This window comes from Streptococcus infantis (assembly GCF_047463175.1).
Lineage (GTDB): Bacteria > Bacillota > Bacilli > Lactobacillales > Streptococcaceae > Streptococcus > Streptococcus infantis_AC.
Genome location: NZ_JASHEJ010000002.1, coordinates 288,358 through 403,700 on the forward strand (window position 1 = coordinate 288,358; position 115,343 = coordinate 403,700).

The 115,343-nt window shown below is 40.2% G+C and carries 120 protein-coding genes, 3 pseudogenes and 1 riboswitch (2 of these 124 only partly in view); of the genes and pseudogenes, 23 read left to right on the plus strand and 100 right to left on the minus strand.

Annotated features, from left to right (window positions below; genetic code table 11):
• From ilvN to QM859_RS05235, 6 genes are all read right to left on the minus strand, one after another.
• Positions 1–435 carry the 5' portion of an acetolactate synthase small subunit gene (ilvN, locus tag QM859_RS05205; protein ID WP_223333610.1) on the minus strand. It extends 42 nt beyond the left edge of the window, so the window shows 435 of its 477 coding nt (coding positions 1–435); its start codon is at positions 433–435; the stop codon falls past the left edge of the window.
• On the minus strand, positions 428–2,128 hold the full coding sequence (locus QM859_RS05210; RefSeq protein WP_006152123.1) for an acetolactate synthase large subunit: 1,701 nt from the start codon (positions 2,126–2,128) through the stop codon (positions 428–430). The genes ilvN and QM859_RS05210 overlap by 8 nt, the downstream gene beginning before the upstream one ends.
• 333 nt (positions 2,129–2,461) lie before the next feature.
• The gene (locus QM859_RS05215) at positions 2,462–3,679 is read right to left on the minus strand and encodes a tyrosine-type recombinase/integrase (protein ID WP_001291561.1); all 1,218 of its coding nucleotides are present in this window, start codon (positions 3,677–3,679) and stop codon (positions 2,462–2,464) included.
• Positions 3,680–3,760: 81 nt separating this feature from the next.
• Positions 3,761–3,964 carry an excisionase gene (locus tag QM859_RS05220; RefSeq protein WP_000814511.1) on the minus strand — a complete coding sequence of 68 codons (204 nt, stop codon included), beginning with the start codon at positions 3,962–3,964 and terminating at the stop codon, positions 3,761–3,763.
• A gap of 460 nt (positions 3,965–4,424) precedes the next feature.
• Entirely contained in the window at positions 4,425–4,655 is a 231-nt protein-coding gene (locus QM859_RS05230) for a helix-turn-helix domain-containing protein (RefSeq protein ID WP_000857133.1), read from the minus strand.
• Positions 4,652–5,074, minus strand: a complete 423-nt coding sequence (locus QM859_RS05235) for a sigma-70 family RNA polymerase sigma factor (RefSeq protein ID WP_000804885.1) — start codon at positions 5,072–5,074, stop codon at positions 4,652–4,654. Before QM859_RS05235 ends, QM859_RS05230 begins: the two co-directional genes overlap by 4 nt.
• Before the next feature lie 504 nt (positions 5,075–5,578).
• Here QM859_RS05235 and QM859_RS05240 point away from each other — a divergent pair.
• On the plus strand, positions 5,579–5,932 hold the full coding sequence (locus QM859_RS05240; protein WP_001227347.1) for a helix-turn-helix transcriptional regulator: 354 nt from the start codon (positions 5,579–5,581) through the stop codon (positions 5,930–5,932).
• A gap of 59 nt (positions 5,933–5,991) precedes the next feature.
• Here the strand turns inward: QM859_RS05240 and QM859_RS05245 are convergent, their stop codons facing one another.
• The 22 genes and pseudogenes from QM859_RS05245 to QM859_RS05355 form a co-directional block, all read right to left on the minus strand.
• The gene (locus QM859_RS05245) at positions 5,992–6,177 is read right to left on the minus strand and encodes a cysteine-rich KTR domain-containing protein (protein WP_011058338.1); all 186 of its coding nucleotides are present in this window, start codon (positions 6,175–6,177) and stop codon (positions 5,992–5,994) included.
• A 100-nt stretch (positions 6,178–6,277) separates the two neighbouring features.
• Positions 6,278–8,195 (minus strand): annotated as a pseudogene (gene tet(M), locus QM859_RS05250) (tetracycline resistance ribosomal protection protein Tet(M)).
• A gap of 15 nt (positions 8,196–8,210) precedes the next feature.
• Positions 8,211–8,258 (minus strand): annotated as a pseudogene (locus QM859_RS05255) (hypothetical protein); the annotation flags it as partial.
• Positions 8,259–8,571: 313 nt separating this feature from the next.
• Positions 8,572–9,507, minus strand: coding sequence for a conjugal transfer protein (locus QM859_RS05260; RefSeq protein WP_001224320.1), 936 nt, complete (start codon positions 9,505–9,507; stop codon positions 8,572–8,574).
• Positions 9,504–10,505, minus strand: a complete 1,002-nt coding sequence (locus tag QM859_RS05265; protein WP_000769868.1) for a bifunctional lytic transglycosylase/C40 family peptidase — start codon at positions 10,503–10,505, stop codon at positions 9,504–9,506. The genes QM859_RS05260 and QM859_RS05265 overlap by 4 nt, the downstream gene beginning before the upstream one ends.
• Complete coding sequence (locus QM859_RS05270) at positions 10,502–12,679, minus strand: CD3337/EF1877 family mobilome membrane protein (RefSeq protein WP_000804748.1); 2,178 nt, start codon at positions 12,677–12,679, stop codon at positions 10,502–10,504. The genes QM859_RS05265 and QM859_RS05270 overlap by 4 nt, the downstream gene beginning before the upstream one ends.
• Before the next feature lie 2 nt (positions 12,680–12,681).
• Complete coding sequence (tcpF, locus tag QM859_RS05275; protein WP_000331160.1) at positions 12,682–15,129, minus strand: conjugal transfer ATPase TcpF; 2,448 nt, start codon at positions 15,127–15,129, stop codon at positions 12,682–12,684.
• Positions 15,113–15,505 carry a conjugal transfer protein gene (locus QM859_RS05280; RefSeq protein ID WP_000723888.1) on the minus strand — a complete coding sequence of 131 codons (393 nt, stop codon included), beginning with the start codon at positions 15,503–15,505 and terminating at the stop codon, positions 15,113–15,115. Before QM859_RS05280 ends, tcpF begins: the two co-directional genes overlap by 17 nt.
• An 88-nt stretch (positions 15,506–15,593) precedes the next feature.
• Positions 15,594–16,091: an antirestriction protein ArdA gene (locus tag QM859_RS05285; RefSeq protein ID WP_000342539.1), complete on the minus strand. Its 498-nt coding sequence runs from the start codon at positions 16,089–16,091 to the stop codon at positions 15,594–15,596.
• A gap of 116 nt (positions 16,092–16,207) precedes the next feature.
• Entirely contained in the window at positions 16,208–16,429 is a 222-nt protein-coding gene (locus tag QM859_RS05290) for a hypothetical protein (RefSeq protein WP_001009056.1), read from the minus strand.
• A 42-nt stretch (positions 16,430–16,471) separates the two neighbouring features.
• Positions 16,472–17,677 (minus strand): MobT family relaxase, encoded by a 1,206-nt coding sequence (mobT, locus tag QM859_RS05295; RefSeq protein WP_000398284.1) that lies wholly within the window; start codon positions 17,675–17,677, stop codon positions 16,472–16,474.
• A 177-nt stretch (positions 17,678–17,854) separates the two neighbouring features.
• Positions 17,855–19,240, minus strand: a complete 1,386-nt coding sequence (locus QM859_RS05305) for an FtsK/SpoIIIE domain-containing protein (RefSeq protein ID WP_000813488.1) — start codon at positions 19,238–19,240, stop codon at positions 17,855–17,857.
• 28 nt (positions 19,241–19,268) lie between these two features.
• Positions 19,269–19,655, minus strand: coding sequence for a YdcP family protein (locus QM859_RS05310; protein WP_000985015.1), 387 nt, complete (start codon positions 19,653–19,655; stop codon positions 19,269–19,271).
• A 15-nt stretch (positions 19,656–19,670) separates the two neighbouring features.
• The gene (locus tag QM859_RS05315) at positions 19,671–19,985 is read right to left on the minus strand and encodes a YdcP family protein (protein WP_000420682.1); all 315 of its coding nucleotides are present in this window, start codon (positions 19,983–19,985) and stop codon (positions 19,671–19,673) included.
• A 399-nt stretch (positions 19,986–20,384) separates the two neighbouring features.
• Positions 20,385–20,540 (minus strand): hypothetical protein, encoded by a 156-nt coding sequence (locus tag QM859_RS05320; protein ID WP_414262351.1) that lies wholly within the window; start codon positions 20,538–20,540, stop codon positions 20,385–20,387.
• Between the two features lie 353 nt (positions 20,541–20,893).
• The gene (locus tag QM859_RS05325) at positions 20,894–21,652 is read right to left on the minus strand and encodes a class I SAM-dependent methyltransferase (protein ID WP_414262352.1); all 759 of its coding nucleotides are present in this window, start codon (positions 21,650–21,652) and stop codon (positions 20,894–20,896) included.
• Positions 21,653–22,176: 524 nt separating this feature from the next.
• Positions 22,177–22,866 (minus strand): 50S ribosomal protein L1, encoded by a 690-nt coding sequence (rplA, locus tag QM859_RS05330; protein WP_001085672.1) that lies wholly within the window; start codon positions 22,864–22,866, stop codon positions 22,177–22,179.
• 96 nt (positions 22,867–22,962) lie between these two features.
• Complete coding sequence (gene rplK / locus QM859_RS05335) at positions 22,963–23,388, minus strand: 50S ribosomal protein L11 (RefSeq protein ID WP_001085808.1); 426 nt, start codon at positions 23,386–23,388, stop codon at positions 22,963–22,965.
• 359 nt (positions 23,389–23,747) lie between these two features.
• Positions 23,748–24,165: pseudogene (locus QM859_RS05340) on the minus strand (ParB N-terminal domain-containing protein); the annotation flags it as partial.
• Positions 24,166–24,192: 27 nt separating this feature from the next.
• Positions 24,193–24,843 (minus strand): phosphatase PAP2 family protein, encoded by a 651-nt coding sequence (locus QM859_RS05345; protein WP_414262353.1) that lies wholly within the window; start codon positions 24,841–24,843, stop codon positions 24,193–24,195.
• Complete coding sequence (locus tag QM859_RS05350; protein WP_214262338.1) at positions 24,833–25,396, minus strand: ECF transporter S component; 564 nt, start codon at positions 25,394–25,396, stop codon at positions 24,833–24,835. Before QM859_RS05350 ends, QM859_RS05345 begins: the two co-directional genes overlap by 11 nt.
• Before the next feature lie 150 nt (positions 25,397–25,546).
• Positions 25,547–25,781, minus strand: a riboswitch (FMN riboswitch).
• Positions 25,782–25,834: 53 nt separating this feature from the next.
• Entirely contained in the window at positions 25,835–26,338 is a 504-nt protein-coding gene (locus tag QM859_RS05355; protein WP_414262354.1) for a tRNA (cytidine(34)-2'-O)-methyltransferase, read from the minus strand.
• A 424-nt stretch (positions 26,339–26,762) separates the two neighbouring features.
• On the opposite strand from QM859_RS05355, the gene trkA reads away from it, so the two are divergent.
• The 3 genes from trkA to QM859_RS05370 all read left to right on the plus strand — a co-directional run bounded on the left by trkA (position 26,763) and on the right by QM859_RS05370 (position 31,113).
• On the plus strand, positions 26,763–28,112 hold the full coding sequence (gene trkA / locus QM859_RS05360; RefSeq protein WP_414262355.1) for a Trk system potassium transporter TrkA: 1,350 nt from the start codon (positions 26,763–26,765) through the stop codon (positions 28,110–28,112).
• Positions 28,113–28,115: 3 nt separating this feature from the next.
• Entirely contained in the window at positions 28,116–29,555 is a 1,440-nt protein-coding gene (locus QM859_RS05365) for a TrkH family potassium uptake protein (RefSeq protein ID WP_414262356.1), read from the plus strand.
• 853 nt (positions 29,556–30,408) lie between these two features.
• Positions 30,409–31,113 carry a CPBP family intramembrane glutamic endopeptidase gene (locus QM859_RS05370; RefSeq protein WP_414262357.1) on the plus strand — a complete coding sequence of 235 codons (705 nt, stop codon included), beginning with the start codon at positions 30,409–30,411 and terminating at the stop codon, positions 31,111–31,113.
• 492 nt (positions 31,114–31,605) lie between these two features.
• Here the strand turns inward: QM859_RS05370 and QM859_RS05375 are convergent, their stop codons facing one another.
• The 3 genes from QM859_RS05375 to QM859_RS05385 all read right to left on the minus strand — a co-directional run bounded on the left by QM859_RS05375 (position 31,606) and on the right by QM859_RS05385 (position 34,763).
• On the minus strand, positions 31,606–33,150 hold the full coding sequence (locus QM859_RS05375; RefSeq protein ID WP_414259526.1) for a peptide chain release factor 3: 1,545 nt from the start codon (positions 33,148–33,150) through the stop codon (positions 31,606–31,608).
• Between the two features lie 211 nt (positions 33,151–33,361).
• Complete coding sequence (locus QM859_RS05380) at positions 33,362–34,054, minus strand: YwaF family protein (RefSeq protein ID WP_414259527.1); 693 nt, start codon at positions 34,052–34,054, stop codon at positions 33,362–33,364.
• A 34-nt stretch (positions 34,055–34,088) separates the two neighbouring features.
• Positions 34,089–34,763, minus strand: a complete 675-nt coding sequence (locus QM859_RS05385) for a YwaF family protein (RefSeq protein ID WP_414262358.1) — start codon at positions 34,761–34,763, stop codon at positions 34,089–34,091.
• 212 nt (positions 34,764–34,975) lie between these two features.
• On the opposite strand from QM859_RS05385, the gene gatC reads away from it, so the two are divergent.
• The 9 genes from gatC to nusB all read left to right on the plus strand — a co-directional run bounded on the left by gatC (position 34,976) and on the right by nusB (position 42,274).
• Entirely contained in the window at positions 34,976–35,278 is a 303-nt protein-coding gene (gene gatC / locus QM859_RS05390; RefSeq protein ID WP_414262359.1) for an Asp-tRNA(Asn)/Glu-tRNA(Gln) amidotransferase subunit GatC, read from the plus strand.
• Complete coding sequence (gatA, locus tag QM859_RS05395) at positions 35,278–36,744, plus strand: Asp-tRNA(Asn)/Glu-tRNA(Gln) amidotransferase subunit GatA (protein WP_414262360.1); 1,467 nt, start codon at positions 35,278–35,280, stop codon at positions 36,742–36,744. The genes gatC and gatA overlap by 1 nt, the downstream gene beginning before the upstream one ends.
• Complete coding sequence (gene gatB, locus QM859_RS05400) at positions 36,744–38,189, plus strand: Asp-tRNA(Asn)/Glu-tRNA(Gln) amidotransferase subunit GatB (protein WP_414262361.1); 1,446 nt, start codon at positions 36,744–36,746, stop codon at positions 38,187–38,189. Before gatA ends, gatB begins: the two co-directional genes overlap by 1 nt.
• Before the next feature lie 51 nt (positions 38,190–38,240).
• A complete protein-coding gene (locus tag QM859_RS05405; RefSeq protein WP_049494237.1) occupies positions 38,241–38,633 on the plus strand; it encodes a hypothetical protein in 393 nt (130 codons plus the stop codon).
• 50 nt (positions 38,634–38,683) lie between these two features.
• Positions 38,684–39,670: a zinc-ribbon domain-containing transport protein gene (locus QM859_RS05410; RefSeq protein ID WP_414262362.1), complete on the plus strand. Its 987-nt coding sequence runs from the start codon at positions 38,684–38,686 to the stop codon at positions 39,668–39,670.
• Positions 39,671–39,679: 9 nt separating this feature from the next.
• Complete coding sequence (locus tag QM859_RS05415; protein WP_414262363.1) at positions 39,680–40,807, plus strand: SPFH domain-containing protein; 1,128 nt, start codon at positions 39,680–39,682, stop codon at positions 40,805–40,807.
• A gap of 80 nt (positions 40,808–40,887) precedes the next feature.
• Entirely contained in the window at positions 40,888–41,448 is a 561-nt protein-coding gene (gene efp / locus QM859_RS05420; RefSeq protein WP_004251910.1) for an elongation factor P, read from the plus strand.
• A gap of 21 nt (positions 41,449–41,469) precedes the next feature.
• Positions 41,470–41,859, plus strand: a complete 390-nt coding sequence (locus tag QM859_RS05425; RefSeq protein WP_036756919.1) for an Asp23/Gls24 family envelope stress response protein — start codon at positions 41,470–41,472, stop codon at positions 41,857–41,859.
• On the plus strand, positions 41,852–42,274 hold the full coding sequence (gene nusB, locus QM859_RS05430) for a transcription antitermination factor NusB (RefSeq protein ID WP_004251901.1): 423 nt from the start codon (positions 41,852–41,854) through the stop codon (positions 42,272–42,274). The genes QM859_RS05425 and nusB overlap by 8 nt, the downstream gene beginning before the upstream one ends.
• Positions 42,275–42,328: 54 nt before the next feature.
• Here the strand turns inward: nusB and QM859_RS05435 are convergent, their stop codons facing one another.
• The 15 genes from QM859_RS05435 to QM859_RS05505 all read right to left on the minus strand — a co-directional run bounded on the left by QM859_RS05435 (position 42,329) and on the right by QM859_RS05505 (position 54,421).
• A complete protein-coding gene (locus QM859_RS05435; protein ID WP_414262467.1) occupies positions 42,329–43,030 on the minus strand; it encodes a CPBP family intramembrane glutamic endopeptidase in 702 nt (233 codons plus the stop codon).
• Positions 43,031–43,207: 177 nt separating this feature from the next.
• Positions 43,208–43,975, minus strand: a complete 768-nt coding sequence (locus QM859_RS05440) for an acetyl-CoA carboxylase carboxyl transferase subunit alpha (protein WP_004251895.1) — start codon at positions 43,973–43,975, stop codon at positions 43,208–43,210.
• Entirely contained in the window at positions 43,975–44,838 is an 864-nt protein-coding gene (accD, locus tag QM859_RS05445; protein WP_004251892.1) for an acetyl-CoA carboxylase, carboxyltransferase subunit beta, read from the minus strand. The genes QM859_RS05440 and accD overlap by 1 nt, the downstream gene beginning before the upstream one ends.
• 32 nt (positions 44,839–44,870) lie before the next feature.
• On the minus strand, positions 44,871–46,238 hold the full coding sequence (gene accC / locus QM859_RS05450) for an acetyl-CoA carboxylase biotin carboxylase subunit (protein WP_414262364.1): 1,368 nt from the start codon (positions 46,236–46,238) through the stop codon (positions 44,871–44,873).
• Between the two features lie 11 nt (positions 46,239–46,249).
• Complete coding sequence (fabZ, locus tag QM859_RS05455; RefSeq protein WP_006147939.1) at positions 46,250–46,672, minus strand: 3-hydroxyacyl-ACP dehydratase FabZ; 423 nt, start codon at positions 46,670–46,672, stop codon at positions 46,250–46,252.
• A complete protein-coding gene (gene accB / locus QM859_RS05460; protein ID WP_006147938.1) occupies positions 46,669–47,151 on the minus strand; it encodes an acetyl-CoA carboxylase biotin carboxyl carrier protein in 483 nt (160 codons plus the stop codon). The genes fabZ and accB overlap by 4 nt, the downstream gene beginning before the upstream one ends.
• Positions 47,152–47,153: 2 nt before the next feature.
• Entirely contained in the window at positions 47,154–48,389 is a 1,236-nt protein-coding gene (gene fabF / locus QM859_RS05465) for a beta-ketoacyl-ACP synthase II (RefSeq protein ID WP_414262365.1), read from the minus strand.
• 22 nt (positions 48,390–48,411) lie between these two features.
• Positions 48,412–49,146, minus strand: a complete 735-nt coding sequence (fabG, locus tag QM859_RS05470; protein WP_414262366.1) for a 3-oxoacyl-[acyl-carrier-protein] reductase — start codon at positions 49,144–49,146, stop codon at positions 48,412–48,414.
• 32 nt (positions 49,147–49,178) lie between these two features.
• On the minus strand, positions 49,179–50,099 hold the full coding sequence (fabD, locus tag QM859_RS05475; RefSeq protein WP_414262367.1) for an ACP S-malonyltransferase: 921 nt from the start codon (positions 50,097–50,099) through the stop codon (positions 49,179–49,181).
• Entirely contained in the window at positions 50,092–51,066 is a 975-nt protein-coding gene (gene fabK / locus QM859_RS05480; RefSeq protein ID WP_414262368.1) for an enoyl-[acyl-carrier-protein] reductase FabK, read from the minus strand. The genes fabD and fabK overlap by 8 nt, the downstream gene beginning before the upstream one ends.
• A gap of 116 nt (positions 51,067–51,182) precedes the next feature.
• The gene (locus QM859_RS05485) at positions 51,183–51,407 is read right to left on the minus strand and encodes an acyl carrier protein (RefSeq protein WP_000257840.1); all 225 of its coding nucleotides are present in this window, start codon (positions 51,405–51,407) and stop codon (positions 51,183–51,185) included.
• A gap of 58 nt (positions 51,408–51,465) precedes the next feature.
• Positions 51,466–52,440 (minus strand): beta-ketoacyl-ACP synthase III, encoded by a 975-nt coding sequence (locus QM859_RS05490; RefSeq protein ID WP_414262369.1) that lies wholly within the window; start codon positions 52,438–52,440, stop codon positions 51,466–51,468.
• On the minus strand, positions 52,440–52,874 hold the full coding sequence (gene fabT / locus QM859_RS05495) for a fatty acid biosynthesis transcriptional regulator FabT (protein WP_004251873.1): 435 nt from the start codon (positions 52,872–52,874) through the stop codon (positions 52,440–52,442). The genes QM859_RS05490 and fabT overlap by 1 nt, the downstream gene beginning before the upstream one ends.
• A gap of 91 nt (positions 52,875–52,965) precedes the next feature.
• Positions 52,966–53,751 carry an enoyl-CoA hydratase gene (locus tag QM859_RS05500; protein ID WP_025170321.1) on the minus strand — a complete coding sequence of 262 codons (786 nt, stop codon included), beginning with the start codon at positions 53,749–53,751 and terminating at the stop codon, positions 52,966–52,968.
• Positions 53,752–53,860: 109 nt separating this feature from the next.
• The gene (locus QM859_RS05505) at positions 53,861–54,421 is read right to left on the minus strand and encodes a hypothetical protein (protein WP_414262370.1); all 561 of its coding nucleotides are present in this window, start codon (positions 54,419–54,421) and stop codon (positions 53,861–53,863) included.
• Positions 54,422–54,580: 159 nt separating this feature from the next.
• On the opposite strand from QM859_RS05505, the gene QM859_RS05510 reads away from it, so the two are divergent.
• The 3 genes from QM859_RS05510 to serS all read left to right on the plus strand — a co-directional run bounded on the left by QM859_RS05510 (position 54,581) and on the right by serS (position 57,807).
• The gene (locus tag QM859_RS05510) at positions 54,581–55,945 is read left to right on the plus strand and encodes an aspartate kinase (RefSeq protein WP_414262371.1); all 1,365 of its coding nucleotides are present in this window, start codon (positions 54,581–54,583) and stop codon (positions 55,943–55,945) included.
• 2 nt (positions 55,946–55,947) lie between these two features.
• A complete protein-coding gene (locus tag QM859_RS05515; protein WP_414262372.1) occupies positions 55,948–56,319 on the plus strand; it encodes a DUF956 family protein in 372 nt (123 codons plus the stop codon).
• Positions 56,320–56,532: 213 nt separating this feature from the next.
• Positions 56,533–57,807 (plus strand): serine--tRNA ligase, encoded by a 1,275-nt coding sequence (gene serS / locus QM859_RS05520; RefSeq protein WP_414262373.1) that lies wholly within the window; start codon positions 56,533–56,535, stop codon positions 57,805–57,807.
• A 96-nt stretch (positions 57,808–57,903) separates the two neighbouring features.
• On the opposite strand, the gene groL is transcribed toward serS, so the two are convergent.
• The 21 genes from groL to QM859_RS05625 all read right to left on the minus strand — a co-directional run bounded on the left by groL (position 57,904) and on the right by QM859_RS05625 (position 74,503).
• A complete protein-coding gene (groL, locus tag QM859_RS05525; RefSeq protein WP_414262374.1) occupies positions 57,904–59,523 on the minus strand; it encodes a chaperonin GroEL in 1,620 nt (539 codons plus the stop codon).
• 15 nt (positions 59,524–59,538) lie between these two features.
• Complete coding sequence (gene groES / locus QM859_RS05530; RefSeq protein WP_006147927.1) at positions 59,539–59,823, minus strand: co-chaperone GroES; 285 nt, start codon at positions 59,821–59,823, stop codon at positions 59,539–59,541.
• A gap of 308 nt (positions 59,824–60,131) precedes the next feature.
• The gene (locus tag QM859_RS05535) at positions 60,132–60,527 is read right to left on the minus strand and encodes a single-stranded DNA-binding protein (protein ID WP_414262375.1); all 396 of its coding nucleotides are present in this window, start codon (positions 60,525–60,527) and stop codon (positions 60,132–60,134) included.
• Between the two features lie 72 nt (positions 60,528–60,599).
• Positions 60,600–61,361: an SDR family NAD(P)-dependent oxidoreductase gene (locus QM859_RS05540; RefSeq protein ID WP_414262376.1), complete on the minus strand. Its 762-nt coding sequence runs from the start codon at positions 61,359–61,361 to the stop codon at positions 60,600–60,602.
• Positions 61,362–61,402: 41 nt separating this feature from the next.
• On the minus strand, positions 61,403–62,029 hold the full coding sequence (ytpR, locus tag QM859_RS05545; protein WP_414262377.1) for a YtpR family tRNA-binding protein: 627 nt from the start codon (positions 62,027–62,029) through the stop codon (positions 61,403–61,405).
• A 9-nt stretch (positions 62,030–62,038) separates the two neighbouring features.
• A complete protein-coding gene (locus QM859_RS05550) occupies positions 62,039–62,356 on the minus strand; it encodes a thioredoxin family protein (RefSeq protein ID WP_006144978.1) in 318 nt (105 codons plus the stop codon).
• Positions 62,353–62,643 (minus strand): DUF4651 domain-containing protein, encoded by a 291-nt coding sequence (locus QM859_RS05555; protein WP_414262378.1) that lies wholly within the window; start codon positions 62,641–62,643, stop codon positions 62,353–62,355. Before QM859_RS05555 ends, QM859_RS05550 begins: the two co-directional genes overlap by 4 nt.
• 75 nt (positions 62,644–62,718) lie before the next feature.
• Entirely contained in the window at positions 62,719–62,973 is a 255-nt protein-coding gene (locus tag QM859_RS05560; protein ID WP_000119707.1) for a DUF1912 family protein, read from the minus strand.
• 9 nt (positions 62,974–62,982) lie between these two features.
• Positions 62,983–64,317: a DUF438 domain-containing protein gene (locus QM859_RS05565; RefSeq protein WP_414262379.1), complete on the minus strand. Its 1,335-nt coding sequence runs from the start codon at positions 64,315–64,317 to the stop codon at positions 62,983–62,985.
• Entirely contained in the window at positions 64,317–64,550 is a 234-nt protein-coding gene (locus QM859_RS05570; protein ID WP_000368739.1) for a DUF1858 domain-containing protein, read from the minus strand. The genes QM859_RS05565 and QM859_RS05570 overlap by 1 nt, the downstream gene beginning before the upstream one ends.
• 101 nt (positions 64,551–64,651) lie before the next feature.
• A complete protein-coding gene (locus tag QM859_RS05575) occupies positions 64,652–65,431 on the minus strand; it encodes a hypothetical protein (RefSeq protein ID WP_414262380.1) in 780 nt (259 codons plus the stop codon).
• Between the two features lie 151 nt (positions 65,432–65,582).
• Positions 65,583–65,933, minus strand: coding sequence for a 30S ribosome-binding factor RbfA (gene rbfA / locus QM859_RS05580; RefSeq protein WP_373113734.1), 351 nt, complete (start codon positions 65,931–65,933; stop codon positions 65,583–65,585).
• 166 nt (positions 65,934–66,099) lie between these two features.
• Entirely contained in the window at positions 66,100–68,841 is a 2,742-nt protein-coding gene (gene infB / locus QM859_RS05585; RefSeq protein ID WP_414262381.1) for a translation initiation factor IF-2, read from the minus strand.
• Between the two features lie 16 nt (positions 68,842–68,857).
• Complete coding sequence (locus QM859_RS05590) at positions 68,858–69,157, minus strand: YlxQ-related RNA-binding protein (protein ID WP_178895425.1); 300 nt, start codon at positions 69,155–69,157, stop codon at positions 68,858–68,860.
• Positions 69,150–69,443, minus strand: a complete 294-nt coding sequence (rnpM, locus tag QM859_RS05595) for an RNase P modulator RnpM (protein ID WP_004251817.1) — start codon at positions 69,441–69,443, stop codon at positions 69,150–69,152. The genes QM859_RS05590 and rnpM overlap by 8 nt, the downstream gene beginning before the upstream one ends.
• A gap of 21 nt (positions 69,444–69,464) precedes the next feature.
• Complete coding sequence (gene nusA, locus QM859_RS05600; RefSeq protein ID WP_414262382.1) at positions 69,465–70,601, minus strand: transcription termination factor NusA; 1,137 nt, start codon at positions 70,599–70,601, stop codon at positions 69,465–69,467.
• A gap of 42 nt (positions 70,602–70,643) precedes the next feature.
• Positions 70,644–71,132, minus strand: coding sequence for a ribosome maturation factor RimP (gene rimP, locus QM859_RS05605; protein ID WP_414262468.1), 489 nt, complete (start codon positions 71,130–71,132; stop codon positions 70,644–70,646).
• A 119-nt stretch (positions 71,133–71,251) separates the two neighbouring features.
• The gene (gene trmB / locus QM859_RS05610) at positions 71,252–71,887 is read right to left on the minus strand and encodes a tRNA (guanosine(46)-N7)-methyltransferase TrmB (RefSeq protein WP_414262383.1); all 636 of its coding nucleotides are present in this window, start codon (positions 71,885–71,887) and stop codon (positions 71,252–71,254) included.
• Positions 71,884–72,678: a cell cycle regulator CcrZ gene (gene ccrZ / locus QM859_RS05615; RefSeq protein WP_414262384.1), complete on the minus strand. Its 795-nt coding sequence runs from the start codon at positions 72,676–72,678 to the stop codon at positions 71,884–71,886. The genes trmB and ccrZ overlap by 4 nt, the downstream gene beginning before the upstream one ends.
• Positions 72,679–72,725: 47 nt before the next feature.
• On the minus strand, positions 72,726–73,775 hold the full coding sequence (locus tag QM859_RS05620) for an ABC transporter permease (protein WP_414262385.1): 1,050 nt from the start codon (positions 73,773–73,775) through the stop codon (positions 72,726–72,728).
• Positions 73,772–74,503, minus strand: coding sequence for an ABC transporter ATP-binding protein (locus QM859_RS05625; RefSeq protein WP_049508263.1), 732 nt, complete (start codon positions 74,501–74,503; stop codon positions 73,772–73,774). Before QM859_RS05625 ends, QM859_RS05620 begins: the two co-directional genes overlap by 4 nt.
• A 67-nt stretch (positions 74,504–74,570) precedes the next feature.
• Between QM859_RS05625 and QM859_RS05630 the strand changes: the two genes are divergently transcribed.
• From QM859_RS05630 to QM859_RS05640, 3 genes are all read left to right on the plus strand, one after another.
• Positions 74,571–74,981 carry an HIT family protein gene (locus QM859_RS05630; protein WP_414262386.1) on the plus strand — a complete coding sequence of 137 codons (411 nt, stop codon included), beginning with the start codon at positions 74,571–74,573 and terminating at the stop codon, positions 74,979–74,981.
• 9 nt (positions 74,982–74,990) lie between these two features.
• Positions 74,991–75,278, plus strand: coding sequence for a hypothetical protein (locus tag QM859_RS05635; RefSeq protein WP_414262387.1), 288 nt, complete (start codon positions 74,991–74,993; stop codon positions 75,276–75,278).
• Between the two features lie 80 nt (positions 75,279–75,358).
• Positions 75,359–76,012, plus strand: coding sequence for a hypothetical protein (locus QM859_RS05640; protein WP_414262388.1), 654 nt, complete (start codon positions 75,359–75,361; stop codon positions 76,010–76,012).
• A gap of 87 nt (positions 76,013–76,099) precedes the next feature.
• On the opposite strand, the gene dnaJ is transcribed toward QM859_RS05640, so the two are convergent.
• The 23 genes from dnaJ to QM859_RS05755 all read right to left on the minus strand — a co-directional run bounded on the left by dnaJ (position 76,100) and on the right by QM859_RS05755 (position 100,982).
• Entirely contained in the window at positions 76,100–77,236 is a 1,137-nt protein-coding gene (gene dnaJ / locus QM859_RS05645; protein WP_414262389.1) for a molecular chaperone DnaJ, read from the minus strand.
• Positions 77,237–77,497: 261 nt separating this feature from the next.
• Complete coding sequence (locus QM859_RS05650; RefSeq protein ID WP_414262390.1) at positions 77,498–78,130, minus strand: DJ-1/PfpI family protein; 633 nt, start codon at positions 78,128–78,130, stop codon at positions 77,498–77,500.
• 171 nt (positions 78,131–78,301) lie between these two features.
• Positions 78,302–80,125 carry a molecular chaperone DnaK gene (gene dnaK, locus QM859_RS05655; protein ID WP_414262391.1) on the minus strand — a complete coding sequence of 608 codons (1,824 nt, stop codon included), beginning with the start codon at positions 80,123–80,125 and terminating at the stop codon, positions 78,302–78,304.
• Between the two features lie 364 nt (positions 80,126–80,489).
• The gene (gene grpE / locus QM859_RS05660) at positions 80,490–81,005 is read right to left on the minus strand and encodes a nucleotide exchange factor GrpE (protein ID WP_414262392.1); all 516 of its coding nucleotides are present in this window, start codon (positions 81,003–81,005) and stop codon (positions 80,490–80,492) included.
• A gap of 132 nt (positions 81,006–81,137) precedes the next feature.
• Positions 81,138–82,172, minus strand: coding sequence for a heat-inducible transcriptional repressor HrcA (gene hrcA, locus QM859_RS05665; protein ID WP_414262393.1), 1,035 nt, complete (start codon positions 82,170–82,172; stop codon positions 81,138–81,140).
• A gap of 166 nt (positions 82,173–82,338) precedes the next feature.
• Complete coding sequence (locus QM859_RS05670) at positions 82,339–82,845, minus strand: DUF2812 domain-containing protein (RefSeq protein WP_414262394.1); 507 nt, start codon at positions 82,843–82,845, stop codon at positions 82,339–82,341.
• A 21-nt stretch (positions 82,846–82,866) separates the two neighbouring features.
• A complete protein-coding gene (locus QM859_RS05675; protein WP_414262395.1) occupies positions 82,867–83,442 on the minus strand; it encodes a DUF2812 domain-containing protein in 576 nt (191 codons plus the stop codon).
• Entirely contained in the window at positions 83,442–83,762 is a 321-nt protein-coding gene (locus tag QM859_RS05680; RefSeq protein ID WP_414262396.1) for a PadR family transcriptional regulator, read from the minus strand. Before QM859_RS05680 ends, QM859_RS05675 begins: the two co-directional genes overlap by 1 nt.
• 119 nt (positions 83,763–83,881) lie before the next feature.
• Positions 83,882–85,228 carry a type I glutamate--ammonia ligase gene (gene glnA / locus QM859_RS05685; protein ID WP_414262397.1) on the minus strand — a complete coding sequence of 449 codons (1,347 nt, stop codon included), beginning with the start codon at positions 85,226–85,228 and terminating at the stop codon, positions 83,882–83,884.
• Positions 85,229–85,263: 35 nt separating this feature from the next.
• Positions 85,264–85,620 (minus strand): transcriptional repressor GlnR, encoded by a 357-nt coding sequence (gene glnR / locus QM859_RS05690; RefSeq protein WP_414262469.1) that lies wholly within the window; start codon positions 85,618–85,620, stop codon positions 85,264–85,266.
• A gap of 80 nt (positions 85,621–85,700) precedes the next feature.
• Complete coding sequence (locus QM859_RS05695; protein WP_016466804.1) at positions 85,701–86,222, minus strand: FUSC family protein; 522 nt, start codon at positions 86,220–86,222, stop codon at positions 85,701–85,703.
• 118 nt (positions 86,223–86,340) lie between these two features.
• Positions 86,341–87,321 carry a phospho-N-acetylmuramoyl-pentapeptide-transferase gene (gene mraY / locus QM859_RS05700; RefSeq protein WP_414262398.1) on the minus strand — a complete coding sequence of 327 codons (981 nt, stop codon included), beginning with the start codon at positions 87,319–87,321 and terminating at the stop codon, positions 86,341–86,343.
• 1 nt (position 87,322) lies between these two features.
• Positions 87,323–89,578, minus strand: a complete 2,256-nt coding sequence (pbp2x, locus tag QM859_RS05705; protein ID WP_414262399.1) for a penicillin-binding protein PBP2X — start codon at positions 89,576–89,578, stop codon at positions 87,323–87,325.
• Positions 89,579–89,581: 3 nt separating this feature from the next.
• Positions 89,582–89,899, minus strand: a complete 318-nt coding sequence (gene ftsL / locus QM859_RS05710) for a cell division protein FtsL (protein WP_235083757.1) — start codon at positions 89,897–89,899, stop codon at positions 89,582–89,584.
• 9 nt (positions 89,900–89,908) lie between these two features.
• Complete coding sequence (gene rsmH / locus QM859_RS05715; protein WP_075230631.1) at positions 89,909–90,859, minus strand: 16S rRNA (cytosine(1402)-N(4))-methyltransferase RsmH; 951 nt, start codon at positions 90,857–90,859, stop codon at positions 89,909–89,911.
• A gap of 68 nt (positions 90,860–90,927) precedes the next feature.
• Positions 90,928–92,754, minus strand: coding sequence for an excinuclease ABC subunit UvrC (gene uvrC / locus QM859_RS05720; RefSeq protein WP_414262400.1), 1,827 nt, complete (start codon positions 92,752–92,754; stop codon positions 90,928–90,930).
• Between the two features lie 70 nt (positions 92,755–92,824).
• A complete protein-coding gene (locus QM859_RS05725) occupies positions 92,825–93,526 on the minus strand; it encodes a matrixin family metalloprotease (protein WP_254724547.1) in 702 nt (233 codons plus the stop codon).
• 106 nt (positions 93,527–93,632) lie between these two features.
• A complete protein-coding gene (locus tag QM859_RS05730) occupies positions 93,633–94,412 on the minus strand; it encodes an alpha/beta hydrolase (RefSeq protein WP_004251768.1) in 780 nt (259 codons plus the stop codon).
• A 68-nt stretch (positions 94,413–94,480) separates the two neighbouring features.
• Positions 94,481–96,142, minus strand: a complete 1,662-nt coding sequence (locus QM859_RS05735; RefSeq protein WP_414262401.1) for a ribonuclease J — start codon at positions 96,140–96,142, stop codon at positions 94,481–94,483.
• 222 nt (positions 96,143–96,364) lie between these two features.
• Complete coding sequence (locus QM859_RS05740; RefSeq protein ID WP_414262402.1) at positions 96,365–97,027, minus strand: COG3942 and LysM peptidoglycan-binding domain-containing protein; 663 nt, start codon at positions 97,025–97,027, stop codon at positions 96,365–96,367.
• Positions 97,028–97,218: 191 nt separating this feature from the next.
• Positions 97,219–99,438, minus strand: coding sequence for a single-stranded-DNA-specific exonuclease RecJ (recJ, locus tag QM859_RS05745; protein WP_254724549.1), 2,220 nt, complete (start codon positions 99,436–99,438; stop codon positions 97,219–97,221).
• 196 nt (positions 99,439–99,634) lie between these two features.
• Positions 99,635–100,072 carry an Rrf2 family transcriptional regulator gene (locus QM859_RS05750; protein WP_254724550.1) on the minus strand — a complete coding sequence of 146 codons (438 nt, stop codon included), beginning with the start codon at positions 100,070–100,072 and terminating at the stop codon, positions 99,635–99,637.
• A 70-nt stretch (positions 100,073–100,142) separates the two neighbouring features.
• A complete protein-coding gene (locus tag QM859_RS05755) occupies positions 100,143–100,982 on the minus strand; it encodes a metallophosphoesterase family protein (protein WP_414262403.1) in 840 nt (279 codons plus the stop codon).
• A 142-nt stretch (positions 100,983–101,124) separates the two neighbouring features.
• On the opposite strand from QM859_RS05755, the gene QM859_RS05760 reads away from it, so the two are divergent.
• Positions 101,125–101,577 carry a universal stress protein gene (locus QM859_RS05760; RefSeq protein WP_006155803.1) on the plus strand — a complete coding sequence of 151 codons (453 nt, stop codon included), beginning with the start codon at positions 101,125–101,127 and terminating at the stop codon, positions 101,575–101,577.
• Positions 101,578–101,610: 33 nt separating this feature from the next.
• On the opposite strand, the gene QM859_RS05765 is transcribed toward QM859_RS05760, so the two are convergent.
• Entirely contained in the window at positions 101,611–103,002 is a 1,392-nt protein-coding gene (locus tag QM859_RS05765; protein ID WP_414262404.1) for a Cof-type HAD-IIB family hydrolase, read from the minus strand.
• Between the two features lie 65 nt (positions 103,003–103,067).
• Between QM859_RS05765 and QM859_RS05770 the strand changes: the two genes are divergently transcribed.
• On the plus strand, positions 103,068–104,030 hold the full coding sequence (locus QM859_RS05770; protein ID WP_414262405.1) for an asparaginase: 963 nt from the start codon (positions 103,068–103,070) through the stop codon (positions 104,028–104,030).
• 38 nt (positions 104,031–104,068) lie between these two features.
• Here the strand turns inward: QM859_RS05770 and ccpA are convergent, their stop codons facing one another.
• Positions 104,069–105,076 carry a catabolite control protein A gene (gene ccpA / locus QM859_RS05775; protein ID WP_414262406.1) on the minus strand — a complete coding sequence of 336 codons (1,008 nt, stop codon included), beginning with the start codon at positions 105,074–105,076 and terminating at the stop codon, positions 104,069–104,071.
• A 204-nt stretch (positions 105,077–105,280) separates the two neighbouring features.
• Here ccpA and QM859_RS05780 point away from each other — a divergent pair, with 204 nt between their 5' ends.
• Entirely contained in the window at positions 105,281–105,598 is a 318-nt protein-coding gene (locus QM859_RS05780; protein ID WP_004251754.1) for a DUF960 domain-containing protein, read from the plus strand.
• A gap of 33 nt (positions 105,599–105,631) precedes the next feature.
• Here QM859_RS05780 and QM859_RS05785 read toward each other — a convergent pair whose 3' ends face one another.
• From QM859_RS05785 to QM859_RS05810, 6 genes are all read right to left on the minus strand, one after another.
• On the minus strand, positions 105,632–106,915 hold the full coding sequence (locus QM859_RS05785) for a DUF308 domain-containing protein (protein ID WP_414262407.1): 1,284 nt from the start codon (positions 106,913–106,915) through the stop codon (positions 105,632–105,634).
• Positions 106,899–107,729 carry a dihydroneopterin aldolase gene (gene folB / locus QM859_RS05790; RefSeq protein WP_414262408.1) on the minus strand — a complete coding sequence of 277 codons (831 nt, stop codon included), beginning with the start codon at positions 107,727–107,729 and terminating at the stop codon, positions 106,899–106,901. The genes QM859_RS05785 and folB overlap by 17 nt, the downstream gene beginning before the upstream one ends.
• A 38-nt stretch (positions 107,730–107,767) precedes the next feature.
• The gene (gene folE, locus QM859_RS05795) at positions 107,768–108,322 is read right to left on the minus strand and encodes a GTP cyclohydrolase I FolE (protein ID WP_314945651.1); all 555 of its coding nucleotides are present in this window, start codon (positions 108,320–108,322) and stop codon (positions 107,768–107,770) included.
• A 3-nt stretch (positions 108,323–108,325) separates the two neighbouring features.
• Positions 108,326–109,624 carry a bifunctional folylpolyglutamate synthase/dihydrofolate synthase gene (locus tag QM859_RS05800; RefSeq protein ID WP_414262409.1) on the minus strand — a complete coding sequence of 433 codons (1,299 nt, stop codon included), beginning with the start codon at positions 109,622–109,624 and terminating at the stop codon, positions 108,326–108,328.
• A 1-nt stretch (position 109,625) separates the two neighbouring features.
• Positions 109,626–110,570: a dihydropteroate synthase gene (folP, locus tag QM859_RS05805; RefSeq protein ID WP_414262410.1), complete on the minus strand. Its 945-nt coding sequence runs from the start codon at positions 110,568–110,570 to the stop codon at positions 109,626–109,628.
• Positions 110,571–110,866: 296 nt separating this feature from the next.
• On the minus strand, positions 110,867–112,066 hold the full coding sequence (locus QM859_RS05810; RefSeq protein ID WP_006147868.1) for a phosphoglycerate kinase: 1,200 nt from the start codon (positions 112,064–112,066) through the stop codon (positions 110,867–110,869).
• Between the two features lie 352 nt (positions 112,067–112,418).
• Here QM859_RS05810 and QM859_RS05815 point away from each other — a divergent pair, with 352 nt between their 5' ends.
• Positions 112,419–114,050 (plus strand): Na/Pi cotransporter family protein, encoded by a 1,632-nt coding sequence (locus QM859_RS05815; RefSeq protein ID WP_414262411.1) that lies wholly within the window; start codon positions 112,419–112,421, stop codon positions 114,048–114,050.
• Between the two features lie 29 nt (positions 114,051–114,079).
• Here QM859_RS05815 and QM859_RS05820 read toward each other — a convergent pair whose 3' ends face one another.
• Positions 114,080–114,376 (minus strand): bacteriocin immunity protein, encoded by a 297-nt coding sequence (locus QM859_RS05820; RefSeq protein ID WP_414262412.1) that lies wholly within the window; start codon positions 114,374–114,376, stop codon positions 114,080–114,082.
• 24 nt (positions 114,377–114,400) lie between these two features.
• Positions 114,401–115,343 carry the 3' portion of a glutamyl aminopeptidase gene (gene pepA / locus QM859_RS05825; RefSeq protein ID WP_414262413.1) on the minus strand. Its footprint extends 122 nt past the window's final position, so 943 of the gene's 1,065 nt are visible here — the last part of the coding sequence; its start codon lies off the right edge, out of view — the gene reads right to left on this strand; the stop codon is at positions 114,401–114,403.

Below are 115,343 nucleotides of genomic sequence, written 5' to 3' on the forward strand. Positions count from 1 at the left end.
CTTGATACCGTATGGTCGAATAACCCGAATCAAAGCTTCACTCTTTTCCGCATTCCCAGTCATCTGTACAGTAATGGAGCTTGGAGCCACATCGACAACAGTTGCACGGAAAGGCTGGATAATAGCTAAAATTTCTGCTCGCTTCTCCGCAGGCGCTGAGACCTTTATCAAGATCACTTCGCGCTCGAGGTGCGGTTTATCTGTGATATCGCGGACACGAATCACGTCGACCTGACGGTTGAGTTGTTTGATGATTTGCTCCACCTCATCATTCGATGCAACATCAATGATAATGGTAATCCGTGACACATTAGGATTTTCTGTCGCCCCTACCGAGATACTCTCAATATTGACTTGGCGTCTAGACAAGACACCGGTAAAGCGATTGAGAACTCCTGACCGGTTTTGAAGTTTGGCTGTTAACATTCTACGCATTAAACTTCACCCCCAACATCTCATGATTACTCTTACCAGCTGGTACCATCGGTAAAACATGCTCTTTACGAGAAATATCTACCTCAATAAACATTGGTACATCTTCCAAGATGACTTCTAAATCCTTCTCTAAGGTTTCAGGATTATCAAATTTATAATTCTTAATTCCATAGGCTTGAGCCATCAATTGGAAATCAGGAAGGCTATCAAAAACTGACTCAGATGTTCGTCCATCATAGAAAGCTTCTTGCCATTGACGAACCATACCCAGCGAGTGATTGTTAAGCATGATGACCTTGATTGGAATCTTGTAGATATTTAAGATTGCCAATTCCTGATTGGTCATTTGGAAACCACCATCACCGACAAAGAGCACGACCTCCTTATCTGGATTAGCAATTTTTGCCCCAATGGCTGCAGGAACTCCAAATCCCATGGTTCCTAGTCCACCTGAAGTTACGAGTTGACGCTCGTTTTGGTATGGATAGTATTGAGCTGTCCACATTTGGTGTTGTCCGACGTCAGTTACGACAATGGCATCACCCTTAGTCAACTCACCAATTCGTTCAATAACTGCTTGTGGTTGGACGACACGTTCCTTTTTATCATAAGAACGAACACGATTCTTATCTTTGGTAACTTTTTCAATCCATTTTTCAGTATTGTTACGAACGATTGGCTCCGCTAGTAACTGTTGCAAGGCCTTTTTCGCATCACCAACAACTGGGATATCAACAGCGATAATCTTACCAATCTCTGCTGGATCGATATCAATATGCGCTACTTTGGCATTCTTCGCAAATGTCTTAGGATTACCAGTCAAACGGTCGTCAAAACGGCACCCAATCGAAATCATAAAATCAGCTTCAGTCATTGCGATATTGGCTGCAAAGGAACCATGCATCCCACCCATTCCCAAAAACAGTGGATGGCTAGTTGCAATTGTTCCCTGTCCCAAAAGACTGGTCACAACAGGAATTTGATAACGCTCTGCAAATTCATTTAACTCCGCAGCAGCTTCAGCATAACTAATACCACCACCAGCTAACAAAACTGGCTTCTTAGCCTTAGAGAGTTGCTTCAAGATTTTCTTGATTTGCATCTCATTTGGCTCTAAAGTTGGTTGATAACTTGGTAAATCTATCTCTGAAGAATAGACAAAGTCCGTTTCAAGAGCTGAAACATCTTTTGGCAAGTCAATAACAACTGGCCCTGGGCGACCGGTAGTCGCAATGTGCACAGCCTCTGTAATCACACGTGGGATATCCGCCGTCTCTCGAACCTGGTAGTTGTACTTGGTAATCGGCATGGTAATACCGACGATATCTGCTTCTTGGAAAGCATCCTTACCGATTCCCGCTCTTGCCACCTGACCAGTGAAGACCAAAAGGGGAACACTGTCACTCATAGCATCTGCAATACCAGTAATGGCATTGGTAGCTCCTGGTCCACTTGTGACGACTGCGACACCAAGTTTCCCTGTTGACTTAGCATAACCTTCTGCTTCATGAAGACAACCTTGTTCATGTCGACCTAGAATATGGCGGATGCCTTTAAAATTATAAATAGCATCATATAAAGGCAATACAGCCCCGCCTGGATAACCAAAAATCGTATCGATTCCTAGGTCACGGAGCGTTTCCAAAACGAGTTCCGAACCTGACTTTGGTGAGTCTAAAATGATTTTCTCCATCGTTCCCCTTTCTCTTCTCAATAAAATGACTTGTTTCTATAATACCATTTTTTCAAAAATTTTCAAGACAAAAGAAACAATTTTCTGAATTTTCTATCTAGATACTTTACAATATCAAATAGATTAGAAAGTTTATACGTATTTATATTTTTTGAATAGAAACAAAGTATAAATTTCTAATTATCTTTTTATATTTTCTTAAATGCTCGTAAAGCCTTATTCTATGTGCTTTCGAGTATTTTTACTGTAGGAAGATACTTCACGTTTCTTTGCATATTTCCTCATGTCTTAGCTGTCAGAAGTGGTAAATAAGTAGTAAATTCATTTGTACTACTAAGCAACAAGACGCTCCTGTTGCTTCTCTTTATTCAAGCGTTTCATTTCTGCCATTGCAGAATCGAATGTTGCATGTGCGTAATAGTTCAGCGTCATGGCTATATTAGCATGTCCCATAATGTACTGTAATGCCTTTGGATTCATTCCTGCATTTGCATAGTTGGTACAGAATGTATGTCGCAAACTATGTGGAGTGATGTGTGGCAATTTATCCTCGTTATACTTATTGTATTTCTTAACAAGACCTTTCATCATGCCGTTGTAATCACTTGCCACTTTTGGATAGTTCTTTCTATTAAGAAAGAGGAAATCACTATATCCATCAATCTCAACACGCTTATCATTCTTTCGATTCGCTAACACTCGCTTAAATGCTTGATAGGCTTCTTCAACCATAGGAACTTGACGTTCGCCACTTTTGGTCTTTGGTGTTTCAATGTAGTACCCAATTTCAGTATCTCTCAATAGCTGATGGTCTATATTGACAAGACGATTCTCAAAATCTAAATCTGGAAGTGTCAAACCACCAAACTCTGAAATACGAAGACCTGTTTTTAAGAGTATCAGAATTTCATCATAATTTTTGCTGTAGGTTTTATCAGCTTTTGCAAAGGCTAACAGTTTTTCTTCCTGTTCTTCTGTTAGTACGGTCTTAGGGACAGTATCATCATCAAGAACTGCTTTCAGTTGAAAGTCAAATGGATTCTTCCGAACACAATCATCTTGTATAGCAATATAGAATGAAGCCTTTAAAGAACGTTTGTAGTTATTGATGGTTTGATAAGCATAACCATTTTCACTCATTCTAATAGCCCATTCTTTAGCGTCTGATGGCTTAATACTGTCAATACTTCTTACACCTAACTTGTCTTTCTTCAAAATATCCATAAGATATTTGCGTCCAGTTTCAGTGTTTTTTCTAACCTTTGGTCTTTGAGCGTTCTGTTTTGCGTAAAGCTGGCAGAGTGTCATTTTCTTTCCTACAACATCAATACCATCATGAATGTCTTTCTGTAACTCTGCGATTTTCTCTCTAAGTGAGATACAATCACGCTTTCCTGCTGGTACTCGGTCTGTAGCCACAAGTTTCCACGAGTAAACAAATTGCGGTTCTCCAAATGAATCTATATATTTGTATAAGTATCTTCCGTCTTTTCGTTGGCTCTCTCCAGTCTTTAAGATTCGACCTTTATTGTCACGTCTTTTTTCTGACATGGCATTTGCTCCTTTCCTTTATGGAAAGAGCCTTGATACGACTTAATACTATTTTATCATATACAAGACCCTTTGGCGACGCTAGATTGCGTCCAATGTATCTATAATTTTTTCAAATTGTTTTCGTTTAATCTGAATACGATTGCCATTCATAATCAGCCAATTTGCATTTTTATTTTCCTCTGCCAAGCGTCGTAGCTTGTTTTCGCCAATACGAAAATATTTTGACGCTTCTTCAATGGTTAGGGTATAACGTTCCCAAATAGGAATGTCAGTCTGCTTCATAAAATCCTCCTTTCCAAATCACTTATTTGGATTTCATAAAAGTTGTTTTACCAGCAATCGAACAGCTTTAGCAAAGCTCACGGGAGTTCCACCCCTGCATGGTTCTCATGTAGCCATACTCATTGCCTGCGACGGTTTTATCACGCTCGGACTATTGACTGTATGGGAGTATCATTATCACGATAAGAATGTCGTTGCAGGCAATCCTGCTAAAGATTGCTTCTCGGATCACTAACATGAATCGCTCGCTATCTTTATAAGATAGGTCATGGCGGTTAGTTCCGTTGGCTCTTTTCTTATCGAAACGTATTCGATTACTTTTATTCAGTTTTCAAAGAACAATGGCTCGTTAGCCTATCAAAACACATTGAAAGCTCAATATGCTTTGGTGGAATAACAAACCTCCCTGTTCGGGAAGCGTGGAATGGTTTAGCACGCTTCCACGAAAGGAGAGAGGATATTACTTAATTTCAAATGACAAAATCTTTGTAATCAGTCTGGTTTCCATTCTTCCACGTAAGACTTCATCAACGACCATACTTTGATTGCCATATTCATCTTTCATAAGTCGTAGGGAACGCTTCGTTATGTACCCTCTGTAATGATGTAGAATCTGGTTAATCGCTTCGGTATCGCCATCTGTTGCCTTTACAATGAGAGGAAAGGGAATCATAGGATATTGTGTTTTCATTCTTCAAATTCCTCCATAAACTTTTTAATTAAGGCTAGTCCACTGGTTCTATGCCGATAGACAGTAGAACGGTTCAATTTTAACAGGTCTGCAATTTCTGAATCGCTCATGTCCATAAAGTAAAACAGCAGTAGAATTTCACGTTTCTTGTCTGGCAACTCACGTAATGCTTCACTCAACAAATCATTTTCAACGCCTACTGATAACCCATTGAGTGTAAAAATCTGAAAGTCAGTTGAATAGTTATCTGTTGTCGCAAACTGGCTAACAAGATAATCGCCAACATCCGAAAAGGACACCTCACGCTTTGCAATCCTTGAAAGATAAAGCATATAATTCTTTCGCTCGTCTTCCATAGCACGTTTACAGATATAGTCAAACTGATTTTCTATTGTGGTCTGAAAAGAAGATGGTTTCATGTTTCTCACCCCCTTTCTGTCTAGGAAAGGAAGTGAGCCTTGCTCGTTTATCTCCTTTCACTCTTAGTCCCAATGTGAAAGGGGGATTTGTTGCATTACTGATAAATAATCTTTGTAAAAAAGTTCTGAATAGCCAAAAAAGCATATAAACAGATTTATTTCTCTGTTTACATGCTTCTGTTATTCTATCTATATGATTTATAAAACCACATTGGTGGACGTACTTATCTATTGCAGATAGACGACTTTTTTTGACAAGAACCCAATGTAAGGAAATTTATTGTATATGATGTACTTCATGGCGACGTTGACCTCCAACAAACCGCCATTTGGAAGTAATATACAATATTTTAACAGCGTAAATAGCACTACCATATAACGGTTTTTTTTATTGGCGTTTAGTAGTGCTTTTTATTAAATATAAACCTATAAACCATATAACACGTTTTTCTATACCTGTTTTTAATTCAGTAGGAACAATAAAATGTATAGAGGTGGTCTACTATGCGAAAAAAAGAAGATAAATATGATTTTAGAGCCTTTGGTTTAGCCATTAAAGAAGCTCGATTGAAACGAGGTTTAACTCGTGAACAAGTGGGAGCATTGATTGAAATTGACCCACGGTACTTAACTAATATTGAAAATAAAGGGCAACACCCCAGCATACAAGTTCTTTATGACCTTGTATCGTTACTTCATGTTTCCGTTGATGAATTTTTCTTACCTGCTAATAACTTGGTAAAAAGCACCCGACGATTACAGATAGAGAAATACATGGATAGCTTTACAGACAAAGAACTATCCTTAATGGAATCTTTAGCCAGCGGTATCAACGAAGCAAGAAACATCGAAGACTAATTAAAAGAATCCATACATAACGGAAAGAGCCGATAAAATGAGATTGTATTAATCTCATTTTATCGGCTCTGCGTCTTTGCGTCTGGCTCTGTAATCACAGTTACTTTGAACTGCTTTATTTCAATTAAATTTTCTTGTCTGCATTTCGGACAATAGAGGGGGAATTTTTTTAATTCAGTATCTTCCCTTATCTTTAATCGTGTTTTATTTCCACATACAGGACACAATATCCACTTGTAGTTTATAATAACTATCTCCTCCTTTACACTTTAATTCAAATCTTTATTAAAAAATATTTCATCTTATTTAACAAGAAACCATATTTATATAACAACATAAAATACACTAAGTTATTTTATTGAACATATATCGTACTTTATCTATCCGACTATTTGGACGACGGGGCTGGCAAACAGGTTCACCGGTAGTAACATGGTACCCTTTTAACTCTGTTAAACAAACACTACGTCCATTTGTAAAGAAAGTTAAATCACTACGATATTCTTGAATACACCGAGCAGGGATTTCTCCACTAAGAATGACCTCATTATTTTTCAATTGAGTGTCTACGATGTTCGCACAATATTTAGGAGCATCGTTGTATGCTCGTGAAAGATATTCCTGTGGCGCATAAATTTTAAAACTAAGATATGGCTCTAACAATTCTGTTCCAGCTTTTTTTAAGACTTGTTCCAATACAATAGGAGCAAGCATCCGAAAATCTGCTGGGGTACTAACAGGGCTATAGTATAAGCCATACTTAAAACAGATTTTACAGTCCGTCACATTCCAACCATACAATCCTTGTTCACAGCCATAGCGTATCCCCTCCATAACTGCATTTTGAAACGATTGATTTAAGTATCCAAGAGAAACCGAGCTCTCATACTGTACTCCGCTCCCTAATGGAAGCGGTGCTACAGATAGACCAATGGAAGCCCAGAAAGGATTCGGTGGAACTTCGATGTGAATGGTATACTCTGCTTTTTTTAACGGTCTTTCCATATAAATGACTGTAGGCTCTTTTATTTCTATCTCCACATGATACTTTTCTTGCAGCAGAGCACAAGTCACTTCCATTTGTACTTTCCCTAAGAAAGAAAGTATGATTTCATGTGTCGCAGAATCCACATAATATCGCAGAAGCGGGTCACTGTCGGAGATTTCTAAAAGTGCATCAAGTAACATTTCCCTTTGTTGAGGTTTGCTCGGTTCAACAGTCGTTTGCAGCAGAGGGAGGGGATTTTCAATTCTCTCTCTGTGGCAATAGCTTTGTATCTCCAAGAACACTATTTAACTTCAAAAACTCATTCTGCAAAATAACAATTTCCCCGGAATAAGCCTTATCGATTTTACATAATTCACCATTTATTGAAGTATACATTTCTGTAATTTTTATTTTTTCCTTTTCCGATATTCTAACCGAATCTCGCAAATGCAGTACGCCACTATAAAGACGTATATATGCAAGACGCTGTCTTTTTTCCGAATACTCAATTTTGAAAACTTTTCCGCAAAGTTCAGACTGACCTCGATGTGTTGATGAATAAAATTTATTCGTAATCACTTCTATAAGGTTATCAATCCCTATATTGTTTTTTGCACTTCCGTGATAAACAGGGAACAGGGAACAATTATGAAATCTTATGCTTTCCTCTTGTTCGAGTTCTAATGCTTCCAATAATTTCCCAGACGTATATTTCTCCAAAAGGTAATCATTTCCTTCTATTACCATATCCCATTGTTCAGATTCGGTAAAGTTCATTACACGCATATTAGGATGCAGTTCTACCTTCTGTTTGATTACAATTTCCGCAGAAAGTTTCTCTTTAATATCCTGATAAACCGTTGATAAATCAATTCCATTTTGGTCAATCTTATTGATAAAAAAGATTGTGGGAATACCTATTTTCCTAAGTGCATGAAACAATATACGAGTTTGTGCTTGTACGCCATCTTTTGCAGAAATCAGTAGAATTGCCCCATCTAATACTGATAATGAACGATATACTTCTGCTAAAAAATCCATATGTCCTGGCGTGTCTATGATGTTTATCTTAGTATTTTTCCACTGAAAAGAGGTTATCGCCGTCTGAATTGTAATTCCTCTCTGACGTTCTAAAAGCGTATTATCCGTTTTCGTTGTACCTCTGTCCACGCTTCCTAATTCTGTAATCGCTCCACTGTTATATAATAAGCTTTCTGTTAAGGTAGTTTTTCCCGCATCAACATGAGCTAAAACTCCAATATTAATAATTTTCATGTGATTTTCCTCCATTCAAAAGCCCAAAAGGGCATAAAAATCCCAGTGATAAATACTCTTATCACTGGGATTTTTATGCATAACCATAGGCATACAAAGCATACAGATATTCTCCGGATACTTTAGAATCACATGATAAAGGTATTCTTAAACTGGGTACAAAAAACTAAGCCCTCCTAAAAAAGGACATCCAATTATTTGTTCCCACTATCAAATTGACAGTTTATTTAAGAATACCTTGCCGCATATTTATTAACTCCTTTTAAATAGATACTTAAATAATAGCACGTAAGAGCATATTTGTAAAGGAATCTCCAATTTTTTATCAAAGAGAGTACGTGATTACAAAATAGCTGTAATAATGTACCAATATTTGTTATTCTATAATCTTCCAATTACTCCCGTTCTTTTCAAGTACCAAATCAAATTGAGATACCTGCGTTGCTTTGGTCTGCTGGTCGATATACTCCACTGTCAGCGATACCGTGACTTGATTATCCTTACGATTGTGAATAGGATTTACCAGTTCTTGAAAGATGTACTCTTTTCCGATTGGTTTTAATATCCCGTCATTCACATAGTAGGAAAGTTCACTGGCTGTCGCTGTAGGATAGAGCTTGAAGAACGTCGTTAAAAACTCATTGATTTCATTGGTTGTAATGGAATCAACCGTCCCCTCACTTTCAATGGCTTTTGGTTTATAACTTGATTTCTTAGGTATGTTGGTAATGGTCGGATTCTTAACCAGTACCATATTTCCAGAACCATCTACATAGACACTCACTATATAAGCAGAGTGGACGGTCTTTGTATTTTCTCCCTCTGTAATGAGCTGGTCTACACTGTAGGTTACATTAAACTCATTGTCGCCAGTTGGCTCTACCGTCCATATCTGAAATCCTCTTACAGAAGACGATACAGGAATATCTTTGCGTACTGTATCAACATTGAGAGCTTGAAGTTCATCTGTCAGATAGCCTTTTAGACTTTCCATTCGATTATCAATGGACTTATCGGATTGCTCCCATGAATAGTAGACTTTCGCAAAGTTCTCTACAAAATTTTCTACATGATGAGTATCAACGTATTCCTTTTCTATGATAGTTGTTTCGTGAATAGTATGAGTATCTATAGCTGTAAAGTGCTTGAATATCGCAAAGCTGAAACTAAGCCCTAAAAGTACCCACAAGGCAATCACAACCTTTTTATGAGGATTGACCTTATAGTAGACACGAGGTTTCTTTTCCTTTGGTATCTGTTTTTCTTTATTCTGATTTTTTCTAAATTTCATCATTAAATCTTCCTTTCTCATTGTTTGATTCGTCCTGCTCCCACTAAATGCTGTTGCCAGTAGGGGCTTGTTAAGTCGGCATAACCGATTGGGTCGCCTGCATGAAACATACGGTTATTGCCAAGGTATATCCCAACATGAGTAATATAAGAGCCAGCGTTATAGGTAGAATGAAAGAAAACCAAATCGCCAGCTTGTGCTTCCGATAGTGGGATATGCTGGGTCACATCATATTGCTGTTGTGCGGTTCGTGGTAAGTTAATTCCAGCTTTTCCATACGTCCATTGTGTCAGTCCGCTACAATCAAAAGAAGTAGTCGGGGAAGCTCCACCGTAAACGTATCGCCAGCCCTCATATTTCAGTGCTTCGTCCATGATGGCTTGTACCGTATCATCATCAAACTCTGTTGTGACAAGATACTGCGTTACCAGTTGCACATAAAACATATTGCCATAGTTGTATCGCCAGCCCCCATTGATAGGTATGGCTATGGGATTGGGGTAAGACACTTTTTCGCCACCTGAATACTCTTTTGAGAAACTTTGAGCCAGTTCAAAGGTATATTTATTTCCACGATTAGCCACATACCCTAAGAAACCACCACCATAATTGTAGGACTGGATAACCGATTCTAAATCTACACTGAGCCTTTCGCTACTGGCTAATAATTCACTGAAATACTTCACACCTTGCTTAATGGATTCTTCTGTACTCAATGAATTAGGTGGAAGACCGAGGGATTCCGAGGACTGCATAACATCTTCCGCAGTACCGCCCGATTCCACCTGTATAATCGCAAGAAGTATGTTGACATATTCTTCAACGCCATATTCTTTGGCATATTTTTCTACCATAGGCTTATGAGCCAGCACTTCTGCGGAAACATTCACACCTCCATAATGAATATTGGAAATTCCGCTGTCCTGTTCATCTGAAAATAAAATGGCAACAAACAGAAGCAGTGAGAAGACCATCAAGAATAATCCAGAACCACCAATCACTAAAGTTTTCAACTTCATGGTTTCTTACCGACTTTCTTAATGGTGGCGGTTTTGATTGGTGGTCTACTTCTTGTATTTTGTAGTGGTACTCTTTGAACAGTAGACGGACGTTCTTTTGTGATTGGACGTTGTGAAGTTCTATCTGCTGTAGTGGTTGAAGTTGCTGGCTTTTGAACGGTTTTTTCTTGAACGGTATTGCCTTGGCGTTCCACTTTTGGACTTGAAAAATCGGACTTAACTGCTGGACGCTCTTGTTTGGCTTGTTGAGATTCCTTATATGAAGTCTGAATATTAGACTGTTTTGAGGTCTGTTCATCATGATATTGTTCTTGTCTTGTAGTCGGTCTTTCATGAACAGAAGAAGCAGGCTGTTTTTTCTGTTTGACCTGTTCCATTTCAGAGCGACGCTTCGCAATGGTTTTTCGCCTTTGTTCCTGCTGTTCCTTGCGTCCACTGGCTCTGTCCGCTTTGGTTTGAGAAATACTACTGGTTAAATCACGGACATTCTCTTTTACTTTGGATTTTCCTTGATATACTGCATATCTTGCATTGGTCGGCAAATCTTTAACCTGTTCTTTCAAACCACTAGCAGTGTCTACCATTCTGTCTTTGGTATCAGCTACTGTACCGATGGTTTGACCGATACGTTTTCCAAGTGTTGATTTTTCCTTTCCGTCTGGTCGGGAGTGATCTGCTTGTGTCCTTGCAGAACTCCCCGAACCCGACTGTCCTTTTTTACCTGTAACAATGGCAGACCCAGCCCCTAGAGTAGTCATGGAACGTCCAAGTTTCCGCTGTAGACGGTGCATGTGAGCGTGCATAAGCATACGAGGTTTTCTCATCACACGACTTCCCACACTTTGAGAATCGTTACTCTGTAGAGAAAACATACTCATTAAATCGCCCAGCTTGAAGTAGATTCCTGCAAAGGTCACAATCTGTAGAAAAGCAATCAAAAAGAACGGATAACCAGCCGATAAGGTATAGAGCATGGTTGAAATACTAAATGCTGTCGTAATAATCAATGTGATTCCAGCTCGTGTCAAAATGGTATTAAAGAGCTTTGTTATGGCTCGTTTTGACATACCATCAAATGATGGAATCATGCTTAAAATAAAGCTCACAGGCAGAAACATAGCATAGATGATAAAAAGTACCTGCGAGAAAATCATGATTCCTGTTAATAGGAATACAAATATGGAAATCCCAATATTGAAGACAAATAGGAAGAAGACTGTACCTAAACGGTTAATGGTCTTTGTAATGGTTAGATTGGTATTGCTTCTGTCTTCAATTTCTTCCGCAACAATTTTTTCTCTGTCTTCGCCATTGTTGGAATCTGGGCTGGTGGAGAGCAGGCTTTCCACACGGTCAATACCGATACTTTCAATGTCTGAACTGTTGTATTGAAGCAGTAGCCACGGTTGCTGAACCTGTATGGAAAACAGGCTATCTCTGATTAAGTCCACGCTGTCCTTGCCTTGACTATCGGAATGGGGCATGACAATCTTCGTGCCAAGTGATAAACTGGCATTACTGATGTCTGATGAAAAGTCATTGATTTTTTTAATGTAGTCGGGAGCGTAGGCAATAAAGGAAGCCGATAGGATAAACACCAGCACAAAATTCATAATGGCATGAATTGCCTTTGTGGTTTCTCTCTTTATCAGTCCCGTATAGGCAACATAAACCCCAAGAACCAAAATCAAGAGTAAGAGGAATCCAACATAGAAACCCTCTGTTGAAAATCCGTTTGCACTCACACCAGCTAAGGTCTGCATATTCTTACCAATGGAATCTGCTGTAGCGGAAATGAAGTCTAAGGAATAGGCTTCCTGTACTAAGTAACCTGTCGCATTGGAAACATACAAACTGATTGTCCAAATAAAATTGGTAATGGCATATAGTCCATACATGACCTGTTTTCCAATCCCGTCCGACCAGTTCCACGGAAGCCAGCCCCAGCTATTATCCACATAAAAATCCAGTTGATAGTTTTCAAGTGGGTATCGGCTGTATTCATTTGCCACATTGACCGTATCATCTACCAAGCCCGCAGCTTGAACCACCGTTCCCAGCATGGCTAAAAGAAAAATGGCAATCACAAGTGTGAAAGCCACTGTCATTGCCACTTTACCTAGACGTTTCAGCGTCCAGTTTGATTTTATTCTGTTTACTATTGATGGTTTCACATTTACACCTCTTTTCGCACAGGTGGTCTGGTATCAAAGGCATGGAGCAGTTCTTCAAATACAGGGTGGAACTGTATCACACCGACACGACCATATAAATCACTGATAAGGCATTGCCCGTTTTCCAAATCACGCAATCGCTTCTGATTGTTTTCGTCCTCTGGGTCTACACCAAAAAAGGCTAAGGTCTTTTTAATCTCGTTAAGGTCAGTGGAACGAAATGCAAATTTTAAGCCGAGGTTATTTTTCAGTTTTTCATCTAAGAGGTCGTCTGTATTTTGGGTCACGAAATATACCCCAGCGTTCATAGCACGACCAGCCCGAACCAGCTTCATAGATAGTGTTTTTCCTTGTGCTACCTGTAAAAAGCTCCATGCTTCGTCTAAATCTACAATCTTGAAAATGCTTCGGTCTGTATGGATAAAGTCTAAAGCAAAGGTACTAATGACAATCAGCATAGCAACGGATAAAAGCTCCATAGTGGTATATTCCTCAAAGGAAGTTTCCTTGTCGGGAAGTACCAAGTCCGCAACCTGTATAATGTTCAGTTGTTTTTCTAAGCTGATAGACTGCTCCACATAACCATTACTGAATAATAAATGTGCAAAGTCATAGTCTGTAAAACTTTCGATATGGTCGGCTATACTGGTACTTAGTGGCGTATTCTCAACCCGTAATTCCTCAATCACTTTCATCAACCCTCGTACTTCACTATTGGTTACTGCACGAATGGCTTTTCTAAGGATTGGGAAGCGTTCCCCATCACGAGAGGAAATCCCCGTAAGGAATGTCAGAATATCAATAGCCAGTGATTCAGAATCTTTGGGATTTTTCATAATCACATAAGGGTCAAGTAAGCCTTTGTTTTTCTCATCAGAAGTCAGAGTGACGATATTGATTTCATGGGAAATCTCTGGCAAGGTTTCTTTCCATCTGCCACGTTCTGCTTTTGGGTCTACAATCACTGCTTGTGCCCCATAAAGCACCGCATAATAGACGATAAGGTTATTCGCAAAGGATTTACCACCACCCAGCGAACCAACAAAAGCCGACGCTAACGCATTGGTTACTGAACCCTTAACCCCTTGACTGGCAAGAGCAGGTTTCAGATAGACATTGCGTCCAGTATCTAAGCTGTAGCCAACATAAATCCCCTCATTTTCCCCCAGCATTTGAGTAGCACCAAAACCTAAACCAGCGAGGAAATCAGAGGTCACGTATTGAATATAATCATTCATATAACGCTTGCTGGCAGGTAAAAATTCTTCATGTAAGCCGAGCATATCCCCAAATGGTCGTACCAGTTTTACGCTTAAATCGTCATAAAAATCTTTCACTTCATTACAACGACGTTTGAGTTCGTCAAGATCATTTGCTGATACCCTTACCACATAAGACAGCTTGTACATAGATTCCTTGCTTTGGTCTAAATTGGTTTCCAGCTCATTCACACTTTCCAGAGCTTCCGCCACATTGGAGCTGGTTTCATTATCACTTTGCCAAGCGTGGTTATCCAAGTCTTTCAGTTCTTTCTTTTTATTGCGGACAGTAGATAGGGCTTTACGATTCGCTACAATTTCCACATTCATTGACGTATCAATCGGGAATGTAAATTGCTGTTGCTGGTAGTAGAAGATTTCAGAGGACGGGAAGTCCAGTTCTCCGACAATGCTGTTAATGGTAAAGTAAGCTACATAGACGGTTTCATCTTCCTGCTGGATTTTCAAATATCGCTGTTTTTCTTCCACCAAACAGCGAGTAGGCTTAATCAAGTCATAGTATTTAATCAGCGTTTCATTATCCAGCTTTTTCTTTGATAGATGGTACTCATACTCTTCATAGGCAGTGCCTGTCTGTCCGTAAAGGTGTTCAATCAGATAGCCGAAGTCGTCCTTATCTAACCTGCGGATTTTGAAACGACGAGAGATTTTATTTTCTAAGAGCTTTTCCATCTTCTGAAAACGCAGGATTTCATCATTACTCATACTAACAAAATCGCCCATCAGCTTATGGTTCACATCATAGACAAAATCAGACAAAGCATTTTTTGCTTCAACTGTAAGACTTTTCATAGAAAACTCCTGATCGTTGAGAAGCAACTTAAAGCCGATAAAGAAACGGTAGTTCACTTGATTTTCGCCAATCATGGATATTAAAGCGTCTGTCTGTTGGTCGATTTTGTCATAGGCAACCGCTTTGAGCTTGCCAGTGACTTCATTTTTGGAACGCTCTTGTGCAGAACGTATGCTGGATTCTGTACTGATTTGTAAAGCATGAATTTTGCCATCACGATTTTGTGCGATAAGCTGTCTGAAAGAATCATGCACTTGTATTTTCTGTTCTGGACTTAGAAATGAGTAATTGTAAGGAACAAGCTCATAGTAAGCATAACATTCCCCGTCTTTATTCCAGACGAGATTGTTTTCAATGTATTTAATTGGATATGCCATAAAATTCACTCCTAACTGCTGTAATGGCTTCTTGTGGCTGGTTTCTGCCAAGCGTTACTTTTTTTCCTGCATAGGTCAGCTTTGGTCGCAGTGCATAAGCAATGACAGACTTCAAAAATCCATAAGGCTTTTTACCATCAAAAGTTTTTGTAGACATAAACCATGTGAAAGCCACAGGAATCCCAAAGTATTTGAGAAATGCTCCCTCTATCATGGAAAGAGGGGGCAAGTTGCCAAGTATCATCACTGCAAAGAGTGACACGACAAACCATGTCATTTGCGTAAAGGTTATGGGAAACGGAAGTCTAAAATCATTGATAGAATACAGTACCTTTTCCACAGACCAGATACTGGTATAGCTTCGTATTTTCTTCATGTAATCAATCCTTTCATAAAAAATAGGGGTAGCTGATTGAGCCACCCTGTAAAATAGAAAATCTGCCAGTAGTAATGTACCGACAGATTTAATAGACGATTTCAAAAATCCCATGATTGGTTGAGATAAACGTTCCTGAAAGGTCTAAATCCCGACCATAGGCTTGATAATCAATATAGTTTTGAAGACTAGCTGGTACTTCGCCTAAAGCACCCGTTTCTTCAATGTAGTAGCGTGCCACGTCATACATATCATCACAATCGGAATGAATGATAATATCCTCTTGATGTTCGCTTAGTTCTTCAATGCTTGAAAAATGAGTGAGCAGAGCAGATAGCTCCGATTGTAATTCTTCGGGTAATTCCGATACCATTTCCCATAGTCGATTGAGTTCGCCAATGGAAGTGTATTCGTCAACCGTAAAGGGTAACTCGTAGTCATGAATGGCGTATTCCTCATATTCATCATTCAAGCCGATTTTCTCTTTGACTTCCTCAAAGTCAATGGGAAAGGTAAACCACGCACCGACCAATTCGCCCTCATTGTATTTGCCTAAATTCGCAATATAGACTTGCATATCGTCCATATATTCACGTCCTTTCTTTGTAGAGATTCAAAAATCCCTACCGCACTTCGTTTGGTGTACCATTCCTTTGCGGAACATAAGAAAACCACTTATATTCCACAAAAGAACGGTTTTATTTAAGCACCAATAATGCGATTGAATAGCTCTAGTAAAATGTCTTTTACTCCAGCAGCGTTGAAGACTAAGCCAACCGCAATAATCGCAATAATTAAAAAGCCAATCAGTTTGCTAAACTCACGCTTGAAGCCAAGATACAAGCCAATCACAACGATTGCTAAAAGCACCAGTGATTGAGCGTTTGATAGAAACCAGTTATAAAGGTTTTGTCCAAAATTCATAAAAATGTTCTCCTCTCTATATTCAATGAATTTGTATTTGAGTTATTTTTTTGTTGTTATCACGTCCTGTTCTTTTACTGACTGTTGCTTCAAAATCTGCTTGTGTCGGTCTGTCAGTTTCGCATGGTCGAGAATGTCTTTTACAACCTGCGTCTGGTTGATTTCATCAAGTTTAATCGCAACCTTTAAGGTCGGGGCAACTTGATGAGATAGCCAGTTCAGCGTCCTTTGGAAGGAGTAAGGCTCTGGTTTTGTGGTTAGTTTTAATCGTTCACGATTGTTCCCAATAAACCAAGCCCATTCTTCATTCAGTTTCCAATCAGAACGAGGTTTGGAATCGTCTTTATCTACAAAACGGATATACCGATTGATAATTTTAAAGGCGGTATGCTCTGGATTGTCATAGACGAGTAAATCACGGACTGCATAATAGGCACGCTCATTTTTCAATCGAATCTCAAAACGGTTTTTTACTTCTGCGTCTTCAATGGGAATATCATTTTTCTTGTACTGCTCGTAGTCCTTTTCATAGATACAGAAATAAACTTCACTTTGTAATGAACCGATATAGAGGGTGTTTCCCATACATTCCTTTTCCTCTTTGCGTACCAGTTCGCCACTGCGATAGCTTTTAAAACTGCGGAAGACGGAGATACATTCTTCCTGTTGGCACTTTTCAGTGAGTACAGGGATATTCAAAATCCCTGTCTTATCGTTAATGGCAAGGTCAAGGCGTTTCATCACACCGCCAGCCACCAAAACGTCCATAAAGAACTCATACCAGCTTCTTTGTTGTGCCAGAAGATAGCTTTCAAATTGTCTGCACCCACGACCTTTCAATTCCACCAGAACTCCTTTGTCCAGTTCATGGGAGCAAAGGACGAATATGTCGCCTAAAGCATAATGCTCTGAATAAGAATAGAAACCATAGTCCTCATGAAGAAAATAGGACAGTTTCAGTTGTAAGATGTTTTCGACCACCTGCTGTACGTCTGTTGTCGGAAAGCGAATCCTTACATAATCAAACAGCATTTCAAGGGGAGCGTCGGGATTGAAGCGTTCCAGAGCTTCCCAAAGGGACTGCTGTAAATCCTCTGATGGCTTGACTTTTCCTGTTTCAATATCGCTTAGATACTGCCTTGTAATACCAGTCGCAACAGCTAAACGGTTTTGAGATAGTCCATAAGCCAAGCGTTTTTCTTTTAAATGCTGTAACCAAGTTTGTTCATTCAGTAAAAATCCCTCCAATCAAAAAGGCGTATGTCAACTTTTAAAGCCCATTTGACATACGCTGAAATTTTGTAAATCCCTTGTAACCAAAGGATTTTCTAATGTTTTTTTGACTGTTTCCTGTCGATTTGTACCCCCCTGTTAGATACGGGGGGTTAAGTGCTGGCGTGGCTATTGCCACACCAGCCAGCAAGATCAGTCCACACCTGCGACTTCCGCTTCGCACGTCGCCTGCGTGGACTGTCTGCTGTTGGATAACTTTTTAATTTCCTCCAAGAAATCATATCCTTTTGGTACAAGGGGAGTATAAAACTCTGATATGACACTTGTTCCTACATCAACATAGCCACGACCTTTGATTCGCTTTAAGAAGAAATCCTTTTGTACGTCACTGCCAAACATCATGCCATAGCCCATTTCAGACATACGACCTAAAGCCACTCTGAAATTAAACTGATCACGGATTCCGTCGCCTAAATATTTTGCGTCTGGACGTTGACAAGCCAGTATTAGAAAGAAGCCAGCTTGACGACCTAACATGACAATCTGTTTCAGCTTATTCATAACTGCGGTGTTTTCTTTTGTTCCCAGCATTTCCATGAAAGCGACGTATTCATCAAAGATTAAGAAGTGTGCCGGGAGACCTAAGTAAGCATAATTTTTGCCAGTCTTATAGTTCTTCATCTGCTTCATTTCCTCACTACGTTTCATCATTTCTTCATAGAATGTTTCAATGCAAGAAAGCAAGTCTTCTTTTCTATAGTAGACATTTGCCATCACAGAACCTAAGTCCGCAAGGTCAGCATTTTTCGGGTCAAGAATATACAGTTTTGAATCTGTATGAAGCAAGGCTTCAATCAGTGTCAGTATAAAGTAAGTTTTACCGCCACCTGTACCACCAGCAATCAACATATGAGGGAGCTTATCATATTCCCACCATACGTTTTTCATTAAGCGAAGTTTACCATCTTTAGCTTCTACTTCATCAATAGAAATACGACTGGCTATGGTGTCATAGAGCAAAGTATATTCCACATAGGAATCCTTTAACTCTTTATCCGTCAGCTCACAGTACAAGCCACTCTCTAATTTCTTTTCCAAGTGTAAGAGTTGGTCTTGATATTTTCCCAGCGTGATTTCCACCCGTATCTGTATCAAGCCATTTTTAAGTCGATAATACATTTTAGGGAAGTAGGTTATCTTTTCCTTTGTACGACCAGCACTATCTTTAAAGAAACCCTCTGTTTTGACCTGTTCAGATTCATACCACTTGTTTTCAAGTATCATCTTTGCCAGTTTTTGACGGTGGTAAAGTTGTTTAACCGTATCATAGCGAACCCGTTTGAATACAAACGCTACCAGCAAGCAGATAAGAATTGCGACACTGAAACTGATAATTAAATAGGGAATGTCAATCTTATCTGCTTGTGATAGGTTAAAATCCTGCCAGTTGATCTGCTGGATTGTCTTCACATGAAACAGTCCGACAACCAGCAGGAAAACAGGCAGGAGTGACGCTATCGTAAAATGAAAGACTAAATCTTTACCAGATGGGCGAATCCTTTTACCACGCTGTTTCATGCGAAAAAGTCTCCTTTCTACCTAGCGACTATTTGTCTTGTGTCGGTTCTTTCTTTGCTTGTGGTTGAGCTTTGAATGAACTAGAATCCTTTGTCAGCACAATATCGTCTGCCTTGATATACCAGTCAACATCTGCTCCTTGATAGGTGGCAGTAGCAACGGTGTCCGCAATGGGATTGATAAGTTCCACCCGTGCGTTATAATCAAACTCTTTCAAAGGCACGCTGGCAGGAATACTTACTTGAATCATGCGTCCTTGTCCTTTGGATTTTAAGTCATAGGTACGTTCCTTGATTTCATCTGAAACCGACCCGTCTTCATTTTGGATTCTCACTTCACGACGTAGAGCAGAGAATTTCAATTCTCCAAAAGTCGTGTCTTTATCTAATACAATGCCATTTGCTAATCTCATCATTTTTCCTCTCTTTCTTTATTCTTTTATCATGTCGTCAGCATGTAAAAGGTAATTTGTAAAACCACGAGTGCCGATTTTGTAGCCCTCTGCGGTAATACGTGGATTGACTAACTTCACACGTTCCTCAAAGCCGAAATGTTTTTCGCCAGCTTCAGCAGGAAGCACCACCACAATATCATCTGCTCTTTGAACATCAGAATAGAGATTATAGCTTCTTGATAAGACAGTTAGCCGTCCGTTGATTCTTCGCTGAACGACTTTATCCTCGCCAGCAAATTCTAAATTGCCGAATGTTTTTTCCATGTTGGGAATCACAAATTTAAGTTCCATATTTTTACCTATCCTTTCTTTTTTATTGGCTGAATGAATGTTTGATGGTCTTAAAGAGTGGGGAACGACCTTTTGATTCTTGATTTTTTGTTTTCATAAGTTCACTTCCTTTCAAAATCGGGTAAAAAAATAGACACCTCATTTTTTGAAGTGTCTACCTATTAAATATTCAAATTTTATTGGAAGTATCTTTATATCTTCACTTTTCAAGGATAAATCGTCGTATCAAAGCTCATTCATAAGTAGTAAATTAGTAGTAAATTGAGTGGTTTTGACCTTGATAAAGTGTGATAAGTCCAGTTTTTATGCGGATAACTAGATTTTTATGCTATTTTTCTTTGAAAAAAGGTTGAGACAAACTGTCTTCAACCTTTTATAAGTATTATCATAAAGTAAAAACTATTTTAAACTACTATTTACCCATTCAATAAAATTACTTGTCGAATCACCAGAAACTTCTGCCTCTGTGTGTTGTTGCCCCCAAACAGTTGCAAAATCTTCATTTTTGATGCCGAAATTCTGTAAAGCAAGTGAAAGATTTAGCTCTGTAGCCAAGGCTGTATCTCCTTGGCTAAGACCTGAACGAATTCGCCAATATTTTGCTACATTAGAAGTTTGATAACCATCATATTATCGCTAAATGGGAAGCTTTCCCTTAAAGGAAATCACTCTATCCGGTAAACTTAGGAGAGAGAAAGCCAGCAGTATGAGGAAAGAGTTTCATTTGATATGAGGCTTGGAGCTGTTAGGCTGGCGAGCTAAGGCTAAGACTAGCCTTGGTTTAGCTAACAAAACAGCTTTAAGGGTTCCTCGTTTCAAATAAAATGAAAATAATTGCCCTCAATATCACCATTTTTTTGGGACATAATCACTTTCGATTAACAGGAAAAGTTAACTTCAATGATTATCTAACGATTTGACGTTTTATGACTAGCCATAGCAATAAAGCCCAATTTCTGTTTATTCTTAGCAAACATTTTATACATCGTTAAAAACTGCTTTCTATTCTCCTTTTTACAAGCATTTACACAAATTTTCAAAGTTCCTAGCCAACCTTCGTCATAAATCATACCTGATAATTTCATTAATGTCATTTCACCAGTCAATACTTTCACATCATGATAACCTGATTCTATCATCACCTGTTCCCAACCTTCTTGAGTTAAAGGACCTACATTTACATGAATTGCTTGTGACAATTCCTGTCTGACAGACTCTTTAGCTTCCTTAAGAAGCACATCATGTGTCAAAAGAAGACCTTCAGGTTTTAAAACCCTTAGATACTCCATTACACATTTTTTCTTAGCTTGATCGGCTTGCATAGTCAGCATAGCTTCATTTATAACAATATCAAAACTAGCATCTTCATAAGGAAGTTTCATTGCATTAGCTCTTTCAAACCTGATTAGATGCCCAACACCTGCTGTTTCAGCAGATTTTTTAGCCACTTCTAAAGCTTGAGCATCCATATCAACAGCAGTTATCTTACAACCAAAACGCTGTGCCAACTCAATTGCTGTAGTTCCCCTATTACACGCAACCTCTAATATTCTCTTTTCTTTTGAAAATCTTCCTTCCGCAATTAACCAATCTGTGGCACGTTTTCCACCTGGACGTAAGCGTTTTTTCCCCAATTTTGCTAAAAACTTATGACCTGCTTCTGACATTTGAACACCTCTGTTTTTTTCTTCATTATAACATAAAATGATATTGTCTGACAATTCTAATCTATTGTTTGATAAACTAGAATCAAAAGCATAGAAGCCACAATGAGTATAGCATAAATTTATTATTATCTCTCTAGATCGAATTCAACTCCTCGTATCATATACACATTCAGGTTACGACTATTTTTATACTTTGGAATTGCTCTCATCTTCATCCGCTCTACTAACCTCCACCTTTCTATTCGTAGAGCTACGATTTCTCTATCCCTTCCTCTGCCGATTCTTATTTTCAGCGTCAGACTTGAGATTCGCTAACAGGTTCACTAGTAAATGGTACCCACAAATAATACTCAATGGAAATCAAAGAGCAAACTAGAACGTTAGCTGGATAATGTACTTGAGTACGGCAAGACAAAGCTAACGTGGTTTTGAAGAGTATTACAAATCCAGATGAACGACTTGCCCGTCGTACCCCAAAAAAAAACGAGCACTTTCGTACTCGTTCTCTCTGTATAAACTACTAATTAAAGTGAGTTAACGTCAACCTTGATACCAACACCTTGAGTAGTTGTGATTGTCAAGCTTGTTACGTAAGTTCCTTTTGCTGTAGCTGGTTTAGCTTTTTGGATTGTTTCGTTGAATGCTTTGAAGTTTTCAACTAACTTGTCAGCTTCAAATGAAACTTTACCGATGATAGCTTGTACGATACCTGCACGGTCAGCACGGTAAGTGATTTTACCACCTTTAGACTCTTCAACTGCTTTTGCAACATCCATTGTTACAGTACCAGTTTTAGGGTTTGGCATCAAGTTACGTGGTCCAAGGACACGTCCAAGACGTCCAACAAGAGCCATCATGTCAGGTGTAGCGATAACTACATCGAAGTCCAACCAACCGTCGTTGATTTTAGCAACAAGGTCGTCTTCACCAACGAAGTCTGCTCCAGCAGCTTTAGCTTCTTCAGCTTTTGCACCACGTGCAAATACAAGAACGCGAGCTGTTTTACCAGTACCGTTTGGCAATACCATTGCTCCACGGATTTGTTGGTCAGCTTTTTTCACGTCGATGTTCAAGTTGTATGCAACTTCTACAGTTGCGTCAAATTTTGCAAAGTTAGTTTCTTTTGCAAGAGCTACAGCTTCTTCTACGCTGTATGCTTTTGTGCTGTCGATTTTCTCAAGAGCAGCACGAAGTTGTTTGCTTTTTTTAGCCATTTTCTATTCTCCTTGTAAGTGGTTCAATCGATTTTCATCTCCCACGTCACTTCTCGAAATGATGAAGTCTTGCGGGTTATATAGGGAAGTTATTGATTAGTCAACAACAGTGAATCCCATAGAACGAGCAGTACCTTCGATCATACGCATTGCAGACTCAATGTTTGCAGCGTTCAAATCTGGCATCTTAGTTTCTGCAATTTCTTGTACTTGTGCACGAGTAACTGTAGCAACTTTAGTTTTGTTAGGTGTACCTGATCCTTTTTCAACACCTGCAGCTTTTTTCAAAAGAACAGCAGCTGGTGGTGTTTTAGTAACGAAAGTAAATGATTTATCTTCGTATACTGAGATAACAACTGGAATGATCATACCAGCTTGATCAGCTGTACGAGCGTTGAACTCTTTTGTGAATCCCATGATGTTGATACCAGCTTGACCAAGAGCAGGTCCAACCGGTGGAGCTGGTGTAGCTTTACCAGCAGGGATTTGCAATTTTACAAGTTTTTCGACTTTTTTAGCCATTTTTAAATCCTCCTTTGTGGTTTTGGCGGTAATTTAGAGATTTTTACCTCCCACAAGTATGTTTTACACATACCCTACTATTATACACTAATCTATCTCAAATGCAAGAGAAAAATTCTATTTTTAGAGAAATTTTATTACTGAATTTGGCTATTATTTCTTTCGTGAAAGAGTTCTGAACCACAAACAAAAAACCGCTCTGTTTTGAGCGATAATTGGAATAAATAGCATTCAATTTTCATACATTATAGTGCTTCTAACTCCATCTACAAGTGTTCAACCAAGTCCGCTTCCTGATACTAAGTCAAATCTACATCACGATGATCTGCTAAAAAACAGGAACCAAGCGTAAAGAACTCCCTATTTGAATGATTTGTTTCACTTTAACTTCCTTTTCAACAAGAGAGTCACTGCTTGATTAAAACCATCACACCAGTTGTACCATTTTGCTTCATACTCATCTTCAGGCAAGATATGATTTTTTAAATCCAGAATAGAATAAATCTTTCTTTCCTCGCAAGCTTGCATATAGAGATGATATAGTTCATCACCACCATCTTTATCCCACTCAGCAGAAATCGTATTTTGACCTGCTAACAAAGCTTGGTAAGCTCTGTGATGCCCATCTGTAATCAGCAAACAATCTCCAGATGCAAGAACACTAATTGGGTTTATATTTGGCCTCTCTACCGAGTGATAAAGCATCTGGATATAATGCAACTTCTTTTCTGATAAGTATAGTTGAGTCGGATGAAGATCTTTTATGTTGACTTCCATTTTTATCTCCTCAAGAAGGGCTAAACCCTACTTTTGTTTGCCTGTAAAGCGCCATTGAAAGCGAAGTTTGTCATAAAACGGAAATTCAATGAATAGAATTCCAAGACCCAGACAGAGACTGGCAAGAACATCTGATGGGTAATGAACTCCCAGATAGACTCTAGAAATGATTACACTTACTAGATAGACTCCAAGTAAAATCTGGAAAATGAGCTTTACAGTCCTATCTTTTACTCTCTGTCCCACAATGATAATTAGAGAACCGATTAGGAGGGTTACTGCTAGCGAGTGACCACTAGGGAAAGAAAATCCTTTTTCCTCCACTAAATGTAAAATATCTGGTCGCGGACGTTGATAGAGGTGTTTTAAGGACACAATTAAAATTCCAGCCAAACTAAGATTGCCAGCTACTAAAAGGCTTTCTGACTTCCACTTTTTCAGATAAAAAATAACAGTCAATAGAATTGCCCAAGAAATAACGATTGGTAAGTCAATCAGACGAGTAATTCCACGAAAGATAGTTGTTAATATAGCTGGTAAATCTCCACGGATTGCTGTCTGAATAGACGAATCAAATGGTATCAATTGTTCTGGATAAAACTTAACTACATAACCCAGAATTACAAATAGTAAAAGGGCAAAAGAGCCCTTTGTTAAAAATGTTTGTTTATTTTTCATAGCGTTTCAAAGTTGGTTTTAGAAGGACAAATAATAACCAGAATGAGATGGCAAAAATAAGACCTTCAATCAAATTAAATGGCAAGACCATTGTCAACAAGTAATTACTAAGTCCTAAAATATTCTCAATATCGAAGTTAGCAAATTTTGCATACAAAGGTACAGCATAAACGTAGTTTAGAACGAGCATCGCTATAGTAAGACCAATCGTTCCGGCTAATGAAGCTAGGACAAAACGCATGGTTGTACGCTCTTTTTTCCAAATCAGACCAAAAGCAAGAACAAAGACTCCTAAGGCTACGATATTCATCGGCAAACCAATGTAGGTACTAACTCCTTGGTTGTTCAGAAGGATTTTCAGCAAGGACCGAAGGAATAGCACTCCTAAAGCTGCTGGTAAATCCAAGACCACCAAGCCCACAAGGACAGGTAAGATACTGAATTCAATCCTCAAAAAGGACGCCGCAGGCAAGAGCGGAAAGTCAAAGTACATCAACACAAATGAAAGTGCTGATAAAATTGCAATGGTCGAAAGTCGACGTGTGTTTGTCATAACAGGTTCCTCCAATTTTCTATAAAATCAGAAGAAGTTGGAAAGTTTCTCTCTATCTACTCTCTTAACTATCTCAAAAAATAACCTAGATTTCTAACAAAACCGGTTTTGTTTCTATTGTATGTTGAAGCAGAATAGACAAAGCTATCCTTTCGTCTTCTCCCATCCAGACTATACTGTCGGTTGTGGAATCTCACCACATCAGCTTGCGCTCGCGGACTTCTTTTAGAGTAAGGAAATGGAGATTTTTATTTTAGACTAGGCGACAAGCTGTAGGCATAACTTTTGGTTAGGCAAAGCTTGGCAACAAAGTATAAAAGGAAAAGAACATTTCCGAGTAAAAGTCACCGCCGGTCGGGAATTACACCCAGCCCTGAAGACCCCTTTATGATAACAAAAAAAGCTTGCAAGCGCAAGCATTTTATCTCTTATCAGTGTTTATTTCAACTTATCCATTTCGTAAGTATGAATCAGTTCGAGACCCGCAAAATTTTGTTGACGAAGGGCCTCATAGACGATCATACAGACTGTATTAGAAACATTCAGGCTACGAACATGTTCATCATTCATAGGAATTCTGAGAGCTTTTTCAGGATGTTCCCGCATAAATTCCTCAGGCAAGCCTTTATCTTCACGTCCAAAAAGAAAATAATGGTTTCCTTCTATCGTGAAGTCAGCATCTGAATAGACCTTTTCTGCAAACTTAGAAATCAAGTAGACTTGACCATCCATTTTTTTCATAAATTCATCTAAACTATCATAAAAATAGATCTCAAGTTTGTCCCAATAGTCTAGCCCGGCTCGCTTCATTTTACGATCGTCAATCGGAAAGCCCATCGGTTTGATAATATGAAGGGGCGCATTCGTCGCCGCACAGGTTCGTGCAATATTCCCCGTATTTTGTGGAATTTGTGGTTCAAACAATACAATATGATTGGCCATGCCTTGCTTCCTCTCACTAGTGCAAAAAAATAGCCACACTGCCCGGAGTCAAGCTCAGCAAACAGCGTGGTTAAGGCGTCGTTAACTTACCTCACAACAGGTTTGAAGTAAATCAGCGAAACTACTTTTTTAGTATAACACTTTCAGCCTGATTGTCAATAGAAATGACTTGATTTTTTCATTTTTTTTACAAGCATATTTACAAAAGTTAAAATTTCAACTTTCAGCAAGCAATATCATAGAATTTACATAGATTAAGAATTTTCGGAACAAGTTTTTTCATAAACATATGATGTTTAAAGCAAAATATTTGTTCGAATTCCCCTAATCCCTTTATTAAAGAAGGAAGCAGTCGGTTGTTGAGTGCATTTTTTTCTAAAAAAAGGTATGATAGAGACATATTGAAAAAGAAGGTTAACTAACTATGAAGATTATTCTTGTCGGAGGGGGAAAAGTAGGTTCTGCCCTCTGTCGTTCACTTGTTGCTGACAACCATGATGTTGTCTTAATCGAACAGAACGAAACTGTTCTAAAATACTTGACCAGCCGTTTTGATATTATGGGAATCGCAGGTAATGGAGCTGACTTTGCTATGTTAGAAGCAGCCAATGTCCAAGATTGTGATATTTTCATTGCCATGACTCAATACGACGAAGTCAATATGGTTTCGGCTGTTTTAGCCAAAAAAATGGGAGCAAAAGAAACCATCGTTCGGGTCCGTAATCCTGAATATTCCAACCCTTACTTTAAAGAAAAAAACATTCTCGGTTTTTCACTGATTGTCAACCCAGAACTCCTAGCAGCTCGTGCTATCGCCAACATTATAGATTTCCCTAATGCTCTTTCTGTTGAGCGTTTTGCAGGTGGATTAGTCAGCTTAATGGAATTCAAGGTACGAAATGACAGTAATATTTGTCAGATGTCTATTGCTGATTTCCGTAAAAAGTTTGGCAATGTAATCGTCTGTGCCATCGAACGCGATCACAAACTCATGATTCCTAGCGGAGATATGATTTTAGAGGATAAAGACCGTATCTTCGTGACAGGAAGCCGTGTCGATATGATGCTCTTCCACAACTATATTAAGTCCAGAGTTGTTAAGAGTCTGCTCATTATTGGTGCTGGAAAAATTGCTTACTATCTTTTAGGTATTCTAAAAGACAGTCGTATCGATACCAAGGTTATTGAGGTCAATCCTGAAAGAGCTGCCTTTTTCAGCGAAAAATTCCCTAAACTCTATATAGTCCAAGGTGATGGAACAACTAAGGACACTCTTTTAGAAGAAAGCGCCCAAAACTACGATGCTGTTGCCACTTTAACAGGAGTCGACGAGGAAAATATCATTACCTCTATGTTCTTGGATAACATAGGTGTTCAGAAAAATATTACCAAAGTAAACCGCACTAGCTTATTAGAAATTATCCACGCAACAGATTTCTCAAGTATCATCACCCCTAAAACGATCGCTGTTGATACCATCATGCACTTTATCCATGGTCGTGTAAATGCGCAATATTCTGACCTTCAAGCTATGCACCATCTAGCAAATGGACAGGTAGAAACTCTTCAATTCCTGATCAAGGAAGCCAATAAAATGACTGGCAAGCCTTTATCTCAATTGAAGCTCAAAAAGGATATCTTGATTGCTGCTATTATCCGCAATGGAAAAACGATCTTCCCAACAGGAGAAGATACCCTCCAGGTCGGTGATAAGCTAGTGGTTATCACTTTGCTTTCAAATATCACCAAAATTTATGATTTGTTAGAGAGGTAAGCTATGAATAGAAGTATGGTACGCTTTCTTCTTGCAAAGCTACTCTTGATTGAAGCTGGGCTACTTTTAGTTCCGGTTGGTATTGCTCTTTACTATCGAGAATCTAATCAAGTTTTTACAGCTCTTTTCTCTACCATCGGGATTCTTGTTGTCCTAGGTCTACTCGGAATCATCAGTAAACCTAAAAAACAACGTCTCTATGCTAAAGAAGGAGTCTTAATTGTTGCCCTATGTTGGATCCTCTGGTCTTTCTTTGGCTCCCTTCCCTTTGTCTTTTCAGGTCAAATCCCCAATTTTATCGATGCCTTCTTCGAAACTAGTTCCGGCTTCACTACTACGGGAGCAACTATCTTAAATGACGTTTCTGTACTAAGTCGTTCGCTTCTATTTTGGCGGAGCTTTACCCACCTCATTGGAGGGATGGGGGTGCTAGTTTTTGCCCTAGCTATTATGGACAATGCAAAAAACAGCCACTTAGAGGTTATGAAGGCCGAGGTCCCTGGACCAGTATTTGGTAAGGTGGTATCTAAGCTAAAAAATACAGCACAAATCCTCTACATCCTGTATCTGGCAATGTTCGCCCTCTTTGTAGTGATTTATTATCTTGCCGGTATGCCACTCTACGATAGTTTTGTCATCGCTATGGGAACTGCTGGGACTGGTGGTTTCACTGTTTACAATGATGGAATCGCCCACTATAATAGTTCTCTCATTACCTATCTGACGAGTGTTGGGGTCTTGATGTTTGGTGTCAATTTCAACCTCTACTACTATCTCATGCTTCGTCGAGTCAAGGAATTCTTTTTTGATGAGGAGCTTCGTGCTTATCTCTTGATTGTCGTCGTTTCTACCGGCTTAATTACTCTCAATACACTCCACCTTTATAGTGGCGTTTCACAAAGTTTTGAGATGGCCTTCTTCCAAGTCTCTAATATCATTACGACAACTGGTTTCGGTTATGGCAACATTACAAATTGGCCTTTGTTTTCACAATATATCCTACTGATGTTGATGGCGATTGGTGGTTCTGCTGGATCTACTGCTGGTGGTCTCAAAGTAATGCGTGGAGTTATTCTAGCTAAAATTGCTAAAAATCAATTTTTGTCTACCATATCCCCTCACCGTGTTTTAACTCTCCATGTTAATCAAACGGTAGTCGACAAGGACACCCAACACAAGATTCTCAAGTACTTTGTAGTTTACATTATGATTCTACTCAGCTTAATGTTCATTATCAGTTTAGATGCTAACAATTTAATGATTGTTACGAGTGCCGTTTTCAGTTGCTTTAACAATATCGGCCCAATTCTCGGAACAACTGCAAGTTTCTCAATTTTTAGTCCATTTTCAAAACTCCTCCTATCCTTTGCAATGATTGCAGGACGTCTTGAAATTTATCCAATCATATTACTCTTTATGAAGCGAACCTGGTCTAAGCGTTAGCAATGTTATTATCAAAAAGCACATCCTTCAAAAAATTGAGGGATGTGTTTTTTCTGTTGATAAGATTTTTAAAAGACAATTGAGAGTCAAAAAATAACACTTGGGAAAAAGATGATTTTTCATGAATCATTTTAGTTATAATTTTAAAAAAACGTAGGGGTTTTATATGGAAAAAATGAACAAATCAATCCAACTTCTTTTATTGATTTCCTTGGTATACTTAGGCTGCTGTAGTTGCTTAGTTTGGCCTGGTATTGCTTTAACACTCAAACAATCCTGCTTTTACTTTTTACTTCTCTTACTGTTTTTAGCAGGTATCTGTACATTTATCCACAATCTCTCAGGACATGATCATGTGAGAAGTCAGCTACACAATCGTAGTCGATCCTTCTTTTTATTGTATAGCAGCATGGTTATCATTAACGTTGCTGGAGTCTGCTTTATTTTATTTGAAAGTATAAGCACTGACACTCTACTACAAAAAGAAATCGTTGACTTGTTACTCATCTCTTTCTTTTTCCTTTTCGGACTTGATATTGCTACCTTTCTACCGTTAAACAAATGGAGAAAATTACCAACCCATAAAAAGACAGGCAGGCTAACAACCCTTATCTTTCTTAGTTTATTTTTTCTGAACAATCCTTTAACCATATTTTCTGTCAGTTTTTATATCCTTTTGGGAGTCAGCTTTCTAACCTTTTTATTTCCTAAAACCTTAAGACAAGATTTATCCTTCTATAGTCATTTAATTCGAAACATCTTACTTGTTTTATCTACGCTTATGTTCTGGTAATTAATAGAATTCCTATCCAAAGTATGCTATAATGAAATAAATTTTTTAGGAGATATATGAATGAATTTTTTTAAAGATTATCGTAAACGATTGATTTGGCTAGGAATCTTTCTTGTGGCAATGGCCCTATCGCAAGTTCCTATCGTGACTTTAATGCTACTTCAAAAAACGCAACTTGGATCTATCTGGTCATCTCTAATAGTGGGACTTGTCTCTACTGCTGTTGTTACACTCTTTTTATATGGTGCTCACAAAAGTAAGTTATTAAATCTAAAATCAAAACTCTTTGCTATTAATGACGCCCCTCGAATTGCTCTTAGTTATGTAGCCATTGTCACAGGAAATCTGATTGGTGCGATTTGGTTACAACTTCTGAAGCAAACAACTACTTCGAATCAAGAGGCTATCAATAGCATCATGTCAGAAAGCTCTCTAATTTCCAGCATTTTCGTGGTTGCAATAGTGGCACCTATTTGTGAGGAAGTTATCTGTCGAGGTATCATCCCTACTAAACTCTTCGAAGGATACGAAAAAATTGGGTATATTTTAGGTTGGTTTCTCTTCACTATAGCCCATATCCCAAATAATCTTCCTTCTTTCTTAATCTATGGCTGGATGTCTGCCGTCCTAACTTGGACTGCTTATCGCACCAAACGTTTAGAGATGTCTATCTTCCTTCATTTAGTAATTAATGGAGTCAGCATTCTATTGCTTATCCTCCTTACATTCCTTATCAAGGTTGTTGGTATAGATGCTTTTCAATAAACGAAGGTTCCACTACTAATATAATTTAAAATAAAAAGACTAGAAATCTATTTAATTTCTAGTCTTTTTGTTTATTCTTTGAGTGATTCCAAACTAAGTTAATGAGGCTGGTAGCTAATCCACTTTTTAACTGTTACGACAAAAAAATCCACGAATCAATACCATTCGTGGATTTTGCCTAGCGAAGCGTTTAAGTAAACTGCCATTGCGGTTACCGTTTATTAGATTACGAAACTTAGTGAGGCAGTTAGGATAACCTTCCCATCGGACTGTTACGACAAAAAAGTCCACGAATCGATACCATCCGTGGACTTTTCCTAGTGAAACGTTTAGGTGAACTGCCATAACTGTTACCGTTTATTAGAATACGACACGGAGTTTGGCAAATCGATTATATTTGCCAAACGTAGTTAGTAAGGCAGTTAGCTAGTTCGCCGAATAGCGACTAGCATCCAACAATTAGGAACTTTAGTTCCAATTGTTGGTACTGAATTACATCTTTTCTTCCAACTCCACATCTGGGTACTTGTCCGCAAACCAGCGGAGGGCAAAGTCATTTTCGAAAAGGAAGACAGGTTGGTCAAAACGGTCTTTGGCCAAGATGTTTCGACTTGAAGACATACGTTCATCTAAATCTTCTGGTTTAATCCAACGAACTGTCTTTTTACCCATTGGAGTCATGACAACTTCAGCGTTATACTCGCCTTCCATACGGTGTTTAAAGACTTCGAACTGGAGTTGTCCAACAGCACCTAGCATATACTCACCTGTTTGGTAATTCTTATAAAGCTGGATGGCTCCTTCTTGTACCAACTGTTCCATTCCCTTGTGGAAGGATTTTTGTTTCATAACATTCTTAGGCGAAACCTTCATGAAAATCTCAGGCGTGAAGGTTGGTAGTGGTTCAAACTCAAACTTGTTCTTCCCAACAGTTAGCGTATCTCCAACCTGGTAGGTCCCTGTATCATAAACCCCGATGATATCTCCTGCTACGGCATTGGTCACATTTTCACGACTTTCCGCCATAAATTGGGTGACATTAGAAAGTTTAGCTCCCTTACCAGTACGAGGGAGATTGACACTCATACCGCGCTCAAATTCACCCGATACAATACGAACAAATGCGATACGGTCACGGTGTCGAGGGTCCATGTTGGCTTGAATTTTAAAGACAAAACCTGAGAAATCCTTATCATAAGGGTCGACAAGTTCACCGTCTGTTTTCTTGTGTCCATGAGGTTCTGGAGCAAACTTGAGGAAGGTTTCAAGGAAGGTCTGCACCCCAAAGTTAGTGAGGGCTGAGCCAAAGAAGACTGGTGTCAAGTCTCCAGCAAGAATGGCTTCCTCTGAGAATTCATTTCCTGCTTCATTCAGGAGTTCGATATCTTCTTTTACTTGCTCATAGAATGGGTTGCTAGCAAAGAGCTTATCGCCATCTTCTAGACTGGCAAAGCGGTCGTCCCCTTTATAAAGTTCCAAACGTTGGTTATAAAGGTCATAAAGTCCTTCAAAGGCTTTCCCCATCCCGATCGGCCAGTTCATCGGGTAACTCGCAATTCCCAAGACTTCTTCCAATTCTTGCAAGAGATCTAGTGGTTCACGACCGTCACGGTCCAGCTTGTTCATAAAGGTAAAGACTGGAATCCCGCGGTGTTTGACAACCTCAAACAATTTCTTAGTTTGAGCCTCGATACCCTTGGCAGAGTCAACTACCATGACCGCAGCATCCACCGCCATCAAGGTACGATAGGTATCTTCTGAGAAGTCTTCGTGCCCTGGTGTGTCAAGGATATTCACGCGCTTACCATCGTAGTCAAACTGCATAACAGATGAAGTGACTGAAATCCCACGTTGTTTCTCGATATCCATCCAGTCTGACTTAGCAAAGTTTCCTGTTTTCTTCCCTTTTACAGTACCTGCCTCACGAATCTCTCCCCCAAAGTAGAGCAATTGCTCTGTAATAGTCGTTTTACCAGCATCCGGGTGGGAGATGATGGCAAAGGTACGGCGTTTCTTAATTTCTTCTTGAATGTTCATAAGTTCTCTTTCTTTGATTATAGGATAATAGTGAATGTTTGTATGTGTTTCTTATTTCTACATTGGACTCTAACATTCCTTTCAACACTCCATTATATCGGATTTTATAGAGTTTTTCAATCGCTTATAAAAGAAAAAGCAGGCCAAAATGGTAGACCCGCTCATAAGATTCTTTTATTGACTATTTATATTTATCACCCTTAATATCTCTTTACAAATTAATTGTTTCTAGAGCCATTTTCTTTTGCCAACGTTTCTTAAACAAGATATCAAAGAGAACTAAAGCTGAAGAAAGAATGATTGAAACTAGAAGATACTTTATCCATATAGGAGCATCTGGGATAAAAGGCGTAGTATTCAAAAGCCCATAATTTCCACCTGTCACTTGATTGACTCCAACTAGAAAAAGATTAAGAACAAAAGTATAAGCGATGATTCGATACTTTTTCAGCAAGGTCTTATCGTAGTGATTCATGAGATAGACCAGGGAATTGACCAAAAGGGCATAATGACCAATGAGAAAAGAAAAACTGGTAATATGCGGGAAGTCATAGGGGTCAAAAACAGGGTAGCCCAAGGCAAATACTGCTCCACTGGCTCCCATAAGGGCAAAATACTGCTTAGTTTTCCATTTATCTGGTAAGAAAACAACCGCGAACATGGCCAAACGACAATGGTAAAGAGGTAGGCTGTTTGAAAACGGAATGCCAAAACCAATATACCAAGTGTAAAGAGCCAGCAGTTGCGCTATTTGAATCCACTTAAATAATCGAACAAATTTAGGATTTTTATAGTAAGTAAGGGACCCATATATAGACAAGGCAAGAAGACCTATCATGACTCCATACCAAAAAATGGGAATGGGAGGTGGTGTGGTTTGGGTTCTTGTAATAAAATGATGCATAAAATCTCCTTAAGGTAACGAATTCAGTTGTATATTACCTATTCTTATGTTTATATTTAACGAGTTGATTGATAAGGATGAGAATACCTGTCATCAAACTAGTTACTATCAAATAATTAACCAAGGCGCCATGATCCCCAATCACAGGTGGCTTGCTCATAAAGCCATAATTTCCTCCTGTCAAGAGATTGGCTAGAAAGATAATGGCATTGACCCCAAAAGTCATCTGGCATATTTTCCAAGTATCTCCTTTTTCAACTTTATAATATCTAACAAGATAAATCAAGCAGTTAGCCAAGAGAGCCCAATGTCCGAAAACATTGTTCACAGACGAAACATGAGGGAAAGGAAAAGGATAAAAGACTGGGTAAACCAAGGCCATGATCGAACCAAAAACTCCCACTAAGGCAAAATATTGCTTGAAAAAGGTCTTATTAGGGGCAAAAAGAATCATCCACATAGCCATGCGACTATGGTAAAAAGGGAGAGCCTCAGATAGGGGCAGACGTGCAGCAATATACCAAGCGTTGATAATGAGCAACTGAATCAATTGTCCCCAATACCAAAAGTTTCTGTAACCTTTAGATGATGCGAAACGAATCGATAAAACAGCTATGATTACCAAAGAAGTTGGTAATAAAAAGTACCATGTCCCCAAATGAGGAGGGACTGTCTTTTTACTGGTAAAAAGTAACTCCCAAAGCGTCATGTGTTATCCTTAACGTGTTCTAGTTGAGTCAATTCTACATCCTTTTTTCCAACTAGAAACGACTGTTATTCTTTCTTCTAATTTCAACCATTATATCGAATTAAAAACCTTTTTTCAATTTCTATTTCTTTTCAGCTTAGCTCACCTTATTTATAGGAAAATATGGTAAAATAGAACAGATAAATAATCATCATTTCACGAAAGGATACCAGATGAAAATTACGCAAGAAGAGGTGACACACGTTGCCAATCTTTCAAAATTAAAATTCTCAGAAGAAGAAACTGCTGAGTTTGCGACAACCTTATCTAAGATTGTTGATATGGTCGAATTGCTGGGCGAAGTCGACACTACTGGTGTTGCACCTACTACTACCATGGCTGACCGTAAAACCGTTCTCCGACCTGATGTGGCCGAAGAAGGAACAGACCGTGACCGCTTATTTAAAAATGTACCTGAAAAAGACAACTACTATATCAAGGTGCCAGCTATCCTAGACGACGGAGGAGATGCCTAATGACTTTTAACAATAAAACCATTGAAGAGTTGCACAATCTCCTTGTTTCTAAGGAAGTTTCAGCAACTGAACTAACTCAAGCAACGCTTGAAGATATTAAATCTCGTGAGGAAGCACTCAATTCTTTTGTTACAATCGCTGAAGATCAAGCTCTTGCTCAGGCTAAAGCTATTGATGAAGCTGGAATCGATGCTGACAATGTTCTTTCTGGAATTCCCCTGGCTGTTAAGGACAATATCTCTACAGACGGCATCCTAACAACTGCAGCCTCAAAAATGCTTTATAACTACGAACCAATCTTTGATGCAACAGCTGTTGCCAATGCAAAAGCCAAGGGCATGATAGTTGTTGGGAAAACTAACATGGACGAATTTGCCATGGGTGGATCAGGTGAGACTTCTTACTACGGTGCAACCAAAAATGCTTGGGACCACAGCAAGGTTCCTGGTGGATCATCAAGTGGTTCTGCTGCAGCTGTAGCTTCAGGGCAAGTCCGTTTATCACTTGGTTCTGATACTGGTGGTTCTATCCGCCAACCTGCTGCCTTTAACGGGATTGTTGGTCTCAAGCCAACCTACGGAACAGTTTCACGTTTCGGTCTTATTGCTTTTGGTAGCTCATTAGACCAAATTGGACCTTTTGCTCCAACTGTTAAGGAAAATGCCCTCTTGCTCAATGCTATTGCTAGCGAAGATGCCAAAGACTCTACTTCTGCCCCTGTTCGCATTGCTGACTTTACTTCAAAAATCGGTCAAGACATAAAGGGCATGAAAATCGCTTTACCTAAAGAATATCTTGGTGAAGGGATTGATCCAGAAGTTAAGGAAACCATCCTCAAAGCCGCTAAGCACTTTGAAAAACTTGGTGCTATCGTCGAAGAAGTTAGCCTTCCCCACTCTAAATACGGGGTTGCGGTTTACTATATCATCGCTTCATCAGAAGCTTCATCAAACTTGCAACGCTTTGATGGTATCCGTTACGGCTACCGTGCAGAAGATGCAACTAATCTTGATGAAATCTATGTAAACAGCCGTAGCCAAGGATTTGGTGATGAAGTGAAACGCCGTATCATGCTAGGTACTTTCAGCCTTTCATCAGGTTACTATGATGCCTACTACAAGAAGGCTGGACAAGTTCGCACCCTTATCATCCAAGATTTCGAAAACGTCTTTGCGGATTATGACTTGATTTTGGGACCAACTGCTCCTAGCGTTGCCTACGACTTGGATTCACTCAACCATGATCCAGTTGCTATGTACTTGGCTGACCTCTTGACAATTCCTGTCAACTTAGCTGGTCTTCCTGGGATTTCGCTTCCTGCTGGATTTGTTCAAGGTCTACCAGTAGGACTCCAATTGATTGGTCCTAAGTATTCAGAAGAAACTATCTACCAAGCTGCTGCTGCTTTTGAAGCAACAACAGACTACCACAAACAACAACCCGTGATTTTTGGAGGTGATAACTAATGAACTTTGAAACAGTCATTGGACTTGAAGTCCACGTAGAGCTCAACACCAATTCAAAAATCTTCTCACCTACTTCTGCCCACTTTGGAAATGATCAAAATGCCAACACCAACGTGATTGACTGGTCTTTCCCAGGTGTACTACCAGTTCTCAATAAAGGTGTTGTCGATGCTGGTATCAAGGCTGCACTCGCTCTTAACATGGACATCCATAAGAAGATGCACTTTGATCGCAAGAACTACTTCTACCCTGATAATCCTAAAGCCTACCAAATTTCTCAGTTTGATGAGCCAATCGGTTACAACGGCTGGATTGAAGTGGAACTAGAAGATGGTACGACTAAGAAAATCGGTATCGAACGTGCTCACCTAGAAGAAGATGCAGGTAAAAACACGCATGGTACAGATGGTTACTCTTATGTTGACCTCAACCGCCAAGGGGTACCTTTGATTGAGATTGTATCTGAAGCAGACATGCGTTCACCAGAAGAAGCTTATGCTTATCTAACAGCCCTCAAGGAAGTGATCCAATATGCTGGCATTTCTGACGTTAAGATGGAAGAAGGTTCTATGCGTGTGGATGCCAACATCTCCCTTCGTCCTTATGGTCAAGAGAAATTCGGTACCAAGACTGAATTGAAGAACCTCAACTCCTTCTCAAACGTTCGCAAGGGGCTTGAATACGAAGTCCAACGTCAAGCTGAAATCCTTCGCTCAGGTGGTCAAATCCGCCAAGAAACACGCCGTTATGATGAAGCTAATAAAGCTACTATCCTCATGCGTGTCAAGGAAGGGGCTGCAGACTACCGCTACTTCCCAGAGCCAGACCTACCACTCTTTGAAATCTCTGATGAGTGGATTGAAGAAATGCGCACTGAGTTACCAGAGTTTCCAAAAGAGCGTCGTGCTCGCTACGTATCTGACCTTGGCTTGTCAGACTACGATGCTAGCCAGTTGACTGCTAATAAAGTTACTTCTGACTTCTTTGAGAAAGCAGTTTCCCTTGGTGGCGATGCTAAGCAAGTCTCTAACTGGCTCCAAGGTGAAGTCGCTCAATTCTTGAACGCTGAAGGCAAGACACTTGAACAAATCGAATTGACTCCAGAAAACTTGGTCGAAATGATCGCTATCATTGAAGACGGCACGATTTCATCTAAAATCGCTAAGAAAGTCTTTGTCCACCTTGCTAAAAATGGTGGAGGTGCTCGTGAATACGTTGAAAAAGCCGGTTTAGTTCAAATTTCAGATCCAGATATTTTGATTCCAATCATCCATCAAGTCTTTGCCGATAACGAAGCTGCTGTTGCCGACTTTAAATCAGGAAAACGTAACGCTGACAAAGCTTTCACAGGATTCCTCATGAAAGCAACCAAAGGCCAAGCCAACCCACAAGTAGCCCTCAAACTACTTGCCCAAGAATTGGCTAAGTTGAAAGAGAACGAGTAAATATACTTTCGCTAATAGACTTTTCTACTAAAAAATAGAAAAGGAGAATAAATGAACAAATTTTTACGAGTACTATTTATTTTAGTTATCGTCGCCATGTTGGGTGCTTCTATTCTACAAATCTTTCTCCCATCATATATGGGAGAGCATTCTGGTTACGGTGTTTCTGCAGGATGGCAAAGAGAAATTGGAATTTGGAATCTAGCTGTCTTAATTATTATTCTTGCCGTTAATATTAAGTACGATTGGTTTTACCTGAGAATTGCCCTTCTTGCCCTCATTATTGGTGGTATAGGAATAGGAACAAATCATTTGTTAAATTTTATTGAATATCATTCTCCTGTTAATGCGATTGGTGCTATCGAGAATTATATACTCGTATTTGGTTGGATTATAGGGTGGTTTATTGAAAATAAAACTATAAAACTCCAAAACTCTTTATAGACATAAAATTTAGCAAAAACTATTTTTGTACTCACATAGTTAGGAGACATATGAAAAAGTTATATACTCTTATCGCTGCTTGCTTACTTCTTCTCTTTGTGACACCCCTACAATCCATCGATGCAGGTGTCGGCCATTCTCGAAGTGGTAGCTCTAGTCGCAGTAGCTCACGAAGTAGTAGCAGTTCTCGCAGTAGTAGCTCTAGCCGAAGTCGTTCAAGTGGTAGTTCTTCTTCTAGAAGCAGCTATCGTTCTGGCGGTAGTTACTCAAGTTCAGACGGTTCTCTAGGGACAGGAATGACCATTCTGATCATGTTTGGTGTCGGAGCTTTCTTACTCTTCATGCTTATCAAATATCTGAATGACCAGAATTCATCATCTGGTAAATCTTATGAAAGTTCGACTAGCTACCAACCACAACCAACTATCCATCGTCGAGTTGAAAATAATAGCCAAGCCATTGATCGACTTAGATACTATGATCCAAACTTTGACGCCTCTACTTTCACTTCATGGGTTAGAGAAGTTTACATCCAATTACAGGCAGCCTGGACTAAAAAAGATTGGAATTTGGTGCGCTCACTTGAAAGTGCTAGCCTCTATTCTCAACACAGTGCTCAACTGGAAGACTATATCCAATCTCAAACAACGAATGTTTTGGAACGTGTTTACGTTGAAAATGTTCGAATCAAAGATTTCTACGAAAATCCAGATGGAAATGATACTTTAGTGGTTATCCTTTCATCTACTTTGAGAGACTATGTCATCGAAGATAAGACTCGTAAGGTTATCGAAGGAGATCCTCAACAAGATCTTTTTACAGTTTATCAAATGAACTTCATCCGCAAACATGGTAGCCAAACTGAAAACAATGTTCAAGATGAAGCTGTTAGCGACCACTGTCCAAACTGTGGTGCTCCACTTAAAATCTCAGCTATAAGTCAATGTGATTATTGCGGAGCTGAACTCACACGTAGTCCAAATCAATGGGTTCTTGATACCTATGAAGTTGTGGATGAAGACGAACTTTATAATTAGGAGGAAATTATGGGATTTATCCGTGCTGCCCTTTCAGCTGGGCTAAATAGTTTTAATGATAGCAAATTCAAGGAAGCCATTGTACTTCCAGACCACGTCTCTTCAGACGTCATGGCCATCAAGGGACTATTGCTTACAAAAGATCCTGACGGTAGTTCAAGACAAAGCAACCAAAATACTGGCCTTTTAACAGATGGTTCGGTGATTATTGTCCCTCAAGGATATGTTGCTGTTCTTGTTAATAATGGTACCTTCCTAGGGGATGTCCTGGAAGCTGGAAGCCATGAATGGCGTGCAGGTGATAACGCTTGGCTCCTTGAAAAAGGTGGAATCAAGGGTACTTGGGAAAACTTCAAAAACCGCTTCTCTTTTGGTGGACAAGTTATTACTCGACAAGAAATCATCTTTATCCGTATGCAACCAATCGCAGGTAATAAATTTGGTACCCAAAACGCTGTAGAGTATTTCAGTGAACGTTACCAACAATTGCTCAATATCCGTTTTTATGGTTTGTTTGATATTAAGGTTGCTGACCCAGTACTTTTCTATGTTAGCTCTATCAGTCAACAAATTGAAGATCACAAACCATTTACAATCCAAGATATTGCTCAAGGAACACTTCGACAAAATATCTCTCCAAAAATCGCAATTGCTATCGCTAAGTATACCAATGAAAACGGAGTTGATATCTATAGCCTAAATGCTAACCAAGACACTTTCAATGAAGTAGCTAAACAAGAAGTTAACAAGGTTTGGACAGGACTTTATGGTATCGAAGCAACCAATATCTTGCTTGAAGATCTCAGTTACGACCAAGAAAGTCTAGAAATTGTTCGTAAACTTGATAGCGAACTCGTTGCTATGAAATACAATACCATCGAAATTGAAGAACGTCGTGCTCGTAACGAAGCCCTTATTGCTGCAGCTAATAATGAAGGTAATGGCAATGGTATGAACATGTTTATGGGAATGAACCTCGGTCAAACACTCGGTGGCCAACTCAGCCAACAAGCTCAGAATCAAGCTCCGGTTCAAAACAATGGACAAGCCACAAGTAAGAACTTTTACATCGAGGTTGATGGCAAGTATGTATTAGTAACCAAAGATGAAGAAGGAAACATCGTTCCTGTCAACTAATTTCACTTCCCTGATATTTGAGAAATCTTGCGACTTATGATACAATAAAGAGTAAATTATTTTATTAAAGAGGTAAAAACATGATCGAAGCAAGTAAATTAAAGGCTGGTATGACCTTTGAAACAGCTGACGGAAAATTGATCCGCGTTTTGGAAGCTAGCCACCACAAACCAGGTAAAGGAAACACTATCATGCGTATGAAATTGCGTGATGTCCGTACTGGTTCAACATTTGAAACTAGCTACCGTCCAGAGGAAAAATTTGAACAAGCGATTATCGAAACTGTGCCAGCACAATACTTGTACAAAATGGACGATACAGCTTATTTCATGAACACTGAAACTTACGACCAATACGAAATTCCTGTTGTAAATGTTGAAAATGAATTGCTTTATATCCTTGAAAATTCTGAAGTTAAAATTCAATTTTACGGAACTGAAGTAATCGGTGTAACAGTACCTACAACTGTTGAATTGACAGTTGCTGAAACTCAACCATCTATTAAAGGTGCAACTGTTACCGGTTCTGGTAAACCAGCTACAATGGAAACTGGTCTTGTCGTGAACGTTCCAGACTTCATCGAAGCAGGACAAAAACTCGTTATCAACACTGCAGAAGGAACTTACGTTTCTCGTGCCTAATCTCTAGAAAGAGGTCATTCTATGGGAATTGAAGAACAATTAGGCGAAATCGTTATCGCCCCACGTGTACTTGAAAAAATCATTGCAATCGCTACAGCTAAAGTTGATGGTGTCCACTCTTTTTCAAATAAATCAGTATCTGACACCCTTTCAAAACTTTCACTCGGTCGTGGCGTCTATCTAAAAGAATCTGAAGAAGAGCTAATAGCTGATATCTATCTCTATCTCGAGTACGGTGTCAAAGTACCTAAGGTTGCAATGGCTATTCAAAAAGCTGTAAAAGATGCCGTTCGTAATATGGCTGATGTTGAATTAAATGCTGTGAATATTCACGTTGCTGGTATTGCGCCAGATAAAACACCAAAACCAGCATTAACAGATTTATTTGATGAGGACTTCCTCAATGACTAGTCCATTATTAGAATCTAGACGCGAACTACGAAAATGTGCCTTCCAAGCACTGATGAGTCTTGAATATGGTTCTGATATTGAAACTGCTTGTCGCTTCGCTTATACTCATGATCGAGAAGACGACGAGGTAAAACTCCCTAGCTTCCTAATCGATCTTGTATCTGGTGTTCAAGCTCAAAAAGAGGAACTAGACAAACAAATCACTCAGCATTTAAAGTCTGGTTGGACGATTGAACGTTTAACCTTAGTTGAAAAGAATTTATTGCGTTTAGGAGTTTTCGAAATCACTTCCTTTGATACTCCTCAACTTGTAGCTGTGAATGAAGCTATTGAACTTGCAAAAAGCTTTTCAGATCAAAAATCAGCCCGTTTCATTAACGGACTACTCAGTCAATTTGTAACTGAAGAAAATTAAATAAAAAAAGTGTTTGACATCTGTCAAACACTTTTTTATTTGTCTCCTCAAATGCTATCTAAAAAAACGATTATAGATTAAATTAGAAAGCAATAACCAAATGAAATCTGCATGAATAAGAAAGTTAATAAAACTATGGCACAGGATTGTGATTTTTAAATTCTTTGTCCAACGGTAAACTAAAGCAAAAAAAAGACCGGAAAAACTATAAATCATCAAACTGATGGGGTCGCGATGGGACAATACCAAATGACTGAGCCCAAATATAAGAGCTGATAAGATGACATCCAAGTAGTATTTGGACTTAGGGAAAAAGGTATTCATAAAATAGCCTCTATGAACAATCTCCTCCAATATAGGCCCCAAAATGACAACTGAGATAAAAGAGAAGCAAGTCGTTAAAATAGTAGATTGCTCACTGAAGGATAGGACCGAAAGAAGGTCTTCAAAGATATAGTTGTTATTAATGAAGCGACTAAACTGTAAGTAAAAAGCACTTAACAACTGACGGACAAAATAAGCAGCCACTAAACTAACTACAAGGTAAAAGAATCTGGATTTCTTCGAGCCCTTTTTTTCAAAAATATAGAGCATTCTTTTCTTTTTTAGCCAATAGATAAATAGTCCTAAAAGAGCTAGTTGCTCTACTGCTACAATAATAGAATAGCCATCCATACCCCAGACAAACATCTTAGCCAGATAAAGACTACTGAAATCTAGTAGATAAATTGATAGGAATACCAGTAATGTATAGATTCACAAATGACCTATTTTTTTCATACTCACTCCCAAAAAGCTTTGTTGACTTATTTTTATAGCACACGCATCCCTTGTTATATTAACAGATATTTTTACAAGAGTCAATTTTTTATCCTGAAATGTATTTTATAGAATCCAAAAAGCTAGAACTATTTCTCAGTTCTAGCTTACTTTTTAGTATTTTCTAAAGCGTTGGTAACGTTCCTCAATGAGCTGCTCTAGTGGCAGTTTACCAAGTTCATCAAGTTCTGCTCGGAGTTGTTCTTTGACTTGCTTGATCAGATCTTTACTTGATAGACCTACCTCAGAGATAACCTTATCAACAATTTTCATATCTAGCAATTCGAAAGAAGTAATTTTCATCAACTCTGCAGCTTCCATGGCACGACTGCCATCTTTCCAAAGAATAGACGCAAAGCCTTCAGGACTGAGAACTGCATAGATCGAGTTTTCTAACATCCAAACACGGTCAGCTACTGCAAGAGCTAAAGCCCCTCCTGAGCCACCTTCACCGATAATAATGGCAATAATTGGCACCTTAAGATCGCTCATCTCCATAAGGTTACGAGCAATAGCTTCACCTTGACCACGCTCCTCTGCTCCGACACCAGGATAGGCACCAGCCGTGTTGATAAAGGTTACAACAGGACGACCAAATTTTTCAGCCTGCTTCATCAAGCGAAGGGCTTTTCGATAACCTTCAGGATGAGGTTGTCCAAAGTTACGGTTAAGATTATCTTGTAAGCTTTTACCTTTTTGAATTCCAACAACAGTTACTGCTTGGTCTCCCAACCAACCGATACCACCAATAACAGCACCATCATCTCGGAAAGAGCGATCACCATGTAGCTCTACAAAGTCATCAAATATTCCTGTTGCGAAGTCCAAGGCAGTTAAGCGGGTTTGTTCACGTGCTTCTCTGACGATTTTTGCAATATTCATCAACAATCCCCCTTATGTAACCTTACTAATCGAGCAATCATATCTGGCAATTCTCTCCGTTTAACAATCGCATCCACAAATCCATGTTCTAACAAAAACTCTGCCTTCTGGAAATCCTCTGGCAAATCTTCCCTTACGGTATTTTCAATGACACGACGTCCAGCAAATCCTACCAAACTTTGAGGCTCTGCCAAGATAATATCCCCTTCCATAGCAAAGGAAGCTGTAACACCACCAGTTGTTGGATCAGTAAGGATTGTTAGGTAAAAGAGACCTGCATTGGAATGACGTTTGACTGCTGCAGAGATTTTAGCCATCTGCATCAAACTCATGATTCCTTCTTGCATACGTGCTCCACCAGATGCTGTAAACAAGACGACTGGTAATTTTTCAGCTGTCGCGTATTCAAACAAACGAGTGATTTTTTCACCAACTACTGTTCCCATAGACGCCATGATAAAGTTAGAATCCATGATTCCAAGAGCAACTTTTTCACCCTTAATCAAAGCAGTTCCTGTAACAACAGCCTCATCAAGACCTGTTTTTTCACGCATAGAGGCTAATTTTTTCTGGTAGCCTGGAAATTCCAATGGATCTTGTGTCTCAATTCCTGTAAACATCTCTAGGAAGCTTCCCATGTCAATGGTTAAAGCAAGACGCTCTTGAGCTGAAATACGGAAGGTATAGCCACAGTGAGGACAAATACGGTCACTCCCCAAATCCTTTTGGTAAATGGTATGTTTACAACCTGGACATTTTGAGAAGAGTTCGTCTGGAACCTCAGGCTTGGCTTGGGGCTTTTCTCTAAGTGAACGATTGGGATTAATTCGTATATATTTATCTTTTTTACTAAATAGAGCCATACATCCCCCTTTTCAGTCTCATACTTTTTATATTATTCTTTTTCTTGATAGTGTGGTAAGAAAGTTTCCATCAAGAATGAAGTATCGTAGTCCCCTGCTATCACACGACGATCTGAAATCAAATCGAGTTGAAAATCAGCATTGGTGACGACCCCTTCAATTTCAAGTTCATAAAGAGCTCTTTGCATTTTCATGAGTGCATCAAAACGATTTTCACCATGAACAATAATTTTAGCAATCATACTATCATAGTATGGTGGAATGGTATACCCTGGATAAACTGCAGAGTCAACACGCAAGCCAACACCACCGCTTGGTAGATAAAGATTAGTAATCTTACCTGGGCTCGGTGCAAAATTAAAGGCTGGGTTTTCTGCGTTAATACGGCACTCAATAGCATGTCCTTTTAGAACAATGTCTTCTTGTTTAAGAGTCAAAGGTTGGCCTGACGCAATACGGATTTGTTCCTTGACAATATCCACACCAGAAACAAATTCGGTTACTGGGTGTTCTACTTGGACACGAGTATTCATCTCCATAAAGTAGAATTTGCCAGTTGCTTCATCTAGTAGGAATTCAATAGTACCAGCATTTTCATAACCAACAGACTCCGCCGCACGGACTGCTGCAGCACCAATTTCATTACGCAGTGTTTTCCCAATGGCAATCGAAGGACTTTCTTCTAAAACCTTTTGGTTATTCCGCTGAAGCGAACAGTCACGCTCACCTAGGTGAATCACATGTCCCATCTGGTCAGAAAGAATCTGTACCTCAATGTGGCGAGCAGGATAAATCACACGCTCGAGGTACATAGCCCCATTTCCAAAGTTTGCTTTGGCTTCACTAGAGGCTGTTTCAAAGGCTGATACAAGATCTTCTGCCTTTTCAACCTTACGAATCCCTTTACCACCACCTCCAGCTGAAGCTTTAAGCATAACTGGATAACCAATTTTTTCGGCAACAGCAAGCGCTTCTTCTGCAGTATGGACTTCTCCATCTGATCCTGGAATGACAGGCACGTTTGCCTTAATCATTTGAGCACGGGCGTTGATTTTATCTCCCATGACATCCATTACTCGAGCTGATGGCCCAATAAATTTGATACCGACTTCTTCACACATAGTTGCAAATTTGGAATTTTCACTTAAAAAACCAAATCCAGGGTGAATAGCTTCAGCTTCAGTCAAGACCGCAGCTGATAGGATGGCATTGATGTTCAGATAAGATTCTGTAGCCTTTCCAGGGCCGATACAGATAGCCTCATCAGCCAAAAGCGTGTGGAGAGCTTCCTTGTCAGCAGTCGAATAAACAGCAACTGTAGCAATTCCTAACTCTCGTGCCGCACGAATAATACGAACAGCAATTTCACCACGATTGGCAATTAAAATCTTACGAAACATGGAAAACCTCCCTAGTTTCCAATAGCAAAGGTCAAAGTACCGCTTGCTGCAAGCCTACCATCTACTTCTGCCTTCGCTTCTACTACGGCGATTGTGCCACGACGTTTGACAAAAGTTGCTGTCATGACAAGCTGATCACCAGGAACAACTTGTTTCTTAAACTTAACCTTATCCATGCCAGCATAGAAGACAAGTTTCCCTTTGTTTTCAGGTTTAGACAATTCCAAAACACCTGCTGTCTGAGCCAAGGCTTCCATAATGAGGACTCCAGGCATAACTGGGTATTGAGGAAAATGACCATTGAAGAAAGGTTCGTTAATCGTTACATTTTTAATAGCAACAATTGTATCTTCACTAACTTCTAAGACACGATCTACTAAGAGCATGGGATAACGGTGTGGCAAAGCTTCTTTAATTCCTTGAATATCAATCATTTGATACGTACCAGGCCTTTCCCAAACTCAACCATTTCTTCATTTTCAACAAGAATTTCTGTTACAACACCGTCTTTAGGTGCTGGAATTTCATTCATAACTTTCATAGCTTCAATGATGACCAAGGTTTGGCCTTTTTTAACAGTATCACCGACTGAAACAAAATTAGGTTTGTCTGGTCCGGCAGCCAAGTAAGCAACACCGACAAGTGGACTTTCTACAAGGTCCCCCTCAGCTACAGATTCACTAGCACTTGATTCTGGAACTGCTTCTACAACTTGTGTTGTAGTTGGAGCTTGTGGTGCAACTGTAGGTACAGCTGCTGGAACTACAGGTTGAGGTGCTGGACTTGTTTCTGCCACAAGTTTCGCTTCATTCTTACTGAAGACCAACTCGTCCGTTCCATTTTTATAAGAAAATTCTTTCAAGCTTGACTGATCAAATTGTGCCATCAAGTCTTTGATTTCATTTAAATTCATTTTTACTTATTCTCCCAACGTTTGAAAGCAAGAACTGCATTATGCCCACCAAATCCAAAAGTATTTGAAATAGCATAAGGAATTTCATGTTCCAAGCCTTGTCCATAAATAACGTTTGCTTCAATGTAGTCTGACACTTCTGTTGTTCCAGCTGTCATTGGAACATAGTTGTTACGGATTGCTTCAATTGTTGCAATAGCCTCAACTGCACCTGCTGCACCGAGCAAGTGGCCTGTAAATGACTTGGTTGAAGATACAGGTACTTCCTTACCAAGAACCGCTACGATAGCACCACTTTCTCCCTTTTCATTAGCAGGAGTTGATGTACCGTGAGCATTGACATAAGCTACTTGGTCTGGTGTGATTTCAGCTTCATCCAAGGCAAGTTTGATAGCTTTAATAGCACCTTGGCCTTCTGGATGTGGTGAAGTCATATGGTAGGCATCACAAGTGTTCCCGTAACCAACGACTTCCGCTAGGATAGTTGCTCCGCGTTTTTCAGCATGTTCTAAGCTCTCAAGAACCAACATCCCTGAACCTTCACCCATGACAAATCCATTACGGTCTTTATCAAATGGAATAGAAGCACGTGTTGGATCCTCTGTTGTTGAAAGAGCTGTTAAGGCTTGGAAACCAGCGATTGCAAATGGAGTAATTGAAGACTCTGATCCACCAACTAACATGATATCTTGGAAACCAAATTTGATAGAACGGAAGGCATCTCCGATAGCATCATTTGATGAAGCGCAAGCTGTGTTGATAGATTTACAGATACCATTAGCACCAAAGCGCATAGCTACATTTCCTGCAGCCATATTTGGCAAGGCTTTTGGAAGTGTTAATGGTTTAACTCGTTTTGGTCCTTTGTCGTGAAGTCGGAGGACTTGGTCTTCGATTTCTCTGATTCCACCGATACCAGATGCAACGATGACACCAAAGCGGTCTTTATCAAGTGCTTCTACGTCAAGATTAGCATGGTCAACTGCTTCTTGAGCTGCATACAAGGCATATAAAGAATAATCATCGAAACGATTGGTATCTTTTTTTACAAAATATTTGTCAAAAGGAAAATCATTAATCTCTGCTGCATTATGGACGTCAAAAGCACTGTGATCAAACTTGGTGATTTCACCAATCCCAATCTTTCCATTCTTTAAACTGTTCCAAAATTCTTCTGGCGTATTCCCAATTGGAGATGTTAATCCATAACCTGTTACTACTACACGATTTAGTTTCATTTTCATACCTCTATTTTAACTCTTATTGCATGGTAAGTCCACCATCAATTGCTATGACTTGTCCCGTTAGATAATCTTGGCTTGCAAGAAAGGCTGTGACCTCTGCCACTTGCTCAGCTTGGCCAAATTGTTTCATCGGAATTTGTGTCAACATGGCATCTTTTACCTTATCAGATAGGACTGCAGTCATATCAGATTCGATCATTCCTGGCGCAATAGCATTGACACGTACATTACGATTGGCTACCTCACGTGCTACTGATTTGGTAAATCCAATTAGACCAGCCTTAGAAGCAGCGTAGTTTGCTTGACCGATATTACCCATCAAACCAACGACACTGGACATATTGATAATGGCCCCTTCCCGAGCTTTTATCATCTGCTTCAAGACTGCTTGCGTCATGTTGAAAGCTCCCGTTAGATTGACTTTCAAGACCTTCTCAAAATCTTCTTCTGTCATCTTCAGCATGAGAGTATCTTGAGTAATCCCGGCGTTATTCACTAGGACGTCAACTGACCCCATCTCTTCAATCGCTTGATCTACCATGCGTTTAGCATCTGCAAAGTCAGAAACATCACCAGAAATAGCAAGGACCTTAACCCCGTAAGGTTTAAATTCGTTTAGAAGCTCCTCGGAGATTTCACCACGACTATTCAAGACAACATTGGCTCCCAAGCTGGCAAATTTATGAGCAATGGCAAGACCAATTCCTCGACTTGAGCCTGTAATAAAGACATTTTTCTGTTCTAGTTTCATTTTTCTCCTTTCAGAACTTCTACCATTTTGGTCTAATTTTCTAAGAGTTCTTGTAAACTTGCTTGATCTTCCACATTTGCAAGTTGAGCAGTTTTATCAATCTTTTTGACAAATCCAGACAAGACTTTCCCAGGACCGATCTCGATAAAACGTGTCACACCAGCTTCTTGCATAACTGCAATGCTTTCATAGAAACGAACAGGTTCCTTGACTTGACGAGTCAAGAGTTCTGCAATTCGTTCTTTTTCCATGACTTTTGCTTCTGTATTACCAACAAGGGGACAAGCAAAGTCATTAAACTCAACATCTTCTAGGACTTGAGCTAATTTTTGACTAGCAGATTCCAATAAAGCTGTATGGAAAGGTCCAGAAACATTTAGCGGAATTAAGCGTTTTGCTCCTGCTTCTTGCAAGAGTTCAACTGCACGATCCACAGCAACCACCTCACCACCAATAACAATTTGACTTGGGGTATTGTAGTTAGCTGGAGTCACAACACCAAGTTGAGAAGCTTCTTGACAAGCTTGTTCAATAACTTCAACTGGAGTATTGAGTACGGCTACCATTTTACCAGACCCTGCAGGTGCCGCTTCTTCCATATAAGCTCCGCGCTTAGCAACTAGAGCCACCGCATCTTCAAAATCCAAGGCGCCACTAGCTACAAGGGCAGAATATTCACCAAGAGACAGGCCTGCCACTATATCTGGTTGGTAACCTTTCTCCTTTAATAGTCGGTAAATGGCAACGGATGTAGCCAAAATAGCTGGTTGTGTGTACCGAGTCTGATTTAGCTTTGTTTCATCATTGTCAATCAAGTCTCGAAGATCATAACCTAAGACTTGGCTAGCTTGGTCGATTGTTTCCTTGACGATAGCATATTGGTCGTATAGTTCACGTCCCATTCCAAGGTACTGGGCTCCTTGACCTGCAAATAGAAAGGCTGTTTTAGTCATTTCTTGTAACTCCTGCCCAACGAGCGGCTTCTTTTTGAATTTTCTCAGCTGCACCATAGTAGATATCTTTTAAGATTTCTTCAACTGTTTCTTCTTTAGATACCAAACCTGCAATCTGGCCAGCCATTACTGAACCGCCATCTACATCACCATGGACAACAGCCTTGGCTAAGGCTCCTGCACCCATTTGTTCAAAGATTTCTAAGTCTGGATTTTCTTGTTTAAAGGCATCTTTTTCAGCTTGCTCGAAATCACGAGTCAATTGATTTTTGATGGCACGAACTGCGTGACCAAAATGTTGTGCTGAAATAGTTGTATCAATATCACGAGCTTTTAAAATCTTAGCTTTGTAGTTTGGATGAGCATTTGATTCTTTAGCAACTACAAAACGAGTTCCTACTTGCACAGCTTCCGCACCAAGCATAAATCCAGCAGCAGCTCCCTCACCGTCTGCGATACCACCTGCAGCGATAACAGGAATTGAAACAGCCGCCGCAACTTGACGGACCAAGGTCATGGTTGTTAATTTACCAATGTGTCCACCGGCTTCCATACCTTCACAAATGACAGCATCTGCACCGATTTTTTCCATACGTTTAGCCAAAGCTACGCTAGGAACTACAGGAATAACGGTGATTCCTGCTTCATGAAATCGCTCCATATATTTACTTGGGTTCCCTGCACCAGTTGTGACTACCTTAACCCCTTCTTCAATAACGAGGTCAACAATATCATCAACAAATGGAGACAAGAGCATGATATTGACACCAAAAGGCTTGTCTGTTAAAGATTTAATCTTATCGATGTTGGCTTTAACCACTTCTTTAGGTGCGTTTCCTCCACCAATGACTCCGAGACCACCAGCTTTTGAAACAGCTCCAGCCAAATCGCCATCTGCTACCCAGGCCATTCCACCTTGGAAGATAGGATATTTAATATTTAATAATTCAGTGATACGTGTTTTCATATTGCCTCCATAAGTCTTGCTTACGTAATAGTTCGACTTTATTATAATTTGACGGTCAAACTATTACCTAAACAAGAGGGAGCGGGTCTCCCCTACTCCTTCTTTATTTATTCTAATTATTTAGTTTGCTCTTCAACGTAAGCAACCAAGTCGCCAACTGTTTTCAAGTTGTCTTCAGCTTCGATTTGGATATCAAAAGCGTCTTCAATTTCTGAGATTACTTGGAACAAGTCCAATGAATCTGCATCCAAATCATCAAAAGTAGATTCAAGTGTTACTTCTGATGCATCTTTTCCGAGTTCTTCAACGATAATTTCTTGTACTTTTTCAAATACTGCCATGATAGACTCCTTTAAAATAAATAGTTTTTTTATAACAATGTGATCACCACATGATTACCTAAATTGTAACAATAAGTGTGCCCCATGTCAAACCTCCACCGAAACCTGACAAGAGAATTTTTTGGCTACCATCCAAATGGATGAGTCCTTCTTCTACACACTCAGAAAGTAAAATCGGGATACTTGCCGCACTAGTATTTCCATACTTCATCATATTAGCAGGAAGCTTGTCACGATCGACACCGATTTTTTTAGCCATCTTATCTAAAATTCGAATATTCGCTTGATGAAGCAAGAGATAATCGAGTTCATCTGCTGATATTGGACTTTTTTCGATGGTCTGTTTAATAGATTTAGCCACGTCTCGAATTGCAAAGTCAAAAACTGCTCTCCCATCCATTTTCAAGAAAACATCTGGTTCTTCTTGAATCGAAAATGGTGAAATCAATCCTGTCTGTCCATAAGTGAGACACTCACCACGAGAACCATCGCTATTGAGACTTTCAGCTAAGAAATGTTTTTGGTCACTTGCCTCAAGTAGTACACCACCAGCTCCATCTCCGAACAAGACAGCTGTTGAACGGTCAGACCAATCCAAAGATTTTGACATGGTCTCACTACCGATAACAAGACCCTTTCGATATGTTCCTGAAGAAATGAACTTTTCTGCAGTCGATAGGGCAAAAACAAATCCACTACAAGCAGCTGTTAAATCATAGGCAAAAGCCTTATGAGCGCCAATCTTTGCCTGAACACGAGCTGCGGTTGAAGGCATCATCGAGTCAGGTGTCATCGTCGCTATAATGATGAAGTCTAGCTCTTCAGCAGAAATCCCTGCCTTCTCTATAAGTTGTCTTGCAACCTCTGTAGCCAAATCTCCTGTTGATTTCGTCTTAGAAATATGGCGTTCTTTAATCCCTGTCCGACTTGAGATCCATTCATCACTCGTATCCATGACCTGAGCCAAGTCTTCGTTAGTGATAATCTGCTCTGGAGCATAATGAGCGACCTGGCTTATTTTTGCAAAAGCCATTACTTCAAATCCTCCAAAAAGTGATAAAGATTAGTCAAGCCTTTTCCCATAACTTCAATCTCTTCAGGACTCATGCCCTCGATAATTCTTTCGACCATGGCCTTATGGAAACGTTTATGAAGACGGTGAACGAGACGACCTTTCTTTGTCAAATGCAGATGTACTACACGACGATCTTGATCTGAGCGGATACGTTCGATGTATCCTTTTCTCTCCAAATTGTTTAAACTCGTTGTCACAGTCCCTAGAGTTACCATCAACTCTTTGGACACTTGACTTGGAGTCACTTCTGGATACTTACCGATAACATCAATCGTGTGCATTTCTTTGATAGAGATGTCTTTGAAACGACTACCTCGCAAACTTACTTCCTCGATCACTAGGACGTTGTTAAAAATTGATGTTAAATAATCATTGACTTGTTGGTAGTCCATTTCTCTTCCCTCCTTTATCAAAAAAAGTTTAATAATCAAAACATTTGACAAGAAAAGTATATCAAACTTCAAAGAATAGTGCAAGTATTTTTTATTTCCCGATAAATTTTGGACGTCTTCTTTCAGAATGTGCACGAACACCTTCTTTAAAATCTTCCGTATAGGATAGTGATTTTTGTAGTTCCAATTCAAGTTGAGCATATTCATGCCACTGCTTGAATTCACTTTCCCAAACAAGTTTCTTAATCGCAGCATAGGAATTTGAAGAGCCACGTCTCAACTTCTTCAACAATTGTTCTCTTGTTTTTTCTAATTGTTCACTAGTACATAGACGATATAGAGCTCCTGCCTCCATTGCCTTTTCAGCGGTGAAAGCTTCTCCAGTCATAGCTAATTGAGTTGCTCTAGTTGCACCGAGCGATCTTGTCAGCAAGAATAAGCCACCCGCGTCAGGAGCCAATCCTACACCTACAAAAGCCTGGATAAATTTAGACTTGTCAGATGCGATACAGAAATCAACTGCCAAGGCCATATTGGCTGCAGCTCCAGCAACTGCTCCATCCACCTCCATGATAACAGGCTTAGGAATCTGTTTAATCTTATAAGAAATAGTATTGACCAATTCAGCAATTCGAGTTAAGGAATCAATATCATCCTCATCGACAGCACGTTTCATTTCAACTAAATCACCACCGACAGAAAACACCTTACCAGCAGCATTGATGAGAATAAATGAAACAGAATCGTCTTTTTCAGCTAATTCCAGTGCTTCTAAAATTTCTTCACACATAGGAATATGGAAACCATTTGCCACCTCGGGACGATTTAAAGTAATCACCGCTAAATCGTCTTGAATTTGAAAGATAATATGATTCATAGCCACTCCTTTAATTTAAAAAGCTGATTAAATTATTTTATCTTCAAAGTATATCTTTTTCTTGTTTATAAGACAAGAGAAAAATCGACCGAAAGTGTCTCGGCCGATTTTAAAACCTTAGTTTGGTCTCTAAAAATACAGGAAAACCAGTACTTGTATCATCCATGAAATCATAAATCACTTCAAGCATTCGCCCTCCTTCTCTCTGATAGAGCTGTTCTTGGTTGGATCCTTTATAGTAGAATTCTCCTGAAACCATGTAAAAAATACGATTTGGATCTTCAAGGTAGGCAAAAAGATTGCCTGTAAAAGGAGCTTCCTTGTCTCCGTCCTTGTTAACCAGACTTGTAGCTAAGAGTTTCGTGATTCCTCTATATTGTCCACTTTCATCTGTTCGACAATAAAACTTGACTCTAGCTTCATAGTTAGGATTGACGATAAGCTTTTCAGAGAGAATTCGATAGGTCCTTGTCTTACTATCTGACAAGCCGATAGATAAGATAATTTTAGCCCTCTCAACTGAAATCTGACGCTCCTGCGCATACTCCATCGCTAATTCTTCTCCGGTCAAACGACCACTGGGAAGAGGATGAGACCTTGCTCCGATATTTGTAGGAATCATCACGAAGGTAAGGACTAGTAAGATTAAACAAACCACTCTTTTAATCATCTTCCCCCAACTCCTTTCATTAGAAGAGTCTTTCCTCCTACATCTTTATTATAAGCTTTCCTGATGAGACTTTCAAACAATTGTATAGGATATTTTCCAGATTGAAAAAAGCCCCTCTTTCTGCTATAATCGTATAAAATACTTACTTTAGGAGTTTTTATGAAGGTTGTAAAATTTGGGGGAAGTTCACTCGCCTCTGCAAGCCAATTGAAAAAGGTTTTAAACATTGTAAAAAGTGACCCTGAACGTCGTTTTGTAGTTGTATCTGCACCAGGAAAGCGCGATGCTAAAGATACCAAGGTTACGGATGCTTTGATTAAATATTATCGTGATTATGTAGCAGGAAATGATATCAGTGCTAGTCAAAATTGGATTATCGATCGTTACGCTACAATGGTTAGCGAACTAGGGCTTAAACCAGCTGTTTTAGAACGAATCTCTAAAAGTATCCGAACTCTCGCTACCCTTCCAATTGAAAACAATGAATTTCTTTACGATACCTTCCTTGCTGCAGGGGAAAATAACAATGCTAAACTCATTGCAGCTTACTTTAACCAAAATGGATTAGAAGCTCGCTATGTTCATCCGCGAGAAGCTGGTATTGTTGTAACAAGTGAACCCGGAAATGCTCGTATCATTCCTTCAAGTTATGATAAAATCGAAGAACTCAATAACGGAAATGAAGTTCTGGTTATTCCGGGATTCTTCGGTGTGACTAAAGAGAATCAAATCTGTACCTTCTCACGTGGTGGATCTGATATCACTGGGTCAATTATCGCAGCTGGAGTTAAAGCTGACCTTTATGAAAACTTTACTGATGTTGACGGAATTTTTGCTGCCCACCCTGGTATCATTCACAAGCCACACTCAATCCCTGAATTGACTTACCGTGAAATGCGGGAATTGGCCTATGCAGGTTTTTCTGTCCTTCACGATGAAGCCCTTCTCCCGGCCTACCGTGGTAAAATCCCTCTTGTTATCAAAAATACCAATAATCCTGACCATCCAGGTACTCGCATCGTTCTGAAACACAGCAGTGATGAATTCCCAGTAGTGGGGATTGCTGGTGATTCTGGTTTTGTCAGCATCAATATGTCTAAGTACCTCATGAACCGCGAAGTTGGTTTTGGTCGTAAAGTACTTCAAATTCTAGAAGACCTGAATATTGGTTGGGAACATATGCCTACAGGTATCGATGACCTTTCTATCATCCTTCGTGAGCGCGAGCTTACACCAATCAAAGAGGAAGAAATCCTCCGTCAACTTGTTCAAAAAGCTGAAGTTGACCATGCTGAAATCGAACATGACCTGTCTATCATCATGATTGTTGGCGAAAAAATGAAGCGCCATATCGGGGTAACTGCTACAGCCACTCGTGCCTTATCTGAAAACAATATCAACATTCAAATGATGTCACAAGGTTCTAGTGAAGTTTCTATCATGTTCGTTGTCCACAAAGACCAAGAAAAAGCGGCTCTAAAGGCTCTCTACCATGCCTTCTTCGGTGAAAGTAAGGAAGACTAATCATGGCACAATCTCTCAATAAAGTCGTTGACTTACAAACTACTGGAACTTCTTACCTCTCTATACAAGGAAAAGTTGGAAAATTTCTGGTAGGAGACCAGGCCTTGGAGTTTTACTCGGATCGCAATATTGAGGATTATATTCAAATCCCATGGTCTAGCGTTAATCAAATCGGAGCCAATGTTTCAGGCCGTAAGGTTAGTCGTCATTTTGAAGTTTTTACAGACCAAGGAAAATTCCTCTTTGCCTCAAAAGACTCCGGAAAAATTCTTAAAATTGCTCGGGAAAAAATCGGAAATGAAAAGGTTGTGAAGCTTCCAACCTTAGTCCAAATCATCGGTCGTAAAATCAAAAATCTATTTGCAAAAAAATAGAAACTTTAGTATAATCATAGAAACGGATAAGTAGGTTATCCTCTTCTTCCAGAAAGTCTGCGGATGCTGCGAGCAGATAGGAGAGATAGGTGAAATTCTACCGTTGTTTTAAATCAAATACAGAATCAAGTGCACTCCTGTGAAGTTGGATGGAACCGTGGCTCTGCCACTCCAACGCTTTGTCAGGTGTGCTTTTTTCATAAAGGAGTTTATATGCTAGATATCAAACGTATTCGTACAGACTTTGATGCTGTCGCAGAAAAATTGGCTACACGTGGTGTAGATGCTGCTATCTTGAACGAGATGAAAGAAATCGATGCTAAACGTCGTGACATCTTGGTCAAGGTTGAAACCCTCAAGGCAGAGCGTAACACGGTTTCTGCTGAAATTGCTCAAGCTAAGCGCAACAAGGAAAATGCCGATGGTAAGATTGCTGCCATGCAAACCCTATCTGCCGAAGTCAAAGCACTCGATGCAGAATTAGCTGAAATCGATGCTAAATTGACAGAATTTACCACTACTCTTCCAAACATCCCAGCTGATAGTGTTCCTATTGGGGCAGACGAAGATGATAACGTAGAAGTTCGCCGTTGGGGAACTCCTCGTGAGTTTGACTTTGAACCAAAAGCCCACTGGGATCTCGGAGAAGACCTTGGTATTCTTGACTGGGAACGTGGTGGAAAAGTCACTGGAGCTCGTTTCCTCTTCTATAAAGGCCTCGGAGCTCGCTTGGAACGTGCCATCTACAACTTTATGCTAGATGAACATGGTAAGGAAGGTTATACTGAAGTCATCACCCCTTACATGGTTAACCATGATTCTATGTTTGGTACTGGCCAATATCCAAAATTCAAGGAAGATACTTTTGAAATCAGCGATACCAACTATGTCCTCATTCCTACAGCTGAAGTACCTTTGACTAACTACTACCGTGATGAAATTATTGATGGTAAGGAACTGCCAATCTACTTTACTGCTATGAGTCCATCATTCCGTTCTGAAGCTGGTTCTGCTGGTCGCGATACTCGAGGTTTGATTCGTTTGCACCAATTCCACAAGGTAGAAATGGTGAAATTTGCTAAACCTGAAGAATCATACGAAGAACTAGAAAAGATGACAGCTAACGCTGAAAACATCCTTCAAAAACTCAACTTGCCATACCGTGTGGTGGCTCTTTCTACAGGAGATATGGGCTTCTCAGCTGCCAAGACTTATGACTTGGAAGTTTGGATTCCTGCACAAAATACTTACCGTGAAATCTCAAGCTGTTCAAATACAGAAGATTTCCAAGCCCGTCGTGCCCAAATCCGTTACCGTGATGAAGCCGATGGCAAGGTAAAACTTCTTCACACCTTGAATGGTTCTGGACTGGCTGTTGGACGTACCGTCGCTGCTATTCTTGAAAACTATCAAAACGAAGATGGTTCTGTAACCATTCCTGAAGTTCTTCGTCCATACATGGGTGGAGCTGAAGTTATCAAACCTTAAGATTTTCAGATAAAAAAAAGAGGAAGCTGAGCTCCCTCTTTTTAAGTGATTCAAAAGAAACAGGTAGAAATTATGATTTCTACCTGTTTTTATTTATTAGTAACCACCCATCATTGATGGATCCATAGCTGGAGCTGGTGCTACAGGTTCTGGTTTGTTAGCCACAACTGCTTCTGTTGTCAAGATAAGACTTGCTACTGAAGCTGCGTTTTGAAGGGCTGAACGGCTAACCTTAACAGGATCGATAATACCTGCTTCAATCATGTTCACCCATTCACCTGTTGCAGCGTTGAAGCCTGTACCAGCTTCTGCATTTTTCAAACGATCGATAACGATTGAACCTTCATAGCCTGCATTGTAGGCAATTTGTCGAACTGGTTCTTCCAAGGCACGAAGAACAATGCTACGTCCTGTTGCTTCATCACCTGTCAATTCTAAATCTTCAACAGCTGGAATAACATTCACTAAGGCAGTACCACCACCTGCAACAATACCTTCTTCCACTGCTGCACGGGTAGCGTTAAGGGCATCTTCGATGCGGAGTTTCATTTCTTTCAATTCAGTTTCAGTTGCAGCACCGACCTTGATAACTGCTACTCCACCTGATAATTTAGCCAAGCGTTCTTGGAGTTTTTCACGGTCGAATTCTGAAGTTGTTGTTTCGATTTGAGACTTGATGACAGCTACACGGTTAGCAATCGCTTCAGGATTTCCTGCACCTTCAACAATGACTGTGCTATCTTTATCTACAGACACTTTAGCTGCTTGACCTAAAGCTTCGATGGTAGCATCTTTCAACTCAAGCCCAAGGTCTTCAGTAATAACGGTACCACCTGTCAAGATTGCGATATCTTCAAGCATAGCTTTACGACGGTCACCGAAACCAGGAGCCTTAACAGCAACTACGTTGAAAGTACCACGAATCTTGTTCAAGACAAGTGTTGGTAGAGCTTCACCGTCAACATCATCAGCAATAATCAAGAGCGGACGACTGCTTTGAAGAATACTTTCTAGAAGTGGCAAGATTTCTTGGATATTTGAAATCTTCTTGTCTGTGATTAAAATGTATGGGTTTTCAAGGTCTGCAACCATTTTTTCATTATCAGTAACCATGTATTGTGAGAGGTAACCACGGTCAAATTGCATTCCTTCTACGACTTCAAGTTCTGTTTCCATACCACGTGATTCTTCAATAGTGATAACTCCATCTTTGCCAACTTTTTCCATGGCTTCAGAGATGTACTCACCCACTTTTTCAGAACGAGAGGATACAGCAGCGACTTGAGCGATGGCTTCTTTATTAGCAACAGGGATAGCCGTATTCTTCAAAGCTTCTACGGCTGCAGCGACCGCAGCTTCAATCCCACGACGAATACCAATTGGATTTGCGCCAGCAGTAACGTTTTTAATTCCTTCACGAACGATAGCCTGAGTCAATACTGTTGCAGTAGTTGTCCCGTCACCTGCAATATCATTGGTTTTAGAAGCTACTTCTGATACCAATTTGGCACCCATATTTTCAAAATGGTCTTCCAATTCGATTTCTTTAGCGATTGTAACCCCGTCGTTGGTAATCAATGGAGAACCAAATGATTTTTCAAGCACAACGTTACGACCTTTAGGTCCCAAAGTTACTTTAACAGTGTCTGCTAAGATATCAACACCGCGAACCATAGCTGAACGAGCGTCTGATGAAAATTTAATGTCTTTTGCCATACTTACTTTCTCCTTCTATTCTTCAACGATTGCCAAGATACTAGCTTCACCCACGATGAGGTATTTTTCATCCCCATCTTTGACATCAATACCCGCATGAGCTTCAACTAAAACATGATCTCCAGCTTTTACACTTGGAGCAACTAGCTCACCGCTCAAGGTACGAACACCTTGTCCAGTAGCCACTACTGTAGCGGTTTTCGTTTCTTCTTGGGCTGATTTTGCGAGGACGAATCCCCCAACAGTTGCTTCTTTTTCTTCAATTTTTAAGACCACACGGTCGCCTAATGGTTTCAACATATGTCTTCCTCCATAATACAATCATATCATTAGCACTCTTTGTATATGAGTGCTAAACCATAGTTCTATTGTATCACTTGGTCAAAAATAGTCAAGAAAAAAGTCTGATTTATAGCATAAAAAAAGAGAGTGGGACAGAAATCGGTCATTCGTTAGAATTCGATTTCGTCGTCCCACCTCCGCACAGTTGAGTAGGGCTGTAAAAGCTGATGAAATCAGCGTAGTAGAGCCCACTCAACCACTGCGTCTTGCTCGACAACCCAAAGACAATTGAGAGGCTAGGACTTTTGTCCCAGCCTCCTATCGTTTTAGAAGGGAAGTTCCTCCTCTTCCAAAACAAGATCTGCTAAGTCTTGGCCTGCATTATTTTCACGCATAGCACGTTGGGCACGACTTTCCAAAAGTTGGAAGCCTGTGGCAACAACTTCGGTCACATAGTTGGTCTGACCATTCTTCTCGAACTTACGGGTACGAAGCTCCCCATCGACAGAAATGAGACTGCCTTTAGTCGCATAGCTAGCCAAGGTTTCAGCAAGTTTGCCCCATACAACAATGTTAATGAAGTCAGCTTCACGTTCCCCATTTTGGTCCTTGAAACGACGGTTAATAGCAATAGTCGCACGAGCCACTGACTTGTCATTGTTGGTTTTGTGCAATTCTGGTGTAGACGTCAAGCGTCCAATCATAATAACTTTATTATACATTTTTCATCCTCCTACTTAATAATTCGGAAGAATGCAAAAAAAGTTACAAGATTTGTAACTTTTTAAATAATATTAATCTCTATAAATCATAAATCCAGTTGCTTGTTGATTGGCCATGATGGTCATATCTGTGATTTGTACTCGCCGTGGTTGACTGGTCACATAAACTACAGTATCAGCGATATCTTGCGCCTGCAAGGCTTCAAGTCCCTGATAGACTGTCGCAGCCCGTGCCTCATCTCCATGAAAACGGACCTTTGAAAAATCAGTTTCTACAATACCAGGTTGAATAGTGGTCACTTTGATATCAGTCGCAATGGTGTCAATTCGAATCCCATCTGAAAAAGTTTTGACTGCAGCCTTGGTTGCTGAATAGACTGCTGCACCAGCATATGCGTAAATCCCTGCAGTAGAACCCATATTGATAATATGCCCTTGATTAGCTGCTACCATGGAAGGCAAGAGACAGCGTGTAACTGCCATTAAACCCTTGACATTGGTATCCAGCATGGTCAACATATCCAACTCTTCATAATTTTGATAAGGAGCTAGACCCAAAGCAAGTCCAGCGTTATTAACTAAGATATCAACCTGACCTACTGTCTCTAAAATTTCTGAACAAACAGTCTTTACCATGCTCATATCTGTAACATCTAACGGAAAGGTCCAGACTTTTTGATTTGGAAAAGCTTTTGCAAACTCAGTTTTAAGAGATTCGAGCCTTTCTGTTCGACGCCCTGTGAGTACAACATTCTCACCTTTTTCTAGATATGCACGCTCAATGGCTTCACCGATACCTGATGTTGCACCTGTAATGACTACATTTTTTGCCATCTTATTTCCCTCCAGCGAACAGCATAGATAACTGTTACGGATTAAGCTGTCCAATGTTTAGCTGGATCGAACGGAGTCCCAACAATTTGGTCTTCTGATAATTCAATGACACCACGTTTCTGCGGAGCATTTGGCAAATGCAATTCACGAGGACTACACATCATCCCAAAACTCTTTTCCCCACGAAGTTCCCCTGGGAAAATGAGATTTCCTTTTGGCATCATGGCTCCAGGAAGAGCAACAATGGTTTTCAAACCAACACGCGCATTGGGAGCACCAGCAACGATTTGTACTGTCTTGTCATTCCCAACAGCAACTTGACAGATATTGAGGTGGTCACTATCTGGATGCGCAACCATTTCTACAATTTCTCCAACCACAAATTTGGGTTCCTTGTCATTGATGATTTCTTCAGCAAATCCTTCTTCTTGCAATTCTTGGTTCAAACGGGCTACTTGGTCGTCAGTTAAAAAGACTTGCCCGCGCTCAGCGATTTCAAACATGCTAGAAACTTCAAAAATGTTCCAAGCGACAGTTTCACCATTTTCTTTTAGGAAAACACGCGCTACATTACCTTTACGTTCAACATCTAGCTTGGCATCACCACTGTTTTTCACGATGACCATAAGGACATCGCCGACATGTTCTTTATTATATGTAAATATCATTCTTTTCTCCTATTTCAAACTTGCTAAAAAGTCATTGATTTGCCCCTTGGTTTTACGGTCACGATTGACAAAACGTCCAATCTCCTTGTCCTTGTCTAAAACAACAAGACTTGGAATCCCGTATACATCCCAAAGTTTAGCAAGTTCCATGTACTCATCTCGGTCTACCCGTATAAAAGTGAACTCTGGATTTGCCTCCTCAATCTCTGGCAAGGCAGGATAGATATAACGGCAATCGCCACACCAATCCGCAACAAAAAGGAAGACCTTCTTGCCATCCTGCTCTACTAGATTTGCTAATTCTTCTATATTTTTAGGAGAAATCATAAGATTTCCTCCTCGTAGATGAGATCTTCATCTTCATAGACAAAGGTATAGTGACGACCATCTTCAAAAATGACACCACCAACAAGACGTTCTAGGCTACTTTCGTATACTTGGACATAGAGAGTCCCAATCTCACCCATTTCTGAGAAATAGTCACGCACAATAGTCGTTAACTCTTCCTGTGTCTTCATGAGTTTGTGATCATCAGCTACTTTCTTAGCACCAAAGGCAAGTGCTCCAAGCCCTGCCACGACTAAACCTGTTTTAATAATATTTTTCGTTTTCATGCTAACATTGTAACACAAAAAGGCTCAAGGAACAATGAAAAAGGGAGCCCCACTCCCCTTTCTAATTTCTAAACATTAATAATTTCTCTCGCCAAACAAGCCTTCTGGCAAATCATGAAATCCCTTACCCGCCTTGAAATTTTCAAACTTACCAAGCAAGAACTGATAAGCATCCAAGCGGCTTTCGTAGCGAATCATGGCATCTTTAGCACGCTCGTCTTGGTCTTCTTCGTAAACTTTTTGACTTTCCTTGTGCGCCATGTCGTTGATCATGATCTGGGTATTGACCCAGGCTTCAAATTCCTTCATAAATTCCTGTTCGTAACTCATTGATTCTCCTTATTCTAATCCACGGAAATAGTCCGTATCAATCTCACGGTAGGGCTGGATATCCTGAACATACTCTAGCACGCCTTGGAATTCCCCGTTTTCATCGTGTACTGCGGCATAGGTGATGTGGACAAACTTGCCTCGCGACTCTGACTTGAACCACATCTCGTACTTGTCTTTTTTCCCCTCACGAAGACCTTGCACAATCGTTTTGACTTTATCCAAATATTTTGGCGGGTGGCAGAGTTCGACATTTCGTCCAACTTGAGACGGTGTCCTCTTGAAAATCATCTCATCTGCTGGCGTATTATCGTTATAATATTGGAAGATATCATCTTTATTAACAAAGGTAATCTCCATCGGCAAATGATTAAGGATAAGATTCGCCTGTTCAACTGATAGATAACCATTGCCAAAAGCCTGTTGGCTATTGCGATCTACTACTGTTTCCTTTTCCTTAGGTGTGAAGGTGATGGTAAGCTTGCCTTCTGGCGTATCAATCACTTGCTGAACTTGTCCATCTACAGTTTCTGGCTGAATTGGTTCTTCTACACTTTTTTCCTCAACAAAACTTTGACGTTCTGGAATCCATTTCTCAGACGGACGGATAATGGCATATCCATAGGCGTCACTTTCCTCGGCAATCTGAATCCAGTCATCCTGGGTAAAGGATTCGAGCAGAATCATGAGAAGGATTGATTCTTCCTTAAATATCATACTTTCAAACTCTGTCGCAAAAATTTCAAAAGCTTCCTTTACGGCGGAAATCGGTACTTCTGGGAGCGACTTAGCTGCCACTAAAGCTGTTTGAAAGAGATCCCTAATCTGATCATCCACTCCCCACATAACTTTGGGAGGTGAATCATGGCCATAACGTTCCATGACAGGAAAGAAGAGCTCTTCCTTGCGCTGGTAGTGAATATCAAATTGACCAACAAGCCCCATCTGACGCACCAAACCCTTACGCATCTCCGCCAGCATTTCCTCGTCGTCCACAGATTCATAAGTCGAGAGCAATCTACGAACCCGAATCAAGGCAGCACGGAGAGCTAGATTTTCATCCTTAAAGACACGCACGGGATGACCTGGATGCTCTGTATCTTCAACTTCGACACCCTTAACAGCATTTTTAAAAAGATTGGCATGCACATCACAGAGTTCCATGACATCTTCAAAGGTGACGCCTGAGTCAGAGTTCATCAACTCGTGCTCCATAAGGGAAATCTCAATAGCAGATACACCTGTAAAGGTCGCATCAAAGCGTTCCTGAACGGACTCTGGAGAGGCTCCATTATGCAATTCTAATAAAATATCCCGAAGGACATGAATTCGTTCATCTGTCATTAGTCTAATCCAATCACTTCGTAACCATTTGCTTCAAGGGTTCGTACAATCTTGTCCATAGGAGTTCCTTCGAGCTTAGAACCTTGTTTGAGCGAAACCTTTCGACCTACAGTATTGCGCATCAAGGGATTAGCAAGAGGTTTGAAACCAAGCTCCACTAGGATTTCTAAAACTTCGGGATGCTTGTCCACCACTTCCGCAACAGGAATAGAAACGTCAATAATATTATCCATCACAACCTCCGTTACATTCTTTCACTGGTTTTTCTTTTCTTATTATACCACAAGGCATGGGATAAAAAAACTAGCAGTACAGGTCTGCTAGCTTCTTCACATTACTCTGCTTCGATAATTTCTGCTTCTTTTCGAATTATCTCTACGTCCTTTTGATATTGAATTTCATTGTAATTGACTAGTTTGGATAATTCTCTTTGCAAACTTTTACCCATCGGTTTCATAGTTGTATAGGTTAAACCACCTGAAACGATACCTCCTAGAATCGGGATACATTTACCTAGCCCTTTAGCAAAGCCTCCCTTTGTCAGATTTACCCCAAAAATTTTCAGGATTTTTTCTAAAATAGGATACCACAAAGTCTTAGCCAAAGCCTTCTGAGGAACTGTCTTCATGACATGTTTAGCAACCGAAACTCCACCAGATCGAAGAAGGGCTCCAGCACTATTGACTCCAAGCATAACTCCGAGATAGAGTAAGAGTGTATTTTTAGCTTCTTCACTCAATTCATTTCGTGAAGCCCAAAGATCATCATAACCATAAATATATCCCAATTCTTGGGCCAATTTTAATGAAAAAGCATAAAACTGAGCCACATCAGTTGGAATGGTGATTGCAAGGGCTAGACCACCAGGAATACCTGCAAGAACAGAAGTTCCACTCGCCAATAGAACATTATCCTTAATACAAGAATCGGCAACTTTATCTAAAACATCTTGGGATAACAAGGCTGTTGGTCCCTCTTCTAGTAATCGAGGAATATCTTTTGGGTCTAATTGTTTGGAAAATTTATCTACTAAAAATTTTGAACGATCAACTTTAACAACAGGGAGTTTCACGACTTGTTGCAATACTTGCATAGCTAAATCTTGTTTAGACATATTGTTGTTTTCTCTTCTTCTTTCAATTTTGAACTATATCATATCACATTTATTCTTGAAAAGAAATTTTCTGAACTCATTTTTTCTTGATAAGATTTTAGTAAAGCAGAGTCCTCGTTTTTAAAACAAAAAAGAGGGTTGCCCCTCTTTCTTATTTCTTATCCAGATTGCGTAGCATCTCGTCAATCTTGTTTCCATACTCGATGGATTCATCTTTAACGAAAGTTAAGTCTGGAATTTTATACAATTTCAAATTGCGACCAAGTTCACGTTTGATAGTCCCAGTTGCTTTTTCAAGCCCGATTTGGGCCTTTTGATTATCTGAGGCAAGGTTACTCAAAATAGTATAGTAGACCTTAGCTACAGATAAGTCACCTAGCATCTGAACATCTGTGATGGTCACTCCTTGGACACGTGGATCACGGACTTTCTTTTGTAAAATCTCATTGACTTCACGTTTGATTTCCATGCCCACACGGTCCGTACGGAAATGATTTCCCATGCTATTCCTCCCTCTCTATTGAACCAAAAGCTAGGCCAGCAGACCTAGCTATTTTTATTAGATAGAGGAACTAGAGCCATTTGAATCTAGGAAACAAGCCTTAGATAGAACTAAGGGTTCATCAAGGCGCTGTTGACGACGAGTCAAATTGGCTATCGTTTCTCTATTATCTCTTGATTTCTTCCATGACATAAGCTTCAATCACATCATCAGTCTTGATATCATTGTAGCCATCAATCATGAGACCACCTTCACGGCCGTTTGTAACTTCTTTGACATCATCTTTATAGTGTTTCAAGCTTGCAAGTTCACCATCGTAAATAACGACACCGTCACGAATAACACGGACTTTAGAATCACGGGTAACTTTACCGCTAGTAACCATAAATCCACCGATTGTTCCGACTTTAGACACTTTGAAGGTTTCACGGATAATCGCTTCACCGATAACTTTTTCTTCGAATTCTGGATCAAGCATCCCTTTCATAGCTTCTTCCATCTCTTCGATAACCTTGTAGATAATGCTGTGAAGACGGATTTCTACATCGTCTGCTTCTGCTTGTTGACGTGCTTGTGGTGTAGGGCGTACATTGAAACCAATGATAAAGGCATTTGAAGCTTCGGCAAGAGTAACGTCTGATTCATTGATAGCACCAACTGCTGAGTGGACGATGGTAACTTTTACACCTTCCACATCAATCTTTTGAAGGGAAGCAGCAAGAGCTTCAACTGAACCTTGTACATCGGCTTTGATAATGACATTAACAGATTTAAGTTCACCAGCTTTAAGAGTGTCAAAGAGGTTTTCTAGGCTGACACGTTGTGTAGCTTGACGTTGCTTCATAAGAGCACGTTTAGCACGTTCTTCACCAGCTGCACGAGCAGATTTTTCATCTTCGTATACAGCAAAGTGGTCACCCGCCATAGGTGCTTCGTTCAAACCTGTAATAGATACTGGTGTTGATGGTCCTGCAACCTTCACACGACGTCCAAGGTCATTGGTCATGGCACGGACACGTCCGAAAGTATTACCAACAACGATTGGGTCTTGAACGTTCAAAGTACCTTGTTGAACAAGGAGGGTTGCAACCGCACCTTTTCCTTTATCCAAACGGGCTTCGATAACGGTACCGATGGCACGAACGGTTGGGTCTGCTTTGAGTTCTTGGATTTCAGCCACAAGAAGAACAGTTTCCAAGAGTTCATCGATATTTTGGTTGAATTTAGCTGAGATTTCTACAAACTCAGAATCTCCACCCCAAGCTGTTGACATAACACCGTGTTCAGCCAATTCACCGATAACGCGCTCTGGGTTTGCACCTGGTTTATCAATCTTGTTAATGGCAACGATTATTGGAACATTAGCCGCTTTTGAGTGGTTAATGGCTTCGATAGTCTGAGGCATAACCCCGTCATCTGCCGCTACGACTAGGATAGTAATGTCGGTAACAGAAGCACCACGTGCACGCATGGAAGTAAAGGCCGCGTGTCCTGGTGTGTCGAGGAAGGTAATCTTCTTACCATTTTCTTCGATCTGATAGGCACCGATATGCTGAGTGATACCACCAGCTTCTCCTGTCGCAACACGTGAATTACGTAGAGTATCCAAAAGGGTTGTTTTACCATGGTCAACGTGTCCCATGATGGTTACAACTGGTGGACGTTCCACTAGTTGGTCTTCATTCAGATAATCATCTTCTACGAAGAAACGTTCGATATCGGCATTGTCCACTTCAACCTTTTGTTTAGCTTCAATTCCGTAATCAACCATGAGGAGTTCAATTGTTTCCCCATCCAAAGATTGGTTTTGAGTGGCCATAACGCCCATCATAAATAGTTTCTTAACAATCTCAGCTGGTTCACGTTTGATACGTTTTGCGATTTCCGCAACAGTCATACCATCTGTATACTCAAATTCTGTTGGCAATTCATGGAATTTACGTTCTGTAATAGGTTTTGGAGCCTGATTACGATTGTTTTGTTTGTTGCCTTTTTTATTTTTCTTATTGTTATTCCAGTTACTATTTCTTTGATTTCTCACTTGATTCTGACTACTTCGATTCTTTTGTTGTTTTCTAGGACCATCTTCTTCACGATCGTAATCATCACGATCTTTGTCTGGTCGGGCTTGTTTTTTACGACGTGTATCCACTACAGGCTCTTTGACTACAGGAGCTACTTCAACCACTTGCTGAGTTTGTTCAGCTAGCTTAGCAGCTTCTTCAAAGATTTCCTCTGGTTCTTTGCGTTTATTAGCTTGAGTCAAAGCTTCTTTAGCTGCTTGTGACTGTTTGAAACGTTCCTCGCTTGAGCGTGCGTATTCGGCATTTTGTTCTGCCTTCAGGGCTGCTGCACGAGCCTTGAAATCAATACGTGGACCAGCTTGGTTCGGACGATTTTCCGCTTGTTGGCGACGATCATTGCCACGGTTTTGCTGACCTTGTTGTTTCTTCCCTTGATCATTAAAACGACGGTTGTCGCGGTTTCCTTGACCTGTTTTTCCACCATTACGGTTCTCATTTTTTTGACGGTTCCCGTTTTGTTGTTGGTCGCGGTTGTTGCCCTTGTTTTGCTTGCGTCGCTCTGCTTGCTCTTTTGCACGAGCTTCACGCTCTGCCTTGAAGTTTCGGCTTTGTGGTCTAGCAGCTACTACTTTTTCTTCCTTAGGAGCTACTGGTGTTTCAGATTTCTTTTCTACCTTCGCTTCACTTGCTTTTGGTGCTACAGGTTTTGCTTCTGCTTTAGGGGCAGCAGGCTTAAAGCTAGCAACGATTTTTTCAGCAGCATCAGCTTCAACGCTTGACGAGTGGCTCTTCACCTCCAAGCCCAACTCTTTTGCACGCGCTACAACTTCTTTACTTTCTTTTCCAAGTTCTTTTGCGATTTCGTACAATCTTTTCTTAGACAAATCATGTCCTCCTCTTCTATTCCATAAGAGACCTCATTTTCTTTGTAAATCCAGCATCTGTCACAGCTAAAACCTTTCTTGATTTTCCAACTGCTATGCTTAATTCCAGTGTTGAAAACACGGTTACAACTTCTACTTGATAATAGTGACTTTTATCTTGAATCTTCTTGGTCAGGTTGGGAGCAGCATCATGCGCTAGAAATACCAGCTTGGCTTTCTGTTCCTGAATGGCTTTGACAACCATTTCTTCACCCGAGATAATTTTCCCTGCTCGTTGAGCAAGTCCCAAGAGATTACTTACTTTTTGCTTATTCAAGTCCTAACTCTCTTCTTTTTACTTTGTGATCAACATAAGCGATCAACTCGTCATAAAAACTTTCTTCAACTTCCATGTTAAAGCTACGGTTAAAGACTTTTTTCTTTTTAGCCTCTAGGGCTTCTGCATTGTCTAGCTTGATATAAGCGCCCCGGCCATTAGCCTTTCCTGTCGGGTCGATAAAGACCTCACCTTCTTTGTTCTTGACAATACGAAGTAAATCTCGCTTGTCAATCACATCGTTGGAAACAACAGACTTGCGCAAAGGGATTTTTCTTGTTTTCATCTTTCCCTCCTCTAGCAGATCTTATTCTTCAGTAAATTCGTCTGTTTCAGCGTAATCCACTTGACCTGCTTCTTCCATAGCTTCAAATTCACTTGCAGACTTGATATCGATACGGTAACCAGTCAAATGTGCTGCTAAGCGAACATTTTGTCCACGGCGACCGATTGCAAGAGATAGCTTGTTATCTGGAACAACCACCAAGGCACGTTTGCTGTCATTTTCATCAAAGATAACTTGGTCAACTTCGGCAGGAGCAATGGCATTGTAGATAAACTCAGCTGGATCTGCTACCCACTCGATAACGTCGATGTTTTCTTCTACCGGAATCATGCGGTCGCTCTTAGCATCGTAGCGAGCTGGGTGGAATTTGCTAGTGATTTTCTTGATATTGGCACCACCACGTCCAACGATTGTTCCGATAGCATCCACGTTAGGATTGTGGCTACGAACAGCAACCTTCGTACGGTCACCTGCTTCACGGGCTACACTCATGATTTCAACGGTTCCATCGTAAACTTCTGGAATTTCTTGTTCCATCAATCGTTTGATCATCTCTGGGTGGCTACGACTTACAAAAACGTTTACTCCACGAGGGTTGTCTTCCACTTTGTAGACATAAACTTCGATACGATCATGGGAAGCAAACACTTCTCCAGGAATTTGGTCTTGTTTTGACAATTGGGCTTCGATGCTGCCAAGATTGACATAAATGAAGCGGTTATCAAAACGTTCAACTGTACCTGACATGATTTCTTGTTCATGCTCTTTGTATGTATTGTAGGTAATGGCACGTGTTTGCTTACGCATTTTTTCCATGATTGTTTGTTTAGCAGATTGGGCTGCTACACGACCAAACTCTCCTGGTGCTTCTTCAAATTTGATTTTGTCACCAAGCTCATAGGCTGAATTAATGGCAAGGGCATCTTTTAAACTGATTTCCAAACGGCTATCAAATACTTCATCAACAACTTCACGAACAGTGTAGACTGTAAAGTCACCTGTTTTTTCGTTGAAGTCGATAGCTACGCTATCTGATTGACCATAGCGTCTACGATAAGCAGAGCGAAGTGATTCTACGACTGCATCGATGATATCTTCTTTCTTGATTCCCTTGTCTTCTTCCAAAATGCGGAAGGCCTCTAGCATTTCTTTACTCATGTTCTTTTTACTTTTGAATTTTCAAAAGCTATCCTTTCTTTTCTATAATTTTACTGCCAAACGTGCTTTTGATACCAAACTGTATGGAATTTGGACTGTTTTCTTACGTGTCTTGTCCATATATTCCACAGTCAACTCATCGTCTTCAAAGGCCAATAAGGTTCCCTCAAAGACTTTCTGCTTGTCGATGGCCTTATAAAGACCAACGTGAATGTATTTCCCAACTGCTCCATCTATAGCTTCCTTGGTTTTCAAAGGACGCTCCAAGCCAGGGCTAGTCACTTCTAGGAAGTACTGTTCTGGGAATGGATCTGGTTGAATCTGATCCAAGAGTGGACTAATCACTTCTGTCAAGTCTGCTGTATCATTCAGGGTAATACCACCTGGCTTATCAACAAAAATACTTAGAACATAATCTCCTACAACCTTTTCATATTCAACATCCACCAATTCAAATGGAGCTTGGATGGCCGGTTCAATAAGTTCTGTTACTAATTCAACAATTGTTGCGATAGGACAACACCTCCTCATAAGCAAGAGGCGAAGATATCTCCCCGCCTCTCTTTCTTATATTCCTACTGTCAAGTATAGCACTTTTTGGTACTAATGTAAAGCATAAGCACTCAAATAACCTGACTTCAAGCTTTTTCTTAAAATTCTGCTTCAACTCGGTAGATGACTTGACCTTTGCTTGAGAACTTTTGTTCATACTCAGTCATGACATTTCCTTCAAAGTCACTGGCATGCAAATCCAACCAAACCCCTTTGAGCTTCATGCCATATTGTGAAAAGCTCACTAAGCTATATTCAAACAAGCCACGATTATCTGTCTTGAAATGAATTTCACCATGTTCAGGTAGGATTCGCTTGAAGGTGTCCAAGAAGCTCTTGTAGGTCAAACGACGCTTCTCATGACGTTTTTTAGGCCATGGATCCGAGAAGTTCAAATACAAGCGGTCGATTTCGCCATCTTCAAAATAATTGGTCAATTCTGAACCATCAACCCATAGAAGTTTGATATTGGGAACTCCAACTTCTAAGACTTTGTCTAAGGCATAGCTTAACACAGACTTCTGAATATCAATCCCGATATAGTTGATGCCAGGATTTTGTTTGGCCATTCCTGTTACGAAAGCACCTTTGCCGCTACCAACCTCTACATGGATTGGATTGTCATTGCCAAACAAATCTCGCCACCTACCTTTAGCTTCTGCGGGATTTAAAACAACGTACTGCGGATTAGCCTCTAACAATTCTGTTGCACCTTTACGATTTCTAACTCTCATTTTTTCTTTCCATACTTATCTCGGAAGCTACGCAAAGCATAGATTTCCCGATTTACATTATCCAAATCTTGATTTTCATAGTATTTAGTAATGAGGCTCAAAAATGACAGTTGAGCGTACCAATATAACTTATTCAAAACAGTTTGATTATACTTATAGCCATAATTAGTTAGCCACTCTTGCCATTGATACTCTGGAATATAGTGACAGAGCAGATAGGCCACATCAAACATACGATCAGTCAAGCGAACGGAATCCCAATCTACTAAATAAATCAAGCCACTCTCTGTCTCAAACCAGTTGCTATGACGGACATCCCCATGGACTATAGTTGCATAATCTTCTCTAAAGCCAGGAAGATTTTCACGCAAGTCACCTAGAACCATACGTAGATACTGATTATTTTTCAAAGCATCCGGAGCCTTGTTTACCCATGACTGAAGTAAATCCGAAGGTGTTTCCATTGTATATCCCAAGCGTGTCAACTGGGTCATTAAGGGACGTGAACGGTGTAAACGTGTCAAAATATCGATAATTTGTTTACGGTTCATATCACCTGGCGACAAAATGTTTCCTGTCAACCACTCCTGAGCGGACATATCACGGCCGTCTGGTAAACGACGGCTCCAGAGCAATTGTGGTGCAATTTGCTCTCTTGCTAAACCAGGCAGGATTGGAGAAGTATTCATTTTTATAAAAACACGTTTTCCATCAGGATAACTTCCCATATAAGCTTTTCCGCTCTTCCCAGATATCGGGGTTAGCGTTAGCTCAATATCACCCAAGTCCATTTCTTTCCTCCGAATAAAGTTTCCTTATTATTCTACTAATTTTTATGCTATTCGTCAACCAATCTTCTCAGTTGATATGGCAAATAAAGAAATTGCAAGACAAAACTTGCTCCCACAAGAACTAAAACAAGGATTTTTTCCTCGAAAACAAGCAATCCTATGAGACTTTCCAAGATCAAGACAAAGATTCCAATCGCTCTCAAAATTTCCTTCAAGCCTTTCTCTTTTTGCCCCTTACCTACTGGAAATAATTGCGTCAAATATTGATAGTCAAAGGCATGATAGAGGGCTAGAAGCTGGAATAACAAAAGATAATTGAATAAAATTACAATTGCGACTGCAATCCAAGATTGCTCAATGAAGATGAGAGCGGTCAAAGATAGGATTATGAGTCGGAGACTAAGAGCGAATAAATCTCCATTTCTAAGATAGGAGCGGAGATAAAGATTCTGCCAGATTTTTCCCGGTACTTTCTGAACTCCCTTAAGGATAAAGTCCAGATAAACTCGGCGTTTAACACTATTTGAAATTCCCTTAACCTGGGTAAAGAGGGCAAAGAATCGAAGCAAGAACTGCTTACGTTTACTTTCTTGTGCAATGACATAATCCCAGTCAAGCCCATCTCCAAGGAAAAAGTTGCCAGACTTTTGGCGAAAAATCACGTATTTTACTATCCCTAAGACAAGGAGATAGACTCCAAAAACTGGCAAACCAAGACCCATAGCTAAGAATAAAGGCGCAAACAGGAGCAAAAAGAGAGTCTGTACACTGACCCAAAAGATGAAGGAAACTAGACTTTGCTTCTGGATGTGTTCTCTCACTTCTTCTTCAGCTACTAAGAGAAAGAGCTTATCAGGCGCTTCCACATAGGTTGCTATTCCTCCCCAAAGTAAGAGTAAAACAGAGACAATCCCAATTAAACCTAGGATTGGTAAATGATTTTCAGGAAAATGCTGGAGCAGTTGACTATACTGATAGGCTAGAAAACCTACTAAGACCAATAAAAACAAGACAAAGTGATCATTGAGCACATAACGTAGATAACCGATACACTCTTTACGAAAAGCCTGCTTTCGCTTTAGAAACAAGTCTTTCATCTGTCCTCCTCTTTGGTCAAAGCCAAATAGATATCATTGAGACTTGCTTCTGGCATGGCAAAAGCTTGTCTCAGCTCTTCAAGATCCCCTTTAGCTCTGACTTGACCTTTGTGGAGAATGACAAAAGAATCACACATTTTTTCAGCAGAGTCAAGAACGTGGGTACTCATGAGGATAGACTTGCCTTTTTTCTTTTCAAGATCCAAAAGCTGAATCAAGTCCGAAATCGCCAGAGGATCAAGACCAAGGAAAGGTTCATCGACGATAAAGAGACTCGGATCCACAACAAAGGCACAGATAATCATGACCTTCTGCTTCATCCCTTTCGAAAAATGAACAGGGAACCAATCTAATTTCTGATCTAAACGGAACATTTTTAAAAGAGGTTCTACACGTTCAAAAGCTAGGTTTTGCTCAATACCATAGGCCATGGCAACCGTCTCGATATGTTCTCTTAGAGTCAATTCCTCGTACAAACTAGGAGTTTCAGGAATGTAACCAATCTGCTGACGATATTCTCGCGGATTGGCACCTAAGGTTAGCCCGTCGATGTTTATTTCTCCACTATAAGGTGTCAAAAGTCCAATAATTTCATTGATAGTCGTTGATTTTCCAGCACCATTGAGACCGATCAAACCGACCAACTGTCCACTCTCGACTGTAAAGGACACGTCTTTCAAGACAGGGACATGAACATAGCCCCCTGTCAGATTTTTAATTTCTAACATATTTTCTCCAAATCTGGTATAATGTAGCTATATTATATCAAAATTCAATACAGTAGAGGTAGATTTTATGTCAGATTGCATTTTTTGTAAAATTATCGCTGGGGAGATTCCCGCATCAAAGGTTTACGAAGATGATCAAGTTCTTGCCTTCCTTGATATCTCACAAGTAACACCTGGTCACACCTTGGTCGTACCAAAAGAACACTACCGCAATCTTTTAGAAATGGATGCTACTAGTGCTAGCCAACTGTTCGCCCAAGTACCCAAGGTTGCTCAAAAAGTCATGAAAGCTACCAAAGCTGAAGGTATGAATATCATCGCCAACTGCGAAGAAGTTGCTGGACAAACCGTTTTCCATACCCATGTCCACCTTGTCCCTCGCTATAGTGCAGATGACGATCTCAAGATTGACTTTATCGCACATGAACCAGACTTCGACAAACTTGCCCAAGTCGCTGAAACGATCAAAAACGCTTAAGGAGTCACTATGAAACTATCAAATTTACTACTTTTTGCAGGTTCTGCAGTCGGTTCATACCTCCTCGTTAAGAACCGCCATGCTATCACTGAAGAGGTTCTAGATACAACTGATCGTGTTGAAGCCATTAAGGATGACTTGGATATCATCCAAGATAGCCTGCAAATTATCGACCAACAAAAAGAACTCATCAAGGAATATCAAAAAGATTTGACCTATAAGTTTAAAGTCTTGGAAAAAGACATCCAAACGAGACTTGCTGTACTAAAAGAATTGCAGGAAACTGAAGAAAACTAAGGGAAACTCCAATTTTCCTTAGTTCCCCTTTAAATCCATTTTGGGTTATCAGATCTTAATAGACAAGGGAGGGCATGAAAATGAAACAGTTTTTTAAAGTTTTGACGCGGATCATCCTGATTATTTGTGGTGGCCTCTGCCTTCTTGTAGCCCTAGCATTTCTAATACTGGCCAATCTGTTCAAGGCCTCAACGAGTGACATCCGAGAAGGAAATGAAGCCTTAAAACAAATTTTTATCTCCCTTGACCTGCCTCCTGAAAAAGTAGAATCAAATGGAAGCTATCAATTCGAGGGTGGAGGCTTAGATTTTTATGTGACTTTCTCTGATGATGTTGTCAATAGCCACCCAGTCCTAAAAGAAAGTCCTAACCTGACTAAAAATCGACTCAAGGTCTATGTTCTACAGGCAGGTGATATTTCCTACCATTCAGTAGAGGACAACTTATTCAATCATGGTTTATCCCAATTTTTAGAGAAGGAAGGCGAGAAGTATTTCCGAGCAAACGGAAAAAAATCACATTCTTCTTACACAATTCTAACTTTGAATGATCCGGAAAGCATGAAAAAGGGGATTGCATTCTATGAAAAAGCTTTGACCTTGGTGGATATTCACGATAATTCGGCAATTAAGCACATTGATACCGTCACCATTAAAACTGGCAAGGAAGCGGAATTCAAGCACCTCATCCAGGAGATGGATGAGGCTGGCTTACTCACTCAAAAATATCAATAACAGACCAGTCTTAGAATGATTTCTCCCATGCTAAAATCCCTAGAGATTGCACGAAAAAGAGCCCTCGGGCTCTTTTTACTTTATGCTTTATTCTCCTTCAAAGGCATCCTTAATATGGTCAAAGAAGCCTTTTTTCTTTGGATTTACTTTTAAATCACCTGCAGCTGCGAATTCTTTCAAGGCTGCTTTTTGGCGGTCATTCAAAGCTGTTGGGGTAACAACATTGACAGTGACGTATTGGTCACCAAGGGCACCACCACGAAGGCTAGGCGCACCTTTACCACGTAGGCGGAATCGTTTTCCAGTCTGAGTTCCTTCTGGAATGACTAATTCTACATCACCATGAACTGTAGGGATGTCTACTGTATCACCAAGTGCTGCTTGAACAAAATTGAGGTTCAAATTATAGAAGATAGTAGTTCCTTCACGTTCAAATTTATCACTTGCTTCCACCGAAACTACTACATACAAGTCACCATAAGGGCCTCCATTAAAGCCAGCTTCACCTTGACCAGCTAGGCGGATTTGTTGACCTGTTTCCACACCAGCAGGGATTTTTACGTGTACGCTATGGGCTTGTTTTTCATGACCAGTTCCATGACAGGTTGTACATGGGTCTTTGATTTCTTGACCACGGCCATGACAGACATCACAGGTTACTTGGCGACGCATCATACCGAGCGGTGTTTGAGTATCAACATTGATCACACCTGAACCATGACAGCGTCCACAAGTAACTGGACTTGTTCCAGGTTTAGCACCAGACCCGTTACAAGTACGACAGCTTGCTTCACGATTGTATTTGACTTCTTTTTCAGTACCAAAGATGGCTTCTTCAAAAGTCAAATTGACGCGATATTGGAGGTCATCCCCTTGACGAGGTGCGTTTGGATTGCGAGAAGAACCGCCTCCGCCGAAAAAACTTGAGAAGATATCTTCAAAGCCACCAAAGCCTCCTGCACCATCGAAGCCACCGAAACCGCCTGCACCACCAAAGCCACCATTGGCACCAGCAGCACCATATTGGTCGTAAGCAGCACGTTTTTGTTCGTCACTCAAAGTCTCATAAGCTTCTTGAACTTCCTTGTACTTTTCCTCAGCACCAGGCTCCTTGTTGATATCTGGGTGATATTTTTTAGATAATTTCCGATAGGCTTTCTTGATTTCATCCTGAGATGCATTCTTTGAAACGCCCAAACGGTCATAAAATTCAGTATTGTTCATTTAAGATACCAAGACCGTAAAATTCGACTGAAAAATAGGAAATCTGACGCAGGAGCGATGCTCCTAGACAGATTTATCTTTTTTCCGAGAATTTAGGTCGGGTTCAATTCCTTTCTTTCATATTGAGTAAGAAACTTCAGAGCTCGAGTTCAATTCCCCGAACACTCTTTGTTCCTTTCTTTTATATTGAATTAGAATTTATGGAACCCGTGTTCAGTTACGAACACTCTTTGTTCCTTTCTATAATTTTCATGTAAATCTTTAGAGGCTGTTTTCTATACTTCGCTTCACTTGATCAAACTCTTGGTCCGATAGAGTAAATATCAAATCCTCTTCTGAGTAGTCGTTTCGTTCTTTAAAATAGTTGTCCGTATTAGCTGCCAAGCCTAAACTTAGAATCACTTTTCTTGCAAACTCTTGATGGGCAAAACCGATAGCCGTAATGATCTGTTTATCTTGCACAAGAACTTTCGGTTGGAAATTCTCACGTGGAAGAAATTCAAAATAGTCAAAGAAGTTTTGCCAAATTCCACCTGTATATTTCGTGTCCTTCAACAGACCTGCTTTTGCTAATAAAAGAGGCGCTGAAGAAATAGCTGCAATGATGATATCTTGCTCACCAAGGTCCTTCAAGAACGAAATCAATTTCTCATCCTGTAAGGCAGGCCCTATGTTGACCATTCCTGGCAAAATCACGCAAGAATACTCTTCAATACGGATTTGATCTAGTGTTTTCGTTGGTTGACAGGGTAAGCCATCCTCAGAGACCACCATCGAATGATCTGAAGCAGCATAATCAATCGTAACATCAAAAGACAGAGCTAAAGTACTCGTTAAAGCAGTTATCTCATAAAGAGAAAAATTAGGATAAATGATACAAAGTACTTTTTTCATACGCAACATCCTCTATTTTACCGAAAAACAGAGGCTGGGTTGCAACCTCTGGATTTCTTCTTATCATTTGCTAGTTAGGCGTTTAGGCAAGTCGCCATAGCGAGTACTCATTCTTAACGACCTCGCTCCCCCGATTTTCAAGCTCGGGATAAAATAGTCCACTGGACTATTTTATTTTTCCGTAAACTCTCCGTCTACGACGTCATCGCCTGCGTTTCCTGTTGCTTGTGCGCCTTCTGCTCCTGCTTGAGCTTGTTGAGCTGCTGCAGCTTGTTCGTAGAGTTTCACAGCAAGTCCTTGAGCTTTTTCGTTCAAGGCTTCAAGTTTTGCTTTCATTTCGTCCAAGTTGTTATCTTCTTGGGCTTTCTTAAGCTCATCAAGGGCAGCTTGTGCAGCATCACGTTCTGCATCGAAGCCTTTGCCTTCAGTTTCTTTGATTGTCTTTTCAGTCGCAAAGATAGCTTGGTCTACTTCGTTACGAAGGTCAACTTCTTCCTTACGTTTCTTATCTGCTTCAGCGTTAGCTTCTGCATCTTTCATCATGCGGTCGATTTCTTCGTCTGTCAAACCTGAGTTCGATTGGATAACAATTGTTTGTTCTTTTTGAGTTCCAAGATCTTTGGCCTTAACAGATACGATACCGTTCTTATCGATGTCGAATGTTACTTCGATTTGTGGGATACCACGAGGTGCAGCTGGGATATCAGTCAATTGGAAACGTCCAAGAGTCTTGTTATCTGCTGCCATTGGGCGTTCACCTTGAAGAACGTGGATATCAACGGCTGGTTGGTTGTCTGCTGCTGTTGAGAAGACTTGTGATTTAGATGTTGGGATTGTTGTGTTACGGTCGATGAGTTTTGTAAAGACACCACCCATTGTTTCGATACCAAGTGACAATGGTGTTACGTCAAGAAGGACAACGTCTTTGACATCACCAGTGATAACACCACCTTGGATCGCAGCACCCATGGCAACTACTTCGTCAGGGTTCACTGATTTGTTTGGTTCTTTACCAGTTTCAACCTTAACAGCTTCTACAACGGCAGGGATACGAGTTGAACCACCGACAAGGATAACTTCGTCAATGTCTGACAGGCTCAAACCTGCATCTGAAAGGGCTTGGCGAACTGGAGTTTTTGTACGTTCTACAAGGTCACGAGTCAAATCGTCGAATTTAGCACGAGTCAAGGTCATTTCCAAGTGAAGAGGTCCAGCTTCACCAGCAGTGATAAATGGCAAGCTGATTTGTGTTGAAGTGACACCAGAAAGGTCTTTCTTAGCTTTTTCAGCTGCATCTTTCAAACGTTGAAGAGCCATCTTGTCGTTTGACAAGTCGATGCCGTTTTCTTTCTTGAATTCTGCTACCAAGTGGTCGATGATTTTTTGGTCAAAGTCGTCACCACCGAGTTTGTTATCCCCTGCAGTTGCCAATACATCGAAGACACCATCACCTAATTCAAGGATAGATACGTCAAATGTACCACCACCAAGGTCGAATACCAAGATTTTTTCTTCTTTGTCAGTCTTATCCAAACCGTAAGCAAGGGCTGCTGCAGTTGGTTCGTTGACGATACGTTCTACTTCAAGACCAGCGATTTTACCAGCGTCTTTAGTTGCTTGACGTTGAGCATCGTTGAAGTAAGCTGGAACTGTGATAACAGCCTTAGTTACTTTTTCACCAAGGTAGTCTTCAGCGTAACCTTTCAAGTATTGAAGGATCATAGCTGAGATTTCTTGTGGAGTGTATTCTTTACCGTTAGCAGAAACTTTTTCAGAAGTACCCATCTTAGATTTGATAGAGATAACTGTATCTGGATTTGTTACTGCTTGACGTTTTGCAGCGTCACCAACGATGATTTCACCGTTTTTGAATGAAACTACAGATGGAGTTGTGCGGTTACCTTCTGGGTTTGCGATGATTTTTGATTCAGTTCCTTCAAGAACTGCTACTGCTGAGTTTGTTGTACCTAAGTCAATACCGATAATTTTAGACATGTGTTTTTCTCCTTAAATTTTATATTCTTTTTTCTTTTTGATACTCTTCTTAAGTGGCAACGCCGTCAGAGCTTGACTTCGTCAATCTCTTTGACTAAACTTTGAGCCTCAGGTCTCAAAGTTTACGAAAATACCGCCACGGCGAAGAGTATCGCCTTTGGTTCGCTACGCTCACTATTGGTAAAGCCGAACCGTTTCTTATCTTTCTTTCATAGTTTAGTGTCGTTTCGGACAAGGTTTTTAAGTTCTCTAGCCTAGCTGAACACGCCCTAAGCTCTGGGTAAAAAAGATAGATTTCCTTGTGTTCATCAAACACTTCGTCAATCTCCTATTTTTACTGTGAGCTTTTTACGGGCTTTGTATCCTAGTTGTAGACAACTACCATGGCTGGGCGCAGGATGCGGTCATGGAGTTTGTAGCCTTTTTGGAAGACTTGTGCGATGGTGTCTGCTGGATGTTCGTCATCTGCAGGCAAGGTTTGGATGGCCATGTGGTAGTTATGGTCAAATTCTCCATCTGCCGGAATTTCTTCAATTCCTTCTTCTTTCAGAGCATGTACCAAACTTTCTTGGACCATTTCCAAGCCCTTCTTCACATCATCTGTCAACCCTTCAACAGCAAGAGCACGTTCTAGGTTGTCAAGTGATGGTAAGATCGCTTTTGCCAAATCTTGGCTACGGTATTTTTGTAATTGTTGACGTTCTTCATTGGCACGGCGCTGAATGTTTTGCATTTCTGCGTGGGCACGAAGATATTTGTTTTCAAACTCCTCGGCACGTTCATTAGCTAAGTCCAATTCAGACTTCTCAGGAGTTGTTTCTTCAGCTGTTTCCACAACTTCCTCTTCTTTTATTTCTTCATTTTTTATATCTTGGGCCATTTTCGCCTCCTTTAATGATTTCAATCTTATACTCAATGAAAATCAAAGAGCAAACTAGGAAACTAGCCGCAGGCTGTACTTGAGTACGGCAAGGCGACGTTGACGTGGTTTGAATTTGATTTTTGAAGAGTATTAATTCACTTCATAGTGATTGCTACTGAGATAGCGGTAAAAATCCGTCAACTTCATAGTCAAAACTCGATTGACAACATTAAGTTGATTAACCAATTGTTGATAATCCAGATTTATCGGACCTATAATCGCAAGAATTCCAAACCCACGATAGGGAATCAGGAACTTACTGCTAATTACTGCTAAGTCAGCAAGACAAGATTCTTGGCTATCCGCAACTCGGACACTTTGCATCTGGTCGCCAATCAGATTCTCTCGAATTTCCAAAGCCACCTTTTGTGGATGATCAAAGAATTGATATGCCGCTAAATTAGCGAAATTCAAAAGATTGACTTTACCAGAAACCACGATATTTTCATTGAACATTTCTTTGAAGATATGCTCAACAAGATCCATAACGTTATCCGTTGTTGTGAAGTAACGTTGGATAATTTGTGGAATCTCTGTCCGAATCTTGTAGTGAATATCCAAAACAGTCTGATCCAGGAAACGTTCTTGAATCATGGTCTTGAGGCGATTTAAATCCTCCTGCAAGAAATTTCTCGGAATCAAAAACTGACTGGTAACTGTTCTAGACTCATCAAGCGTAAAAACAGCAAGAGCTGTATGTTGCCCGAGGACAACAATATCAAAAGCTGTCAGCTTCTGCCTACTTGGTTCTACATCCAGCGCTACAACCGTACAACCACTCAAGTCTGACAAGATTTTCGTTGCCTCTTGAAGGATATCCTCAAGTTTGAAGAACTCCTGATCAAAAGCTTTTACAATATCATAAACTTGATTCTCAGCTAAACGGTCAAAGGATAAAGAGTGTTTGACATAGTATTGAAATCCAGCCACACTCGGCATCCGACCACTGGAAGTATGAGCCTTTTCAAGCAAACCTTGCTTTTCTAGAGCTGCCATATCATTTCGAATGGTAGCGCTACTAGAGTTGATAGACTCTTGCAAGGCCTTAGATCCAACAGGTTCGTGCGTTTTGGTAAAGATGTCAATAATCAGATTTAAAATATTCTGCTGACGTTCCGTAACCATCTCGTCACTCCTCTCTGATAGATCTTTTTAGCACTCGAGACATCCAAGTGCTAACTTATGATTCTATTATACACCCTTAAAAGAGAATGTCAAGACAAAAACTCAAAAAATTAGCACTCTTTTATCAAGAGTGCTAAAAATCAGTCTGAGGACCTAGAAACTATTGTCAATCAAGCAGATATTTTCGTTTAAGTCTGTAAAAACTATAGATTAGATAAGTAATCATGAGAGCATATAGGGCAAAAATAATGAAGAAAGACTGAGAGAGACTTTCACGAAACAGGCTCATACAAACAACTAGACCGCCAGAGATAGAAACTGTAGCTGTACGAAGTCCAGATTTCACACCATCCCATCTAAGACGATTATCCATGAAAAATCGATCATTTAAATCTACATCACAAGTTGCTTTTCGAAAAACAGTATAAGAACAATTTTCCACAAATTCCCATCCTCTATCCTTAATACTTTGTAAATCTACATCATTTTTTCTAAGGTAGCTAGTATTCCACACACAGTAAATCACATCATCTGGTCGGCATTGTTCAAAATAGAAAAAACCAAAACGATTCGATTTAAATTTCCAACCTTTCAAATGCATCTCATGCAAATAATCTTCTACCTTATCCAAATCAAAAATGGTAAACATTCGAAATTGTACTTTGCTATTCATTGTCTAACCTCCAAAATGGTTTTATTTATCAGATAATTCTTTCCACTTTTGAAACAATCTCCAAAAAATATAAGAAATCTGAATCGCAAAAACTATCAATAAAGTACCGTCTATGCTAACAATCAAAAACATTCCCCAACTGAAAGAACCTCTTCCACTGAGTAACTTTGAAAAAACAGGCAGAAGCACTGAAAAGAGAAGCAAAATAGGAAGCATCCGCATCATTAAAATGCGCTTGACCATAGCTAACTTCCCGGCCGCGTCGTTATAAATTTCAAACTCGGCATCCGATTCAATTTGAGAATAAGGTTTTCTAAAATAGGAAAAACCATTAAATCCTGTAATATGCTCCCAGCCACAATCTTTAAACAGTTGTAAATAGGAAGCTCTCTCTGACTTTTTCATAGGATAAAAGTCCAATTGATAAACCACCTGCTCCGGTTGGCACTTTTCAAAAGTATACTTAACCGCAACTACTAAGTTAGAGTAACTTACTTCCTTAAGTTTCCAGCCCTGAGCATGCATTTCTCTGAGATAGAGAGCCTCTCTATCATAATCCGCAATGGTACAAATCCTATAAACAACTTTCTTTTCCATCAAAGCTCCTCCCGACTGTTTCTGTAGAGTCGTTCAATACGTTTCAACTCAATCTCTAAAACTTTTCGACCCAAGTCTGTTATCTGATAGATTTTACGTTTTTCCTCTTCTCGGACAAAGGAAACCAAGCCATCCTTTTCCATCTTTGACAGAGTTCCATACATAGTTCCAGGACTAATTGATACTTGCGATTCTGTCATCTCTTTGACCTTTTGTGTAATACCATAGCCATGATTTTCCTTCTGCAGACAGAATAGAATATAAAAACCCGTTTCAGTCATGGGAAGGTAAACCCGCCTAATCTTATCTGTTAATTCCATTTAAGCAAACCCCCTATGTAGTTCGATGTATCGCACTTCGTCATATAAAATATATCACACCTCGATATAAATTGCAAGAAAAAAAGATTGTCCGAGAGGACAATCTTTCTGATTTATCATTAGTAAAGATCTAGGTAGTTGTCAATTTCCCATTGTGAAACGAAGGTTGCGTAGCTTGCCCACTCGATGCGTTTAGCTTCAAGGAAGCTAGTGTAGATATGTTCACCAAGAGCAGCCTTAACGACTTCGTCTTCTGTCAAAGCCTTCAAAGCGTTGTGAAGAGTTGATGGAAGGTCAGTAATCCCAGCCTCTTTACGCTCTTCTGCAGTCATAATGTAGATATTTTCTTCGATTGGTGCTGGTGCTTCAATTTTGTTTTCAATACCATTCAAACCGACTTCCAAAAGAACAGCCATAGCAATATAAGGGTTTGCCATTGGATCCACTGAGCGCAACTCCAAACGCGTTCCCATTCCGCGTGAAGCTGGTACGCGGACAAGCGGTGAACGGTTACGGCCAGCCCAAGCGATGTAAACAGGGGCTTCGTAGCCTGGAACCAAACGTTTGTATGAGTTAACGGTTGGGTTCATAATAGCTGTATAGTTGTAGGCATGTTTGATCAAACCACCAAGGAAGTAGTAAGCAGTTTCTGATAACTGCATTCCTTTGGGATCATTTGGATCAAAGAAGGCATTATTTCCATCAGCATCAAACAAGGACATATTGCAGTGCATACCTGAACCAGCGATACCAAACTTTGGTTTAGCCATAAAGGTTGCATAGAGACCATGTTTACGGGCAATTGTTTTTACAACAAGTTTAAAGATTTGAATCTTATCACAAGCACGGAGAACTTCATCGTACTTAAAGTCAATCTCATGTTGACCTACGGCAACTTCGTGGTGGCTTGCTTCTACTTCAAATCCCATTTTGGTCAAGACGTTAACGATCTCACGACGAGTGTTATCGGCAAGGTCTGTAGGCGCCAAATCAAAGTAACCACCCTTGTCATTTACCTCAAGAGTTGGATCACCATTCTCATCCAGTTTAAATAGGAAGAATTCTGGTTCAGGACCAAGGTTGAAAGACTTGAATCCAACTTCTTCCATGTGATGAAGAGCACGTTTGAGGTTTCCACGAGGGTCTCCTGCAAAAGGTTTTCCTTCTGTCGTATAAACATCACAAATCAATCCCGCGACACTACCATTTTCATCTCCCCAAGGAAAGACTGTCCAGGTATCCAAGTCAGGGTATAGATACATATCTGATTCATTGATACGTACAAATCCCTCAATAGAAGATCCATCAAACATAGCCTTGTTTGACAAGACCTTGTCTAGTTGTTCATCTGTAGCAGGAATTTCGACGTTTTTCATAGTTCCCAAAATATCTGAGAACATGAGGCGGATAAAAGTTACATTTTTTTCCTTAACTTCACGACGAATATCTGCAGCTGTGATTGGCATGGTTTTTCTCCTTATATATGACGACTAGCGGTTGCCTAACCGCGACCAAAAGGTGATTGTTGAGAAGCAAAGCGACTTTGTTTGAGAACCTCATTCCGAAGCGCCCGACGCACTTCAGTTTGACTGACTGGTTTTTTAGATTTCGCCTCACGTTCAGCATATTTTTTCTTGATGGCAGCAATGTTAAGACCTTCAGAGATATAGTCCTTAATCTCCAACAAGCGATCCATGTCATTCAAAGAATACATCCGGCGATTGCCTTCGTTGCGGTCAGGCTTAATCAATTCCTGGTCCTCATAGTAACGAATTTGGCGCGCCGAAAGATCGGTTAGCTTCATAACACTACCAATAGGGAAAACTGCCATATTGCGGCGAAATTCTTTTTCCTTCATGTACACTTCCTTCTTTCTGTCTATTATAGTCTAAAAAAAATCAATCGTCAATTGTTTATGTCATATTTTATGACATTATTTTATTTTTTCAGCAAAATACTCCGTAAACGATCAATATCGTAATTTACAAGAATTGCTACAAAAACACCCATAAAAGTTTCGAAAACCCGGGCAAACACGTACAAAACAGTTTCGCCATTTGGAATTGATAGGGTAATAATCAACATAGCTGCAACTCCACCGATGACTCCCGACTTATTATTCATGGCGACATTTGTCATAATGGTTAACATGGTACAAATCGGAACAACCAGGAGAGTTACCCAGAAGGCGCCATGGAAAAAATTATTTAGGAGGAAGAAAATCAGAGCATAAAAACCACCGATACTATTCCCTAAAATACGAGATGTCCCAAAATGGACACTCTTATCAAAGTCTTCTCTCAAACTAAACACTGCTGTTAGAGCTCCGATTTGAAGTCCCTTCCAACCAAAAAAACCAAAAATCATGAGAACTAGAAAAACAGCGATTCCTGTTTTAAACGTTCGCATCCCTAACTTAAACTTCGATTTGTCAAATGTATATTTTTTAAAATAACTCATAATCTCATCTTTCTTTTTTCCATTTTACCATATTTTTACTTTTTTGAGAAAAGGATTCAAAAATAGAAAAAGAGAAGGGAAAAATCCTTCTCTTTTTCTATGATTTATCATTCTATTTTTAGAACAAGTACATAATAGCTAACGTTAGAAGACTAGCGAGTAAACCGACTCCCCAGAAGAAGAAATCGACCTTCCACTCACTCCAAGCTTGACCTTTACCTGAAAAGCCCCCCAATTCAAAATGGTGGTGAACTGGTGTCATACGGAAGATGCGTTTCCCTCCACTCAACTTAAAGTAGCTAACTTGCATCATGACAGATGTCGTTTCAAAAACATAGACTATACCAATCAAGAGTAGCGTCCATTCTTGGTGTAGCGCCATGGAAATAGCAGCTAACATCCCTCCCAAGGCAAGACTACCAACATCTCCCATAAATACCTTGGCAGGCTTGTGATTAAAGACAAAGAAACCAAGAAGGCCACCAATCACAGCTATAATCACTAGCAAGATATCCAGCTGGTTTTGTACATAAGCAATGACGCCATAAGTAGATAGGCTGATTACAACTGAGATACTTGCTAAGCCATCAATCCCGTCAGTCAAGTTAACAGCATTTGAAAAACCGACTAGCCAAAAGAGAGCAAAAAGGATGTAAAGAACGCCTAAGTGTAAAGGATAACCAAATACATTTAAGATATCTCCTCCTCTTTCATAAAAGAAATAGAAAATAACCCCTCCGACCAACTGAAGCAAGAGTTTTTGTTTAGGATTGAGTCCTTCATTGATTTTACGGAAAACCTTGAGGAAATCATCTAAGAAACCGACCAAACCATATAAGACTAGGATAAAGAGGATCATTCCAACATTATTGGTTAGTTGATTGGTCAAAAGAGCAAGAACTAAACTAACTAAAACACTTGTTATAAGGAAGACGATTCCTCCCATTGTCGGTGTCCCAGCTTTAGCCTGATGTTGTTTCACATCCTCATGCATCTGCTGACCGGTAATTTGTGCTTTATGATAAAAACGGATAAATGCTGGAATACCTACTACTGTAAAAACAAAAGTAAGGATTCCAGAAAAGATAGAAACTAGCATCCTAATCTCCTAATGTTATTTTTATTTTCTGTATATTTTTTAAAGCTGTATTGGCACGAACACTTTGTTTTTTAACAGTTTGTCCTGAACCTTCAAATTCTACTTCGATATCCAGCCATTTTGCAAAGGTTTCAACATTTTTCTTAGACCAACCATACAAATCAGGCATCTCTTCTACCTTATCAGAGAGTAACAAGATTTGCTCATTAGCATCTAGATTGGTCCCTTTTGATACTGAACTTTCTTTGATTTTTGTCCCTGAACCGATAACAATCGGTTGAACAAGGTTGCGTCGCAGTTCTTCCGCTAAATCTCCAGGGCTATAGTCTGTTGTCTCAGGCATAGCATAGTTGGTTGTAGTTGATACCTGGTCCAAACTCTTAGCAGTTGATTGAAGATTTAAAATATCTTTCATGGCAGAAGCTCGTTCAAGAATAGGATTAGCAAACTCTCCAAACCAAGGGTTAGAAAAGTGTTCTGGCTGTTGAACTGTTACGTAAAGAATAAAATCAGGATTTTCAGAAGGATGCATGGTTACTACAGAAAAGATATAATTGGTTTTCCCAACTAAATATCCTCCGTTTTGCTCATCGGCAATTTGAGCTGTTCCAGATTTTACAGAAACAGTCTGACCAGGTACAGTAACGATTGGTTTACCGGTAAGTTTATTGTACATTGTACCATAAACAGGATCTGTACCAACCAAAATCATATTTTCTCGAGTCAGACTAGCCGCTTCTTTAGAAACAGGATTCCCTACAACCTCCCTCTGCGATTTACGAACAGTCTGATCATTTGGATCATAGAGGGCACTAATAAACTTCGGCTCTAGCATGACCCCATCATTAGCGATTGCTGTAAAGGCACGAAGCATCTGGGTCTGAGTAACAGAAATCCCTTGACCAAAAGAACTCATGGCAATACTAACGATATTGTCTTCAGGCAATTGTCCGGCATATTCATCACTCATCCCAAAACGAGTAGGAACACCAAATTTGAAACGACTGAGATAGTCTAACCAAGTGGCATCCCCCATTTTTTGCTGGAGCAAGGTCATACCGACATTACTCGAGTGATCAAAACCTTGTGAGTATGTCATTATACTTCCAGCTGATAAGCCGTCATTAACATCCCAGTCCCTGATAGTCGCATCAGCAACCTTTAATTCGCTACTATTAAAGTATTCTCCACCAGGGAAGGTGTTGTTATCTATAGCTGCTGCTAAGGTCATGACCTTCATGGTTGAACCTGGTTCATAGTTACTTTGGTAAAGGATATCACGCCAGACAAAGTCCTCTGTAATCCCTTCTTTGGTATCAGCATCAAAGGTTGGTCTTTGAGTTGTAGCGAGAATCTCTCCCGTCTTGGCACTAACCAAGGTCGCAGTCATATACTTGCCTTTTAGTTTTTCTTGGAAGGCATCCATTTGACTTTCCATAAAGGACTGCAAAGGACTAGATAGGGTCGTATAGACATCTTTCCCGTTTACAGTCTGTCGGGTAACTTGCTCCGTACCTGGAACAATATTTCCTAAGCGGTCTTTTTCATAGGTAATGATACCATCTGTACCTGCTAACAAGCTATTCAAGGAACTTTCGACACCAGACGTCCCAATGAGACTCTTTGAACCATCCTCATTTTCATGCAACTGCGCTAGTCCGATGAAAGATGAAGCAAATTTCCCGTTAGGATAGCTTCGATTTGGGCTTGTTGTAAAATCAATTCCCTCAACCTTAGCTGTTTCCAAATCCTTTTTTATGGACATCATGTTGGCATAGGTAATACCATTTCCCTTTACCCCAAAGGAAACTTGCTTAAGATTAGGTTGAGAAAGTTGTTCCTTGACGTAGGACTCATCCATATCTAGATATTTATGGAAGACTTCTGCAACCTTGCTATACTGAGACTCCTCTACATAGAGAATTTTCCCATTTGCAGATTTATATTCCTTATCGATAATCGCATAAACGTTGTAGGATGTTGCATCTTCTGCGATTGGTGTACCATTACGGTCATAGATAGTTCCTCGTTTTGCAGGAACTGTCCGAGTTGTTTGGTGGACCTTGCTTGCTTCCTTAACTAGGTCAACACCAAATTTTGAGCCTGTACCAATAATTACCGCAAAGTTAACCAAAAAAACAGCAAAGAGAAAGACGGCCAGAAGGCTCAAATTCTTTCCCACTAATCTGCGGTTTTCTGCTGGAGATTTACGATTTTTAATGGCAAAGCGTATGATTCTTTCTTTCCAGTTTTTCATTTACTACTCCGCCGATCGGATATTTTCATTATTCAATTGCAACTCTTGAGAATTTGCAATTCCGGTCAAACGTTCTGATCGGATTAATTCATTAACTTCTTGTTTGGCATCATCTAGCTCTGTCTTTTTTTCTTCAATTTGTGCATTGACTCTTGTCAAATCACTCTGGACCTGAAAAAGTTTTGTCTGCATATAGACTACACTAATTGCTAAGACAAGAGCTGTGATGGCAATTGAAAGGTAAAAGGCCTTTTCAACACGTGAAAATTGTTTAATACGAGCTTGTAGCAATTGGCTCGTTGTTCCTCTTGTTTCTGCCATTGTTTCCTCTTACTTGTGAATTTTTCTTGCCACTCGAAGCTTGGCTGAGTGGGAACGATTATTGGCTTCCAACTCTTCCTTGCTTGGCAAGATTGGTTTACGAGATACTAATTCCATCTTTGGCTTGAGATCGTCTGGAATAAAAGGCAAACCTTTAGGCACTTCAACTGTGGAAGCTTCCTTAAATAACTGTTTAGTCAAACGGTCTTCAAGCGAATGGAAGGTGATGACTGAAATTCTTCCGTCTAGAGCTAGAAGTTCAATCGCCTGCTGGATTGATTCATCTGCAGCACCTAACTCATCATTGACTTCGATACGGATAGCTTGGAAAATTTGTTTGGCTGGGTGACCTTTTTTCTTGAGCTCCTTAGCCGGTTTGGCAGATTTGATAATCTCTGCCAACTCAGTCGTTGTCTCGATCGGTTTAAGCTCACGCGCCTGTTCAATTTTTCGAGCAATCTGTTTGGAAAACTTGTCTTCTCCATATTTGAAAAAGATTCGTACCAAATCATGATAGTCGTAGTGATTAACGACTTCATAAGCGGTCAAACTAGCTTCCTGATTCATGCGCATATCCAGTGGTGCATCCTTCTTATAGGAAAAACCACGTTCACGCTGATCCAACTGCGGGCTTGACACACCTAAATCATAACAAATTCCATCAATTTCAGTCACACCTAAGTCATGTAAGCGGTCCTTCAAATGACGGAAATTATCCTTGATGAAGGTGACCATCCCCTTTTCGATATAGGGAGCCAAACGTTTTTGCGCATTATCAATGGCATTCTGGTCTTGGTCAAAGGCATAGAGATGCCCTTTCTCACTTAACTTACTTAATAAATACTCGCTGTGTCCTGCTCCTCCCAAGGTCGCATCAACGTAAATACCATCAGGTTTTACATCTAGCATATCAATGGTCTCATGGAGCATGACCGTTACATGATGAAATTCTTTTGTCATATCTTATCTATTTTACCACAAATCCGACTAGCTTGCACCCACTAAAACCAAAACATTCCATTGCTACTTTATTCCTTGTATCCAAGAGGTTTCTCAGCTACTTGGGCTAGCGCTGAGTCTTCTTCTAGATTTAAGTGTCGATGAACTGCCTCTGCCACTGCTCTTGGTATACCAACTGCAACAATTTCGTCCACGCTAGCTTCCTTGATTTTTGTCAGAGATTTGAAATACTTCATCAAATTCTGCTTGCGTTTGGGGCCTAAGCCTTCAATTCCATCCAATTGAGAGGAGAAGGAATTTTTAGAACGAAGTTGACGGTGGAATGTAATGGCAAAGCGGTGCACCTCATCCTGAATGCGTTGCAAGAGGAAAAATTCCTGAGAATTGCGAGACAACTCTACCACCTCAAGCGGATCTCCAAAAAGTAATTCATGGGTTTGGTGCTTGTCATTCTTTTGAAGTCCTGCGATGGGAATGTCTAAGCCCAACTCTTCTTGAATAACCTGCTTAGCAATGTTAACCTGTCCCTGACCACCATCGATAACGATTAGATCTGGCGGTGTCAAACCGTCACGCTGGACCCGTCCATAACGTCTACGAATAACCTCTCGCATACTTGCATAGTCATCTGGTCCGACCACAGTCTTGATTTTATACTTGCGGTAATCCTTCTTACTCGGTTTTCCGTTGACAAAAACAACCATAGCAGAGACTGGACTAGTCCCCATAATATTAGAGTTGTCAAAAGACTCGATACGGACTGGAGTTGGAATTTGTAGAAGTCGCCCAAGATTTTCAATAGCTCCTTGAGTCTTTTCAACTGATTTTTCCAACAGATTAAACTTCTGCTCTAAACTAACACGAGCGTTTTTGATAGCCAGATTAACCAGTTGCTTCTTCTCCCCTCGTTGGGGTTTGAGAATTTTGGTATCCACCAAGGCCTTAACGGCTTCTTCATCAATATCCTGAGGAATCAAAATCTCATTGGGAACCAGATGAGATTTTTCTTGATAAAACTGTCCTACATAGGTCAAGAAATCCTCGTCTGGATCGTTGTAGTAAGGGAAGAGATTGACATCGCGTTCAATCAATTTACCCTGACGGACAAAGAAAACCTGGACACACATCCAACCCTTATCCACGTAGTAACCAAATACATCCCGGTTCTGCAAATCCTTGGCCATGACCCGCTGTTTGGTCCGCAGAGTCCCAATGGCCTGAATCAAATCACGGTATTCCGCTGCACGTTCAAACTCCATACTTTGGACCGCCACAGCCATCTTCTCCTTAAGTTCATCAATGATTTTATCGTCTTGTCCCTTGAGAAAATCAGAGACTTCTTGCGCCATAGATTTGAAATAGGCTTCATCCTTTTGACAAACCGTATGAGCCATACACTGGCCGATATGGTAATAAAAACAAACCTTGGAAGGAGGATTGGTACACTTACGAAATGGGAAAATCCGATCCAATAGCCGTTTGATTTCATTAGCCGCACCAACGTCTGGATAAGGACCAAAGTATAATCCCCCATCCTTCTTGACCTGACGGGTGATAATCAAGCGAGGATAGCGCTCATTGGTGATTTTGATGAAAGGGTAGGACTTATCATCCTTGAGCATAATATTGTACTTAGGCTTGTTTTCCTTGATGAGATTAATCTCTAAAAGAAGGGCCTCAATATTAGACTCCGTGACAATAAACTCAAAATCCACAACCTCAGATACCAGGGCTTCTGTCTTGGTATCATGGCTCCCACGGAAGTAGGACCGCACCCGATTGCGCAGATTTTTAGCCTTTCCTACATAAATGATAGTGCCGTTTTTATCTTTGTGAATGTAACAACCAGGGCTAGTCGGCAAGAGCTCTAGTTTTGATTTAATCAAGTTATCCATAGTTCCATTATAGCAAAAAGCTCCCCTCATTGCTTACATCAGGGAGCTCTATTTTTCGTTTGAAAATCACTTATTCTCCAGACTCATAAAGTTCTTGAACTGCTTGAACATCTTGAGCCTGAATACCATAATAAGAACCTGCTGGCTGCATCACTGAAACTTCATTAGTATGCTCCAAACCAATCGCATGACCTAGTTCATGCTCTGCTGTATGCAAAATGCGAGCATCGCTATAGCCATAGTTTGGATTGGATAAATAATAATGATTCAAGCGAACGGTCACTGAAATGAATTGTTTGGTTAGGATATTTGTCTGACTTTCCGCCTCACCTGCTACAGCTGTCGAACCATCATTCATTTCGGTAGCGAAAATATCGGCCTGGTCCGCTTCTGTTACAAGCTCAAAGTTAAAAGCCCCTGTCTGGTTCCAGTTAGCAATAGCTTCAAGGTAGGCTTTTTGGAAAGTGGCATCCATTTGAGGATCAATATAGATAGTTGCTTGCGCCTTTGACCATTTTGCTCCTGAATCTTGATGATGATCTGTCTGAGACAAACCTTGCAACTTGCCAGTTTCTTGCCATTGCTGCCAACCTGCTTGGCCGACTTGAACCACTTTGCTAACTTGATTTAAAGTAGCAGGTAAATTACCTGTCACATACCAGAGAATCCCAAAAGTGATGAGAATTAAGAAGATAAGCGTCCATACAAGGCGCCAAAATATACGCAAAATCCCTAGTAAAAACCGACATAACACACGAATAATCCAGCCCATAATTGCCCACCTTTCTAAAAAAATAAGAATCCACCTTTAAGCCATGGATTCCCATTCTAAAGATAGATTCTTAATTCTACTAAAACAAACTGAAAGAATGCTAAAATTAAGACAAACGTTCTTCCAAAACAAAATCGATTGGCAAGGTAGTTAAAAAACGTTCCAATTGCTTTTCCCAATAATACCACTCATGGGTTCCTGCACTATGGCTATAGGTCACATCGAAACCAAGTTTCTTAAGATTTTTAACTGCTAGATTATTGGCAGAATAGAGATAATCTTGTTCGCCACACCAAACCCAGAGTTTGGTCTCCTTGTCTGACTTTTTGGCAAGGGTCTCAAGCGAGTAAGGGCTATTCACCCAATCATTAACTTTGCCAAAAACACCTCGCCAGTAGGCACGCGTTCCTAAATCTTGACTCTCAGGAGAAAACTCCTCGAAGCTAAGCGCCCCAGAAAAGCTAGCGGCATGGGAGAAACGGTCAGTTGACAGTGCTAACTTAAAGGAACCGTAGCCACCCATTGATAAACCAGCAATGAAGGTTTTATCTCGCTCGTTGGTCATATTGGGGAAGAAGCGTTTGAGCACCTTAGGCAATTCTTCTGCTAGAGCTGTGTAATAGTTATAGCCATATTGAGTATCTGTATACCAGCCATTGTTTGTATTTGGCATGACAACAATCAGATTAGTCCCTCGCAACAAGCGCTCTACATTGGTCCGCTTGAGCCAACTGTTGTGGTTCCCTGACATTCCATGAAGGAGATAGAGAACTGGAATATCTTTACTGTTTGGATCTGTCACCCGAGATGCATCAGGATAGAGAACATTTACTCCCCACTCCATATCTAAAACTTCTGAGTAATACTCAATCTTCATTACTGCCATAACTTGCTCCTTATTCGTTTGAGATAAGAAAAAGCCGAAACTCGACTTTCTCTCTTGCTATTTAATCCTTATTTTGCTTCCATGACTACTGGTAAAATGGCTGGACGACGTTTCGTTTGTTCAAAAAGGAATTTAGCCAAATTGTCACGAACCTTACCTTTAAGATCAGCCCAGTCAAAGTCCTCCCCTTGGAGATAGTCTTCAACTGTTTGGTTCACCAACTCTGTACTTTCGCGCAGAATATCTCGACTCTTCTTGAGGTAGACAAAGCCACGTGTATGCACTCGTGCTTTGGCAATGATTTTCTTCTCGCGACGGTTAACAGTGATAGCCACGATGAAAATACCATCTTCTGACAAGACCTTACGGTCACGAAGAACAACATTACCAACATCCCCAATGGCATTTCCGTCAATCAAGACATCACCTGCAGCAACTGCACCAGACGGGACAAAGTCCCCATGTTCATAAGACATGGTTGTGCCCTTTTTCGGGATAAAAATGCGTTCTGGCAACAACCCAACAGCCATAGCAGCCTTGGCATGAGCGTCCAACTCACGGTATTCACCCTGGATTGGGAAGAGATACTGAGGTTGCAAAAGATTAATCATCAATTGCAGATCACGCGCATTCCCATGTCCTGATACACGCAAGCTTTGAGTGATCGGTTTAACGACACCACCTGCTTGGTAGACCATATTTTCTACACGTGCCATAACAGCTTCTTTAGCGATTGATGGCGTTGTAACGATATAAACCAAGTCTCCATCCTTGATTTCAACATAGCGGTGACGACCGATTGACATTTTACGGAGTCCATTAATTGGTTCACCCATACGACCGGTTTCAAGGATGATTAACTCGTGGTCTTCAAAACGAGACATATCTTTAGGTTTAATCAAGAGACTTTCGTTAGCCAATGACAATTTTTTCAAGCGAATAGCTGTACGAACGATATTTTCAATATCAAATCCAGTCAAAACAACGCGACGTCCTGTCTCTACAGCAGCATCAAAGACTTGCTGAATGCGAGAAAGGTTACTTGCAACAGCAGCTACAATGATACGTCCATCCCAGTCAGAAATGGTTTGCGTAATTTCATCACCAACTTCACTTTCGCTGGCTACTTGAATATTACTGTCTGCGTTTGCTGAGTCGCTTAGAAGAGCTAAAACTCCTTCGCGACCAATTTCTGCTAAACGACCAAAGTCAGTCGCGTATGATTCGCTAGCCGTTTGGTCAAATTTGAAGTCCCCTGTATAAACGATACTTCCTTCAGATGTTTTCAAAACGACACCCAGACTCTCTGGGATAGAGTGAGTTGTGCGGAAGAAGGAAACCTCAATGCCACCAAAGTCGATTTCTGTATTTTCATCAATAACATGGAAATCATCGAATTTTTTAGCGCTATCATTCCCCTTAACAAAAAGCTTAGCAAGCTCAATTGTCAATTCTGAACCAAAAACAGGAACTTTCACTTCTGACAAAAGATAAGGAAGAGCTCCAATCGCATCCGCATGTCCGTGCGTTAAAAAGACACCTGCAATACGGTCGCTATTTTCAAACAGATATTCCATATTTGGAATAACGACATCGACACCCAACTGTTCATTTTCAGGATATTTCAAACCTGCATCTAAAACAAAGATAGAGTCGTTAATTTCTGCGATGTACATGTTTTTCCCGTTTTCACGAACACCACCCAAAGTTGTTAATTTAATATTGGTCATTTTCCCTCCGAAGCATTACTATAACGTGTTTGTAGAGTTTTCACAACTCTCTTTTTTTAAAAGTTCAATTTACTTTTATCCGAATCTTTTCCTCTCATTATACCATTTTTTTACTAATTTTCAAAATGAAGATAGGATTTTAGCTAGAGTTCATTCACCACTGATAAAGGAAGTTACTCAGAAATAAAAAAAGATTTAGAAATTCTAAATCTTTTTTTATTTTTAGTTTGGATAAATGTATCTTACAGTACCTTTTGAAGCTGTTGGATTAAACCATCCACGGTAATTTCCGATTGGTTGAGTACCACTACCATCATAGTTTGCTTCCAATACCTGGATAGAATTTTCACTTTGTACATCTGTCACATAAGCAACGTGTCCATATTCACCACCGTCCCAAACGGCGATTGCGCCTACTACAGGCACAGTTCCTGTCCTAAAACCTTGTGCACTAGCATAGATTGCCCAAGTGTTGGCATTTCCCCACCAGTTGCTAGCCCAAGGAGCCATTTCTTTCACGCCCCATGTACACTGACCAACAGGATATGAGTTTCCGTAGTTTGTAGGAGTATTTACGACAACATCAGCAGTTGCTACCCAATTCACAGTACTAGTTGCTTCATAAGCCGGAGCATTGTATGAATAGCTAGCTTGAGTTAGACCACTCACTTCTAGCACATCACCTGGGTGGATGGTGTCAAAAATGCTTTTTCCATTATTTGCCGCCAACACATAAGGATCCATACCACTTGCAGCAGCAATACCAAAAAATGAATCACCATCTTGAACAACGTAAGAGTCTGCGCTAACAGTCTGAGCACCAACTGTAGCCAAAATAGCTGTAGATGTTAAACCAAGAGTCAGTTTAGCAACTGTTTTTTTCATAACAATTTTCTCCTAAAATTTTATTGATAATTTTTAATTTTTATGTTGATAAGAGAATCATACCTGATTTACATGTCAGTTGTTTTAGATTTATGTTGTAGTCATGTTACAAATCTGTATACTTTTACTACATAAAGTTAAAAATCACTTACAAAAAGAGACTGAAATAGGTTACTTCAGCCTCTTTGTATTTATTTTTTCATCAAGAAATCATATATTTCCTGTACTGTACCTAGTGCCATCATTTCTTGGTCTTTAACAGTTTGCTTGAGATTTTGATAAATCTGACTTTCAGCAATATCCCGTTTAGCCGCATCTTTATTAACCCTCATCACACCATTTTCAATGGTGACAAAACCAAGTTCTTCAAAAATCTGAATCATTTTGACTAGCAAGATCTGTTCTATCTTCAAATAAGCTGATAAGTCCTTGAGCTTATAACGAATATCAAATTCCGGGAACTGGTAGATTGTCTTGTAAAGCTTAGCGAATTGCTCTCTTGTACCATAACCTGTCAAATAGTATGCTTTAGCGATATCATTTTTAAAGTAAATAGCAGAGAAATCCTGTTCTTGCAACACTTGTTTGAGAAGACTGAGATCCTCGGGAATATTTTTTACAACGATTGCTGGGCTAGAAAGCATTTCTGGCAAAGCACTGGTAAAATCTAGGACAGGTACTCCCTCTGGTATCTCTACACTCTTACTACGGATGTTAAAAAGTTGAACACCGTCCACACGGGCATCTACCATCATCAACTGGAGGGTTGTTTGCCCATTCCATTGGTTAACAGAAAGGGTAACTGCCAATTCCAGTTGTTTTACCTGAGAAAATTCTGTAGCCTTTGATCCTTGACCAAAAGCTACTACCTCAAAACTCGCGTTCCCTTTAGAAATCTTCAATTTCAGATGTCTATCGCTCGCTCCCATAGAACGAGCATTTTCAACTTGAAAATCTCGAATATAAAAAACAGGTTTTTGGTTATCCATTCCAAAAGGAGCTAATCGTTCAAAGCTTTTAACCGTCTCTAAACTTAGGCTTTCCAAATCTAATTCTTCATCTAGATATAATGTATTCTTGCCCTTGGCATCTATCCCTTTGTCTTTTACATAGGTTTCTAAAATTTCCGATAAGGCGTCTAGCTGTTCCACTTCAAGTGTCATACCTGCAGCGCCTGCATGCCCACCAAAGGCGATAAAAAGTTCCCGATGCGGATTCAAGGCTTCAAAGATATCGACTGCTTCAATACTTCGAGCACTCCCCTTGGCACGGCCATCTTCAATATTCAGAACAATAACTGTCTGTCCTAATTCTTCCAATAAGCGACCAGCTACAATCCCAAGCACTCCTGGATTCCAACCTTCTTTGGCTAAAACTTGAACACTTTTGTTAGGGTCTACCAAACTTCTAGCTTCTTCATAAATGGCTTGAACGATTTCCTTACGTTCTTCATTTTTATCTTGAATCATGAGGGCAATCTCACGCACCTCTTCATCATCAAAGCCAGTTAGTAAGTCAATAGCTGGATTGGGGTCATCCAAGCGTCCTAGCGCATTCAAACGAGGAGCTAGTTGAAAACCAACTGTCTCTTCTGTAAGGTCACTACTAGAAATCCCTGCAATTTCAAATAGTTCTTGGAGGCCTAGTCTTTGGGTATTGCGCAAAACTTCTAGACCATATTGAACCATAATACGATTTTCATCCGTCAAGCTGACCATATCGGCAATTGTCCCAATAGCAACCAAGTCTAGTAATTCAACCTGCACCTCTTCCAAGAGTGCACAAGCTAGTTTAAAAGCGACTCCACAACCCGCCAAATGTTTAAAAGGATAGTCTGATTCAGGATGCTCCGGATGAACGATTGCATGAGCATCTGGTAAGACCTCTGGTAGAGAATGGTGATCCGTTACAATAACATCTACTCCCATAGATTGAGCCAAGTCAATAGCTTCATGCCCTGCAACTCCATTATCTACGGTTACAATCAAGGATATCCCTTGTTGCTCAATGAAGTACTTGTAGACACTGGCATTAGGACCATAACCATCTGTAAAACGATTAGGAAGATAGACTAAACACTCGGCTCCTAATTGTTCTAATGTTTCTTTAAAGATAGAAGCTGATGTCATCCCATCTGCATCGTAGTCTCCATAAACGAGAATAAATTCACCCTGCTCTATAGCACGACGAATACGATTCACTGCCTTGTCCATATCGTGGAGAAGATAGGGATCGTGTAAATCATCTAGACTTGGTGCCAAAAAACGAGACAAACTATCTTCATCCTTAATACCACGGCTAAATAATAGACGAGCAGCTTCAGGCCCTAGCCCAGCTTTCTTGGCGATTTTTGTAAAATCCGCATCCTCAACTTGAGGTGCAAATTGCCAATTATAAGTCGGAATAATCAAAATTCATCCACTCTTTCTTACGATTCTATTCATTTATTATAACACGATTTTTAGTTTTTCTCTTGCTAATCTAACCACATTCCTGGCTAAATTCTCAGGCTACTTCAGCTAACACCCAGCATATTTAATTACGAAAAAAGCACCTAAACAACCAAGCTTTTCAGCTTAGCAATTCAGGTGTACCTTATTTTAAAATTTATTCTTTTATTCTTGCTTCTGCATCCGCCACTACTCGGGCCAGACTAGTTTGGCTTAATTCTTCTTCCATGGCTTCTTGAATTTTATCTAACTTTTCATCTAAAACCCCATGGATATTGGCTCCTACTGGACAGTCAGGATTAGGATTATCATGGAAACTAAAGAGTTGTCCAGTCTTTCCAAGGCATTCCACCGCTTGATAAATATCCAAAAGACTAATACCCTCAAGATTTTTGATAATCTCTGCCCCTCCAGTTCCACGCGCGACGGAAATCAAGTCTGCTTTTTTCAGTTGGGACAAAGTTTTTCGGATAATAACAGGATTGACTCCAACACTACTAGCTAGAAAATCACTAGTCACCTTGCTTTCCTTCCCTTTTAGGGCAATAATTACCAACATATGTGTCGCAATGGTAAATCGGTTTGAAATTTGCATGCAGTCCTCCTTTATTATTAACAAAGCTCATTCTTCTCTTATATTTATTATATCTCCTATAGTTGTAATGTCAAGAGTTACGACTAAGCCAGTCGTCCAATTCAACATCATGTCCTTGACTCTGGGCGATTTCGTGCAACAAGTCCTGATTATGGGTATGGTGAATTCCATTGACTAAGCTTTCATAGTATACCTCATAGTAGGGCAATTTCAAATCTCTAGCCAATTGTAATTCTGACTCAACATCGTAATCAACACGACGAAAATCTATATCCTTCAAACCTTTTTCATCAAAATCCAAAATCATATATTGCGCCCGCAAATCCTCACGTAGACTTGCTGATAAAAAGAAGGGTTGCCCAATTGAGCCTGGATTTAAAATGAGTTGTCCCTCGCTCCCATAGCGAAGAAATTGCTGGTGAATATGCCCATAAATCGCAATATCACAGTCAGGATTGGTTACCAAACGGTCAAAATCCTCCTGCTTGCCAAGATGGATCAGTTCTCTTCCCCAATTTTTATCCGGCAAATGATGACTTATCTCTACCTTCAGATTTCCAAACTGTCGGTGTGTGTGCATGGGAAAAGCCTGTAGAGCTTCAATATCATCTAGACTAATTTCTTCCATAATATACTGGCATTGGCGCAAGAGGTAGCGATGGCTAGGTCTACTTGTATCTAATTTTCGATGAGCAGCTCGCCATAAACTCTCTTCCCAATTTCCCAGAACTCGAATCGTAATCGGGAAGTCCTCTAATTGTCTGAGAATATTTTTTCGTCCTGTCCCAGGCATGAGAATATCTCCCAAGAGCCAGTATTCCTCAGCTCCTGCCTTCTCTGCATCTGCTAAAACAGCTTCCAGTGCTCTTGTATTTCCATGGATATCTGAAAGTACCGCAATTTTTGTCATATAATCCCCTCTTGCATTCTCTCCTTTAATTATAGCACTCTCAAAATCAAAGTCAAAAAGCATTTTTACTATCATGTTTTACTTTACTTTTTTAGTGAAAAGGATTACAATGAAGGTGATAAGAAATGAGGAGGTTTTTGCTATGACACAACGTTACGAAAACATCATGGTAGCAGTCGACGGTTCTAAAGAAGCTGATTTGGCTTTTATCAAAGGAGTTCAGTCAGCATTACGTAACCAGGCTAAATTAACCATTGCGCATGTAATCGATACTCGTGCTCTTCAAAGCATTTCAACATTCGATGCAGAAGTTTACGAAGAGTTACAAGTCGAGGCACAAGAGTTGATGGCAGAATATGAAAAGCGTGCAAGAGACGCTGGTCTTAAAGATATTCAAGTTGTCATCGAAATGGGAAATCCTAAAACTCTTTTGGCTAAAACAATCCCTGATCAAGAACACGTTGATTTGATTTTGGTTGGAGCAACAGGGCTTAACGCCTTCGAACGTTTGCTTGTCGGATCTTCATCAGAATATATCCTACGCCATACAAGCGTTGACCTTCTCGTCGTCCGAGACAAGGATAAAACTTTATAATTAGACTAAAAAAAGGAGCCAGTGCGCTCCTTTTTATTGTTTATTTTTTCTTTCTTTATGACGTGCATAAGCTCTAATCTGACGCTCAAGTTCCTTTTTGATTGCAGGCTCTGGAGCGTACTTTTCTTTCCAGTTATCTGGTTTCAAAATTTTGTGGGTTACTGGATCAAAATGAGCCTTACCATCTGGGAAGATTTTACCCATGTTTGCCTGATGGACAATCTCAAAGATTCTCTCTGGGTCTACCCCCATTAAAACGAAACTTCCATAAGTAAAGTAGAGCGTGTCAATCAAAGCATCCACTTGACCAACGAGGGTTTTCTCAGCTGGTGTTGACTGAGATACTTTTTCGGCAGCTATATCAAGTGCTTGGTGTAAATCCTGCACAGCTTGTTGAAATTCCTCTTCAGAATTGCTTGCAGCACGGACAAATTCAACTAACTCTTCAATCTTAAAACCCGCACGGTGGGTCGCCCCTTCTAAATCCCAAGCTATAGGTTCTTCTTGAGTTCGCTCATCCATCATACGATGGAAGGTCTTAACCTTGTTGAAATGATAGTCACGACTGACAAAGACTTTTTCAGAAGCCAAGACTCCAAAATATTCCAAAGCCTTGTGAATCCCATCATTTTGGTTGCTGGCAGTAATATGCTTAGCAACTTCTTTTACACTGCTACTACCATTTCCCATGGCAACAGACATACCAACACCAGCCAACATTTCCAAGTCATTATCCGAGTCCCCAAAGGCCATGACTTGGTTGAGTTCAAAACCATACTCTTTTCCGACACGGCGAATCCCCTCTAACTTGGAATTCCCTTGATTGATAATATCGGCCGCGAAAGGATTACTTCTGGTGAACTTCAGTTTGTTTAATTCTTCAGCAGCATGGTTAGTCTCCTCAGGCGTCATCAACATAAGCACCTGATAGATCGGTTGGTTGATTAAGTCCAACAAATCATCTTCCTTCTGAGGAAGGGCCTTACTGACCATACGATTAAAGGAATGACTAACAGTACGAGTCAAAAATCTAGGTACAAATCGACTAACTAGCTGTGAAAGAGGGCTGAGTCCAAAGGACATAATCCGAGAACCGACAACGTCTTGTCGCGTTCCCATGGCAATCTCTTTTCGATTTTCCTTGGCATAAGAGATGATTTGTCTGAGGCTTCTCTTATCAATAGGGCTAGAAAAAAGAACACGATCTTTGTTAAAGATATATTGGCCATTGTAGGTCACTGCAAAATCCAGATCCAAATCATCCATCAAATCCTTAACAAAAAAAGGTCCTCGCCCTGTTGCTACCCCAACAAGCACCCCTTGTTCTTTCACAATCTTGATAGCTTCCTTAGTGGACTTCAAAACACTCTTACTGTCATTTACAAGCGTTCCATCAATATCAAAAAAAACAGCTTTGACTTCCATTCTATCTCATTCCTTTCTTTTATGATACAATGATTATACCACATTTCAGAAAAAGTGAGTGAATCATGACTAAGAAAATCCTTGTTTTACATACTGGTGGCACGATCTCCATGCAGGCAGATGAATCTGGAGCTGTAAGGACTAGTGCTGATAACCCTATGAATCATATCTCTAATCCTCTCGAAGGTATCGAAGTCCATTCCTTGGATTTTTTAAATTTGCCCAGCCCACACATCAAGCCTAAGCATATGTTAGCCCTCTACAAAAAGATTAAACAAGAGGCTTCGTCCTATGATGGTGTTGTCATTACACATGGGACAGATACACTAGAAGAAACGGCTTATTTCCTCGATACCATGGAAGTACCTCATATGCCTATCGTCCTGACAGGTGCCATGAGAAGTTCCAATGAACTGGGAAGTGATGGTGTCTATAACTATCTTAGCGCCTTACGCGTTGCGAGTGATGACAAGGCTGCAGATAAGGGTGTGTTGGTCGTTATGAACGATGAAATTCACGCCGCCAAATATGTCACAAAAACGCATACTACTAACGTTAGTACCTTTCAAACACCAACTCATGGACCACTCGGACTCATTATGAAGCAGGAAATTCTCTACTTCAAAACGGCAGAACCTCGTGTTCGTTTTGACCTTGAGAGCATTCAAGGGCTGGTCCCTATTATCCCTGTTTATGCGGGCATGACCGATGAACTTCTCGATTTACTTCCTATTGACCAACTAGATGGATTGATTATTCAGGCTTTTGGTGCTGGAAATGTACCCAAGGAAACAGCTGAAAAATTAAAATCTCTCAGTCAAGCAGGACTTCCTATTGCACTAGTCTCACGTTGTTTCAATGGGATTGCAGAACCTGTTTACGCCTACGAAGGCGGTGGTGTTTGTCTTCAGAATGATGGTGTATATTTTGTAAAAGAACTAAACGCTCAAAAAGCACGACTGAAGCTTCTTATCGCAATCAATGCTGGACTTAAGGGCGAACAACTCCGAACATATATGGAAGGATAATAAAAAACCAGGAAATCAGCTAGATTCCTGGTTTTTTATTATTTTTTGCGAGTTGATTTGCGCTCTGTCAAACCGTGAGGTAGGAGGACTTCACGTTCCTCCAATTCTTCCTTATGCATAATTTTAGTCAACATACGCATACTAATCGCACCTAAATCATACAGGGGTTGTGCGATCGTTGTAAGGCTTGGTCGAGTAAAGCGTGCGATTTGAGAATCATCACTCGTAATGATTTCAAAGTCTTCTGGTACTGAAATGCCATGGTCAGCCAAACCATTCAAGAGACCTGCCGCCAATTCATCACCCGTCACAATAGCTGCTGTTGCTTTAGAAGAAATCAAGCGTTCTGCCAAGGCATAACCATCGTCATAGCGATATTTTGATTCGAATACAAGACCTTCACTATAGTTGACTCCAGCTTCTTTCAAAGCTTCCTTATATCCAACCAAGCGAACCTTACCATTGATATCATCAACTAAGGGACCACTCACAAAAGCAATCTTTTTGTTACGTTTCAACAAATGGCGAACAGCATCCGCAGTAGCATTCTTATAGTCAATATTGACACCTGGAAGCTGGTGTTCTACATCCACTGTTCCTGCAAGAACTACTGGAGTACGTGAACGTGAAAACTCTGAGCGAATTTTCTCTGTTAAGTGATAGCCCATAAAGATAATACCATCAACTTGTTTTGAAAAGAGTGTATTCACTACTGCCACTTCTTTTTCATCATCCTCATCACTATTCGCAAGGACAATGTTATATTTGTACATCTCTGCAATATCATCAATCCCTTTTGCTAGCGCAGCAAAATACGTGTTAGTGATATCTGGGATGACAACCCCAACAGTTGTTGTTCGTTTGCTTGCCAAGCCACGAGCTACTGCATTTGGACGATAGTCTAGGCGATCAATCACCTCTAGAACTTTCTTACGAGTGTTTTCTTTGACATTCTTGTTGCCATTGACTACACGACTGACAGTTGCCATTGAAACTCCTGCTTCTCGGGCAACGTCATAAATTGTTACTGTATCATCTGTGTTCATACCGTTTCCTTTCTAATGTTGAAAATTTTGTTTTCATGTTTACACCACTACTAGTTTACCACTAATTGTAAGCATTTTCAAGGATTAATTGAACTTTCTTTGAAAAAATTTCACCGATAATCATATTTTTGTAAATTAGTTTACTTTTCTTGATTTTTAGGCCAGTTTGCAGTATGATAATAAAAAATTAAGTAGGAGGCATGGATGGCTTTTACGGATTCACATAGACGTTGTGCCAGCTTTGGTGTGGTAACCAATCTCCCAGACGATGTGATTGACTCAATCTGGTACATTATTGATCATTTTTTAAAGCATGTTTTTGAATTAGAAGATGAGTTGGAATTTCAGCTCTTAAACAGTAACGGTTCCATCACCTTCCGTTTTTCAAGTGAGCACCTACCGACTACGATTGACTTCGATTTTAATCATCCCTTTGACCCATTGTACCCACCGAAAGTACTTGTTATGGATATGGACGGTAAGGAAACCATCCTCCTACCTGAAGAAAATGACCTATTTTAAAAACTCTAGCCTTCTGACTAGAGTTTTCTTTTTTTAATAAATAGAACGACTGACCACGATACCACTCGGTTTTTTAAATTCTAAATCAAGATAGTCCTGATAAGTCCCAGGAACGATAAAACCTTGGGGACTCAGGATATCAGTTCCAGCCTCTCCAACAATAGAGTCGGCCAATAGAACACAGTTTGTACTGAGAACAAAGTAGGTTTTAAATTTAGATGATGTGAACTTATAGAGGGTTGCATCAGCCTCGTGTTTCAGCTGATAAGAGTATGTATGTTTGACCTCTCCTTCCCTTCTTTTCAGTAGTTGTGAACTTGGCTCCCAAGGTATCAAGAGGCCTTCTATCTCTCTCAATCGTTCTTCGATGGCTTTTTTCTGTTGTTCAGACAGGCTTAAACCATAGGCGAATAGGGTTTTCTGGCTTTCTCTCTTACAAAGTTCAATATATTTTTCACGATTGGCCTTAAATAAAACCCCGTCGCCAATTGTACCAAACAAGCGCTCTGAATGTGGGTCATAAGAGCCGTAGGAAATAACCTGACCTTGATAGCAGATATCTACATGACCCATGGCCAAGAAGAAAGATGATTCTGATGTATGGATGAAAATTTCTAAATCAGCTGATTTTTCATTTTTTCTTTCCGAATGCACTTCATTTTCTTCTACCTGATGACTAGATAACCTTTCATTCCATCGTCGTAAGGTGCTGATGGGAATCAAAGCAGTCACGAATATAGGCAGGGTCATTCTCATTCTACGCTTGAGCTTAGGATTGCTTCTCCCTTTTTCAAAAAAGAAACCATCTCTGAGACTACTTGCCCCTAACATAATCAAGTAAAAACCAAGTAAGAGTAATTCAAAATTTGTCGCATCATGAAAAGGGGAAATACTATAGAGACCAAATCCCATCATCCATAAAGCATCAAATAAGTAATTAATCCTTGGATGAATATGATTTTTCCGGTATAGCAACCAGGTAATCAGACTGATTAGACCTGTAAAAAGCTGATAACTTCCAATGATAATAACCAAGAGATAGAGAGCGATGCCCTGCAAGATGACTGAATCAAATAGGATGACTGCAAGAAAGAGCTTGGCTAGAGTTACAAATATATTTTCTCTACGGGACTTTTCTTGAAACCATCGCGTCAATAGTTGCCAAACTGCCGACAAGAAAAAGTAGGCCATCATGAGTTGGTAACCCAGTATCGGAACTACCTGCCCAAAACAAACTAAGAGAAGGCCTAAGACAATAGCTACAAGACCTTCCCCTATACTTTTCCATTTACTATAAGTTTCAGAAACCTTGGCCATTTTCTTTCTCCAATTGAAGATATAAGTGACGAATCGGTTGTCCTAGGACTGGATGGATGAAATGAGGCGCAATTTCCTGCAGAGACTCTAAGACAAAGAGTCGCTCAGCAAGATAAGGATGAGGCAAGATGAGGTCATCTGTATAAATAACTTGATCCTCAACAAAGAGCAAATCCAAATCAATCAAACGAGGTCCCCAATGCACTTCTCTGACCCGTCCCATCTCTGATTCAATGCTCAATAAGGTATCTAACAAGACTGGGGCTGGAAGCCAAGTTTCTACTTCAACCACCTGATTGGCAAAACTATCTTGTTCTACACCACCCCAAGGGTCAGTTGTAATCACACTAGATTCTTTGAGAATACGAATCCCTCGAGTACGCATCTTGTCAAGAGCTAGTTCGAGATTAGCCGTCTTATCCCCCATATTGCTACCTAGAGCAATAAAGACTCTTTGTTTGCGGCGATGGATGGTTACTGAACAGGTGTCTAGTGGTAGATGAATAGGCGCCCATGGTTTTTTGAGTTCCAGTTTAATTTCTTGAACTATTGGATAGGTTTCAAAAGTGCGCTCTACTAGTTTGTAGGCAACTGTTTCAATCAAGTCTTCAGTGGTTTCCTGAAACCAAGTCGTCCATTGCTGACAGAGCTCGCCATAATGGACAGAAGCTTCCAAATCTAAGTCCGTAGCAGCCTTGGTCATATCATAGGATAAGCTTGCATCAATGATAAATTTTTGGCCCAGTTCCTTCTCACTCGGGAAAAGACCATGATAGGCAAAAATTTCCAAATCCTTAATGCGCAATTGATCCATAACTAGTCCTTTCTAGAAAAAATCGTTTGAATCGATTTTTATAACCCCATGAGACGGTATGCTTGATCTCGAAGATCTTTGTCTGTCTCAAACACTCCACGAGCTACTGTTGTCAAGGTTGCAGTTCCTGGTTTTCGAACACCACGCATGCTCATACACATATGCTCTGCTTCAATAACAACGAAAGCACCTTTGGCACCAAGATAGTCCATCAAAGCATCAGCCACTTCGATATTCAAGCGTTCTTGAATCTGTGGTTTTTTAGCATAAACTTCCACAGTACGAGCTAGCTTTGACAAACCTGCCACACGTCCGTCTGGAATGTAGGCGATATGAGCTTTCCCATAAAATGGCAAGAAGTGATGTTCACACATGGTATGGAAAAAGATATCCTTTTCTACTACCATATTGTCATCAATAATTTCAAAGGATTTTGACAAATGCTCCTCCGCAGTTTGACCAAGTCCTGAAAAAATCTCTTGATACATACGGGCTACACGAGCAGGTGTCTCCTGCAAGCCCTCGCGGTTAGCGTCCTCACCAACAGCCTCGATAATCATTTTTACAGCCGTTTCAATCTTTTGTGTATCCATTCTCTAATTTTTCCTCTCCATTAGATAGGCTCTCACTTGGGCTAAAAAGTATAATGAGCCCGTGATAATCCTAACTGTTTTTTTCTCTTCATTTTCTGTCATTTTTTGATCTAGAAATTCCTTCCAACTTTGATAGTTTAGATTTCTAGAATAAGCTACTTTTTTTAGTACTTCTTCGTCTGTCGCTCGACCGTCATCAAAGTGAGTCAATGTCAGCTCAGTATCTGGCAAAGTTCCTAACAAGTCTAACATATCCTCCAAGGCCTTGGTTTTGATACATGTAAAAAGTATTTCCTTGTGGTAATCAGCAAATCGTTCTTGCAATGTTTCTACCAAAGCCTTGACAGCATGGGGATTATGAGCCCCGTCTAAAATCATCAAAGGGCTTCTAGAAACAACTTCAAAACGTCCAGGCCAACTTGTTTCTTCTAAGGCTTGAGCCACTATGTCATTACTTGCCAATTCTCGTCCACTCTCCTGGCAGTACCTATCTAGTAAAGCTAGTGCCATCCCAGCATTCTCTATCTGGTGCAAACCCAGCAATCCTGTCTGAAAGTGACCTTGTCTAAGCGGGCTTGTATAGTCAAAGACTTCTCCCGTCTCCACACTCCCTTGATGACTGACTTGATAATCTTCCCCATAAACAAGCCTAGGAGCCTCTTTTGCTTTCGCGATTTGGTTGATAACTGCTAAGGCTTCTGGGACAATATTCCCCGTTACCAGGGGAACTCCTTGTTTGATAATTCCAGCCTTCTGCTCTGCGATGGCTTCCAAGCTATCCCCTAGTAAAGCTACGTGATCCAGGCCAATAGTCGTAATACCTGTTAGGATAGGCTGACAAACATTGGTACTATCCAAAAATCCGCCCATACCAACTTCCATAATAGCTACATCCACTTGCTCAGAAGCAAAATAGTCATAGGCTATAGCAGTGATAATCTCAAACTCTGTCGTCCCCTGCAAATCATGAGCATGCTCCCCCTCAAGTAGTGAGCGATAGTCTACCATCAAGGTCTCTAATCTTGCTTCTGGGATAGATTTCTCATTAATGGCAATCTGATCGGTATAATGAATCAGATAGGGTGAGCTAAAGACTCCAACTCTTAGCCCCATCTTTCCCAACATATTCTTCAAAAAGGCTATAGTAGACCCCTTACCATTGGTACCTCCGATATGGATAACCTTGAGTTTCAGATGGGGATTGCCACGTAGGGCTAATAGCTTCACCATCCTCTCCAAACCAAAATGCGGTTGGTCTGTCCGATAGTTAGCTATCCACTGATTCGTTTCGTTTTTATTCATCTTATTTATATTGTTTCAAGTTTAAATTTTCCGCATCATCTGCCAGACGGATGGATGATGCAATTTCGACTGCCATCTTGTGGCTGGCTACATCGTGTACACGCACAACTTCTACACCCTGTCTAGCAGCGATACTAGTCACATGAGCTGAAGCCGTATCACGATTGCGGAAACCAGCTTCAGTTTCTGGGTTTACTTCAAAACCATTTTCTTCCAGAATATTGATGACAAAGCGCTTGCGAGAGACTCCTAAAAAGATAGGATAGCCCATCTCGTGTAATTTATCAAGGTCACGTAGAAGTAGCAGATTTTCCTTTTTGGTCAAGCCAAAGCCAATCCCAGGATCCAGCATGGTCTTTTCTTTCGAAATTCCTGCTTTTTTCGCTCTTACTAGAGCACGGTCAAAGAAAGCTGTCATCATTTCTTCTACTGGTAGTTTTTCAAACTCATCTAAGACTTCCTTTGTAAAAGGCTCTCCAAAGCCAAAATGAGGGAAGATAAGTGAACTAGGATGCTGAGGGCGTGCCATTACTGGATTAAACATGATGACTACCTGAGCTCCAGCTTTGGCAACCACTTCCGCCATCTTCTCATCCCCCATAAGACCTGTAATGTCATTGACTATATGGGCCCCAGCCTTTAGAGCTGCTTCTGCAACTTGACTTTTCCAAGTGTCTACCGAAATCAGAACATCACTTTCTTGACGGATAGCCTTAATGACTGGAACCACACGTTGGATTTCCTCTTCAATCTCAACATAGCTACTTCCAGGTCGAGTAGACTCTCCACCGATATCTAAAATAGTGGCACCTTCAGCAATCAATTTTCGAGCTTGTTTTAAAGCTTCTTCAATAGCAAAAAATTGGCCCCCATCAGAGAAAGAATCTGGGGTGACATTGATAATACCGCAAATAGCTGTTTTTGTATGATTGTCTCTTTTTTCCACGATTATCACTCAAATTTCATTTAGATTGGTATTCCTCTATTTTACTGTTTTTTTTGGATTCTGTCCAATTATCCCTCGCTACTCTCAAACTTTAAAAGAGCGCAAAAAAAGTGTGGGACAGAAATCGGTAATTCGTTAGAATTCGATTTCGTCGTCCCACCTCCGCACAGTTGAGTAGGGTTGTAAAAACTAATGAAATCAGCGTAGTAGAGTCCACTCAACCACTGCGTCCTGCTCGAAAATCCAAATACAATTGAGAGGCTAGGACTTTTGTCCCAGCCTCCTTTTTTATATTCTTATTTTTCAGTCAAAGCTGCAAGTCCTGGAAGAACTTTACCTTCAAGAAGTTCCATTGAAGCTCCACCACCAGTAGAGATCCATGAGAACTTGTCTGCACGACCAAGGTTGATCGCTGCGGCAGCTGAGTCACCACCACCGATGATTGATTTAACGCCTGGTTGTTTCACGATAGCGTCCATTACACCGATTGTACCAGCTTGGAAGTCAGGGTTTTCAAATACACCCATTGGTCCGTTCCATACAACTGTTTTCGCACCAGTCAAAGCTTCGTCAAACTTAGCGATAGATTTAGGACCGATATCCAAACCAAGGAATCCTGGATCTACTGCTTCACCTTCAGTGTCTTTCACTTCGGTGTAGTCAGCAAATGCGTTCGCTTCTTTTGAGTCAACTGGCAAGATCAATTTGCCGTTTGCTTTTTCAAGAAGAGCTTTAGCGACATCCAATTTGTCTTCTTCTACAAGTGAGTTACCAATTTCGATACCTTGTGCTTTGTAGAATGTGTAAGTCATCCCACCACCGATAAGAACTTTATCAGCTTTTTCAAGCAAGTTTTCGATAACACCGATCTTGTCTGAAACTTTTGAACCACCAAGGATAGCCACGAATGGACGTTCTGGAGCTTCAACTGCTTCTTGGATGTAGGCAATTTCGTTTTCAAGAAGGAATCCAGCAACTGCTTTTTCAACGTTTGCTGAGATACCAACGTTAGATGCGTGTGCACGGTGAGCTGTACCGAACGCATCGTTTACGAAGATACCATCTCCAAGTGATGCCCAGTATTTACCAAGTTCAGGATCGTTTTTAGATTCTTTCTTGCCGTCAACATCTTCAAAACGAGTGTTTTCAACCAAGAGAACTTGTCCATCTTCAAGAGCGTTAATCGCTGCTTCCAATTCAGCACCACGAGTAACACCTGGAAGGAATGTAACTTCTTGACCCAATTTAGCAGCCAAGTCAGCAGCTACAGGAGCAAGTGATTTACCTTCTTTGTCTGCTTCTTCTTTAACACGTCCAAGGTGAGAGAAGAGGATTGCACGTCCACCTTGTTCAAGGATGTACTTGATAGTTGGAAGAGCTGCAGTGATACGGTTGTCGTTAGTGATCACACCATCTTTTACAGGTACGTTGAAGTCAACACGAACGAGAACTTTTTTCCCTTTCAAGTCAACGTCTTTAACAGTCAATTTTGCCATTAGATATGACTCCTTCTTTTTTTTTACGTGTTAATTATATCACAAAATCAATAAAAGAGATAGCAAAACCTTAAACTTTTCTCTTTCTCGATTAGTCTGTTACTTTAAAAATAAGAGTATAAAACTAGTGATTGTTAGATAATCGGAACTCTCACTAATTTTAAATTTTCATCCAAAAAATCATTAAATGCTTACTAGTTGGAATAATAATATCCCAACTAAATGATACTTTTTAATAAAAGATTCATTACATTTTTATTAAAATTTACTATTTACTACTTGTTAGATTGCTTAGAATCCTTTAAAATAGAATGGGAGAAATTCCGCGATTAGTTTTCGGAGGGAAAATAAAATGTCCATTAATTGGCAGGAAATTGCATTTCACTTTTTAGGTGGCCTGGGACTATTCTTATATAGTATCAAAACCATGGGGGACGGTTTGCAACAAGCAGCTGGAGATCGTCTTCGATTTTACATTGACAAATATACTAGCAATCCTTTCTTTGGAATTTTAGTTGGAATTGGGATGACTGCCCTGATTCAATCGAGTTCAGGTGTTACGGTTATTACAGTTGGTCTGGTTAGCGCTGGACTATTGACTTTACGTCAGGCCATTGGGATTGTCATGGGTGCCAATATTGGAACAACCGTCACATCCTTTATCATTGGTTTTAAATTGGGAGACTACGCATTACCTATGCTCTTTCTCGGAGCAGTCTGTCTCTTCTTCACCAAAAATAGAACCATCAATAACATCGGACGAATTGTCTTTGGTGTCGGTGGTATCTTCTTTGCCCTCAATCTTATGAGTGGCGCTATGGAGCCCCTTAAGGATTTACAAGTCTTTAAAGACTACATGGTAGAACTGAGTAAAAACCCAATCTTGGGTGTTCTTGTCGGAACAGGTTTAACCCTTCTGATTCAAGCCTCCTCAGCGACCATCGGGATTTTACAAAATCTATACGCTAGCAATCTGATTGACCTTCAAGGAGCCCTACCAGTGCTCTTTGGAGATAACATTGGAACAACTATCACTGCTATTATCGCTTCCTTAGGTGCTAATATTGCAGCCAAACGTGTGGCGGCAGCCCATGTGGCCTTTAACGTCATCGGGACTGTTATCTGTATTATCTTCCTCGTTCCGTTTACAGGCTTAATCCAATGGTTTGAGAGCTTCTTAAATCTAGCTCCAGAAATGACCATTGCCTTCGCCCACGGAACCTTCAACATTACCAATACAATCATTCAGTTTCCATTCATCGGAGCTCTTGCCTTCATGGTAACCAAACTTATCCCTGGAGAAGACGAAGTTGTCAAATACGAGCCACTTTTCCTTGATGAGCAACTGATCAAACAAGCTCCATCTATCGCTCTTGGAAATGCTAAAAAAGAACTTCTACACTTGGGTAATTATGCTGCGAAAGCCTTTGACCTCTCTTACGACTATATCATCAACTCTAATGAAAAAGTTGCAGAAAAGGGACATAAGACTGAAGAAGCTATCAATACCATTGATGAAAAATTGACTCGTTACCTCATTGGTTTATCTGGTGAAGCTTTGAGCCAAAAAGAGAGTGAAGTCTTAACAAATATCCTTGACTCTTCACGAGACTTGGAACGTATCGGAGACCACGCAGAAGCCCTGCTCAATCTTAACGATTACTTGCAACGCAAGAATGTTCAATTCTCTGAGGCTGCATTAGAAGAACTAGCAGAGATTTATCTTAAAACAAGCGAATTTGTCAAAGATGCTCTTGAGAGTGTGGAAACCAACGACCTCGAGAAAGCTCAAGCTCTTATCGAGCGACACGAAGAAATCAATAATATGGAACGTGTCCTTCGTAAGACTCATATTAAACGTCTTAATAACGGTGAATGTTCTACTCAAGCAGGTGTCAACTTTATCGATATTATTTCACACTACACTCGTGTATCAGACCACGCTATGAACCTTGCTGAAAAGGTTTTGGCAGAACAAATTTAAAACGAAAAAAATGCTTTGATTCTTTCGAATCAAAGCATTTTAAATAGCTCTCCAATCATAATGGAAGATGCGGCTGCACCCCTGTATCTCGCTTCTTCCTTTTTGATAAAGCGGGCCAGATTGACTAACTCTGGCGCTGGGGTCTTGGGATTCTTGAGTAGTTCAAGAGTGACCAGACCTGATAGCCGTACTGCTAGCAAGCGCTCATTGGTACTTGTCAATTGCTTAGCAGTCTCTACAAGTGCAAGCACTAGATCTTCACTCAGGTTTTGACGGGCATGATTGTAAAGATCCCGTATCAAGGTTTCTAGGTTTGGTTCTTCCATCCCTATCACCTCCATCTTTTCTGTTTAATAATTTTTGATTAAATCTACTGTAGAGCGATCCAATTTTTTAACCAAGGCTTGTAAGAATGCTTGTGCTTCAAGGAAATCATCCATTGCATAAAGTGTTTGGTGAGAGTGGATATAACGGGCACAAACACCGATTGTTGTTGATGGGACACCACCATTTTTCAGATGGGCTGCACCTGCGTCAGTTCCACCTTTTCCACAATAGTATTGGTATTTGATTCCAGCTTCTTCAGCAGTTGTTAAAAGGAAATCCTTCATGCCTGGTAGGAGCAAGTGACCTGGATCGTAGAAACGAATCAAGGTTCCATCACCAATCTTGCCTTGACCACCATAGACGTCACCAGCTGGTGAACAGTCAACTGCAAGGAATACTTCTGGGTCAAATTTGGTTGTTGATGTATGGGCACCACGAAGTCCAACTTCTTCTTGGACATTGGCACCAAGATAAAGTTCATTGCCTAGTTTTTGGCCTGACAAGTTTTCTGCCAGCTCACTAACCATAAGAACTCCGTAACGGTTGTCCCAAGCTTTTGAGATGATATTTTTTTCGTTAGCTGTTAGGATTGCGCTACTATCTGGAACGATTGTGTCCCCAGGACGGATACCATAACTTTCGGCCTCAGCCTTATCCGCAAAACCACCATCGAAGACGATGTCTGAAACAGCTGGCATGGTTGGCCCGCCTGTCCCACGAGTCAAATGTGGAGGTACTGAACCTGAGATTACTGAAATTTCACGGCCTTGGCGAGTGAAGAGTTTAAAACGTTGGCTGCTGACAACCATCGGGTTCCAACCACCGATTTCAACTACTCGGAAGGTTCCATCTGGTTTGATTTCACTTACCATAAAACCAACTTCATCCATGTGAGATGCTACCAAAACACGAGGTGCATCGACTGCTTCTGAGTGTTTGATACCAAAAATACCACCTAGACCATCA

Excerpts from the sequence above, each read along its gene's own strand:
- QM859_RS05210 (WP_006152123.1), bottom strand. The coding sequence starts at position 2,128 with ATGGAGAAAATCATTTTAGACTCACCAAAGTCAGGTTCGGAACTCGTT.
- QM859_RS05215 (WP_001291561.1), bottom strand. The coding sequence starts at position 3,679 with ATGTCAGAAAAAAGACGTGACAATAAAGGTCGAATCTTAAAGACTGGA.
- QM859_RS05220 (WP_000814511.1), bottom strand. The coding sequence starts at position 3,964 with ATGAAGCAGACTGACATTCCTATTTGGGAACGTTATACCCTAACCATT.
- QM859_RS05230 (WP_000857133.1), bottom strand. The coding sequence starts at position 4,655 with ATGAAAACACAATATCCTATGATTCCCTTTCCTCTCATTGTAAAGGCA.
- QM859_RS05235 (WP_000804885.1), bottom strand. The coding sequence starts at position 5,074 with ATGAAACCATCTTCTTTTCAGACCACAATAGAAAATCAGTTTGACTAT.
- QM859_RS05240 (WP_001227347.1), top strand. The coding sequence starts at position 5,579 with ATGCGAAAAAAAGAAGATAAATATGATTTTAGAGCCTTTGGTTTAGCC.
- QM859_RS05260 (WP_001224320.1), bottom strand. The coding sequence starts at position 9,507 with ATGAGAAAGGAAGATTTAATGATGAAATTTAGAAAAAATCAGAATAAA.
- QM859_RS05265 (WP_000769868.1), bottom strand. The coding sequence starts at position 10,505 with ATGAAGTTGAAAACTTTAGTGATTGGTGGTTCTGGATTATTCTTGATG.
- tcpF (WP_000331160.1), bottom strand. The coding sequence starts at position 15,129 with ATGGCATATCCAATTAAATACATTGAAAACAATCTCGTCTGGAATAAA.
- QM859_RS05280 (WP_000723888.1), bottom strand. The coding sequence starts at position 15,505 with ATGAAGAAAATACGAAGCTATACCAGTATCTGGTCTGTGGAAAAGGTA.
- QM859_RS05285 (WP_000342539.1), bottom strand. The coding sequence starts at position 16,091 with ATGGACGATATGCAAGTCTATATTGCGAATTTAGGCAAATACAATGAG.
- QM859_RS05290 (WP_001009056.1), bottom strand. The coding sequence starts at position 16,429 with ATGAATTTTGGACAAAACCTTTATAACTGGTTTCTATCAAACGCTCAA.
- QM859_RS05305 (WP_000813488.1), bottom strand. The coding sequence starts at position 19,240 with ATGAAACAGCGTGGTAAAAGGATTCGCCCATCTGGTAAAGATTTAGTC.
- QM859_RS05310 (WP_000985015.1), bottom strand. The coding sequence starts at position 19,655 with ATGATGAGATTAGCAAATGGCATTGTATTAGATAAAGACACGACTTTT.
- QM859_RS05315 (WP_000420682.1), bottom strand. The coding sequence starts at position 19,985 with ATGGAACTTAAATTTGTGATTCCCAACATGGAAAAAACATTCGGCAAT.
- QM859_RS05325 (WP_414262352.1), bottom strand. The coding sequence starts at position 21,652 with ATGTCAGAAGCAGGTCATAAGTTTTTAGCAAAATTGGGGAAAAAACGC.
- rplA (WP_001085672.1), bottom strand. The coding sequence starts at position 22,866 with ATGGCTAAAAAAAGCAAACAACTTCGTGCTGCTCTTGAGAAAATCGAC.
- rplK (WP_001085808.1), bottom strand. The coding sequence starts at position 23,388 with ATGGCTAAAAAAGTCGAAAAACTTGTAAAATTGCAAATCCCTGCTGGT.
- QM859_RS05345 (WP_414262353.1), bottom strand. The coding sequence starts at position 24,843 with ATGAAAAATAAACAAACATTTTTAACAAAGGGCTCTTTTGCCCTTTTA.
- QM859_RS05350 (WP_214262338.1), bottom strand. The coding sequence starts at position 25,396 with ATGACAAACACACGTCGACTTTCGACCATTGCAATTTTATCAGCACTT.
- QM859_RS05355 (WP_414262354.1), bottom strand. The coding sequence starts at position 26,338 with ATGGCCAATCATATTGTATTGTTTGAACCACAAATTCCACAAAATACG.
- trkA (WP_414262355.1), top strand. The coding sequence starts at position 26,763 with ATGAAGATTATTCTTGTCGGAGGGGGAAAAGTAGGTTCTGCCCTCTGT.
- QM859_RS05365 (WP_414262356.1), top strand. The coding sequence starts at position 28,116 with ATGAATAGAAGTATGGTACGCTTTCTTCTTGCAAAGCTACTCTTGATT.
- QM859_RS05370 (WP_414262357.1), top strand. The coding sequence starts at position 30,409 with ATGAATTTTTTTAAAGATTATCGTAAACGATTGATTTGGCTAGGAATC.
- QM859_RS05375 (WP_414259526.1), bottom strand. The coding sequence starts at position 33,150 with ATGAACATTCAAGAAGAAATTAAGAAACGCCGTACCTTTGCCATCATC.
- QM859_RS05380 (WP_414259527.1), bottom strand. The coding sequence starts at position 34,054 with ATGCATCATTTTATTACAAGAACCCAAACCACACCACCTCCCATTCCC.
- QM859_RS05385 (WP_414262358.1), bottom strand. The coding sequence starts at position 34,763 with ATGACGCTTTGGGAGTTACTTTTTACCAGTAAAAAGACAGTCCCTCCT.
- gatC (WP_414262359.1), top strand. The coding sequence starts at position 34,976 with ATGAAAATTACGCAAGAAGAGGTGACACACGTTGCCAATCTTTCAAAA.
- gatA (WP_414262360.1), top strand. The coding sequence starts at position 35,278 with ATGACTTTTAACAATAAAACCATTGAAGAGTTGCACAATCTCCTTGTT.
- gatB (WP_414262361.1), top strand. The coding sequence starts at position 36,744 with ATGAACTTTGAAACAGTCATTGGACTTGAAGTCCACGTAGAGCTCAAC.
- QM859_RS05405 (WP_049494237.1), top strand. The coding sequence starts at position 38,241 with ATGAACAAATTTTTACGAGTACTATTTATTTTAGTTATCGTCGCCATG.
- QM859_RS05410 (WP_414262362.1), top strand. The coding sequence starts at position 38,684 with ATGAAAAAGTTATATACTCTTATCGCTGCTTGCTTACTTCTTCTCTTT.
- QM859_RS05415 (WP_414262363.1), top strand. The coding sequence starts at position 39,680 with ATGGGATTTATCCGTGCTGCCCTTTCAGCTGGGCTAAATAGTTTTAAT.
- efp (WP_004251910.1), top strand. The coding sequence starts at position 40,888 with ATGATCGAAGCAAGTAAATTAAAGGCTGGTATGACCTTTGAAACAGCT.
- QM859_RS05425 (WP_036756919.1), top strand. The coding sequence starts at position 41,470 with ATGGGAATTGAAGAACAATTAGGCGAAATCGTTATCGCCCCACGTGTA.
- nusB (WP_004251901.1), top strand. The coding sequence starts at position 41,852 with ATGACTAGTCCATTATTAGAATCTAGACGCGAACTACGAAAATGTGCC.
- QM859_RS05440 (WP_004251895.1), bottom strand. The coding sequence starts at position 43,975 with ATGAATATTGCAAAAATCGTCAGAGAAGCACGTGAACAAACCCGCTTA.
- accD (WP_004251892.1), bottom strand. The coding sequence starts at position 44,838 with ATGGCTCTATTTAGTAAAAAAGATAAATATATACGAATTAATCCCAAT.
- accC (WP_414262364.1), bottom strand. The coding sequence starts at position 46,238 with ATGTTTCGTAAGATTTTAATTGCCAATCGTGGTGAAATTGCTGTTCGT.
- fabZ (WP_006147939.1), bottom strand. The coding sequence starts at position 46,672 with ATGATTGATATTCAAGGAATTAAAGAAGCTTTGCCACACCGTTATCCC.
- accB (WP_006147938.1), bottom strand. The coding sequence starts at position 47,151 with ATGAATTTAAATGAAATCAAAGACTTGATGGCACAATTTGATCAGTCA.
- fabF (WP_414262365.1), bottom strand. The coding sequence starts at position 48,389 with ATGAAACTAAATCGTGTAGTAGTAACAGGTTATGGATTAACATCTCCA.
- fabG (WP_414262366.1), bottom strand. The coding sequence starts at position 49,146 with ATGAAACTAGAACAGAAAAATGTCTTTATTACAGGCTCAAGTCGAGGA.
- fabD (WP_414262367.1), bottom strand. The coding sequence starts at position 50,099 with ATGACTAAAACAGCCTTTCTATTTGCAGGTCAAGGAGCCCAGTACCTT.
- fabK (WP_414262368.1), bottom strand. The coding sequence starts at position 51,066 with ATGAAAACACGTATCACTGAATTATTAAATATTAAATATCCTATCTTC.
- QM859_RS05485 (WP_000257840.1), bottom strand. The coding sequence starts at position 51,407 with ATGGCAGTATTTGAAAAAGTACAAGAAATTATCGTTGAAGAACTCGGA.
- QM859_RS05490 (WP_414262369.1), bottom strand. The coding sequence starts at position 52,440 with ATGGCTTTTGCAAAAATAAGCCAGGTCGCTCATTATGCTCCAGAGCAG.
- fabT (WP_004251873.1), bottom strand. The coding sequence starts at position 52,874 with ATGGACTACCAACAAGTCAATGATTATTTAACATCAATTTTTAACAAC.
- QM859_RS05500 (WP_025170321.1), bottom strand. The coding sequence starts at position 53,751 with ATGAATCATATTATCTTTCAAATTCAAGACGATTTAGCGGTGATTACT.
- QM859_RS05505 (WP_414262370.1), bottom strand. The coding sequence starts at position 54,421 with ATGATTAAAAGAGTGGTTTGTTTAATCTTACTAGTCCTTACCTTCGTG.
- QM859_RS05510 (WP_414262371.1), top strand. The coding sequence starts at position 54,581 with ATGAAGGTTGTAAAATTTGGGGGAAGTTCACTCGCCTCTGCAAGCCAA.
- QM859_RS05515 (WP_414262372.1), top strand. The coding sequence starts at position 55,948 with ATGGCACAATCTCTCAATAAAGTCGTTGACTTACAAACTACTGGAACT.
- serS (WP_414262373.1), top strand. The coding sequence starts at position 56,533 with ATGCTAGATATCAAACGTATTCGTACAGACTTTGATGCTGTCGCAGAA.
- groL (WP_414262374.1), bottom strand. The coding sequence starts at position 59,523 with ATGGCAAAAGACATTAAATTTTCATCAGACGCTCGTTCAGCTATGGTT.
- groES (WP_006147927.1), bottom strand. The coding sequence starts at position 59,823 with ATGTTGAAACCATTAGGCGACCGTGTGGTCTTAAAAATTGAAGAAAAA.
- QM859_RS05535 (WP_414262375.1), bottom strand. The coding sequence starts at position 60,527 with ATGTATAATAAAGTTATTATGATTGGACGCTTGACGTCTACACCAGAA.
- QM859_RS05540 (WP_414262376.1), bottom strand. The coding sequence starts at position 61,361 with ATGGCAAAAAATGTAGTCATTACAGGTGCAACATCAGGTATCGGTGAA.
- ytpR (WP_414262377.1), bottom strand. The coding sequence starts at position 62,029 with ATGATATTTACATATAATAAAGAACATGTCGGCGATGTCCTTATGGTC.
- QM859_RS05550 (WP_006144978.1), bottom strand. The coding sequence starts at position 62,356 with ATGATTTCTCCTAAAAATATAGAAGAATTAGCAAATCTAGTAGAGCAG.
- QM859_RS05555 (WP_414262378.1), bottom strand. The coding sequence starts at position 62,643 with ATGAAAACGAAAAATATTATTAAAACAGGTTTAGTCGTGGCAGGGCTT.
- QM859_RS05560 (WP_000119707.1), bottom strand. The coding sequence starts at position 62,973 with ATGAGTTACGAACAGGAATTTATGAAGGAATTTGAAGCCTGGGTCAAT.
- QM859_RS05565 (WP_414262379.1), bottom strand. The coding sequence starts at position 64,317 with ATGACAGATGAACGAATTCATGTCCTTCGGGATATTTTATTAGAATTG.
- QM859_RS05570 (WP_000368739.1), bottom strand. The coding sequence starts at position 64,550 with ATGGATAATATTATTGACGTTTCTATTCCTGTTGCGGAAGTGGTGGAC.
- QM859_RS05575 (WP_414262380.1), bottom strand. The coding sequence starts at position 65,431 with ATGTCTAAACAAGATTTAGCTATGCAAGTATTGCAACAAGTCGTGAAA.
- rbfA (WP_373113734.1), bottom strand. The coding sequence starts at position 65,933 with ATGGGAAATCATTTCCGTACGGACCGTGTGGGCATGGAAATCAAACGT.
- rnpM (WP_004251817.1), bottom strand. The coding sequence starts at position 69,443 with ATGAAAACAAGAAAAATCCCTTTGCGCAAGTCTGTTGTTTCCAACGAT.
- nusA (WP_414262382.1), bottom strand. The coding sequence starts at position 70,601 with ATGAGTAAAGAAATGCTAGAGGCCTTCCGCATTTTGGAAGAAGACAAG.
- rimP (WP_414262468.1), bottom strand. The coding sequence starts at position 71,132 with ATGAGGAGGTGTTGTCCTATCGCAACAATTGTTGAATTAGTAACAGAA.
- trmB (WP_414262383.1), bottom strand. The coding sequence starts at position 71,887 with ATGAGAGTTAGAAATCGTAAAGGTGCAACAGAATTGTTAGAGGCTAAT.
- ccrZ (WP_414262384.1), bottom strand. The coding sequence starts at position 72,678 with ATGGACTTGGGTGATATTGAGCTAACGCTAACCCCGATATCTGGGAAG.
- QM859_RS05620 (WP_414262385.1), bottom strand. The coding sequence starts at position 73,775 with ATGAAAGACTTGTTTCTAAAGCGAAAGCAGGCTTTTCGTAAAGAGTGT.
- QM859_RS05625 (WP_049508263.1), bottom strand. The coding sequence starts at position 74,503 with ATGTTAGAAATTAAAAATCTGACAGGGGGCTATGTTCATGTCCCTGTC.
- QM859_RS05630 (WP_414262386.1), top strand. The coding sequence starts at position 74,571 with ATGTCAGATTGCATTTTTTGTAAAATTATCGCTGGGGAGATTCCCGCA.
- QM859_RS05635 (WP_414262387.1), top strand. The coding sequence starts at position 74,991 with ATGAAACTATCAAATTTACTACTTTTTGCAGGTTCTGCAGTCGGTTCA.
- QM859_RS05640 (WP_414262388.1), top strand. The coding sequence starts at position 75,359 with ATGAAACAGTTTTTTAAAGTTTTGACGCGGATCATCCTGATTATTTGT.
- dnaJ (WP_414262389.1), bottom strand. The coding sequence starts at position 77,236 with ATGAACAATACTGAATTTTATGACCGTTTGGGCGTTTCAAAGAATGCA.
- QM859_RS05650 (WP_414262390.1), bottom strand. The coding sequence starts at position 78,130 with ATGAAAAAAGTACTTTGTATCATTTATCCTAATTTTTCTCTTTATGAG.
- dnaK (WP_414262391.1), bottom strand. The coding sequence starts at position 80,125 with ATGTCTAAAATTATCGGTATTGACTTAGGTACAACAAACTCAGCAGTA.
- grpE (WP_414262392.1), bottom strand. The coding sequence starts at position 81,005 with ATGGCCCAAGATATAAAAAATGAAGAAATAAAAGAAGAGGAAGTTGTG.
- hrcA (WP_414262393.1), bottom strand. The coding sequence starts at position 82,172 with ATGGTTACGGAACGTCAGCAGAATATTTTAAATCTGATTATTGACATC.
- QM859_RS05670 (WP_414262394.1), bottom strand. The coding sequence starts at position 82,845 with ATGAATAGCAAAGTACAATTTCGAATGTTTACCATTTTTGATTTGGAT.
- QM859_RS05675 (WP_414262395.1), bottom strand. The coding sequence starts at position 83,442 with ATGGAAAAGAAAGTTGTTTATAGGATTTGTACCATTGCGGATTATGAT.
- QM859_RS05680 (WP_414262396.1), bottom strand. The coding sequence starts at position 83,762 with ATGGAATTAACAGATAAGATTAGGCGGGTTTACCTTCCCATGACTGAA.
- glnA (WP_414262397.1), bottom strand. The coding sequence starts at position 85,228 with ATGCCAATCACAGCTGCAGATATTCGTCGTGAAGTTAAGGAAAAAAAT.
- glnR (WP_414262469.1), bottom strand. The coding sequence starts at position 85,620 with ATGAAGGAAAAAGAATTTCGCCGCAATATGGCAGTTTTCCCTATTGGT.
- QM859_RS05695 (WP_016466804.1), bottom strand. The coding sequence starts at position 86,222 with ATGAGTTATTTTAAAAAATATACATTTGACAAATCGAAGTTTAAGTTA.
- mraY (WP_414262398.1), bottom strand. The coding sequence starts at position 87,321 with ATGCTAGTTTCTATCTTTTCTGGAATCCTTACTTTTGTTTTTACAGTA.
- pbp2x (WP_414262399.1), bottom strand. The coding sequence starts at position 89,578 with ATGAAAAACTGGAAAGAAAGAATCATACGCTTTGCCATTAAAAATCGT.
- ftsL (WP_235083757.1), bottom strand. The coding sequence starts at position 89,899 with ATGGCAGAAACAAGAGGAACAACGAGCCAATTGCTACAAGCTCGTATT.
- rsmH (WP_075230631.1), bottom strand. The coding sequence starts at position 90,859 with ATGACAAAAGAATTTCATCATGTAACGGTCATGCTCCATGAGACCATT.
- uvrC (WP_414262400.1), bottom strand. The coding sequence starts at position 92,754 with ATGGATAACTTGATTAAATCAAAACTAGAGCTCTTGCCGACTAGCCCT.
- QM859_RS05725 (WP_254724547.1), bottom strand. The coding sequence starts at position 93,526 with ATGGGCTGGATTATTCGTGTGTTATGTCGGTTTTTACTAGGGATTTTG.
- QM859_RS05730 (WP_004251768.1), bottom strand. The coding sequence starts at position 94,412 with ATGGCAGTAATGAAGATTGAGTATTACTCAGAAGTTTTAGATATGGAG.
- QM859_RS05735 (WP_414262401.1), bottom strand. The coding sequence starts at position 96,142 with ATGACCAATATTAAATTAACAACTTTGGGTGGTGTTCGTGAAAACGGG.
- QM859_RS05740 (WP_414262402.1), bottom strand. The coding sequence starts at position 97,027 with ATGAAAAAAACAGTTGCTAAACTGACTCTTGGTTTAACATCTACAGCT.
- QM859_RS05750 (WP_254724550.1), bottom strand. The coding sequence starts at position 100,072 with ATGCAAATTTCAAACCGATTTACCATTGCGACACATATGTTGGTAATT.
- QM859_RS05755 (WP_414262403.1), bottom strand. The coding sequence starts at position 100,982 with ATGACAAAAATTGCGGTACTTTCAGATATCCATGGAAATACAAGAGCA.
- QM859_RS05760 (WP_006155803.1), top strand. The coding sequence starts at position 101,125 with ATGACACAACGTTACGAAAACATCATGGTAGCAGTCGACGGTTCTAAA.
- QM859_RS05765 (WP_414262404.1), bottom strand. The coding sequence starts at position 103,002 with ATGGAAGTCAAAGCTGTTTTTTTTGATATTGATGGAACGCTTGTAAAT.
- QM859_RS05770 (WP_414262405.1), top strand. The coding sequence starts at position 103,068 with ATGACTAAGAAAATCCTTGTTTTACATACTGGTGGCACGATCTCCATG.
- ccpA (WP_414262406.1), bottom strand. The coding sequence starts at position 105,076 with ATGAACACAGATGATACAGTAACAATTTATGACGTTGCCCGAGAAGCA.
- QM859_RS05780 (WP_004251754.1), top strand. The coding sequence starts at position 105,281 with ATGGCTTTTACGGATTCACATAGACGTTGTGCCAGCTTTGGTGTGGTA.
- QM859_RS05785 (WP_414262407.1), bottom strand. The coding sequence starts at position 106,915 with ATGGCCAAGGTTTCTGAAACTTATAGTAAATGGAAAAGTATAGGGGAA.
- folB (WP_414262408.1), bottom strand. The coding sequence starts at position 107,729 with ATGGATCAATTGCGCATTAAGGATTTGGAAATTTTTGCCTATCATGGT.
- folE (WP_314945651.1), bottom strand. The coding sequence starts at position 108,322 with ATGGATACACAAAAGATTGAAACGGCTGTAAAAATGATTATCGAGGCT.
- QM859_RS05800 (WP_414262409.1), bottom strand. The coding sequence starts at position 109,624 with ATGAATAAAAACGAAACGAATCAGTGGATAGCTAACTATCGGACAGAC.
- QM859_RS05810 (WP_006147868.1), bottom strand. The coding sequence starts at position 112,066 with ATGGCAAAATTGACTGTTAAAGACGTTGACTTGAAAGGGAAAAAAGTT.
- QM859_RS05815 (WP_414262411.1), top strand. The coding sequence starts at position 112,419 with ATGTCCATTAATTGGCAGGAAATTGCATTTCACTTTTTAGGTGGCCTG.
- QM859_RS05820 (WP_414262412.1), bottom strand. The coding sequence starts at position 114,376 with ATGGAAGAACCAAACCTAGAAACCTTGATACGGGATCTTTACAATCAT.